At 40.0% G+C, this 93,377-nt stretch carries 101 protein-coding genes, 1 pseudogene and 2 other annotated features (1 of these 104 only partly in view); of the genes and pseudogenes, 11 read left to right on the top strand and 91 right to left on the bottom strand.

Features of this window, described 5'->3' with window-relative positions; genetic code table 11:
- Nucleotides 1-554: 554 nt before the first annotated feature.
- The 42 genes from A6M13_RS03295 to A6M13_RS03090 form a co-directional block, all read right to left on the bottom strand.
- Complete coding sequence (locus A6M13_RS03295) at nucleotides 555-4,412, bottom strand: S-layer homology domain-containing protein (protein ID WP_066542831.1); 3,858 nt, start codon at nucleotides 4,410-4,412, stop codon at nucleotides 555-557.
- A 165-nt stretch (nucleotides 4,413-4,577) separates the two neighbouring features.
- A complete protein-coding gene (locus tag A6M13_RS03290) occupies nucleotides 4,578-5,255 on the bottom strand; it encodes a KinB-signaling pathway activation protein (RefSeq protein WP_066542829.1) in 678 nt (225 codons plus the stop codon).
- A 146-nt stretch (nucleotides 5,256-5,401) separates the two neighbouring features.
- Nucleotides 5,402-6,457 carry an Mrp/NBP35 family ATP-binding protein gene (locus tag A6M13_RS03285; RefSeq protein WP_066542828.1) on the bottom strand — a complete coding sequence of 352 codons (1,056 nt, stop codon included), beginning with the start codon at nucleotides 6,455-6,457 and terminating at the stop codon, nucleotides 5,402-5,404.
- Nucleotides 6,458-6,795: 338 nt separating this feature from the next.
- Entirely contained in the window at nucleotides 6,796-7,188 is a 393-nt protein-coding gene (rpsI, locus tag A6M13_RS03280; protein WP_066542827.1) for a 30S ribosomal protein S9, read from the bottom strand.
- Nucleotides 7,189-7,209: 21 nt separating this feature from the next.
- Nucleotides 7,210-7,647 carry a 50S ribosomal protein L13 gene (rplM, locus tag A6M13_RS03275; protein WP_066542826.1) on the bottom strand — a complete coding sequence of 146 codons (438 nt, stop codon included), beginning with the start codon at nucleotides 7,645-7,647 and terminating at the stop codon, nucleotides 7,210-7,212.
- 167 nt (nucleotides 7,648-7,814) lie between these two features.
- Nucleotides 7,815-8,555 (bottom strand): tRNA pseudouridine(38-40) synthase TruA, encoded by a 741-nt coding sequence (gene truA / locus A6M13_RS03270; protein ID WP_066542825.1) that lies wholly within the window; start codon nucleotides 8,553-8,555, stop codon nucleotides 7,815-7,817.
- Between the two features lie 2 nt (nucleotides 8,556-8,557).
- A complete protein-coding gene (locus tag A6M13_RS03265; RefSeq protein WP_066542824.1) occupies nucleotides 8,558-9,355 on the bottom strand; it encodes an energy-coupling factor transporter transmembrane component T family protein in 798 nt (265 codons plus the stop codon).
- A complete protein-coding gene (locus A6M13_RS03260; protein ID WP_066542823.1) occupies nucleotides 9,352-10,221 on the bottom strand; it encodes an energy-coupling factor ABC transporter ATP-binding protein in 870 nt (289 codons plus the stop codon). The genes A6M13_RS03265 and A6M13_RS03260 overlap by 4 nt, the downstream gene beginning before the upstream one ends.
- Complete coding sequence (locus A6M13_RS03255; protein ID WP_066542822.1) at nucleotides 10,197-11,042, bottom strand: energy-coupling factor ABC transporter ATP-binding protein; 846 nt, start codon at nucleotides 11,040-11,042, stop codon at nucleotides 10,197-10,199. The genes A6M13_RS03260 and A6M13_RS03255 overlap by 25 nt, the downstream gene beginning before the upstream one ends.
- Nucleotides 11,043-11,664: 622 nt before the next feature.
- Nucleotides 11,665-12,045, bottom strand: a complete 381-nt coding sequence (gene rplQ / locus A6M13_RS03250; protein WP_066542821.1) for a 50S ribosomal protein L17 — start codon at nucleotides 12,043-12,045, stop codon at nucleotides 11,665-11,667.
- Between the two features lie 49 nt (nucleotides 12,046-12,094).
- Nucleotides 12,095-13,045: a DNA-directed RNA polymerase subunit alpha gene (locus tag A6M13_RS03245; RefSeq protein ID WP_066462986.1), complete on the bottom strand. Its 951-nt coding sequence runs from the start codon at nucleotides 13,043-13,045 to the stop codon at nucleotides 12,095-12,097.
- 121 nt (nucleotides 13,046-13,166) lie between these two features.
- Entirely contained in the window at nucleotides 13,167-13,556 is a 390-nt protein-coding gene (rpsK, locus tag A6M13_RS03240; RefSeq protein ID WP_004233731.1) for a 30S ribosomal protein S11, read from the bottom strand.
- Between the two features lie 26 nt (nucleotides 13,557-13,582).
- The gene (gene rpsM / locus A6M13_RS03235) at nucleotides 13,583-13,948 is read right to left on the bottom strand and encodes a 30S ribosomal protein S13 (protein WP_066542820.1); all 366 of its coding nucleotides are present in this window, start codon (nucleotides 13,946-13,948) and stop codon (nucleotides 13,583-13,585) included.
- A gap of 25 nt (nucleotides 13,949-13,973) precedes the next feature.
- Nucleotides 13,974-14,087, bottom strand: coding sequence for a 50S ribosomal protein L36 (rpmJ, locus tag A6M13_RS03230; protein WP_000868344.1), 114 nt, complete (start codon nucleotides 14,085-14,087; stop codon nucleotides 13,974-13,976).
- Between the two features lie 37 nt (nucleotides 14,088-14,124).
- A complete protein-coding gene (gene infA, locus A6M13_RS03225) occupies nucleotides 14,125-14,343 on the bottom strand; it encodes a translation initiation factor IF-1 (RefSeq protein ID WP_016839390.1) in 219 nt (72 codons plus the stop codon).
- Nucleotides 14,344-14,708: 365 nt separating this feature from the next.
- The gene (locus tag A6M13_RS03220; protein WP_066542819.1) at nucleotides 14,709-15,362 is read right to left on the bottom strand and encodes an adenylate kinase; all 654 of its coding nucleotides are present in this window, start codon (nucleotides 15,360-15,362) and stop codon (nucleotides 14,709-14,711) included.
- Between the two features lie 72 nt (nucleotides 15,363-15,434).
- Nucleotides 15,435-16,736 carry a preprotein translocase subunit SecY gene (gene secY, locus A6M13_RS03215; RefSeq protein WP_066542818.1) on the bottom strand — a complete coding sequence of 434 codons (1,302 nt, stop codon included), beginning with the start codon at nucleotides 16,734-16,736 and terminating at the stop codon, nucleotides 15,435-15,437.
- On the bottom strand, nucleotides 16,736-17,176 hold the full coding sequence (gene rplO / locus A6M13_RS03210; RefSeq protein ID WP_066542817.1) for a 50S ribosomal protein L15: 441 nt from the start codon (nucleotides 17,174-17,176) through the stop codon (nucleotides 16,736-16,738). The genes secY and rplO overlap by 1 nt, the downstream gene beginning before the upstream one ends.
- A gap of 41 nt (nucleotides 17,177-17,217) precedes the next feature.
- Nucleotides 17,218-17,400, bottom strand: coding sequence for a 50S ribosomal protein L30 (rpmD, locus tag A6M13_RS03205; protein ID WP_211270288.1), 183 nt, complete (start codon nucleotides 17,398-17,400; stop codon nucleotides 17,218-17,220).
- A gap of 12 nt (nucleotides 17,401-17,412) precedes the next feature.
- A complete protein-coding gene (rpsE, locus tag A6M13_RS03200; RefSeq protein WP_066462955.1) occupies nucleotides 17,413-17,913 on the bottom strand; it encodes a 30S ribosomal protein S5 in 501 nt (166 codons plus the stop codon).
- Between the two features lie 21 nt (nucleotides 17,914-17,934).
- Nucleotides 17,935-18,294 (bottom strand): 50S ribosomal protein L18, encoded by a 360-nt coding sequence (gene rplR / locus A6M13_RS03195; protein ID WP_066542815.1) that lies wholly within the window; start codon nucleotides 18,292-18,294, stop codon nucleotides 17,935-17,937.
- A gap of 42 nt (nucleotides 18,295-18,336) precedes the next feature.
- Nucleotides 18,337-18,876, bottom strand: a complete 540-nt coding sequence (gene rplF, locus A6M13_RS03190) for a 50S ribosomal protein L6 (protein ID WP_066542814.1) — start codon at nucleotides 18,874-18,876, stop codon at nucleotides 18,337-18,339.
- Nucleotides 18,877-18,907: 31 nt separating this feature from the next.
- Nucleotides 18,908-19,306, bottom strand: a complete 399-nt coding sequence (rpsH, locus tag A6M13_RS03185) for a 30S ribosomal protein S8 (RefSeq protein WP_066462946.1) — start codon at nucleotides 19,304-19,306, stop codon at nucleotides 18,908-18,910.
- A gap of 31 nt (nucleotides 19,307-19,337) precedes the next feature.
- Nucleotides 19,338-19,523, bottom strand: coding sequence for a 30S ribosomal protein S14 (gene rpsN, locus A6M13_RS03180; protein ID WP_008406949.1), 186 nt, complete (start codon nucleotides 19,521-19,523; stop codon nucleotides 19,338-19,340).
- Nucleotides 19,524-19,545: 22 nt separating this feature from the next.
- Nucleotides 19,546-20,085: a 50S ribosomal protein L5 gene (gene rplE, locus A6M13_RS03175; protein ID WP_066542813.1), complete on the bottom strand. Its 540-nt coding sequence runs from the start codon at nucleotides 20,083-20,085 to the stop codon at nucleotides 19,546-19,548.
- A gap of 29 nt (nucleotides 20,086-20,114) precedes the next feature.
- Nucleotides 20,115-20,423, bottom strand: coding sequence for a 50S ribosomal protein L24 (rplX, locus tag A6M13_RS03170; RefSeq protein ID WP_066542812.1), 309 nt, complete (start codon nucleotides 20,421-20,423; stop codon nucleotides 20,115-20,117).
- Nucleotides 20,424-20,461: 38 nt separating this feature from the next.
- The gene (gene rplN / locus A6M13_RS03165; RefSeq protein ID WP_066542811.1) at nucleotides 20,462-20,830 is read right to left on the bottom strand and encodes a 50S ribosomal protein L14; all 369 of its coding nucleotides are present in this window, start codon (nucleotides 20,828-20,830) and stop codon (nucleotides 20,462-20,464) included.
- Between the two features lie 42 nt (nucleotides 20,831-20,872).
- Nucleotides 20,873-21,136 (bottom strand): 30S ribosomal protein S17, encoded by a 264-nt coding sequence (rpsQ, locus tag A6M13_RS03160; RefSeq protein WP_053596062.1) that lies wholly within the window; start codon nucleotides 21,134-21,136, stop codon nucleotides 20,873-20,875.
- Nucleotides 21,137-21,164: 28 nt separating this feature from the next.
- A complete protein-coding gene (rpmC, locus tag A6M13_RS03155; protein WP_066462940.1) occupies nucleotides 21,165-21,359 on the bottom strand; it encodes a 50S ribosomal protein L29 in 195 nt (64 codons plus the stop codon).
- Nucleotides 21,349-21,783, bottom strand: coding sequence for a 50S ribosomal protein L16 (gene rplP, locus A6M13_RS03150; protein WP_066542810.1), 435 nt, complete (start codon nucleotides 21,781-21,783; stop codon nucleotides 21,349-21,351). Before rplP ends, rpmC begins: the two co-directional genes overlap by 11 nt.
- 1 nt (nucleotide 21,784) lies before the next feature.
- Nucleotides 21,785-22,438 (bottom strand): 30S ribosomal protein S3, encoded by a 654-nt coding sequence (gene rpsC, locus A6M13_RS03145; RefSeq protein WP_066542809.1) that lies wholly within the window; start codon nucleotides 22,436-22,438, stop codon nucleotides 21,785-21,787.
- Nucleotides 22,439-22,441: 3 nt separating this feature from the next.
- On the bottom strand, nucleotides 22,442-22,786 hold the full coding sequence (gene rplV, locus A6M13_RS03140; RefSeq protein ID WP_066542808.1) for a 50S ribosomal protein L22: 345 nt from the start codon (nucleotides 22,784-22,786) through the stop codon (nucleotides 22,442-22,444).
- A 22-nt stretch (nucleotides 22,787-22,808) separates the two neighbouring features.
- Entirely contained in the window at nucleotides 22,809-23,087 is a 279-nt protein-coding gene (gene rpsS, locus A6M13_RS03135) for a 30S ribosomal protein S19 (protein ID WP_066542807.1), read from the bottom strand.
- Between the two features lie 60 nt (nucleotides 23,088-23,147).
- Complete coding sequence (gene rplB, locus A6M13_RS03130; protein ID WP_066542806.1) at nucleotides 23,148-23,978, bottom strand: 50S ribosomal protein L2; 831 nt, start codon at nucleotides 23,976-23,978, stop codon at nucleotides 23,148-23,150.
- Between the two features lie 46 nt (nucleotides 23,979-24,024).
- Nucleotides 24,025-24,309, bottom strand: a complete 285-nt coding sequence (gene rplW, locus A6M13_RS03125) for a 50S ribosomal protein L23 (RefSeq protein WP_066542805.1) — start codon at nucleotides 24,307-24,309, stop codon at nucleotides 24,025-24,027.
- A complete protein-coding gene (rplD, locus tag A6M13_RS03120; protein WP_066542804.1) occupies nucleotides 24,309-24,932 on the bottom strand; it encodes a 50S ribosomal protein L4 in 624 nt (207 codons plus the stop codon). Before rplD ends, rplW begins: the two co-directional genes overlap by 1 nt.
- Before the next feature lie 27 nt (nucleotides 24,933-24,959).
- Complete coding sequence (gene rplC, locus A6M13_RS03115; protein WP_066542803.1) at nucleotides 24,960-25,589, bottom strand: 50S ribosomal protein L3; 630 nt, start codon at nucleotides 25,587-25,589, stop codon at nucleotides 24,960-24,962.
- Between the two features lie 48 nt (nucleotides 25,590-25,637).
- Nucleotides 25,638-25,946 carry a 30S ribosomal protein S10 gene (rpsJ, locus tag A6M13_RS03110; protein WP_042478628.1) on the bottom strand — a complete coding sequence of 103 codons (309 nt, stop codon included), beginning with the start codon at nucleotides 25,944-25,946 and terminating at the stop codon, nucleotides 25,638-25,640.
- A 397-nt stretch (nucleotides 25,947-26,343) separates the two neighbouring features.
- Nucleotides 26,344-28,338, bottom strand: a complete 1,995-nt coding sequence (locus A6M13_RS03105) for an FtsX-like permease family protein (protein WP_066542802.1) — start codon at nucleotides 28,336-28,338, stop codon at nucleotides 26,344-26,346.
- The gene (locus A6M13_RS03100) at nucleotides 28,328-29,089 is read right to left on the bottom strand and encodes an ABC transporter ATP-binding protein (RefSeq protein ID WP_066542801.1); all 762 of its coding nucleotides are present in this window, start codon (nucleotides 29,087-29,089) and stop codon (nucleotides 28,328-28,330) included. The genes A6M13_RS03105 and A6M13_RS03100 overlap by 11 nt, the downstream gene beginning before the upstream one ends.
- A 102-nt stretch (nucleotides 29,090-29,191) precedes the next feature.
- Complete coding sequence (locus tag A6M13_RS03095) at nucleotides 29,192-30,160, bottom strand: sensor histidine kinase (protein ID WP_066542800.1); 969 nt, start codon at nucleotides 30,158-30,160, stop codon at nucleotides 29,192-29,194.
- Nucleotides 30,157-30,834, bottom strand: a complete 678-nt coding sequence (locus tag A6M13_RS03090) for a response regulator transcription factor (RefSeq protein ID WP_066542799.1) — start codon at nucleotides 30,832-30,834, stop codon at nucleotides 30,157-30,159. Before A6M13_RS03090 ends, A6M13_RS03095 begins: the two co-directional genes overlap by 4 nt.
- Nucleotides 30,835-30,923: 89 nt before the next feature.
- On the opposite strand from A6M13_RS03090, the gene A6M13_RS03085 reads away from it, so the two are divergent.
- Nucleotides 30,924-31,805: a LysR substrate-binding domain-containing protein gene (locus A6M13_RS03085; RefSeq protein ID WP_066542798.1), complete on the top strand. Its 882-nt coding sequence runs from the start codon at nucleotides 30,924-30,926 to the stop codon at nucleotides 31,803-31,805.
- Between the two features lie 5 nt (nucleotides 31,806-31,810).
- On the opposite strand, the gene A6M13_RS03080 is transcribed toward A6M13_RS03085, so the two are convergent.
- The 26 genes from A6M13_RS03080 to A6M13_RS02960 form a co-directional block, all read right to left on the bottom strand.
- Nucleotides 31,811-32,629 carry a methyl-accepting chemotaxis protein gene (locus A6M13_RS03080; RefSeq protein WP_066542797.1) on the bottom strand — a complete coding sequence of 273 codons (819 nt, stop codon included), beginning with the start codon at nucleotides 32,627-32,629 and terminating at the stop codon, nucleotides 31,811-31,813.
- Nucleotides 32,630-32,908: 279 nt separating this feature from the next.
- A complete protein-coding gene (locus A6M13_RS03075; protein ID WP_066542796.1) occupies nucleotides 32,909-35,083 on the bottom strand; it encodes a malate synthase G in 2,175 nt (724 codons plus the stop codon).
- Between the two features lie 222 nt (nucleotides 35,084-35,305).
- Nucleotides 35,306-36,493 carry an elongation factor Tu gene (tuf, locus tag A6M13_RS03070; RefSeq protein WP_066542795.1) on the bottom strand — a complete coding sequence of 396 codons (1,188 nt, stop codon included), beginning with the start codon at nucleotides 36,491-36,493 and terminating at the stop codon, nucleotides 35,306-35,308.
- A gap of 129 nt (nucleotides 36,494-36,622) precedes the next feature.
- Nucleotides 36,623-38,704, bottom strand: a complete 2,082-nt coding sequence (fusA, locus tag A6M13_RS03065) for an elongation factor G (protein ID WP_066542794.1) — start codon at nucleotides 38,702-38,704, stop codon at nucleotides 36,623-36,625.
- 89 nt (nucleotides 38,705-38,793) lie between these two features.
- Nucleotides 38,794-39,264 carry a 30S ribosomal protein S7 gene (gene rpsG, locus A6M13_RS03060; protein ID WP_066542793.1) on the bottom strand — a complete coding sequence of 157 codons (471 nt, stop codon included), beginning with the start codon at nucleotides 39,262-39,264 and terminating at the stop codon, nucleotides 38,794-38,796.
- A 42-nt stretch (nucleotides 39,265-39,306) separates the two neighbouring features.
- Nucleotides 39,307-39,726 carry a 30S ribosomal protein S12 gene (gene rpsL, locus A6M13_RS03055; RefSeq protein ID WP_066542792.1) on the bottom strand — a complete coding sequence of 140 codons (420 nt, stop codon included), beginning with the start codon at nucleotides 39,724-39,726 and terminating at the stop codon, nucleotides 39,307-39,309.
- A 99-nt stretch (nucleotides 39,727-39,825) separates the two neighbouring features.
- A complete protein-coding gene (locus tag A6M13_RS03050) occupies nucleotides 39,826-40,074 on the bottom strand; it encodes a ribosomal L7Ae/L30e/S12e/Gadd45 family protein (RefSeq protein WP_066542791.1) in 249 nt (82 codons plus the stop codon).
- 175 nt (nucleotides 40,075-40,249) lie between these two features.
- On the bottom strand, nucleotides 40,250-43,990 hold the full coding sequence (rpoC, locus tag A6M13_RS03045; RefSeq protein WP_066542790.1) for a DNA-directed RNA polymerase subunit beta': 3,741 nt from the start codon (nucleotides 43,988-43,990) through the stop codon (nucleotides 40,250-40,252).
- A gap of 149 nt (nucleotides 43,991-44,139) precedes the next feature.
- Nucleotides 44,140-47,730, bottom strand: a complete 3,591-nt coding sequence (gene rpoB, locus A6M13_RS03040; RefSeq protein ID WP_245669212.1) for a DNA-directed RNA polymerase subunit beta — start codon at nucleotides 47,728-47,730, stop codon at nucleotides 44,140-44,142.
- A 243-nt stretch (nucleotides 47,731-47,973) separates the two neighbouring features.
- Nucleotides 47,974-48,573, bottom strand: coding sequence for a class I SAM-dependent methyltransferase (locus tag A6M13_RS03035; RefSeq protein ID WP_066542788.1), 600 nt, complete (start codon nucleotides 48,571-48,573; stop codon nucleotides 47,974-47,976).
- 182 nt (nucleotides 48,574-48,755) lie between these two features.
- Nucleotides 48,756-49,115 (bottom strand): 50S ribosomal protein L7/L12, encoded by a 360-nt coding sequence (gene rplL / locus A6M13_RS03030; protein ID WP_066542787.1) that lies wholly within the window; start codon nucleotides 49,113-49,115, stop codon nucleotides 48,756-48,758.
- Nucleotides 49,116-49,195: 80 nt separating this feature from the next.
- Nucleotides 49,196-49,699: a 50S ribosomal protein L10 gene (rplJ, locus tag A6M13_RS03025; RefSeq protein ID WP_066542786.1), complete on the bottom strand. Its 504-nt coding sequence runs from the start codon at nucleotides 49,697-49,699 to the stop codon at nucleotides 49,196-49,198.
- 34 nt (nucleotides 49,700-49,733) lie between these two features.
- Nucleotides 49,734-49,877 (bottom strand) — a sequence feature (ribosomal protein L10 leader region).
- A 63-nt stretch (nucleotides 49,878-49,940) separates the two neighbouring features.
- The gene (rplA, locus tag A6M13_RS03020) at nucleotides 49,941-50,639 is read right to left on the bottom strand and encodes a 50S ribosomal protein L1 (RefSeq protein WP_066542785.1); all 699 of its coding nucleotides are present in this window, start codon (nucleotides 50,637-50,639) and stop codon (nucleotides 49,941-49,943) included.
- Between the two features lie 127 nt (nucleotides 50,640-50,766).
- On the bottom strand, nucleotides 50,767-51,192 hold the full coding sequence (gene rplK / locus A6M13_RS03015) for a 50S ribosomal protein L11 (RefSeq protein WP_042478596.1): 426 nt from the start codon (nucleotides 51,190-51,192) through the stop codon (nucleotides 50,767-50,769).
- Between the two features lie 196 nt (nucleotides 51,193-51,388).
- Nucleotides 51,389-51,925: a transcription termination/antitermination protein NusG gene (gene nusG / locus A6M13_RS03010; protein ID WP_066542784.1), complete on the bottom strand. Its 537-nt coding sequence runs from the start codon at nucleotides 51,923-51,925 to the stop codon at nucleotides 51,389-51,391.
- A gap of 164 nt (nucleotides 51,926-52,089) precedes the next feature.
- Nucleotides 52,090-52,275, bottom strand: a complete 186-nt coding sequence (secE, locus tag A6M13_RS03005) for a preprotein translocase subunit SecE (protein ID WP_066542783.1) — start codon at nucleotides 52,273-52,275, stop codon at nucleotides 52,090-52,092.
- 45 nt (nucleotides 52,276-52,320) lie between these two features.
- Nucleotides 52,321-52,488 carry a 50S ribosomal protein L33 gene (gene rpmG / locus A6M13_RS15970; RefSeq protein ID WP_083998193.1) on the bottom strand — a complete coding sequence of 56 codons (168 nt, stop codon included), beginning with the start codon at nucleotides 52,486-52,488 and terminating at the stop codon, nucleotides 52,321-52,323.
- A gap of 58 nt (nucleotides 52,489-52,546) precedes the next feature.
- A complete protein-coding gene (gene sigH / locus A6M13_RS03000) occupies nucleotides 52,547-53,182 on the bottom strand; it encodes an RNA polymerase sporulation sigma factor SigH (RefSeq protein ID WP_066542782.1) in 636 nt (211 codons plus the stop codon).
- Between the two features lie 67 nt (nucleotides 53,183-53,249).
- On the bottom strand, nucleotides 53,250-53,768 hold the full coding sequence (locus tag A6M13_RS02995) for an NYN domain-containing protein (protein ID WP_281181704.1): 519 nt from the start codon (nucleotides 53,766-53,768) through the stop codon (nucleotides 53,250-53,252).
- The gene (gene rlmB / locus A6M13_RS02990) at nucleotides 53,769-54,491 is read right to left on the bottom strand and encodes a 23S rRNA (guanosine(2251)-2'-O)-methyltransferase RlmB (protein ID WP_245669220.1); all 723 of its coding nucleotides are present in this window, start codon (nucleotides 54,489-54,491) and stop codon (nucleotides 53,769-53,771) included.
- 146 nt (nucleotides 54,492-54,637) lie between these two features.
- Entirely contained in the window at nucleotides 54,638-55,051 is a 414-nt protein-coding gene (locus A6M13_RS02985) for a Mini-ribonuclease 3 (protein WP_211270285.1), read from the bottom strand.
- A gap of 5 nt (nucleotides 55,052-55,056) precedes the next feature.
- Nucleotides 55,057-56,457 carry a cysteine--tRNA ligase gene (gene cysS / locus A6M13_RS02980; RefSeq protein ID WP_066542780.1) on the bottom strand — a complete coding sequence of 467 codons (1,401 nt, stop codon included), beginning with the start codon at nucleotides 56,455-56,457 and terminating at the stop codon, nucleotides 55,057-55,059.
- A 74-nt stretch (nucleotides 56,458-56,531) separates the two neighbouring features.
- Nucleotides 56,532-56,753, bottom strand: a binding site (T-box leader).
- Between the two features lie 14 nt (nucleotides 56,754-56,767).
- Entirely contained in the window at nucleotides 56,768-58,228 is a 1,461-nt protein-coding gene (gene gltX / locus A6M13_RS02975; RefSeq protein ID WP_066542779.1) for a glutamate--tRNA ligase, read from the bottom strand.
- A 147-nt stretch (nucleotides 58,229-58,375) separates the two neighbouring features.
- Nucleotides 58,376-58,855 (bottom strand): 2-C-methyl-D-erythritol 2,4-cyclodiphosphate synthase, encoded by a 480-nt coding sequence (gene ispF, locus A6M13_RS02970; protein WP_066542835.1) that lies wholly within the window; start codon nucleotides 58,853-58,855, stop codon nucleotides 58,376-58,378.
- A gap of 109 nt (nucleotides 58,856-58,964) precedes the next feature.
- Nucleotides 58,965-59,648 (bottom strand): 2-C-methyl-D-erythritol 4-phosphate cytidylyltransferase, encoded by a 684-nt coding sequence (gene ispD / locus A6M13_RS02965; RefSeq protein ID WP_066542778.1) that lies wholly within the window; start codon nucleotides 59,646-59,648, stop codon nucleotides 58,965-58,967.
- Nucleotides 59,649-59,660: 12 nt separating this feature from the next.
- Complete coding sequence (locus A6M13_RS02960) at nucleotides 59,661-60,737, bottom strand: PIN/TRAM domain-containing protein (protein WP_066542777.1); 1,077 nt, start codon at nucleotides 60,735-60,737, stop codon at nucleotides 59,661-59,663.
- 327 nt (nucleotides 60,738-61,064) lie between these two features.
- Between A6M13_RS02960 and A6M13_RS02955 the strand changes: the two genes are divergently transcribed.
- The gene (locus A6M13_RS02955; protein ID WP_066542776.1) at nucleotides 61,065-61,715 is read left to right on the top strand and encodes an acetate uptake transporter; all 651 of its coding nucleotides are present in this window, start codon (nucleotides 61,065-61,067) and stop codon (nucleotides 61,713-61,715) included.
- A gap of 45 nt (nucleotides 61,716-61,760) precedes the next feature.
- Here A6M13_RS02955 and radA read toward each other — a convergent pair whose 3' ends face one another.
- From radA to A6M13_RS02925, 6 genes are all read right to left on the bottom strand, one after another.
- On the bottom strand, nucleotides 61,761-63,137 hold the full coding sequence (gene radA / locus A6M13_RS02950; protein WP_066542775.1) for a DNA repair protein RadA: 1,377 nt from the start codon (nucleotides 63,135-63,137) through the stop codon (nucleotides 61,761-61,763).
- A 329-nt stretch (nucleotides 63,138-63,466) separates the two neighbouring features.
- Nucleotides 63,467-65,911, bottom strand: coding sequence for an ATP-dependent Clp protease ATP-binding subunit (locus A6M13_RS02945; protein ID WP_066542774.1), 2,445 nt, complete (start codon nucleotides 65,909-65,911; stop codon nucleotides 63,467-63,469).
- The gene (gene mcsB / locus A6M13_RS02940; RefSeq protein ID WP_066542773.1) at nucleotides 65,908-66,993 is read right to left on the bottom strand and encodes a protein arginine kinase; all 1,086 of its coding nucleotides are present in this window, start codon (nucleotides 66,991-66,993) and stop codon (nucleotides 65,908-65,910) included. Before mcsB ends, A6M13_RS02945 begins: the two co-directional genes overlap by 4 nt.
- A complete protein-coding gene (locus tag A6M13_RS02935) occupies nucleotides 66,990-67,514 on the bottom strand; it encodes a UvrB/UvrC motif-containing protein (protein WP_066542772.1) in 525 nt (174 codons plus the stop codon). Before A6M13_RS02935 ends, mcsB begins: the two co-directional genes overlap by 4 nt.
- A 15-nt stretch (nucleotides 67,515-67,529) precedes the next feature.
- Nucleotides 67,530-67,994 (bottom strand): CtsR family transcriptional regulator, encoded by a 465-nt coding sequence (locus A6M13_RS02930; protein WP_066542771.1) that lies wholly within the window; start codon nucleotides 67,992-67,994, stop codon nucleotides 67,530-67,532.
- Nucleotides 67,995-68,261: 267 nt separating this feature from the next.
- Nucleotides 68,262-68,567, bottom strand: coding sequence for a magnetosome magnetite crystal formation protein family (locus A6M13_RS02925; protein WP_066542770.1), 306 nt, complete (start codon nucleotides 68,565-68,567; stop codon nucleotides 68,262-68,264).
- A gap of 167 nt (nucleotides 68,568-68,734) precedes the next feature.
- Between A6M13_RS02925 and corA the strand changes: the two genes are divergently transcribed.
- Complete coding sequence (gene corA, locus A6M13_RS02920) at nucleotides 68,735-69,697, top strand: magnesium/cobalt transporter CorA (protein WP_066542769.1); 963 nt, start codon at nucleotides 68,735-68,737, stop codon at nucleotides 69,695-69,697.
- A gap of 57 nt (nucleotides 69,698-69,754) precedes the next feature.
- Here corA and A6M13_RS02915 read toward each other — a convergent pair whose 3' ends face one another.
- Nucleotides 69,755-70,048, bottom strand: coding sequence for a hypothetical protein (locus tag A6M13_RS02915; protein WP_066542768.1), 294 nt, complete (start codon nucleotides 70,046-70,048; stop codon nucleotides 69,755-69,757).
- A gap of 198 nt (nucleotides 70,049-70,246) precedes the next feature.
- Here A6M13_RS02915 and A6M13_RS16705 point away from each other — a divergent pair.
- Both A6M13_RS16705 and A6M13_RS16700 read left to right on the top strand, forming a co-directional pair.
- Nucleotides 70,247-70,822 (top strand): annotated as a pseudogene (locus tag A6M13_RS16705) (protoglobin domain-containing protein); the annotation flags it as partial.
- A 159-nt stretch (nucleotides 70,823-70,981) separates the two neighbouring features.
- Nucleotides 70,982-71,590 (top strand): methyl-accepting chemotaxis protein, encoded by a 609-nt coding sequence (locus A6M13_RS16700; protein ID WP_425393906.1) that lies wholly within the window; start codon nucleotides 70,982-70,984, stop codon nucleotides 71,588-71,590.
- A gap of 37 nt (nucleotides 71,591-71,627) precedes the next feature.
- Here the strand turns inward: A6M13_RS16700 and A6M13_RS02905 are convergent, their stop codons facing one another.
- The 4 genes from A6M13_RS02905 to adh form a co-directional block, all read right to left on the bottom strand.
- Nucleotides 71,628-72,107 (bottom strand): acyl-CoA thioesterase, encoded by a 480-nt coding sequence (locus A6M13_RS02905; RefSeq protein WP_066542766.1) that lies wholly within the window; start codon nucleotides 72,105-72,107, stop codon nucleotides 71,628-71,630.
- A 76-nt stretch (nucleotides 72,108-72,183) separates the two neighbouring features.
- Nucleotides 72,184-73,611 carry an aldehyde dehydrogenase family protein gene (locus A6M13_RS02900; RefSeq protein ID WP_066542833.1) on the bottom strand — a complete coding sequence of 476 codons (1,428 nt, stop codon included), beginning with the start codon at nucleotides 73,609-73,611 and terminating at the stop codon, nucleotides 72,184-72,186.
- 87 nt (nucleotides 73,612-73,698) lie between these two features.
- Nucleotides 73,699-74,055, bottom strand: coding sequence for a DUF779 domain-containing protein (locus A6M13_RS02895; protein WP_066542765.1), 357 nt, complete (start codon nucleotides 74,053-74,055; stop codon nucleotides 73,699-73,701).
- Between the two features lie 19 nt (nucleotides 74,056-74,074).
- Entirely contained in the window at nucleotides 74,075-75,595 is a 1,521-nt protein-coding gene (gene adh, locus A6M13_RS02890) for an aldehyde dehydrogenase (RefSeq protein WP_066542764.1), read from the bottom strand.
- 250 nt (nucleotides 75,596-75,845) lie between these two features.
- Between adh and rluF the strand changes: the two genes are divergently transcribed.
- Nucleotides 75,846-76,547 (top strand): 23S rRNA pseudouridine(2604) synthase RluF, encoded by a 702-nt coding sequence (rluF, locus tag A6M13_RS02885; RefSeq protein WP_066542763.1) that lies wholly within the window; start codon nucleotides 75,846-75,848, stop codon nucleotides 76,545-76,547.
- Between the two features lie 108 nt (nucleotides 76,548-76,655).
- Here rluF and A6M13_RS02880 read toward each other — a convergent pair whose 3' ends face one another.
- From A6M13_RS02880 to A6M13_RS02850, 7 genes are all read right to left on the bottom strand, one after another.
- Nucleotides 76,656-77,363 (bottom strand): ABC transporter ATP-binding protein, encoded by a 708-nt coding sequence (locus tag A6M13_RS02880; protein ID WP_066542762.1) that lies wholly within the window; start codon nucleotides 77,361-77,363, stop codon nucleotides 76,656-76,658.
- Nucleotides 77,347-78,138, bottom strand: coding sequence for an ABC transporter ATP-binding protein (locus A6M13_RS02875; RefSeq protein WP_066542761.1), 792 nt, complete (start codon nucleotides 78,136-78,138; stop codon nucleotides 77,347-77,349). The genes A6M13_RS02880 and A6M13_RS02875 overlap by 17 nt, the downstream gene beginning before the upstream one ends.
- The gene (locus tag A6M13_RS02870; protein ID WP_066542760.1) at nucleotides 78,135-79,073 is read right to left on the bottom strand and encodes a branched-chain amino acid ABC transporter permease; all 939 of its coding nucleotides are present in this window, start codon (nucleotides 79,071-79,073) and stop codon (nucleotides 78,135-78,137) included. Before A6M13_RS02870 ends, A6M13_RS02875 begins: the two co-directional genes overlap by 4 nt.
- An 11-nt stretch (nucleotides 79,074-79,084) precedes the next feature.
- On the bottom strand, nucleotides 79,085-79,960 hold the full coding sequence (locus A6M13_RS02865; protein WP_066542759.1) for a branched-chain amino acid ABC transporter permease: 876 nt from the start codon (nucleotides 79,958-79,960) through the stop codon (nucleotides 79,085-79,087).
- 128 nt (nucleotides 79,961-80,088) lie between these two features.
- Nucleotides 80,089-81,288 (bottom strand): ABC transporter substrate-binding protein, encoded by a 1,200-nt coding sequence (locus A6M13_RS02860; RefSeq protein ID WP_066542758.1) that lies wholly within the window; start codon nucleotides 81,286-81,288, stop codon nucleotides 80,089-80,091.
- A gap of 202 nt (nucleotides 81,289-81,490) precedes the next feature.
- Nucleotides 81,491-83,704: an MMPL family transporter gene (locus A6M13_RS02855; RefSeq protein WP_066542757.1), complete on the bottom strand. Its 2,214-nt coding sequence runs from the start codon at nucleotides 83,702-83,704 to the stop codon at nucleotides 81,491-81,493.
- A gap of 13 nt (nucleotides 83,705-83,717) precedes the next feature.
- Nucleotides 83,718-85,316, bottom strand: coding sequence for a phytoene desaturase family protein (locus A6M13_RS02850; protein WP_066542756.1), 1,599 nt, complete (start codon nucleotides 85,314-85,316; stop codon nucleotides 83,718-83,720).
- Between the two features lie 186 nt (nucleotides 85,317-85,502).
- On the opposite strand from A6M13_RS02850, the gene A6M13_RS02845 reads away from it, so the two are divergent.
- Nucleotides 85,503-86,399, top strand: coding sequence for a MerR family transcriptional regulator (locus A6M13_RS02845; RefSeq protein ID WP_066542755.1), 897 nt, complete (start codon nucleotides 85,503-85,505; stop codon nucleotides 86,397-86,399).
- A 65-nt stretch (nucleotides 86,400-86,464) separates the two neighbouring features.
- Here A6M13_RS02845 and A6M13_RS02840 read toward each other — a convergent pair whose 3' ends face one another.
- Nucleotides 86,465-87,061 (bottom strand): methyltransferase domain-containing protein, encoded by a 597-nt coding sequence (locus A6M13_RS02840; RefSeq protein WP_066542754.1) that lies wholly within the window; start codon nucleotides 87,059-87,061, stop codon nucleotides 86,465-86,467.
- 157 nt (nucleotides 87,062-87,218) lie between these two features.
- On the opposite strand from A6M13_RS02840, the gene A6M13_RS02835 reads away from it, so the two are divergent.
- Nucleotides 87,219-87,560, top strand: a complete 342-nt coding sequence (locus A6M13_RS02835; protein WP_066542753.1) for a heme oxygenase — start codon at nucleotides 87,219-87,221, stop codon at nucleotides 87,558-87,560.
- 16 nt (nucleotides 87,561-87,576) lie between these two features.
- Here A6M13_RS02835 and A6M13_RS02830 read toward each other — a convergent pair whose 3' ends face one another.
- Nucleotides 87,577-87,939, bottom strand: coding sequence for a hypothetical protein (locus A6M13_RS02830; protein WP_066542752.1), 363 nt, complete (start codon nucleotides 87,937-87,939; stop codon nucleotides 87,577-87,579).
- Between the two features lie 168 nt (nucleotides 87,940-88,107).
- On the opposite strand from A6M13_RS02830, the gene A6M13_RS02825 reads away from it, so the two are divergent.
- Both A6M13_RS02825 and A6M13_RS02820 read left to right on the top strand, forming a co-directional pair.
- Entirely contained in the window at nucleotides 88,108-88,491 is a 384-nt protein-coding gene (locus A6M13_RS02825; RefSeq protein WP_425393905.1) for a MerR family transcriptional regulator, read from the top strand.
- 43 nt (nucleotides 88,492-88,534) lie between these two features.
- On the top strand, nucleotides 88,535-89,860 hold the full coding sequence (locus tag A6M13_RS02820) for a hemolysin family protein (protein WP_066542750.1): 1,326 nt from the start codon (nucleotides 88,535-88,537) through the stop codon (nucleotides 89,858-89,860).
- Nucleotides 89,861-89,938: 78 nt separating this feature from the next.
- On the opposite strand, the gene fumC is transcribed toward A6M13_RS02820, so the two are convergent.
- Nucleotides 89,939-91,330, bottom strand: coding sequence for a class II fumarate hydratase (gene fumC, locus A6M13_RS02815; RefSeq protein WP_066542749.1), 1,392 nt, complete (start codon nucleotides 91,328-91,330; stop codon nucleotides 89,939-89,941).
- A gap of 236 nt (nucleotides 91,331-91,566) precedes the next feature.
- Here fumC and pgeF point away from each other — a divergent pair, with 236 nt between their 5' ends.
- A complete protein-coding gene (gene pgeF, locus A6M13_RS02810; RefSeq protein ID WP_066542748.1) occupies nucleotides 91,567-92,328 on the top strand; it encodes a peptidoglycan editing factor PgeF in 762 nt (253 codons plus the stop codon).
- A 50-nt stretch (nucleotides 92,329-92,378) separates the two neighbouring features.
- Here pgeF and A6M13_RS02805 read toward each other — a convergent pair whose 3' ends face one another.
- A complete protein-coding gene (locus A6M13_RS02805; RefSeq protein ID WP_066542747.1) occupies nucleotides 92,379-93,347 on the bottom strand; it encodes a sensor domain-containing diguanylate cyclase in 969 nt (322 codons plus the stop codon).
- Nucleotides 93,348-93,364: 17 nt separating this feature from the next.
- Nucleotides 93,365-93,377 carry the end of an alpha/beta fold hydrolase gene (locus A6M13_RS02800; RefSeq protein WP_066542746.1) on the bottom strand. It continues 776 nt past the right edge of the window, so 13 of the gene's 789 nt are visible here — the last part of the coding sequence; its start codon lies beyond the right edge, outside the window — the gene reads right to left on this strand; the stop codon is at nucleotides 93,365-93,367.

Below are 93,377 nucleotides of genomic sequence, written 5' to 3'. Positions count from 1 at the left end.
TAGGCACGCCGCCAGCGTTCGTCCTGAGCCAGGATCAAACTCTCCAAAAAGAATTTGAGTTAAGCTCAAATTTTTCATCTCAAACCGTAGTTCTCGATGTTGCTGGCATCATTTAAGATGTCATAATTTTGTCAGTTAAACTGACTATGTTTCATCAACGTTTGTTGTTCAGTTTTCAAGGTTCATGTTTTTCGTTCGTGTTAAGCGAACTTCTATATCTTATCACCGCTATCTTTTTGTGTCAATAACTTTTTTGAAATAATTTTTCAACTAAGTTTTTAACACCTCTCGTAAGCGACTTCAATATAATATCATCTAACAATAATATACGTCAATACTTTTTCTATATTTTTTTCAAAAGAAAAAAGCAGCTGTTTTCTTTATATAAGAAACAACTGCTGTTTTTCTGTAAATGTTACTACCCTACATAACAAATGTACTCCGCAAGCATAGCTTAAGCCCGACATCATACAGCTATTTGCTCTTTAAAAATCTACAAGCCTTTAGCATACATTGCTTTTGTTAGGTTATCTACTTACGTTATTACGATTCATTTATTTTAAAACATTTACCTCTACTAATGCTTCATAAAGGATTTTCGCCATTTGTTGACGTGTTAAATTCGCTTGCGGTGAGAAGACATTGTCGTCACCCGTCATAATGTTTGCGCCAAATAATTTCGCTACTGCTGGTTGTGCATATGGAGAAATAGCTGCTACATCTGTGTACGATACGTCTGCCTCGGCAAATGTATGACCTTTATATTCCATCATGCGTACAATCATCGTCGCTGCCTGTTGACGTGTAATTAGGCTACCTGGCTCAAACGTTGTTGCTGTTTTACCGGTTACGATGCCTGCTTCTACTAATGCTTGAACTTCTTGTGCGTACCATTTCCCTTTTACATCCGTAAAGGCTGTCGCTGCTTTAGCCTCTAATTTTAAGGCACGCGCAATCATTACCGCAAATTGAGCGCGTGTCATCGTGGCTTTTGGCTCAAATGTTGTTGGCGTTGTACCTGTTGTAATGCCCGCTGCGTATAGTGCTGCAATTGCATTTGCGCTGTAAGAATCCGCAATATCCGTAAACGGTGCTGTTGGTGCTTCTGGTTCAACCGGTGTTGTCGGTTCCTCTGGCGTCACAGGTACTTCTGGTTCAGTCGGTTCTTCCGGCAGTACTGGTTGTGTTGGCTCTACAGGTGTTACAGGCTCTGTAGGCACCACTGGTAAGCCAGGTATTACCGTTGATTTCGGTTGTAGTGCTACTTGCACTAATACTGGGTCATGGTCTGAGAAGCTCCCCTCTAACACATTTGTATTCACATGGATAACATCCACTTGGGCATCTTTTGCCATGCTGTTTGTTACTAAAATATGATCTAATACTTGGTTATTACCTTGGAATGAATATGTGTAACGGTCGGCTGCATCCGCAACGTCGATCATATTCGTTAACTCAGCGCCTTTTAATGCTGTTAATGGTGCTGAGAACTCAAAGTCGTTCATATCACCGGCAACGATAATGTTTGCATCTTTATTTTTCGCTAATCCTTTTTTAATAAAGGCATTAATGGCTGTTGCTAACGCTACACGTTCCGCTTCTGAATGTAGCTGTGCTGGTTGGATATTACCGAATAATGGTGTGTCGCCACCTTTAGAGTTTAAATGCGCACCAATCACGATAAAGTCTTCACCTGTTGTGTTTAATGTAAATTGTGCTGCTAATGCTTTACGTGTATTTTCTTGCTGATGCTCCATCACACGTCCTGGATTCAATGTTAAATCACCAGTATTTGTCCATTCAACACCATCTGTTGCTGAACCTTTTTCGCCCTCGTGTAATGTTACACGCTCTGGGTTATATAAGAAGCCTGGACGAATGTTTGCGCCTGGTGCACCACCATCTTGATTATTTTCTGGTGCGATATCTGTCCATTTATATTCCACACCTGTTAATTCTTTAATTGCTGCGATCAACACTTCGTAGCTTTCAGATGCATCTGTTACACCTGTATCTTTTGAACCGTCATTATCTTGTACTTCTGTTAATGTCACAACGTCTGGTGTTTGTAAGTTTTCAGCAATATGCTTCGCAATGCCTTTTACTTTATCGGCAGTTGTCGTGGCTGAGAAGTTTTCGATATTGTAAGCCGCTACTGTTACTTTATCTGCTGCTGGCTCGATATGTGTCACATCCGTTGTTACATCCGCTACTACTAGTTCTGGTAATGCTTCTGTTGTATATAACTTGAAGTTGTCGCTATCGTACCCCATCACACCGACGATATTGCCTTTAAACGCATCGCCTGCTTTCACATCTACACCTGCGCTCACTAAAATACGCTCTGTATTGTAGTTATCTTTTGCGATGTTTAAGCCACCTGTGTTGTTAAATGTTAATGTATCCGCAATAGCACTTGGTACAACTGTTACAACACCACCTGATTGTGGCGCAACGATTTTCGCATCTTTCACCGCAACACGCATACCTTCTAACGATTCATAGAAATCGATAGCATCTTCTGCTGGGTCAAATGTTGCAAATTGGTCGTTATCAATCACTTTTGCTGGTGCTTTTACATCTTCACCAATCAATAAAGCTGTTGGTAATGCGGCTGTTGCTGTTTTTGTTACTTGTTCGGCAACAATTGTCGTCGTCGTTAAGTCTGTACCACCACCAAGCTCACGTACTTGCCCGTCTACCGTTACAACATCACCTACCGCAAAGCCATGGTCTTCGTACGCCACATAAATCGCATCTGATGTATCGTTATTGCCATCCGCTTCTCCTTGAATCACAAAGTTTCCGCTATCTGCTACATGCGTCACAACACCTGCTACTTCGACGAAATCATTTACGAATGGTGATGTATGTGCTGCACCTTGAATATCACCAATTTTTTTATCGTTATGGAATGGTGCTACTTGGTACGTAAATGTTTGTGTAATTTCTTTGCCGTTATGGACAATTAACGCTTTAATCGTTATGTCTTCGACTACCATAATTTCGCCGTTATAAACTGTACTTTCTGTCGTTGGTTCAGAACCATCTGTTGTGTAGTAAATATCTGCATCTGCATAAATTGTTTGTAAAGCAATCGCTGTATTTGCTTTTACATATTCATTTGCACGAGATGATGTTAATTCACCTGCGAAATCTTGCAAGCCTGTTACTTGTACGCGGAATACGTCATCTGCACGGTAATTGCCTGCAACACCTGTTACATTAACAATATCGCCTTCTTTATACACCGCTTTAAATTCCGTGCCCGTTAATCCACCACGTGAATCATTGTGTACTTGTACTGTTTTGCCGTCTTTTTCTAAAATCGTAAATGTGAAGTTATCATAGCTATCTGTTACGATTTCTGTAATCGTTACTTGCTCAAGTTGTACGCGCTTGCCTAAGTGCTCTGCGTTTAATGCTTCTGCTGTTGTCATGACTGGTTGTGGTAATGCTTTCGTACCTACTACTTCAATCGCTGTTGGACGAATTTGAATTTCGTTATTGTATATATCATGTGTACCTTCCACAACAACCTCTTGTCCTACACTTAAGCCCGCATGTGATGAATAAACGTATACACCGCCTGTTTCATCTTGTACATAAAATGCTTTTGAGCCGTTAAAGCCTGGTTTTGTCGTAATAACACCTTGGAATTTTACCGCTGTGCCGTTATCGACATGGCGTACATCTGCAATCGGTGAAATCGCTACTTCTTCCTTCTCTGTTGCTACACCGTCTTGTACTAATGTAAAGGCATCCCCTAAAGCTTTTAGTTGTAACGTGCCATTAAAGTTGGCTGCGATCCCTTCTACTGTTACGATATCACCGTCATTATAGCCCGCTTCGATAAACTGCTCATATGTATAACCACTACGGTAATCTACACGTACTGTTAATGGCTCTTGCCCGTCCTTTGTCGCTTTGAACTCAAATGTCCCTTTGTCACCTTGTGCTACTAAATCCGTAATTGTTACGTCCTCTAGTGCCACAAGTTGTCCTTGGTTATTTGCCGTTACCCAACCAGCCTCAGCAACAACCGCTTCGCCTGCTGCTACTTTCGTAATTGTTGGTGTACCGCTAATTTGAATTTCCCCATTGTATTCATCTGTTGTTCCAGTAATCTCAACAACATCGCCAACTGCAAAACCTGTGTCGCGTGTATATACGAATACACCACCTGTTTCATCTTGTACGTAAAATGCTGCGTTGCTTCCCGCGAAACCTTGTGCTGTTGTAATTGTTCCTTGAATCGTTACGACTGAACCTTTTTCTGCTGTACGTGCATCAGCAATTGTTGAAGTGGCAACGACTTCTTCTGCTTGCACAGCTGGTGTCACGATTGTTGCTGTTAATGCAGCTGCTGCTAAAAATTGTGTTGATTTACGTAATGTTGAACGTTTTAACATGATAAAATTCCTCCAAAGCTATAATCTACCCAAAATATATACTACTCTAATATTTTTCTTCAATAGCAATTCTGTTGTCCGACATCAGAGGTCCATGCAGAAGAGCCATATAAAAAACACTCATGAAAGCACTTTCATGCTTACTGAGTGTTTAGATGTATAATTTTAGGCTTGTGCATTCTCCTGTTGTTTACGCGCGGCTTTACGCTCTGCTAAACGAAGACGGTCACGCTCCGACATCGCATTGTATTTTGGCAAGACAAGTAACTGGTACGCATTGACCGCAACGAGCGGGAATAATAAAAGTGCCACGTAGCTATCAATATTGACGTCACGCCCCATTAATGCAATCGTCCACTCCAGCGTTGTGACCACAATCATAAAAAATAATGACGGGATAAAAATATGCTTCTTCCCCGTAAGCTTTACTTTTTGATGCGCTGTTACAAACGAACAACCTATTAATACAAATAGTAATGCCCCGTAAAACAGCCCTGTTTGCCAAGACGTTGTAAACGGCAAGAAACGGAACACAACTAAATCCACAATTACAACAACAATTAATAGTACTTGTACCCAATTCCATAATGTCAGCGATTTAAATACACCGACACCAATTTGATGAATCGTTAAATACGCAAAATAGCCCGCTTGCGAAATAACAGCCATTGTGACACCGAGTAAAAACATCCACACAAAGCTTGCTACAACTTCCCCAAATTCTCCTGCTTGTATGTATGGCGCGTAAATATCCCAGCGTATCAATAAACTTGCAATACTCGTTAAGCTCCCCCCTAATAAAATGCCCCAAAACGCAAACTTAATAAAATTCCGTATAGTCATTCCCAAACACCCCTAATGTGTGAAATTTCGACAAAACGTTCTTATTATATAGCGAAAATACCTATTCTTTGTTTCATTTTAACAAACGTCGCTCAATAAAAAAAGCATAGACAAAGCATCATGCCTTGTCTACGCGTTCAAACAATTTATTTCGTTAGTTTATTAATAACATTTTGTGCAATGTTTAAGTATAACTGACCTGTTGGATGGTTTTCTGCATATACAGATGGTGCAAAGTCTTCGTCATTCCAATCTGGTTGTCCTAATGGAATTTGACCAAGTAACTCTGTACGTAATTCTTCAGCAAGCTTTGGTCCGCCGCCTTTACCGAATACATATTCACGTTCACCTGTTTTTGACTCATGCCAAGACATGTTTTCAACAACACCTAAAATTTCGTGATCTGTTTGAAGAGCCATCGCCCCTGCACGTGCCGCAACAAATGCTGCTGTTGGGTGCGGTGTTGTAACTACGATTTCTTTTGAAGCCGGTAACATTTGGTGAATATCAAGTGCGATATCGCCTGTACCTGGTGGTAAGTCTAATAATAAGTAATCAATATCTCCCCACTCTACATCGCGGAAGAATTGGTCTAATACTTTCCCAAGCATTGGTCCACGCCAAACGATTGGTGCGTTGTTTTCAACGAAGAAGCCCATTGAAATCATTTTTACACCTAGACGATCAACTGGGTAAATGCGGTCATTTTTCACAACTGGCATTTCTTGTACACCCATCATATCCGGTACGCTGAAGCCGTAAATATCTGCATCAATTAACGCCACTTTTTTGCCTAGACGCGCTAAAGCAACTGCTAAGTTTACTGACACCGTTGATTTACCTACGCCGCCTTTACCAGAAGCAATTGAAATAAATTGTACTTTTGATAATGGTGATAAAATATCTTGTGCTTCTGATTCCGTTGCTTGTCCGCGGAATTTTTCAAGCTGTTCTTTTGAAAGCTCTTCAAAACGAATACCTACCGTGTTGGCACCCGCCTCTTTTAACTTTTCAACAACTTTCATTTGCAGTTGCATTTGTTCTGGTGTATTTGTTTTCGTAATAGCGATTTTTACGCTTACGTGATTTTTTTCTTCTTTAATTGAAACATTTAAAATGCCGTCAGTTTCTTGTAACGTTCTATGTAAAAACGGATCTTCTAATTGACCAAGAATTTCACGGACTTGTTGCTCGTTAATCAAGTAAAACACTCCCCTAAATCTGTTTGATAGGTTTTATTATAGCATAACTATATCGCCATTCTACTATGATATGTTTCAGAAATGAAAAGGCTTTCGTGCGCGTAAAAAAGTTTCTCAATCAACTGCTAGCATGCAGCGGAACTTCTACACTACCTTTTTGAATACGGATGATGATTGCCATTGTTATCCTTCGCCTTTTTCGACACAGTTTTATCTATACTTTTCCGAAAAAATATAGATGAACATGTATTGCAGATGTTTCGATAAATAATAAGCAATAAAAAAAACACGCTCCGACAAATGTCGGAACGTGTTTTGAAACTCTGTACAAACCAAAATTAACGTTTAGAGAATTGAGGTGCACGACGAGCGCCTTTAAGACCGTATTTTTTACGTTCTTTCATACGAGCGTCACGAGTTAAGAATCCAGCTGCTTTTAATACTGGACGGAATGCTGGGTCAACTTGTAGTAACGCGCGAGCGATACCGTGACGGATTGCGCCAGCTTGACCAGTGTATCCACCACCGTTAACGTTTACGTGGATATCGTAGCTTCCTACAGTTTCAGTTGCTACTAATGGTTGTTTAATGATTTCACGTAACGTTTCAAATGGAACGTACTCAGTGATATCACGCTTGTTGATTACGATTGTGCCTTCGCCTGGTACTAAACGTACGCGGGCTACTGAACTTTTACGGCGACCTGTGCCGATGTATTGAACTTGTGCCAAGGTTGTATCCTCCTTTTATTATTATCCGCGAAGCTCATAAGCTTCTGGTTTTTGTGCTGCGTGTGGGTGCTCAGAACCAGTATAAACGTTTAATTTACCAAACATTTTACGGCCTAAAGAGTTCTTTGGAAGCATCCCTTTGATTGCTAACTCAAGCATTTGAGTTGGGTATTTTTCTTTCATTTCGCCAGCTGTGCGTTGTTTTAAGCCGCCTGCGAATTGAGTGTGACGGTAGTAAATTTTACCTTGTAATTTATTACCTGTTAACTCGATTTTTTCTGCGTTGATGATGATCACGTGATCACCTGTGTCAACGTTTGGTGTGAATGTTGGTTTATGTTTACCACGTAAGATAGCAGCTACTTCAGAAGCTAAACGACCAAGTGTTTGGCCTTCAGCGTCGATTACTAACCATTTACGTTCTACTTCGTGACCTTTAGCCATGAATGTTGTACGCATGTATATATCCTCCTAATCGATATGATTACCGTTATTTTTCATTAGTTACACTGATAAGTTTTCGGGGCTTATTTGTGGTGGTAATGAAAATACCATACATCATCTTATAACGAATCTAAAACAAAGTCAAGCAAAAAAACAAAACACCTGGAGAAGTTGTCAGATGCCTAGTAATATACCTTTTCTAAGTATAATCCATGAGGCGGAGCTGTTTTTCCAGCCGTTTTTCTGTCCATACTTTCGATTATTTTTTGTACATTTTGTGGCGTTCTCTTTTCCGTTCCTACTTCCCATAAAGTACCAGCTATAATCCGTACCATATTATATAAGAAGCCATTCCCTTCAATTACCATATGCAGCTCTTCACCGTGTATTTCAAACGTTAAGCTATGCACCGTGCGTACTTTATCTTGTACGCTTGTATTTGCCGCACAAAAGCAAGAAAAATCATGCTCTCCGACAATATAGGCAGCAGCTTCACGCATTAATTCAATATTCGGGACAATGCCGTTTGTCTCTGTCGTGTAATGACGACGAAACGGACTTTGTATCGCTGCAAAATGCCAAATGTAACGGTAGCGCTTGCCACTGACGCTATAACGCGCGTGGAAGTCACTTGCTACTTCCTCACATGCTAACACGCGAATATCACGCGGTAGCTGTACATTTAATGCTTTCATATAGCTGTCTATTGGTATCGTTAGCGTCGTATCAAAATGGATCACTTGCCCCGTTGCATGTACACGCGCATCCGTACGTCCACTAGCAATAATCTTTACCGGCGTACCTTTATGCATTTTCGTTAATACTTGTTCAATCTCTAACTGAACGGTGCGCTCCCCGGGCTGTACTTGATAGCCAGAGAAGCTCGTCCCGTCATAACTAATTATCATTTTTAATCGTCTCATCATTATCCTCGTAACATCCATAATCCCGCCGCGAATACGACTAAGAACACTAAAATCAATGTATCCTTCAGTTGCCACTTCAGCTGACGATAGCGTGTACGCCCTTCGCCACCTTTATAGCCACGTACTTCCATTGCGGTTGCTAAATCTTCGGCACGTTTAAACGCGCTGACAAATAGCGGCACTAATAACGGTACAACAGCTTTAATGCGGTCCTTTAACGAGCCGGCACTTAAATCCGAGCCACGCGCCATTTGTGCTTTCATAATTTTATCGGTTTCATCCATTAATGTTGGAATAAAGCGCAGTGCAATTGACATCATAAGTGCAAGTTCATGCACAGGAAACTTCACTTTCTTTAGCGGATTTAACAATACTTCTAAGCCGTCCGTAATCGAAATCGGTGATGTGGTTAATGTTAAAATTGTCGTCATAAATACGAGTACTAAAAAGCGTAGTGAAATAAAAATACCTTGGCGTAGCCCTTCTTCATACACCTTGACAAAACCTAGCTCAAATAATAAATCGCCTTCTTTTGTAAACAGGATATGAATTAAAAATGTAAAAATCATTAAAAACAGCACAGGCTTCAAGCCATTTATTAAAAAATATGGCTTAATGCGGCTCATTAAAATGACCACCAGTGTAAATGCGACAAGCAAGCCGTACGTAAGCGCGTTATTCGCAATGAATACAATAACGATAAATGCAAATACAAATAATAGTTTCGCGCGTGGATCTAGTTTGTGGACAAATGATTCACCCGGAATGAAGCGACCAAAAATCATCTTCTCCATCATAAGCGCTCACCTGCTTTCGTAATTGCTGCTAACTGCTTCGCAAATTGTTCCTCGGTCAGTGATAGTTCTGGAAACTTTTGTCCGATAAGTTGCTCAATTTTATGCTGGAAAGCGACTAACCGTGGCACTTCTAAACGATACTGTCGCAAACGTTCTACATCGCTAAATAGCGCTGTCGGTGTCCCTGATAATACACAACGTCCCTCATGCATAATAGCAATTTCGTCCGCATAACGTGCCGCATCTTCCATACTATGTGTCACTAAAATCGTCGTTAAGCCGCGCTCTTTATGCAGCGCATAAAACATATCCATTATTTCACGCTGTCCACGTGGGTCAAGCCCTGCTGTCGGCTCATCTAATACAATGACGTCAGGCTGCATCGCAAGCACCCCTGCAATCGCTACACGACGCATTTGCCCCCCGGACAGATCAAACGGTGACTTTTCTAATACGCTGTCTGGCAAGCCGACTAGCGTGATTAATTCACGTGCACGTTTTTCAGCTTGTTCTGCGCTTACACCGAAGTTCATAGGTCCGAACATAATATCTTTTAATACCGTTTCCTCAAATAATTGGTGTTCAGGAAACTGAAATACAATGCCGACCTTTTGACGTACTTCTTTTAAGTTCTTTTGCTTCTTTCCAGCCTCGATAACGCGGCTCCCAAGCACCACTTGGCCAGCAGTTGGACGTAATAACGCATTGAAATGCTGTAACACGGTCGATTTCCCCGAACCTGTATGTCCAATTATCGCCTGGTATGTGCCGGATGTAATCGCTAAATTCACATCGAATAATGCGCGCTTTTCAAATGGCGTGCCTTGCGCATAGGCATACGCTACTTGTTGAAGTTTGATGTCCATATATCATTCACCAGCTCTTCTTCTGTAAGATGTTGTCCTTGCAGTGCCACTCCGTTCTCTTGTAAGAGGCGTGACAGTTTATACGCGAATGGTAAGTCTAAGCCAAGCGCCGTCAACTCATCACCTAAAGCAAAAATTTGCTCAGGTGTTCCTTCCGCATGCTTCTTCCCATCATTCATAAATAATACGCGGTCTGCGAGCATTGCTTCTTCTAAATCATGCGTAATCGAAATAACCGTTAAGCCTGTTTCTTCACGTAGCTGCATGACCGTTTGTAATACTTCTTGGCGTCCTTGTGGATCAAGCATTGATGTTGATTCATCTAAGATCAGTAGTTTCGGACGTAATGCAAGCGCCCCTGCAATCGCTACACGTTGCTTTTGCCCACCGGATAGATGGTGAGGCTCATGGTCTAAAAAACCGTCCATACGTACTTGCTGAAGCGCCTCATGTACACGTCCAACCATTTCCTCAAAAGGTACGCCATTATTTTCAAGTGCAAATGCGACATCGTCTTGCACGGTTGCACCGACAAATTGATTATCAGGATTTTGGAATACCATGCCCATTTGTGAGCGCACATCCCATAAATTATGTTCCGTTAATACTTCTTGGTTAAAACGAATATCGCCCTCTGTTGGAACGAGTAAGCCATTCATCAATTTTGCCATTGTTGACTTCCCTGAGCCGTTATGCCCGACAATCGCAATCCATTCTCCTCGTTGAATCGAAAAGCTCACTGTATCGACTGCTTTACGCTTTTCAGGCTCATCAGGTGTATATGAAAATGACACTGCATTGAGTGATAAAATTTCTGCCATAACCGTTTGTCTCCTTTTCTCTTCTCATCTCTACTAGCTCAGCTCAAAACTGTTCTAAATACTAACTTACACTGTTTTCAACATGCATGCCACCCTTAAATACGATTGATGTCATTCTACAATATAAAAACGGATTACGGTTGTGCTGTAGGTGCTACGCCACATAGCGGATACGCTTCGCTTATGGCAAATACGATGTTCCTCTTTTACTTTTATCTGCTTATGCTCCTGTCGTACCTCGTCGCATAAAAACATCGCTAGCTTTTCTGAAGTTGATGCTTGTGTCGTCACACATCAGCCTATTTTTAGCACCAATGTATAAAAAAACACCCTTCTGTCAAACAGAAGAGTGTTTTGTCGTATGTAAGAATAAAAAAGCGCGCACCTCATTCAGAGAAATGCGCTTGTACATTTAGGAAGAACACGGCTGCTCAATTCCGTGTTCTAATTGAATGAGGTGCGAGAGCTAAACGAGACGCCACTGTATAAAACAGCCCGCTCATCATAACGCTCAGCTTAATTATTGTCGTATAAATCATTTGGCTTTGTGTAAAAAAAGAGGGTGCCGTTTTTAACCGGTGAACCGGGCTAGACGGACACCCTCACTACCACATATTTATGATTAAACTAATTCAATCACAACTACAGGTGCACCGTCACCACGGCGAGGACCTACTTTAAGAATACGAGTGTAACCACCTTGACGCTCTGCGTAACGTGGAGCTACATCATCAAATAATTTCTGAAGTGCGAAAACAGTGTTTTCGTTACCTTCAGCATCAGTTGTTGTAGTTAACTCACGACGAATGTAAGCAGCTGCTTGACGACGCGCGTGTAAGTCACCGCGTTTACCTAAAGTAATCATTTTTTCAACAGTAGAACGTAACTCTTTAGCGCGAGCTTCAGTAGTTTCGATGCGCTCGTTGATGATTAAGTCAGTAGTTAAATCACGTAATAAAGCTTTACGTTGAGAACTTGTACGACCAAGTTTTCTGTAACCCATGGAAATTTCCCTCCTTTAATACAAAATACTAAAAATATTTTAATATCGCTTAGTCTTCTTTGCGTAACCCTAAACCAAGCTCATCTAATTTCGCTTTTACTTCTTCTAAAGACTTGCGACCAAGGTTACGAACCTTCATCATGTCGTCTTCTGACTTGTCAGCTAACTCTTGTACCGTATTGATACCAGCGCGCTTTAAGCAGTTATAAGAACGAACAGAAAGATCTAGTTCTTCGATAGTCATCTCTAGAACGCGTTCTTTTTGATCTTCTTCTTTTTCGACCATGATTTCAGCAGTTTGTGCCTCATCCGTCATGCCTACGAAGATGTTTAAGTGCTCTGTTAAAATTTTCGCTCCAAGCGAAATCGCCTCTTTAGGACCGATGCTGCCATCTGTCCAAACATCAAGTGAAAGTTTGTCGTAGTCAGAGCTTTGTCCAACACGAGTATTTTCAACTTGGAAGTTGACGCGTGAAACTGGAGTGTAAATAGAGTCGATCGGGATAACGCCGATAGGAAGATCCTCACGCTTGTTTTGGTCAGCTGGAGTGTATCCACGTCCACGTTGCGCATACATACGCATACGTAAGTGTCCGTTTTTAGCAATTGTTGCGATATATAAATCTGGGTTTAAAATCTCTACATCAGAGTCATGAGTAATATCAGCAGCTGTTACAATGCCTTGCTCATCACCTTTAATATCGATCTCAATTAATTTCTCTTCATCAGAGTAAATTTTAAGTGCTAACTTTTTAACATTTAAAATAATTGAAGCGACATCTTCTACAACGCCTTCTACAGTTGAGAATTCGTGTAAAACGCCGTCAATTTGAATAGATGTTACTGCAGCACCAGGTAGAGAAGATAAAAGGATACGACGTAGTGAGTTCCCCAAAGTATTACCATAACCACGTTCAAGTGGCTCTACAACAAATTTACCATACTTGGAATCTTCGCTGATTTCAACCGTTTCAATCTTTGGTTTTTCAATTTCGATCATTCAATTTACCCTCCTTCAAAACATCGAATGTAATTAGGTGTATTACCATCATCTTTTTTAAAAACGCCCAGGGCCTGTTTGCATAAGACGGGAATTACCTAGAGTGAACTAGGAATACCTACTACACGCGACGACGTTTTGGCGGACGGCAACCGTTATGAGGAACTGGAGTAACGTCTTTGATAGCAGTTACTTCTAAACCAGCAGCTTGAAGTGCACGGATTGCAGCTTCACGACCTGCACCAGGACCTTTAACAGTTACTTCTAACGTTTTAAGACCATGCTCTAAAGAAGTTTTAGCAGCAGTCTCAGCAGCCATTTGTGCAGCGAATGGAGTAGATTTACGTGAACCACGGAAACCTAAAGCACCAGCTGATGACCAAGATACAGCGTTACCTTGCATATCTGTAATCGTTACGATTGTATTGTTAAATGTAGAACGGATGTGTGCAATACCAGATTCGATATTCTTTTTCACACGACGTTTACGAGTTTGTTGTTTACGTGCCATGTCTAACAGGGACCTCCTTTACTTAATTATTTTTTCTTGTTCGCTACAGTCTTACGAGGACCTTTACGCGTACGTGCGTTGTTCTTCGTATTTTGACCACGAACTGGTAAACCACGACGGTGACGGATACCACGGTTACATCCGATTTCCATTAAACGTTTAATGTTTAATGAAACTTCACGACGTAAGTCACCTTCTACTTTATATGAATCTAATTGTTCACGGATTAAGTTTAACTGATCTTCTGAAAGATCGCGTACACGAGTCTCTTCGTTAATACCAGCAGCTGCTAATACTTTTTGAGAAGTAGTTTTACCAATACCGTAGATGTAAGTTAATGAAATTACAACGCGTTTGTCGCGAGGAATATCAACACCAGCAATACGTGCCATATCGTTAGAGCACCTCCTTGTTTAATTATCCTTGTTTTTGTTTGTGTTTAGGATTTTCACAGATTACCATTACTTTACCGCGTCGGCGAATTACTTTACATTTTTCGCAGATCGGTTTAACAGATGGTCTTACTTTCATCTTAACCTAACCTCCTTATATTTCGGAGTGCAAAAGATTATTTAAAACGGTACGTGATACGACCGCGAGTTAAATCATAAGGAGATAACTCGATAGTAACCTTATCTCCAGGTAGGATACGGATAAAGTGCATACGAATCTTACCAGAAACGTGTGCTAACACTGTATGTCCGTTTTCTAATTCTACCTTAAACATCGCGTTTGGCAAAGTCTCAACAACTGTCCCTTCGACTTCAATTACATCGTCTTTCGCCATCAGACCTAGTCTCCCTTCTATATTTACATAATCAGGTTCTCATCTTTTCATCAAACGGCATATGATAAATCATATGTCTTGGATTGTATGAGAGATGTTTGAAAGACGCTCGTCTGGTTTCGCTTCACACAATCCACGGAAACTTTGATAGTCTCGGATGAGAATTTCATACCCGTTGTACAGATGCTTCCACGAAACCCATTATACCTTGTCAAAAGCCCATCTTCACGTAAAATGATTTCAAGAGCTCGCTCAAAGATATATACCGGGCACAATATGCTTTTGCAACTCTCAAATAATTATGTTTCGTTGTTGCTTCCGCATGCCTCCCGCGGAAGCAGTAATCTGCGCCCGGAGCCGGGTTATCAGCTGCGGCTGCCCTGTAAAAGAGCATCAAGGTCAGCAAATACTTTGTCAATATCTTGCTGTCCGTTAATATTTGATAACACACCTTTTGCTTGATAGAAATCAAGTAATGGTTGTGCTTGATTCATATTTACTTCCAGACGGTTCGAAACCGTTTCAGGATTATCATCAGCGCGTGTGTAAAGTTCGCCGCCGTCTTTATCACATTTTCCATCCTCTTTTGGAGGATTGAAAACAACATGATAAGATGTGCCACATACTTTACAAATACGACGACCAGATAATCGAGCAACTAGCTCGTCTTTTTCGACTTCAACATTGATCGTGTGTTCAATGCTTTTCCCTAGTTCTACAAGGATGCTATCTAAAGCTTCAGCTTGCGGAACTGTACGTGGGAAACCATCTAAAAGGAAGCCCTTCTCACAGTCAGCTTGGCTAAGGCGCTCGCGAACGATGCCGATCGTCACTTCATCAGGAACTAATTGTCCTTGATCCATAAACGATTTAGCCTTTAAGCCTAGTTCAGTGCCGTCTTTAATCGCTGCACGGAACATGTCGCCTGTAGAAATATGAGGGATTGCGTACTTCTCAATAATTTTATCAGCCTGTGTACCTTTACCAGCACCAGGAAGACCCATTAATACGATATTCATACGAAATTTGCCCCTCCAACAAAAAGTTTTGTTGCTAGTTAATAGGAAGCGATTTGCTTCCTAACAACCAGATTATTTCATGAATCCTTTATAGTGACGTTTCACTAATTGTGACTCTAATTGCTTCATCGTTTCAAGCGCTACACCAACAACAATCAGGATACTAGTACCACCGATTTGTACAGCTGCCGGTAAGTCCATCAACGCTGTGAACATTAAAGGTAGAATAGCAATTAACGCAAGGAAAATTGCACCTACAAACGTTAAACGGTAAAGGACTTTAGTTAAATACGTTTGTGTGTCATTGCCTGGGCGAATACCCGGAATGTACGCACCTTGTTTTTTCAAGTTGTCCGCCACATTTTCTGGATTCACCTGAATGAATGCATAGAAGTATGTGAACGCAATGATTAACACAACATAAATCGTCATACCAATTGGCTTCGTATAATCGAAGAAATTCGTAATATTCGTTGTAATGTCATTTTCACCAAAGAATAATGCGAGTGTTTGCGGTGTCATAATAAACGCTACTGCGAAGATTACCGGAATAACCCCTGCAGCATTTACTTTTAACGGTAAGTGCGTTTGTTGTCCAGCTGCAACACGCTCTGATGCATTACCAGCAACTCGTTTTGCATATTGAATTGGAATTTTACGTAACGCTTGCGTCACATAAATAACACCAACAACAACAGCTAAAAGTACTAACAATAACAATACAATAATCACAATGTTGATGAATAAAGCTTCACCAGCACCTTCAATTTGTTGTGCATATAACTGGTTTACCGCATTTGGTAAAGCAGCTACGATACCTCCGAAGATAATGATAGAAATACCATTACCAACACCCTTATCAGTGATTTGTTCAGCTAACCATAAAAGGAAAGCTGTACCCGCTGTAAGAACAATTGAAATTGTTAAGTATGTTATAATCCCCTCATCTTTGATCAATGTCCCGCCATACATTTGGTTGAAACCAAATGACATAGCAAATGATTGGATAAATGCTAATACGATTGTGAAGTAGCGAGTAAATTGAGCTAGCTTACGACGACCAACATCACCTTGCTTCGCCCACTCAGCAAACTTCGGTACAACATCCATTTGAAGGAGCTGTACAATAATTGAGGCCGTGATGTACGGCATTATCCCCATCGCGAAGATAGAGAAGTTTGCCAAAGCACCACCGCCGAACGTATTAATGAAACCAACGAGGTTGAACTCGTCAGTAGCTTTTAATACATCTGCGTCAACGTTTGGTACCGGGATGAAAGTCCCGATACGAAAAACGATTAACATTAATAATGTGAAGATGATTTTATTTCGTATATCTCGAACACGCATAAAGTTTGAGATTGTCTGAAACATTAGATCACCTCGATAGATCCGCCAGCGTTCTCAATTGCTTCTTTAGCTGAAGCTGAGAACTTGTGAGCTTTAACTGTAAGCTTTTTCGTAAGTTCCCCGTTACCAAGGATCTTGATTCCAGCTTTTTCATTGCTCACTACACCAGTTTCTAATAATAATGCAGCTGTTACTTCTGCACCATCTTCGAAACGGTTAAGTGTTTCAACGTTAACGATAGCGTATTCTTTACGGTTAACGTTAGTAAAACCACGTTTTGGTAAACGACGGAATAAAGGGTTTTGACCGCCTTCGAATCCTGGACGAACACCGCCGCCAGAACGTGAGTTTTGGCCTTTATGACCTCTACCAGATGTTTTACCGTTACCAGAACCGATACCACGACCAACACGGTTACGTACTTTACGTGAACCTTCTGCAGGTTTTAACTCATGAAGTTTCATTAGGTGGCACCTCCTTGTAATTTATGTGTAAAAATTTGAAATTAGATTTCTTTAACCGAAACTAAGTGAGCTACTTTAGTGATAGCGCCACGTACAGCAGCGTTATCAGCTTGCTCTACAGTTTGGTTTAATTTGCGTAAGCCAAGAGCTTCTACAGTTTTACGTTGACCCGGTTTAGAACCGATCACAGATTTAGTAAGGGTAATTTGTAATTTAGCCATTATAATTTCCCCCCCTTATCCTAATAACTCTTCCACTGATTTACCGCGTAGTTTTGCAACGTCCTCTGCGCGTTTTAATTCAGTTAAACCTGCTACAGTTGCACGCACCATGTTAATTGGTGTGTTAGAACCTAGAGATTTTGAAAGAATATCAGTAATACCAGCTAGTTCAAGTACGGCACGTACTGGACCACCAGCGATAACTCCTGTACCAGGAGCTGCAGGTTTAATTAAGATTGAACCTGCACCGAAGCGACCTTGCACTAAGTGTGGAGTAGTTCCACCCACGCGTGGTACTTCGATTAAGTTTTTCTTCGCGTCTTCAACTGCCTTGCGGATTGCATCTGGAACCTCTTGGGCTTTACCAGTACCAAAACCTACATGACCGTTTTTATCTCCAACAACAACTAATGCTGTGAAGCGGAAGCGACGACCACCTTTAACAACTTTAGCAACACGGTTAATTGTAACTACGCGTTCTTCAAGTTCTAATTTGCTTGCGTCAATGCGACTCATGAAGTATGTCCCTCCTTCTTATTAAAATTCTAAGCCGTTTTCACGTGCAGCTTCAGCTAAAGCTTTCACACGTCCATGATATAAGTAACCACCACGGTCAAATACCACAGTAGTAATATTTTTTTCAACAGCGCGTTTAGCGATGATTTCACCGATTTTTGCAGCTGCTTCTACGTTCGAACCAACACCCTCGAAACCTTTTTCTTGAGTATTAGCAGAAACTAAAGTTACGCCAGCCACGTCATCGATTAATTGTGCGTAGATGTTTTTGTTTGAACGGAATACGTTTAAACGTGGAACTGATGCAGTACCAGAAATCTTAGCACGAACACGCCCATGACGTTTCTTACGAACTTGATTTTTATCTTGTTTCGTAATCATAGAGGTCACTCCTTTTCTAGATTTTAATGCTTTTAGGCAGCATTATTTACCTGTTTTACCTTCTTTGCGACGTACGAATTCGCCTTCATAACGAATACCTTTACCTTTGTAAGGCTCTGGTGGACGTACATCACGGATGTTAGATGCTAAAGCACCAACACGCTCTTTAGAGATACCTTTAACGATGATCTTAGTGTTTGTAGGAACTTCTACTACTAAGCCAGCTTCAGGTTCGAACTCTACTGGGTGTGAGTAACCAACGTTTAATACAAGTTTAGTACCTTGTAATTGCGCACGGTAACCAACCCCGATAAGTTCTAATGAACGAGAGAAACCTTCAGAAACACCAGTAACCATGTTCGCTAAAAGCGCACGAGTTGTACCGTGGTTTGTGCGGTGTTCTTTAGATTCAGAAGGACGTACGATCGTGATGATGTTACCTTCTTGCTCGATTTTCATATCTTTATGGAATTGACGAGTTAATTCGCCTTTAGGTCCTTTTACAACAACAGTGTTGTTAGCAGCAACTTCAACAGTTACGCCTGCAGGAACCTCGATAAGTTTTTTACCTACACGTGACATTATGTGGCACCTCCATTCTTTTAATACTTTATTACCAAACGTATGCTACGATTTCTCCGCCAACTTGTTTAGCGCGAGCTTCTTTGTCTGTTAATAATCCTTGTGAAGTTGAAACTAAAGCAATACCTAAACCGTTAAGTACTTTAGGAACTTCGTTTGTTTTAGCGTATACACGTAAACCTGGTTTAGAGATACGTTTAAGGCCTGTAATAACGCGTTCGTTATCTTTACCATATTTTAAGAAGATACGGATGATACCTTGTTTATTATCTTCTACGTATTCTACGTCACGTACGAAACCTTCACGCTTTAAAATTTCAGCGATCTCTTTCTTGATGTTAGAAGCAGGAACTTCTAATTTCTCGTGACGAACCATGTTAGCGTTACGGATACGAGTAAGCATATCTGCAATCGGATCTGTCATTGTCATTGCGTTTTACCTCCTTCCCAAATTTAGGGGATTACCAGCTGGCTTTCTTTACGCCAGGAATTTGTCCCTTATATGCAAGTTCACGGAAACAAATACGGCAAAGCTTAAATTTACGGTATACAGAATGTGGACGACCACAGCGTTCACAACGTGTATATTCTTGAACTTTAAACTTTTGCGTGCGTTGTTGTTTAACGATCATTGATTTTTTAGCCACGTTTTTCGCCCTCCTTATTTAATTACTTCTGGAACGGCATACCGAACTGTGTTAATAACTCGCGAGCTTCTTCATCAGAATTCGCAGTAGTTACGATAACGATGTCCATACCGCGTACTTTCGAAACTTTGTCAAAATCGATTTCCGGGAAAATTAATTGCTCTTTTACACCTAGAGTGTAGTTACCGCGACCGTCGAATGATTTCTTAGAAACACCGCGGAAGTCACGTACACGTGGAAGTGAGATAGAGATTAATTTGTCTAGGAATTCGTACATACGCTCACCGCGTAATGTAACTTTAGCTCCGATTGGCATACCTTCACGTAAACGGAAACCTGCGATAGATTTTTTAGCTTTAGTTACAACTGGTTTTTGACCAGCGATGATTGTTAATTCTTCAACTGCTGCATCTAAAGATTTAGTGTTTTGAACAGCGTCACCAACACCCATGTTGATTACGATTTTGTCCACTTTAGGCAGTTGCATTACAGATTTATATTCGAACTTGCTCATTAGAGCAGGAGCTACTTCATTTAAATATTTTTCTTTTAGGCGGCTCATGTAGTTTACCTCCCTTCATATTTTACTTATTAGTCGATTACTACACCTGATTTTTTTGCAACACGAACTTTCTTGCCGTCTTCGATTTTATAACCTACGCGAGTCGGCTCGCCAGATTTAGGATCGATTAGCATTACGTTCGAAACATGGATTGCAGCTTCTTGAGATACAATTCCACCTTGTGGGTTTAATTGGCTAGGTTTATTGTGCTTTTTAACGATATTTACGCCTTCAACAAGAACGCGGTCTTGTTTTGGGAAAGCTGCTAAGATAACGCCTTCTTTGCCTTTATCCTTACCAGTAATTACTTTTACTTTGTCGCCCTTTTTAACATGCATTGTGTGTTGCACCTCCTTGATTGGTACTATCATGAATATTAAAGAACTTCTGGAGCTAAAGAAACGATTTTCATGAAGTTGCCATCACGTAATTCACGTGCAACTGGTCCGAAAATACGAGTTCCGCGTGGTGACTTATCATCTTTGATGATAACGCATGCGTTTTCGTCAAATTTGATATAAGTACCGTCTTTACGGCGAGCGCCAGACTTTGTGCGAACGATTACAGCTTTAACTACGTCGCCTTTCTTGACAACGCCACCTGGTGTTGCTTTCTTAACTGTAACAACAACGATATCACCGATGTTAGCAGTTTTACGTCCAGAACCACCAAGTACTTTGATTGTTAAAACTTCACGTGCACCTGAGTTGTCAGCAACTTTCATACGACTTTCTTGTTGGATCACTTAGGTTACCTCCCTTCGGAATTTAAATTTCCGAAATAGTTATTAAATAATAACCGCTTTTTCTACTACTTCCACTAAACGGAAGCGTTTAGTAGCTGATAGCGGGCGAGTTTCCATGATACGTACGATATCACCGATTTTCGCAGTGTTTAACTCATCATGAGCTTTAAACTTTTTCGAGTATTTTACACGTTTACCGTATAGCTTGTGCTTTTTGTGAGTTTCAACTAAAACAGTTACAGTTTTGTCCATTTTATCTGAAACAACACGGCCAGTGTAAACTTTGCGTTGGTTACGCTCAGTCATACCTAAAAACCTCCTTCTTTATCAGTTATTATGCACTGATTTCTCTTTCGCGAATCACAGTTTTCATACGCGCAATCGCTTTACGAACTTCGCGAATGCGAGCTGTGTTTTCTAATTGACCAGTCGCCAATTGGAAGCGAAGGTTGAAAAGCTCTTCTTTCAGTGATTTTACTTGTAATTCAATTTCAGAAGTGGCAAGGTCACGGATTTCATTAGCTTTCATTAGATTCACCACCAGTTTCTTGACGTTTTACGATCTTACATTTCACAGGAAGCTTGTGTGATGCTAAACGAAGTGCTTCACGTGCGATCTCTTCAGATACACCAGCAATTTCGAACATTACTTTTCCTGGTTTTACTACTGCTACCCAACCTTCAGGAGAACCTTTACCAGAACCCATGCGGACTTCTAGAGGTTTTTTCGTGTAAGGCTTGTGTGGGAAGATTTTAATCCAAACTTTACCGCCACGTTTCATGTAACGTGTCATTGCAATACGAGCAGACTCGATTTGACGGTTAGTAATCCATGATGCAGTTGTAGCTTGTAAGCCCCACTCACCAAAAGTTACTTCCTTGCCGCCTTTCGCTTCTCCACGCATGTTACCACGGTGTTCACGACGATATTTTACGCGTTTAGGTAATAACATCTTATTTGCCTCCTTCCACAGACTTCTTAACTGGAAGGACTTCACCACGATAAATCCATACTTTAACGCCTAACTTACCATAAGTAGTGTCAGCTTCAGCGTGTGCATAATCAATGTCAGCACGTAAAGTATGAAGTGGAACAGTTCCTTCACTATAGTGTTCAGCACGAGCGATGTCCGCTCCGCCTAAACGACCAGATACTTGAGTTTTAATACCTTTAGCACCAGCGCGGATTGTGCGTTGGATTGCTTGTTTTTGAGCACGGCGGAATGATACGCGGTTCTCAAGTTGACGAGCGATATTTTCAGCTACTAATTTAGCGTCTAAATCTGCACGTTTAATTTCAACGATGTTGATGTGTACACGCTTGCCAGTTAAGTCAGATAAGAATTTACGTAAGTTTTCTACTTCCGTACCGCCCTTACCGATTACCATACCTGGTTTCGCAGTGTGGATTGTAATGTTTACACGATTAGCTGCGCGTTCGATTTCTACTTTAGAAACTGAAGCGTCTTTTAAGTTCTTTTCGATATGGTTACGAACCTTGATATCTTCATGTAAAAGAGTTGCATAGTCCTTTTCAGCGTACCATTTTGACTCCCAGTCACGAATGACACCAACACGTAAGCCTATTGGATGTACCTTTTGACCCACGGATTATCCCTCCTTCTGTTCAGATACCACTAATGTAATGTGGCTAGTGCGTTTGTTAATTGCCGATGCACGACCTTGTGCACGCGGACGGAAACGTTTTAATGTTGGACCTTCGTCAACAAAAACTTCAGATACAACTAAGTTGTTAATATCTAAGTCATAGTTATGCTCAGCGTTAGCAACTGCAGATTTTAATACTTTCTCAACGACTGGAGACGCCGCTTTTGGAGTGTGACGTAAAATTGCAACTGCCTCACCAACTTGCTTACCACGAATTAAGTCAACTACTAGGCGGACTTTACGAGGAGCAATGCGTACTGTGCGAGCGATAGCTTTAGCTTGTGTCATTAGGATTTACCTCCTCTCAAAATTAGCGTCTTGTTTTCTTGTCGTCTGCACCGTGGCCTTTGTAAGTACGAGTTGGTGCGAATTCACCAAGCTTGTGACCTACCATGTCTTCCGTTACGTATACAGGAACGTGTTTACGTCCGTCATATACTGCGATTGTTAAACCGATGAAGTTCGGGAAGATTGTAGAACGGCGAGACCAAGTTTTGATAACCTGTTTTTTCTCAGAAGCCTCTTGTACCTCAACTTTTTTCATTAAGTGAGTATCGACAAAAGGACCTTTCTTTAAGCTGCGACCCATTTAGGAACCTCCCTCCGTGATTCCACCACGGCTCTCAAATAGAACCGTAGTTCAATCACATTATTTTTTACGTCCGCGAATAATAAATTTCGATGATTTATTTTTCTTTTTACGTGTTTTATAACCAAGAGCTGGTTTGCCCCATGGTGTCATTGGAGATTTACGTCCGATTGGAGAACGTCCTTCACCACCACCGTGTGGGTGATCGTTAGGGTTCATTACAGAACCACGTACAGTTGGGCGTTTACCTAACCAACGAGAACGACCTGCTTTACCGATGTTGATAAGTTCGTGTTGCTCGTTACCAACTTGACCGATTGTAGCACGGCAAGAAGCTAAGATTAAGCGAACTTCACCAGATTGTAGACGTACGATAACGTATTTGCCTTCACGACCTAATACTTGTGCTGATGTACCAGCAGAACGTACTAATTGTCCACCTTTACCAGGTTTCATTTCGATGTTATGGATTGTAGTACCCATTGGAATGTTTGCTAATGGTAAAGCGTTACCTACTTTAATGTCTGCTTCTGGACCAGATACGATCGTTTGACCTACTTCTAATCCTTTAGGAGCTAAGATATAACGTTTTTCACCGTCAGCGTAGTTGATTAATGCGATATTCGCAGAGCGGTTTGGATCATACTCGATTGTAGCAACTTTACCTGGGATACCATCTTTAAGACGTTTGAAGTCGATGATACGGTATTGCTTCTTATGACCACCACCGTGATGACGAACAGTAATTTTACCCTGGTTGTTACGACCAGCTTTGCGAGTTTTTGGAGCTAATAAAGACTTTTGTGGTTTATTAGTTGTGATCTCAGCAAAGTCAGATGACGTCATGTTACGACGGCCATTTGTGGTTGGTTTATACTTTTTAATCGCCATGGTTTTTCCCTCCTTCTTGAATGTTCATTTCTTATTTAAATAAGAATTACATTTCGAATAATTCGATTTCTTTTGATTCAGCAGTTAATGTAACAATCGCTTTACGGCGTTTGTTAGTTAAACCTGTGTAACGGCCAACGCGTTTCTTTTTACCTTTGTAGTTCATTACGTTTACGTTTGCAACTGAAACTTCAAAGATTTCTTCGATAGCGTTTTTCACCTGAGTTTTTGTAGCGCGAGTATCTACTTCAAAAGTATATTTTTTCTCTGCTAATAGTTCAGAAGAACGCTCAGTAATGACCGGACGTTTGATAATATCACGTGCTTCCATTATCCAAGCACCTCCTCAACTTTTTCTACTGCAGCTTTAGTGAATACTACTGTATCGTGACCTACTAAGTCTAATACGTTGATTCCTGTAGCTGATACTACTGTAACGCCTTGGATGTTGTTTGCAGATTTAACTACGTTCTCATCTAATTCAGCAGTTACGAATAATGCTTTTTTCTCGATAGATAATGCTTTAAGCACTTCTACGAAAGCTTTAGTTTTTGGTGCTTCGAATGTTAAAGCATCTAAAACTACTAATTTTTGTTCTAACACTTTAGCTGATAAAGCTGACTTAATAGCTAAGCGACGAACTTTCTTTGGTAATTTGTAAGCGTAGCTACGTGGAGTAGGACCGAATACAATACCACCACCACGCCATTGTGGAGAGCGGATCGAACCTTGACGAGCACGACCAGTTCCTTTTTGACGCCATGGCTTACGACCACCACCAGCAACTTCAGAACGGTTTTTAACTTTGTGGTTACCTTGACGTAGAGAAGCGCGTTGAGCGATTACTGCGTCGAATAATACAGCTTCGTTTGGCTCGATTCCGAAAATCGCATCGTTTAATTCGATTTCGCCTACTGAAGCACCTGTTTGACTAAGTACTGAAACCTTTGTCATTCCTGTTTCCTCCTTTCTTTAAGAGAATTATTTAGATTTAATAGCAGTTTTAACTGTTACTAATGCTTTTTTAGAACCAGGAACATTACCTTTAACTAATAGTAAGTTGCGTTCAACGTCAACCTTGATGATTTCAAGGTTTTGGATTGTTACAACTGTACCACCCATTTGACCAGGTAATTTCTTTTGTTTGAATACACGGTTTGGAGCAACAGGACCCATTGAACCTGGGCGACGGTGGTAACGAGAACCGTGGGCCATAGGACCACGAGATTGACCATGACGTTTAATAACACCTTGGAAACCTTTACCTTTTGTTACACCTGTTACATCTACTACTTCGCCTTCTGCGAAGATTTCTACCTTGACTTCTTGACCAACTTCGTACTCAGCAACATTAACGTTGTTGAATTCACGAATGAAGCGCTTAGGAGCAGTGTTTGCTTTTGCTACGTGACCTTGTTCTGGTTTGTTAGATAACTTAACGCGTTTGTCTTCGAAACCAACTTGGATCGCTTCGTAACCATCAGTATCAACAGTTTTCTTTTGTAAAACTACGTTTGGAGTAGCTTCGATAACTGTTACTGGGATTAAGTCGCCGTTTTCAGCGAACACTTGAGTCATACCGATTTTTCTACCTAAGATTCCTTTAGCCATTTGTCACACCTCCTGTAAATTTTAGAAATATTTATTGTGTTTTTACCATTAAAGTTTGATTTCGATGTCAACGCCTGATGGTAAATCAAGTTTCATTAACGCATCAACAGTTTGTGGTGTTGGGTTAACGATGTCGATTAAACGTTTGTGTGTGCGCATTTCGAATTGCTCACGAGAATCTTTGTACTTGTGAACGGCACGTAAGATTGTATAAACTGATCTTTCAGTTGGTAACGGGATTGGACCTGATACACTAGCACCTGAACGTTTTGCAGTTTCTACGATCTTTTCAGCAGACTGATCTAAAATACGGTGATCATATGCTTTTAAACGGATACGAATCTTTTGTTTTGCCATAATTTTCCCTCCTTCTCGCCTATTTACTAGACATTCTCCACGAAAATTCTCCGATACATCCGCCATGGCAAAGCGGCCGGGTGTGTCAGCAACCTCTCGCTTCATCGCAGTCAAAGACCAACATTCAACATTATATACAATAAAAAAAGAATGTGCAATAGGTTTTGCAAAATTCTTTTCAAAAAATGTTGTGAGCTGTCTAACAGTGATTATATAACGCTCTTTTTGAGCCGTTTTCTAGTATATAAGAGTCCGCAACGTAAATCAACTGTAAAGCTAACAATCTTATATAAATAAAATTTTCTGACTTCTACATGTAGCGAAAAGAGCTACGAAAATTCGTAGCTCCCTACTACATATATGTTAGATGTATGCACTAGCCTGCATGTTCCTGTTGTTACAACGCTTGATGAATAATACTTTTATAGTAACGAATCGATAACCACGTGAATAGCGCATACATCAGTATATATAATCCCATCGTAATGAAAAGTGGCGCTATCAATTCTGAACCGAATAAAAACCAGCCAGATTTAACGGCAAAATAGCTATGCAACAATCCAATTAATAATGGAATCCCAAAATTGAATGCTTGCTTGACGTATACGCCACGTAAAATCTCTTGTTGTGAAAAACCAACTTTACGTAAAATTGTGTACGCACTCTTTTCTTCATCCGCTTCCGCCATTTGCTTAAAGTATAAGATGCTTCCGGTTGCCATCAAAAAGGCTAAACCAATAAATGCTGAAATAAAGATTGTTAAACCGACAAACACTAAATTAGAAGCACGTGTCTCTTCATATGTTTCTTGTAAAAATAAGTTTTCAACAAGCTCACCTTTATAATCATATGTCATATAACGTACTTCATTTGTTTTCGTTTCATGAAATAGTGCTGTTGCCTGTGCTAAATCTTCTGCTGCAACGTCGATTAAATATTGTGTTGTAATCGATGAGTACGCGGTGTGCGTTTCATCGACCATCTCTATCTGCTGGAACATAGCATCTGACACAACAAATGCTGGTCCACCGTCTGATACAGGTACAACTGCGATGGGCACATCTAATACGTCCTTTAATAAAAAGCGATTGCCGGCATCACCTGCTGAAAGGTTCACATACGAGCCTTCCTTCATCGGTATCACTTCCGATAACATACTCGCATAGTTCACAACGAATACTTCATCATCTTGTACATGATAAGAAGGATATAGTTGCTGTACATCGGATAATTTAAAAATTGAGATAGCGACTTCCCCTTCATTAAGTGGCGTATTTAATAGACTTACTTCGATTAAATCTTGCCAGCGTACAGATGTGTATTTTACATCAAATACTTTTGCATCCACTTCGATGCCTGCTTGCTTTAACGTGTCAATAAACGTTTCGCCTTGTTCATTTACCGCAACAATCGCTGCCGGTGATAAACGCTCCGCTTTTGCATCTACCGAATAATATGAAATATATGCAAGTGTCGTCATTGCTAATGACACCGCTGTTAATACTGTAATAAGCGTTAATGATTTTGCATTTCCTTTCATGCGGTGCATAATCGGTGTAAATGCGACCACATCGACTAATCGTAAATGCCCCTTCTTTTGTAAACGCAACACATTCATTAAAAAGGCAACGGAAAAACGAAATACTAAGAATGTTCCACCAATCGTTAGCGCTAAAATCGCCACCATCATTAGCATTAAATATTGCATGTTCGGTGTCGTAAATAATTGTGTACTTAAATAATAACCTGACGTAATCGCTACTAATCCAATTGCACCGATTATCATTTGTACCCAGCTAAAACGCTTTACGTGTTCTTCAGCTTGCTGATTCGCTTGGAATAATGATAACAATGTTGTGCGATAAATAATCAACGCTGTTTGCATGACAATGATAACGAGTAGCACCGTAAATACCAGCGCTGTTTGCTGTAATGCTTCTATACTAAACGTCATCATCACAAGTGCATCTTGTTCAAGCATATTCATTAAAATCATCGCAAATAAACGAGACGTTACAAAACCAATTCCCATACCTGTAATCACAGCTAACGTAAATAATAGCGCGTTTTCAAGTGCAACGATGCGTACAATCATCGTTTTTGTCATACCAATTAATTGATATAGCCCTAACTCCTTACTGCGACGCTTCATAAATAAATGATTCGCATACAACACGAAAAATAACACGATAAAATATAGTAAATATGTTGCTGCACCAAAACCAGCTGTCGCACTACCACTTGCTTTTGTTGCCGTTAACACTTCGGGGTTGTACTGAAGCGTTGTAAACGAAAAATATAACGTGACGCTAAAAATAAGCGCAAAGAAATATAAATAGTAATGCTTTATATTTTTGCGCATACTTTTAAACGCAAGTTGGCTAAGCTTCATAGCCATCACCGCCTAAAACGCTTTGCGTGTGTAAAATTTGCTGAAAGAAATCTTTACGCGTACTTTGTCCCTTATAGAGTTCCGTATAAATTTGACCGTCTTGTAAAAACAGCACACGCGAACAAAAGCTTGCGGCAACCGCATCATGTGTCACCATCATAATTGTCGCTTGTTGCATTTCGTTAATACGCGCTAAATTATCAAGCAACGCTGTGGCAGACTTCGAGTCAAGTGCACCCGTTGGCTCGTCTGCAAATACAAGCGATGGCTTTGAAATTAATGCGCGCGCAACCGACGTACGCTGTTTTTGCCCACCTGATATTTCATTCGGGTATTTCGCGACAATATCTTCAATCCCCAATATTTGAATCAATTCTTTATAACGTGCCTCTGCTGCTGCCTTTGGTATTTTGCTCACAGACAACGGCAGTAAAATATTTTCCTTCACCGTCAATGTATCTAATAAATTATAGTCTTGAAAAATAAAGCCAAGCTCTTCGCGACGAAACTTTGCTAATTGGCGTTCCTTCATGCCTTGTAGCTTCTGCCCATTAATTTCTACGATTCCTTCTGTTACCGTATCAATCGAACATAGTACATTTAGCAATGTTGTTTTCCCTGAACCAGATGCGCCCATAATGCCCACAAACTCACCTTTATCTACTTCTACATCAATGCCCTTTAACACTTCTTGCGCTAAAGCACGCTTACCATATGTTTTTCGCACTTTGCGCGCGATTAATATACTCATGTTTCCGCACTCCTTCGTTATTGCTTTCTTCTATTGTAGAATGAAATCCATTTCTTTTCGTGCGCTTTACATAACAAAAACACTCGCTAAGTGACAAAGTCGTCACATACCGAGTGTTTTCACATAATCATTTGCTTGTTGGAATGTTAGCGTTACCGTTGTTCCTTCATATTGTACAGAGGCAATCGTAATGTCAATATGTAAAGCTGTCGCTGCTTGTTTCGCTAAATATAGCCCCATGCCGGTTGCTGCTTTTGTTTCTCGACCAATCGTTCCTGTATAGGATTTACGAAACACACGTGGTAAGTCTGCTGGCGCAATACCACACCCTGTATCTGTCACTGTTAATTGCGTTATATTGTTATGCTGGTGAACATGAATCTGTATATTGGCGCCTACTTCACTATACTTGACGGCATTGGATAAAATTTGACGCATAATAAAGCCGAGCCACTTTGCATCGCTAATGACAACAACATCGGCAACGTCTACGTCAATCGCAAGTTGCTTTTCAAAGCACCACGTTCGCAACGCTTTAATTTCTTCTATAATGATAGGTTGTAACGGAATCGGCTCTAAACGATTATCTTGTGCAATCGTTTGTATACGCGTTGCGTGTAGCTGACGGTCTAATAGTAAATATAAACGGAGCCATTCTTTTTCAGCCTGTTCTCTTGTTTTCACATCTAGCTTATCGTGTACTAATTTTAGCGCAGTCATCGGTGACTTCATATCATGCACCCACGCCAACAATTCATCCTTTTGTTCAAGTAATTGTCGCGACTGCTCTTCTTTTTCATCCCGTAATGCTTGCAGCTGTTCTTCACACGATTGCGCTACCATTTCTACATAGTCGCGCCCTTTTTTATCATACGCTGTTAGACGATGGCGGTCTTTTACATATATTATTAGTACACATATAGTCATGATACTAAGCCAGAGTATATTAATATACAGTAGTGATACGGAAGCAAAGCCACGATCAACCGTCAATACAATGTTTAAACAGATGTGCCACGCCATTAATAAGATGAGCCATATTCGATATTGGCGCAAAAATAGCCGAATCATTGTATCACCGCCATATACCCTAACCCTTTTTTCGTTTGAATAACATTGACTAAGCCAAGTTCCTCTAGTTTTTGGCGCAAGCGATTCACATTTACCGTTAATGTATTGTCATTGACAAAACGCTCATCATCCCATAGTTTTCGCATTAGTTCATCACGGTTCACAATTTGCCCTTTTTGTTGAACGAGTATTTTTAAAATGAACAATTCATTTTTCGTCAGTTCGATTTGCTTTTGCTCAAACTGAATAATCGCACGGTCATACTGAATAACTGCCCCACACCATGTCTGTATATTTTGCGGTACTTCTTGATAGTCATATGTACGACGCAATAACGCTTGTACTTTCGCAACTAATACATCCATATGAAATGGCTTTTGCACAAAGTCATCCGCACCCATCTGCATTGCCATAACCATATCCATTGGGTGGTCACGCGATGATAAAAATAAAATCGGCACTTGTGACTGCTGCCGTATTTCACGACACCAATGAAACCCATCATATACCGGTAATTGAATATCGATCATGACAAGTTGCGGTGTTTCTGCCTCATACGTTTGCATGACTGCACGAAAATCACTCGGCCCTACGACTTCAATCATCCATTGGCTAAAACGCTCTTGTATTAATGAAAAAATCGATGCATCATCTTCGATTAACATCACTTTCATATTATGTACCTCCTATTAGCTATGTACGAACGACTTTAAAACTTTGCTATACTTGTATTATAGCACCGTACATAAAGGAGCATGATTATATGGACATTCGACAATTAGAATATTTTGTAGAAGTAGCGAAGCAGCTTAGTTTTACAAAAGCTGCGGCAGTACTTCACGTATCACAACCTTCTATTAGTAAAACGATTCAACAAATCGAAGCGGAATTAGGTGTTCCTCTTTTCTATCGTTCCTCTAAACAACTCGAACTGACCGATGCAGGACAAGCTGTACTCGTCAACGCACTACAAGTACTCAGCGCGTTTAAAAATATGCGCTCGGAGCTAAGCGATTTAATGGATTTAAAAAAAGGACGTATTCGTATCGGTATTCCACCCATCATCGGTGCAGAATTTTTTTCAAAGCTCATTAGTGTCTATAAAGAACAACATCCATACGTTGAGATTTTATTATCTGAAGTCGGTACAAAGCGAATCCGCCAAGATATCGAGGCAGGCGAGTTAGATGTCGGTCTCGTGTGTAGCATTCATTCTACAAATGAAAACTTGCAAGTCATTCCATTTTTAAAAGACCCTTTACAACTCATTGTGCATGACAGTCACCCACTTGCACAGCAATCTTCAATTACAATGGCACAACTACAACATGAAACATTTATTATGTACCGCAAAGATTTCGTCTTATATGATCGCATTATTGAAGAATGTACAAAGAACGGATTTTTCCCAACGATTGCTTGCGAAACAACACAAAAAGATTTATTTATTGAGCTTGTCCATGCAAAAGTAGGCATTGCGCTACTACCGGCTAAAATCGCCGCTAAAATCCCATACCCAGATATTAAACGGATTTCATTTGAACAACAGCCTGTTCGACTAGAGCTCGGCATCACATGGAAAACGAATAAGTACTTACCGTTTGCCGTACGCGAATTTATTGAGCTTGCGAAAAATTTATATTAAATAGCTTACAGTTTCTGTGCAAATTGCTGTAGCTGTGTAGACATTTGTTCAATATGATTCATCAGCTGGGAAACTTCGCTAACGGCTTTTTCTTGCGTATCACCAATTGTCGATACGTGCGCAATTAAATTCGTCATTTCAGCAATATTATTTTCAAGCGCGGCAATGACCTGATAAATCTCCTTCGTGCTAGTTGCAGACTCTTGTGAAAAACGTTGAATTTCTTTTGCAACAACGCCAAATCCACGACCATGCTCACCGGCACGTGCTGCTTCAATCGACGCATTTAAACCGAGCAAGTTTGTTTGGCTCGCCATATGTTCAATGACATGCAACATTTTATTACTTTTAGCAATGCTCGTCGTTGCATATGTCGATTGCTCGTTTAATAAAGACGTCATTTTCGTTAAGCTTGTAGCACCGGTTGAAACAGCTTGCATTTGTTGTGATACTTGTTCAATCGCTTGCTCAAGCGTAATAGACATATCAATCAGCTCTCGTTGTTTTCGTGCTTGTACAGCGATTCCGCCAATTACTTCTCCACGTTCATTATGTAGCGGTGTCGCCGTCCCAACAAATTCAAACCCATAAAATTCAGCAGGTACAGTCGCTTCTAACCGTTTATTCGTACGTAATGCTACCATTAACGGCTCTTCCGCTTGTAATCGTTGCCCACGTTGAATACGTAAATTAATATCACGCCCTGGCATATAGGTTAAAAACTGCTGTGTATCACAAATTGCAATCGATAAATCTGTCGGTGTTGCCTCTTTAAAAATCCTTACCATCTGTATAAAGCTTGTTAAAGATGAAATTGTATTCATATTGCCCTCCACATTTTCTGAATTGCCCTCATTATAACAATTTATTCCCATAGAAAGTTTGTCATTCTGCCAATAGATAATAAAGTGGGACAAACCTAGAAGAAAACTAAAAAGAAGTTAGGACAAAAAGAAATATCCTTCAGCAACGATAACTGCTGAAGGATATGTTTCTGCTTTTGGTGTTACGCTACATAGCGGACGCACTAGCACATTTTTATTCTCTCAATCAACTTATTTTCTTCAGAAATAGTGTTCTGTCACGAGCACATTCCACTTGAATTATGCGTTTACTTTTTGTTTTGCTTTTGCTTCTTGACGCTTTTTGTGTAAAATCGGCTCTGTGTAACCACTTGGTTGCTCATACCCTTTAAATACAAGTTCACGTGCTGCTTGGAATGCGACAGATTCCTCGTAGTTTGGTGCCATTGCAATATATTCTGCATCTCCAGCATTTTGTGCATCCACAACTTTTGCCATACGCTCTAATGTTTCTTGTACTTGCGCTTCTGTGCAAATACCGTGATGTAGCCAGTTCGCAACATGTTGGCTTGAAATACGTAAAGTTGCACGGTCTTCCATTAATCCAATATTATTAATATCTGGTACTTTCGAGCAACCTACACCTTGCTCTACCCAACGTACCACATATCCTAAAATTCCTTGTGCATTGTTATCAAGCTCTTGCTGAATTTCTTCAGCTGACCAATTTGTCTCTGGTGCTACCGGTAATTGTAAAATTGCGTCGCGTAAATCATCCGATGTCGAAATACCTTTTTGCACCTCTGCTACATCTACTTCATGATAATGTGTCGCATGTAAAGTTGCAGCTGTTGGCGATGGTACCCATGCAGTTGTTGCGCCCGCTTGTGGATGAGCAATTTTTTGTACAATCATATCTGCCATTAAGTCTGGCATTGCCCACATCCCTTTACCAATTTGTGCATGACCTTGTAATCCTGCATCTAACCCCACTACTACATTTGATTTTTCATACGCTTGTAACCACGTCGATGTTTTCATTTCACCTTTACGAATCATCGGACCAGCTTCCATCGATGTATGAATTTCATCACCCGTACGATCTAAGAATCCTGTATTAATAAATACGATACGCTCTTTCACCGCATTAATACATGCTTTTAAGTTTAACGATGTACGACGTTCTTCATCCATCACACCAATTTTTAATGTATGACGCTCTAAACCAAGTACATCCTCTACACGATTAAATAATTCATTTGCAAAGGCAACTTCTTCTGAACCGTGCATTTTCGGTTTTACAATGTAAACAGAGCCTTTACGTGAATTTTTATATTCACCACGCCCTAATAATTCATGCTTCGCAATTAAGCTCGTTACGACACCATCTAAAATGCCTTCTGGTACTTCATTACCTTGCTCATCTAATACAGCCGGGTTTGTCATTAAATGTCCAACATTACGTACAAACATTAATGAACGACCATTTAATGTTACGGTATCTCCTGAAACTGATGTATATACACGATCTGGGTTTAATGTACGGCGCACCGTTTTGTTACCTTTTGTAAAGGTTGCTTCTAAATTCCCTTTCATTAAGCCAAGCCAGTTACGGTATACTTCTACTTTATCTTCTGCATCTACTGCAGCAACTGAATCTTCACAATCCATAATTGTTGTCACTGCTGACTCTAAATACACATCTTTCACACCTGCTGCATCATCAGCGCCAATTGGATGATTGCGGTCAATTTGAATTTCAATGTGTAACCCGTTATTTTTGAACACAATTGCCGTTGGATTTGCCGCATCCCCTTGGTAACCGACTAATTTTTCTGGTTGCGCTAATGCGGTTGTACCATTTTGTGTCGTTACTTGTAATGCACCATCTACAATTACATACGCTGTTGCATCGTCATGTGTACCTTGTTGAAGTGGCAAAGCTTTATTTAAAAAGTCTTTTGCATACGTAATAACTTTATTACCTCGTACTGGATTGTATCCTTTACCGGCAGCCGCACCATCTTCATCACTAATAACATCTGTGCCATAAAGTGCGTCATATAAACTTCCCCAACGTGCATTCGCTGCATTAATCGCGTAACGTGCATTGCTTACTGGTACGACAAGCTGAGGCCCTGCTTGTACTGCGATTTCATCATCGACATTTGCTGTCGTTACGTTGAATGGTTCCACTTCTGGCTCTAAATAACCGATGCTTTGTAAAAATGATTTGTATGCATCAAAGTCTGTCGTTCCTTTATTCGCTTTATGCCATTCATGAATAGCTTGCTGTAATGCTTCACGCTTTTGTAATAACGCTTTATTTTTTGGCGCTAAATCTTGCACAATGGCAGAAAAGCCATTCCAAAAGGCTTCTTGTTCCACACCACTTTGCGGTAGCACTTCTTGGTTAATAAAATCTGCTAATTGCTGATCTACTTGTAATTTACCTTGCTGAACATAGTTTGACATATATAAAACAACCCCTTTAATCAATTCAGAACATTTGCATCCCCATACAAATTTGCTTCTGTTGTTATGTATTAGTATACGCATGTTCCACATTATAATGGAAATACATATTTTGAATAACTTTTATTCCTTTTAGTTATAGTAGAACAAATAAAAAAACCACTCTTGTAGAAATCTACAAGAGTGGTTAAAAGAATTAGTATAACTAAGCGTTATCTAAAATTATTTTTGGATTGAAGCTACAACGCCAGCACCAACAGTACGTCCACCCTCACGGATAGAGAACTTAGTACCTTCTTCAAGAGCGATAGGAGCGATCAGTTGAACTGTCATCTCGATGTTATCGCCAGGCATTACCATCTCAACGCCTTCTGGTAACGTACAGATACCAGTTACGTCAGTTGTACGGAAGTAGAACTGTGGACGGTAGTTAGAGAAGAATGGAGTGTGACGTCCACCCTCTTCTTTTGATAAAACATAAACTTCAGCTTTGAAGTCTGTGTGTGGAGTGATTGAACCTGGTTTAGCTAATACTTGACCACGTTGGATATCTTCACGAGCGATACCACGTAATAAAGCACCGATGTTGTCACCAGCTTCAGCGTAATCTAATAATTTACGGAACATTTCTACACCAGTTACAGTTGTAGTTTTAGCTTCTTCTTCGATACCGATAACTTCTACAACGTCACCAACTTTAACTTGACCACGTTCAACACGGCCAGTTGCTACTGTACCACGACCAGTGATAGAGAATACGTCCTCTACTGGCATCATGAATGGCTTGTCAGTTTGACGTTCTGGAGTTGGGATGTAAGAATCTACAGCGTCCATTAATTCGATAATTTTAGCTTCCCACTCAGGCTCGCCTTCTAATGCTTTAAGAGCTGAACCTTTGATTACTGGTAAGTCATCACCTGGGAAGTCATATTCAGATAGTAAGTCACGGATTTCCATTTCTACTAACTCTAATAATTCTTCGTCGTCTACCATATCACATTTGTTCATGAATACTACTAAGTAAGGAACACCTACTTGTTTAGAAAGTAAGATGTGCTCACGAGTTTGTGGCATTGGGCCGTCAGCAGCAGATACTACTAAGATACCGCCGTCCATTTGTGCAGCACCAGTGATCATGTTTTTAACATAGTCAGCGTGTCCTGGGCAGTCTACGTGTGCGTAGTGACGAGTTGTAGTTTCATATTCAACGTGAGAAGTGTTGATTGTGATACCACGCTCTTTTTCTTCTGGAGCGTTGTCGATGTCAGCGTATGATTTAGCTTCTCCGCCCATTGCTTTTGATAATACTGTAGCGATTGCTGCAGTTAAAGTTGTTTTACCATGGTCAACGTGTCCGATTGTACCGATGTTAGCATGCGTTTTCGAACGGTCAAATTTTTCTTTAGCCATTAGAGAAAGCCTCCTAGATATGTGTTAGATTTTTTTATGTTACAATTGTTGGCCTCTTACTGGGCCCAGCAGAAGCCGAACAATCATAGCTTACAAGTTAGTTATACTTTAAACAAGGAAAAATATCAATTATTCACCTTGATTTTTTTTGATAATATCGTCAGCAATTGATTTTGGAACATCTTCATAGTGGTCAAATACCATTGAGAATGTACCGCGACCTTGAGTTGCAGAACGTAAAGTTGTAGCATAGCCGAACATTTCAGCTAATGGTACCATAGCGCGTACTACTTGTGAGTTACCGCGAGCGTCCATACCCTCAACGCGTCCGCGACGAGCAGTAATGTTACCCATGATATCACCAAGGTACTCTTCTGGAATTACAACTTCAACTTTCATCATTGGCTCTAAAATTACTGGGTTACATTTTTTAGCAGCTTCTTTAAGTGCCATAGATGCAGCAATTTTGAACGCCATTTCGTTTGAGTCAACGTCATGGTAAGAACCGAATACTAATTTCGCTTTAATGTCGATTAATGGGTAACCAGCTACTACACCGCGATCTAAAGAATCACGTAAACCAGCTTCTACAGCAGGAATGTATTCACGAGGTACTACACCACCAACGATAGCGTTTTCGAATTCGAAGCCTTTACCTTCTTCGTTTGGAGAGAACTCGATCGTTACGTCACCGTATTGACCGCGACCACCAGATTGACGTGTGAATTTACCTTGAACTTTAGCTTCGCCACGGAATGTCTCACGGTAAGATACCATTGGAGCACCAACGTTAGCTTCAACTTTAAATTCGCGTTTCATACGGTCAACTAGGATGTCTAAGTGTAACTCACCCATACCTGAGATGATAGTTTGTCCAGTTTCTGTGTCAGTGTGAGCACGGAAAGTTGGATCTTCTTCTTGTAATTTAGCTAATGCTTGACCCATTTTATCTTGGTCAGCTTTAGATTTTGGTTCTACAGATAAAGAAATTACTGGCTCTGGGAATTCCATAGATTCTAAGATAACAAGGTTTTTCTCGTCACATAGAGTATCACCAGTTGTAGTATCTTTAAGACCTACAGCTGCAGCGATATCACCAGCGAATACTTTACCGACTTCTTCACGAGAGTTAGCGTGCATTTGTAGGATACGACCTACGCGCTCACGTTTACCTTTAGAAGAGTTTTGTACGTAAGAACCAGACTCAAGTGTACCTGAATATACACGGAAGAATGTTAACTTACCTACGAATGGGTCAGTCATTACTTTGAATGCTAACGCCGAGAATGGTGCGTCATCTGAAGATTCACGGATGATTTCTTCTTCACCGTCAACATCAGTACCTTTAATAGCAGGTACGTCAGTTGGAGCTGGTAAGTAATCAACAGCAGCATCTAACATTTTGCGAACACCTTTGTGTTTGAATGCAGTACCACAAAGTACAGGGTAGAATTCTACAGCGATAGTAGCTTTACGGATAGCCGCTTTAAGCTCTTCGATAGAGATTTCTTCGCCTTCTAAGTATTTCTCCATAAGATCTTCGTCAACACTTGCAACAGCGTCGATTAATTTCTCACGGTACTCTTCAGCTTGTGCTTGGTGAGATTCTGGAATTGGTTGACCTTCACGTAAAGCCGTACCTTCTTCGTTATCGTAGTAAGTAACGTCCATTGTGATTAAGTCAATAATACCTGAGAACTCATCTTCTGCACCGATTGGTAATTGAATTGGGTGAGCATTAGCTTGTAAACGCTCGTGTAAAGTACCAACAGAATATAAGAAGTCTGCACCCATTTTATCCATCTTGTTGATGAATACGATACGTGGAACTCCATAAGTAGTAGCTTGACGCCATACTGTTTCAGTTTGAGGCTCAACACCTGATTGAGCATCTAATACTGTTACTGCACCGTCAAGTACACGTAAAGAACGTTCTACTTCTACAGTGAAGTCTACGTGTCCAGGAGTATCGATGATGTTAATACGGTTACCATTCCATTGAGCAGTTGTTGCAGCAGAAGTGATCGTGATACCACGCTCTTGTTCTTGCTCCATCCAGTCCATTTGAGAACCGCCGTCATGAGTTTCACCGATTTTGTGAATCTTACCAGTGTAATAAAGGATACGCTCAGTCGTTGTTGTTTTACCAGCATCGATATGGGCCATGATCCCGATATTACGTGTATTCTCTAAAGAGAATTCGCGTTTCATAGGAAATTGCTCCTTCCATATTGGGTATATAAAACTGATTTATTATGCTAAGACCAAGTATTGGCTATGCAGCCAATACGAAGGTCAAATTACCAACGGTAGTGAGCGAATGCTTTGTTCGCTTCTGCCATTTTGTGCATATCTTCACGTTTCTTAACTGAAGCACCAGTGTTGTTAGAAGCATCGATGATTTCGTTAGCTAAACGCTCCATCATCGTTTTCTCACCGCGTAGGCGAGAGTAGTTTACTAAGTAACGTAAACCTAAAGTTGTACGACGTTCTGGACGAACCTCAACTGGTACTTGATAGTTTGAACCACCAACACGGCGAGCACGAACTTCAAGAACAGGCATTACGTTGTTTAATGCAGCTTCGAATACTTCGATTGGATTGTTACCAGTGCGCTCTTGAACTAAGTCAAATGCACCGTATAAAATCTTTTGAGAAGTACCTCTTTTACCATCTACCATTAATTTGTTGATTAAACGAGTTACTAGCTTTGAGTTATAAAGTGGATCTGGTAACACGTCACGTTTGGAAACAGGACCTTTACGAGGCATGTGTTTTCCTCCTTTCAAATATTGTTCATCTATTAGACGTTATTATTTTTTTTCTTTAGGGCGTTTAGTACCGTATTTAGAACGTGATTGTAAACGACCGTTTACACCAGCAGTATCTAACGCACCACGTACGATGTGGTAACGAACTCCAGCTAAGTCTTTTACGCGACCGCCACGGATAAGAACAACACTGTGCTCTTGTAAGTTGTGACCTTCACCTGGGATATAAGCTGTTACTTCTAATTGGTTTGTTAAACGTACACGAGCATATTTACGTAAAGCCGAGTTCGGTTTACGTGGTGTCATAGTACCTACACGAGTACAAACTCCGCGTTTTTGTGGAGACTTAACATTAGTTAAAGACTTTTTGAAAGAGTTATAACCTTTGTTTAGCGCTGGAGATTTAGATTTCGTGATTTTAGATTGACGAGGCTTACGTACCAATTGGTTAATTGTAGGCATCGATTTTTCCTCCCTTCATTTATTCCTTTAATACCACACATCCAGGTGGTTCATTTTTTGGGTAAAAACAAAGTCTTTGCATCCTTATGAATACAAAAACTAACTTACAGTAATAGCAACTATTGCAGCTCCAACATGTATGCCACAAGCCTTGCCTAATTCACTCTTAGAATCGACTGTAGCAATCGGTATCCCGATTTCTTTCGCGAGAAGAATGGCCGGATCGGTTACCCAACTGTCTGCGTCGAGCGCTACAATGAGTTCACTAACAAGACCAGCATGCATCGCTTTCACTGCTTGCTTTGTACCAATGATTGTTTGACTAGCCTTTACTTTATCATAAGACATTTTCATATCCTCCGAAGTTCAGACAGTTAACTATCAACCTTAAATATATTATCATTCATAATTTTTACTGTCAACACATATCACAAAAATTTCCGAGGAGAAATTGAATTTCCCCTCGGATTTTTGCGTAATCGCTCATTCTTTTAGACAAAATCTAAATGACCGAGGAATCGTATTATTCAGCTGGTGTTGCGACTTCAAGATTTAAATCGTCGTCTTCCATACGGATTTGACGGTAACGTTGCATACCAGTACCTGCAGGAACAAGTTTACCGATAATTACGTTTTCTTTCAGACCTAATAACTCATCGCGCTTACCTTTAATTGCAGCATCCGTTAACACACGAGTTGTTTCTTGGAATGATGCGGCAGATAAGAATGACTCAGTTTCAAGAGACGCTTTCGTAATACCAAGGATAACAGGACGAGAAGTTGCAGGCGTTTTGCCTTCTTTTAACACTGCTGCGTTCGCATCTTTGAATTGGTGGATATCAAGTAATGAACCTGGTAATAGATCAGTATCGCCAGCTTCGATTACACGCACTTTACGAAGCATTTGGCGAACCATTACCTCTACGTGCTTATCACCGATTTCTACCCCTTGCATACGGTATACTTTTTGTACTTCTTTTAGTAAGTACTCTTGTACAGTAGAAACGTCTTTTACTTTTAATAATTGTTTTGGATCGATAGAACCCTCTGTTAAGTTTTGACCACGTTCTACAAAATCACCTTCTACAACTTTCAGACGAGCGTTGTATGGAGAAGTGTATTTACGTGTTTCCACGTCACCTTGAATCGTGATTTCCTTTAAGCCTTCACGGATTTCGTCGATTTGGATGACTTTACCTGCGATTTCAGTGATTAACGCTTGACCTTTCGGGTTACGTGCTTCAAAGATCTCTTGGATACGTGGAAGACCTTGCGTGATATCGTTACCGGCTACCCCACCTGTATGGAATGTACGCATCGTTAACTGTGTACCTGGCTCACCGATTGATTGTGCTGCGATAATACCAACAGCTTCACCAACTTCAACTTTTTCACCTGTTGCAAGGTTCATACCATAACATTTTTTACATACGCCATGTTTTGTATTACATGTGAATGCAGAGCGAATTGTTACGCCTTCTAAGAATTGCTTCTCAGCTTTTGTAAGTTCTGCTTCTTTTTTCGCTTCAAGCTCAGCAAATAGCTGTGCAATTTCACGCGCTTTATCTTGTGTAATTAAACCATCACGGTCAACAATTACTTCATCCGCTTCTGGACGACGAATTGTTTTCTTCGCGTGACGACCAATTAAACGTTCTTCAAGCGTTTCGATTACTTCAGTACCTTCCATTAACGCTTTGATTTGTAAACCGCGGTCAGTGCCACAGTCATCTTCACGTACAATTACATCTTGCGCTACGTCTACTAAACGACGCGTTAAGTAACCTGAATCGGCAGTTTTTAGTGCTGTATCGGCAAGACCTTTACGCGCACCATGTGTAGAGATGAAGTACTCTAATACCGTTAAACCTTCACGGAATGAAGATTTGATTGGTAACTCAATGATACGACCAGCCGGGTTGGCCATCAGACCACGCATACCTGCTAACTGTGTAAAGTTAGATGCGTTACCACGTGCCCCTGAGTCAGACATCATGAAGATTGGGTTTGTTTTTTGTAACGAGTCCATCAGCTTAGCTTGGATGATATCTTTCGCTTTAGACCAGCTAGCAATTACGCGGTCATAGCGCTCTTCTTCCGTGATTAAACCACGACGGAATTGTTTCGTTACTTTATCTACTTGTGTTTGTGCTTCTTCTAAGATATGTTGCTTATCTGGTAATACCTCGATATCTGCAACACCTACTGTAAGACCAGCACGAGTAGAGTATTTGAAACCTAAGTTTTTCATACGGTCAAGCATTTTAGATGTTTCTGTAATGTGGAAGCGTTTGAACACTTCTGCGATTACGTTACCTAAGAATTTCTTACGGAATGGCGCAACTACTGGTGTATTTGCAAAATATTTCGCAAGAACTGCTTGGCGTTGTGCTTCAATTTGCTCTGCTTGAGATAACTCCGCATAGCCTTCTGATGCTTCAACTTCCGCAAGTAATGCTTCGTCAATTGTTAAAGTTGCGAAGTATTTATCAGGCGTTACAGTTTCTAAGTTAGAATCTGTTGGTTCATTAATATATGGGAACGATGCAGGCAGAATTTCATTAAAAATCACCTTACCAACAGTTGTTAATAAGAATTTTTCATTTTGTTCTGCTGTGAACGTTTGGTTGTTTACTGAGCTTGCTTTTACAGCAATACGTGTGTGTAAGTGAACATGACCGTTTTGGTATGCTACTAACACTTCATCTGGACCGTAGAAGATAGAACCTTCACCACGAGCACCTTCACGCTCAAGCGTTAAGTAATAGTTACCTAGTACCATATCTTGAGATGGTGTTACTACTGGTTTACCATCTTTCGGGTTTAAGATGTTTTGCGCTGCTAACATTAATAAACGAGCTTCCGCTTGCGCTTCTGCTGATAGTGGAACGTGCACGGCCATTTGGTCACCATCGAAGTCAGCGTTATAAGCTGTACATACTAATGGGTGAAGACGGATTGCGCGTCCTTCTACTAATGTTGGTTCGAATGCTTGGATACCAAGACGGTGAAGCGTCGGTGCACGGTTAAGTAATACCGGATGCTCACGGATAACGTCTTCTAAAACGTCCCAAACTTCGTTGTGCATACGCTCAATTTTACGTTTTGCACTCTTAATGTTATGAGCTAAACCGCGCTCTACTAACTCTTTCATTACGAAAGGTTTGAATAGCTCGATTGCCATTTCTTTTGGAAGACCACATTGGTACATCTTTAAGTTTGGACCTACTACGATAACCGAACGACCAGAATAGTCTACACGTTTACCAAGTAAGTTTTGACGGAAACGACCTTGTTTCCCTTTCAGCATATGTGAAAGTGATTTTAACGGACGGTTACCTGGACCTGTTACTGGACGACCACGACGACCATTGTCGATTAATGCGTCAACAGCTTCTTGTAACATACGTTTTTCGTTTTGAACGATGATGTTTGGCGCACCAAGGTCTAATAAACGTTTTAAACGGTTGTTACGGTTGATAACACGACGGTATAAGTCGTTTAAGTCAGAAGTAGCGAAACGGCCACCATCTAATTGCACCATTGGACGAAGCTCTGGTGGAATTACTGGTAGTACGTCTAAAATCATCCATTCTGGTTTGTTGCCAGAGTTACGGAATGATTCTACAACTTCAAGGCGTTTAATCGCACGTGTACGACGTTGCCCTTGTGCTGTTTTCAACTCTTCTTTTAACGTTACAGTTTCGTCTTCTAAATCAATGTTTACAAGAAGTTGTTTAATCGCTTCTGCACCCATTGCAGCGTGGAAATCTGTACCGAATTTTTCACGGTATAAACGGTATTCTTTTTCAGAAAGAAGTTGTTTCTTTTCTAAGTTTGTTGCACCTGGCTCAATTACAACGTAAGAAGCGAAGTAAATTACTTCTTCTAACGCACGTGGTGACATATCAAGAATAAGACCCATACGAGATGGAATCCCTTTGAAGTACCAAATGTGTGATACTGGTGCTGCTAATTCGATGTGACCCATACGCTCACGACGAACTTTTGCACGTGTTACTTCTACGCCACAACGATCACAAACTACGCCTTTATAACGAACGCGCTTGTATTTACCACAGTGACACTCCCAGTCCTTTTGTGGACCAAAGATTTTTTCACAGAAAAGACCATCTTTTTCTGGCTTTAATGTACGATAGTTGATTGTTTCAGGCTTCTTAACCTCACCGTAAGACCATGAGCGGATCTTATCTGGAGAAGCTAAACCAATTTTCATATATTCAAATTCATTAACGTCTATCAAGGAGCCTACCTCCCTTAGTTTCAGTCTCTTATTTTGTTAAGACTTTTCCGTAGCTCAAACGATTAATTGTGTGCATGTTGGTATACAACATGATAGTTATTAAAAAGAAAAAGTCGGACAGGGCTATATCCTGCCCGACTTGCAACGTACTATTCTAATGATTCAGATGGTTCTTCATTCTCATCAAGCTCAGGTAAACGTGGTACATCAGCTGCTGGAATTTCATCGTCTTCATCTAAGTCGCGAAGTTCAACTTCTTCGTCGTTAACTGTTAACATTTTTACGTCCATACCTAAAGATTGTAGCTCTTTAATTAATACCTTAAATGATTCAGGTACACCTGGTTCTGGAACGCTCTCGCCTTTAACGATTGCTTCGTATGTTTTCACACGACCAACAACGTCATCTGACTTCACAGTTAAAATTTCTTGTAATGTATATGCTGCACCGTATGCTTCAAGTGCCCATACTTCCATCTCACCGAAACGCTGACCACCGAATTGTGCTTTACCACCAAGCGGTTGTTGTGTAACTAATGAGTAAGGACCTGTTGAACGAGCGTGTAACTTATCGTCAACCATGTGCGCAAGTTTGATCATGTACATGATACCAACAGATACGCGGTTGTCGAATGGTTCACCTGAACGTCCGTCATAAAGAACTGTTTTACCATCACGGTTCATACCAGCTTCTTCAATTGTTTCCCAAACGTCTTCTTCGTTTGCACCATCGAATACCGGTGTTGCCACATGGATACCCATTTGACGTGCAGCCATACCTAAGTGTAACTCAAGTACTTGTCCGATGTTCATACGAGAAGGTACGCCTAGTGGGTTTAACATGATATCAATTGGTGTACCATCTGGCATAAATGGCATATCCTCTTCTGGAAGGATACGAGAGATAACCCCTTTGTTACCATGACGTCCGGCCATCTTATCACCAACGCGGATTTTACGTTTTTGAACGATGTACACACGTACTAATTGGTTAACACCTGGTGGTAACTCGTCGCCGTCTTCACGGTTGAAGACTTTCACATCAAGAATAATACCGCCTGCACCATGTGGTACGCGTAATGATGTATCACGTACTTCACGTGCTTTTTCGCCGAAGATTGCGTGTAATAAACGCTCCTCAGCTGTAAGTTCAGTTACCCCTTTAGGTGTTACTTTACCTACTAAAATATCGCCATCGCGAACTTCCGCACCGATGCGGATAATACCGCGCTCGTCTAGGTTACGAAGTGCATCTTCACCTACGTTTGGAATATCACGTGTAATTTCTTCTTTACCAAGCTTCGTATCACGAGACTCTGATTCATATTCTTCAATATGCACAGATGTGTATACGTCATCTTTTACTAAACGCTCAGACATGATAACAGCATCTTCATAGTTGAAGCCGTCCCAAGTCATGAAGCCGATTAACACGTTACGTCCAAGTGCTAATTCACCGCGTTCCATAGATGGACCGTCAGCTAAAATATCACGTGGCTCTACGCGGTCACCAACTTTAACGATTGGGCGTTGGTTATATGATGTACCTTGGTTAGAACGAACGAATTTTTGTAATTTATATTTAACTAAATCGCCTTTTACTTCTTTACCATCAATTTCTTCGATACGACGAACATGAACAGAACGTGCTTCTACATGTTCTACAATACCATGGTGTTTAGAAACAACCGCAGCACCAGAATCACGAGCGTCAACGTGCTCCATACCTGTACCAACGAATGGCGCTTCAGGATTTAATAATGGAACGGCTTGACGTTGCATGTTCGCACCCATTAAGGCACGGTTCGAGTCATCGTTTTCTAAGAATGGAATACATGCAGTGGCAGCAGATACTACTTGCTTCGGAGATACGTCCATGTAGTCAATTTGTTCACGTTTGAATACAGTGTTATCGCCTCGGAAACGACCTACTACTTCTTCTTCTGCAAATGTACCATCTGGATTTAAACGAGAGTTGGCTTGGGCAACAACATAGTTATCTTCTTCATCAGCTGTTAAGTAATGAATTTGTTCCGTTACTGCACCTGTTTTTGGATCAACACGACGGTAAGGTGTTTCAATGAAACCAAATTTGTTTACTTCTGCGAACGAAGATAATGAGTTAATTAACCCGATGTTTGGACCCTCTGGCGTTTCAATCGGACACATACGACCATAGTGAGAGTAGTGAACGTCACGTACTTCCATACCAGCACGTTCACGCGTTAAACCACCAGGCCCTAATGCAGATAGACGACGCTTATGCGTTAATTCCGCAAGTGGGTTTGTTTGGTCCATGAATTGAGATAATTGAGAAGAACCGAAGAACTCCTTAATTGATGCAATTACAGGACGGATATTGATTAATTTCTCAGGTGCGATAGCTGTTGTATCGTTAATTGACATACGTTCACGAACAACACGCTCCATACGAGATAAACCGATACGGAATTGGTTTTGTAGTAATTCACCTACAGAACGTAGACGACGGTTACCTAAGTGGTCGATATCATCCGTGTTCCCAACGCCATGTAATAAGTTAAAGAAGTAAGATACAGATGCTAAAATATCAGCAGGTGTAATATGTTTTACTTCTTCCTCGATGTTTGCATTTGAGATAATGTTAATTTCTTTTTGAGACTCATCGTTTGGTGCGTAAACTTTCACTGATTGAACTGTTACGTCGCCTTCTAACACGCCATTAACATGCGTTAATGTACGGTAGCCGATTTTGTCGTTTTCAAGAAGCGGAATTAATAAATCTAATGTACGACGGTCTAATAAAGTACCTTTCGTAAATAGCGTATTTCCTTCTTCATCTTGATACACTTCACCTGTCTCTGGATTTACTAGAGTTTCAGCAAGAACTTGGTTGAATAAACGGTTCTTGATGTGAAGTTTTTTGTTCATTTTGTAACGACCAACATTCGCTAAATCATAGCGTTTTGCGTCGAAGAAACGAGAGTATAATAAGCTCTTCGCTGATTCAACTGTCGGTGGCTCACCTGGGCGTAAACGCTCATAGATTTCTAATAATGCTTTGTTCGTGTCATCAGAGTTATCTTTTTCAAGCGTGTTACGTAAAAATTCGTTATCACCAACGATGTCGATGATTTCTTGGTCTGAACTGAAACCTAGTGCACGTAAAAGAACCGTTACTGGTAATTTACGTGTGCGGTCGATACGTACGTATACAACATCTTTCGCGTCTGTTTCATATTCTAACCAAGCACCACGGTTAGGAATCACTGTAGCGCTGAAACCTTTTTTACCGTTTTTGTCTGTTTTATCATTAAAGTATACAGACGGAGAACGTACTAATTGTGATACGATAACGCGCTCAGCACCATTGATGATGAACGTACCTGTATCGGTCATTAATGGGAAATCACCCATGAATACTTCTTTAGGTTGTAATTCGCCTGTTTCTTTGTTCGTAAGTCGTACTGTAACTCGTAAAGGTGCTGCATAAGTTGCGTCACGTTCTTTACATTCATCTACATCGTACTTTGGCTCGCCCAGCTTATAATCAATGAATTCTAAAGATAATTTACCAGTAAAATCTTCGATAGGAGAAATGTCCTGGAACATTTCTAGTAAACCTTCTTTTAGGAACCAGTCATAAGACGCTGTTTGAATCTCAATCAGATTAGGAAGCTGTGCAACCTCTTTAATTCGCGCGTAGCTTCTACGCTCACGGTGTTTTCCGTACTGAACTAGTTGACCTGTCAACTCATTCACCCCTCAATAAAGCGATAATAGGTCTTTGCAAAACCTTACAAATAGTGTATGATTTCCAAAGACAAAAAGAAAACGAGTTCGTATAATTAACTCATTTTTGGTTATACTAAACTTGTGCTGGCAAGTATGCCTGAAAAAAAGTCACTTTTTCGTCAAAAGGGCATACGACCGCAAAATAATATTTTGCATTTTATTATAATATCATAGCCATTTTGTCAAGTCAATATTTTCTCTACACTTCGGTTACTTGATCGCACGTATGATCCAGTAACCTTTTTTCTTTTCTACAACTTCAACTTCAGCAAATTTCTCTTCTAAATGTGCCATTGTTGAAGGTGCTCCTTGTTTCTTCTGAATAACAATCCATAACTCTCCGCGTTCGCGCAACTTCTCATACGCTTCATCATAGAAACGGAAAATCGTATCCTTACCTGCTCGGATTGGCGGATTCGTTAAAATGACTGCTGCATCTTGCTCAGTACAAGCCTGCAAACCGTTACTTTCAAAAATTCGTACATTTTGAACCCCGTTTAACTCTGCGTTGTGACGCGATAAGCTCACTGCACGTTCATTAATATCCATCATATGGACAATGCGCTCTGGAAATTGACGAGCAATCGATAAACCAATTGGTCCGTAGCCGCAGCCAACATCAAAGATTGGTCCTTCAATATCCGGCATGTCAAATGCATCGATTAACACACGGGAACCAAAATCTACTTCGCTTTTACTAAATACTCCAGCATCCGTTGTAAACATAAACGTATGCCCAAGCAATGTAAAGTTAAACTTGTTCGGCTTACTTTCCACTTGAGGCTTATTCGAATAATAGTGTTGTGACATTGACGTCGCCTCCTTATACTGAATGTACTTCAGCATTTCAATCATATATAAAAAGACAGAATTCATACAATGCGTATGCAATTCTGTCTCATTATCAGAAGTATTATATACTTCCCCAAAAAGAAAAGCCCGTCAATAAGAGACGAGCTTTCCATATAAGCACTAATAGTTGTTAAATAAAATTATTTAACTTCTACAGAAGCGCCAACTTCTTCAAGTTTAGCTTTGATTTCTTCAGCTTCATCTTTAGAAACGCCTTCTTTAAGAGCTTTAGGAGCGTTATCTACTACTTCTTTAGCTTCTTTTAAACCTAAGCCAGTGATTTCACGTACAGCTTTGATTACTTTGATTTTTTCTGCACCAGCAGATGCTAATACTACGTCAAATTCAGTTTTTTCTTCAGCTGCAGCTGCACCGCCAGCTACTACAGCTACAGGAGCTGCTGCTGTTACACCGAATTCTTCTTCGATTGCTTTTACTAAGTCGTTTAACTCAAGAACTGTCATAGCTTTGATAGCTTCTAAGATTTGATCTTTATTCATTTTAAGTTCCTCCTATTTGGATACTATTGTTTTATTTTTTTGTGGCTTACGCCGATTGTAAAGTTAAGCTGCGTTTAAAATTAAGCGCCTTGCTCTTCTTTTTGTTCTGCAACAGCTTTTGTTGCAAGTGCGAAGTTGCGCACTGGAGCTTGAAGAACAGATAAAAGCATTGATAATAGACCTTCGCGTGATGGAAGTTCTGCAAGTGCTTTAATATCATCAGCTGATGATACTGTACCTTCGATGATACCAGCTTTAATTTCAAGAGCTTCGTTTTTCTTAGCGAAGTCGTTGATGATTTTAGCTGGAGCTACTACGTCCTCAGCAGAGAATGCAACAGCGTTTGGACCAGTTAAGAATTCGTTGATTGCTTCAACACCTGCGATTTCAGCAGCACGACGAGTTAAAGTGTTTTTGTATACTTTGAACTCAACGCCAGCTTCACGTAGTTGTTTACGTAATTCTGTAACTTGAGAAACAGTTAAACCACGGTAGTCAACTACTACTACAGAAGCAGCAGATTCGAACTTACCAGCGATATCTTGTACTTGAGCTTGTTTAGCTTCAATGATTGGTTTTACCATTGGATGACACCTCCTATTAGAATGAGTCATTTATACCGACAAAAGAAAAGCCTCTACATCATATAGACATAGAGGCTGAAAGTCATCATCTTAAAAAGAATCCGAATTCCGATGTCCTCGGTAGGATCATTAAGTGACAAGTCACTCCTACTGTCTACGGTACAAATGGATGATTCACAACAGCATCCATCTTACCAAGTAAGCGGTGTGTTGTCAATAAATTAATTTAAATTACTTTAAATTATTTAACTACTACAGTTGCAGTATCAACTTTAACAGCTGGACCCATTGTAGTTGTTACGTTTACTGACTTCATGTAAGTACCTTTAGCTGCAGCTGGTTTAGCTTTAGCGATTACATCGTATACTGCTAAGAAGTTTTCAACTAATTTTTCAGTTTCGAATGAAACTTTACCGATTGGTGCGTGGATGATACCAGCTTTTTCAGCACGGTATTCAACTTTACCAGCTTTGATTTCATTGATTGCTTTAGTTACGTCGAAAGTAACTGTACCAGTTTTAGGGTTTGGCATTAAACCTTTTGGTCCTAATACGCGACCGATTTTACCAACTTCACCCATCATGTCTGGAGTAGCAACGATTACATCGAAATCGAACCAACCTTGTTGGATTTTAGTGATGTAGTCTGCATCGCCTACGAAATCAGCGCCAGCAGCTTCTGCTTCTTTTGCTTTTTCGCCTTTAGCGAATACTAATACACGTTGAGTTTTACCAGTACCATTCGGAAGTACTACTGCACCACGAATTTGTTGGTCGTTCTTACGAGTATCGATACCTAATTTGAAAGCAACTTCTACTGTAGCGTCGAAGTTAACTGTGCTTGTTTTTTGTGCAAGAGCGATTGCTTCTGCAGCTTCATATAATTTAGAACGGTCTACTAATTTAGCAGCGTCTTGTAGCTTTTTACCTTTTTTAGCCATTGTTAATTTCCTCCTTGATTGTGGTTATAGCGGATTATCCTCCCACGAATAAAGGTTGCGCACTCAAAATAAATATTCTGAATGCAGCAACCTCCAAAAACAAAAACATCATCAAGTGAAGATGGGATTAGTCTTCGATAACGATACCCATGCTTCGTGCAGTACCTTCAACCATTAACATAGCAGCTTCAACTGAAGCAGCGTTAAGGTCAGGCATTTTTTGTTCAGCGATTTCGCGAACTTTATCACGTTTAACCGTTGCAACTTTCTTACGGTTTGGTTCACCAGATCCAGATTGGATACCAGCAGCTACTTTAAGTAGTACTGCAGCCGGTGGAGTTTTCGTAATGAAAGTGAAAGAACGGTCCTCGAATACTGAAATTTCAACTGGAATAATTAAACCAGCTTGGTCCGCAGTACGAGCGTTGAATTCTTTACAGAATCCCATGATGTTAACACCCGCTTGACCTAATGCAGGACCAACCGGCGGTGCTGGGTTTGCTTTACCAGCAGGGATTTGAAGTTTTACAACTTTAATAACTTTTTTAGCCACGAGACACACCTCCTTAAGTCCGTGATGTGGTAATTGGGTTGCCCCTCCCACTCAAATATCTGTTCGTCAGCTAAGTTGCCGATAACATTAAAATTATCATCAGTGTCAGTAAGTCGTCAATTATAAATATAATTAAGTCAGTCTGACCTTTGAAATGATACCACTTTTAAATATTATAAGCAAGTACAATTAATTACTAAATTTTTTGAACTTCTGTGAAGTCTAGTTCTACCGCTGTTTCGCGGCCAAACATATCAACAGAAACTTTTAAAATACCTTTTTCTACATCTACTTCTTCTACGCGACCTTGGAAGTGTGCGAATGGACCATCTAACACTTCAACAACATCTCCCGCAGAAATTTCAACTTCACCAATTGCCTTCGTTGTCATACCAACTTGCGCTAATAAACGCTCAACTTCTTCTGGTAATAATGGTGTTGGTTTTGCTCCGCCACCTGATGAACCGATGAATCCTGTTACACCTGGTGTGTTACGTACTACATACCATGAATCATCTGTCATGATAATTTCAACTAACACATAACCTGGGAAGATTTTACGCATTACAGAACGTTTTTTACCATCTTTTAAATCTGTTTCTTCGTGTTCTGGAACGATTACGCGGAAAATTTTATCTTCCATGCCCATTGTTTCAACACGTTTTTCTAAGTTTGCTTTCACTCGGTTTTCATAACCAGAGTAAGTGTGTACTACATACCACTGTTTTTCCATATTAGTAGGACTTAATTGTCCGTCCCTCCCTTACAAAATCATCGAATCTTACCACTCGATTTCACACAAATTCTATATTTCTTAAAATATTTCACGAGCAAATGAAAAAACCCGTTGTTTGAACAATGACGGGCTATTTTCGACACATATGAACGCTGTACTAATTATAAATCCAAATACCAACGGAATAATTCTGAAATCCCATAATCCACTACCACAAAAAATAACGCCATAATTACAACTGTTGATACAACAACGACTGTATATTTCGTTAGCTCTTTACTTTTTGGCCAGCTTGTTTTACGCATTTCTGAAAATACTTCACGTAAGAAACTCGTAACTTTATTCATGTAGCCTAACCTCCGAATAACTCGTTCTTCTATATTGCTCTAGCCTTATATTGTCTCTTTATGGATTGTGTGCTCATTGCAGCGCGAGCAAAATTTCTTAAGCTCCATTCGCTTCGCTACATTGTCTTTTTTCGGCAATGTATAGTTGCGAGAGCCACATTTTTCACAGCAAAGTACGACTTTATTAGCCATTTTTATCACCTTTTTTGGCATTTTGTCTTTTAAAGACTATCACCTAAATTATATGCTGTCAACAATAGACAGACAGCTTTTAAACACCTAAATGTCTCTCCAACTTACGCTTTACACGTTGCAATGCGTTATCTATAGACTTCACGTGACGATTCAAGACTTCTGAAATTTCATTGTACGATTGTCCGTCTAAATACAACGTTAAAACTTGCTTTTCAAGCTCACTTAACACTTCGTTCATCTTCGCCTCTAATTGGGCATATTCTTCTTGTGAAATAATACGCTCCTCAGGGCTTTCACTCACATCATTCGTAATCATATCGAGCAGCGTGCGATCAGATTCTTCATCATACACCGGTTTATCGAGCGAAATATACGAATTGAGTGGCATATGCTTTTGTCGTGTAGCTGTTTTGATGGCCGTTATAATTTGTCGGGTAATACAAAGCTCTGCAAATGCCTTAAACGAAGCGAGCTTATCGCCCCTAAAGTCGCGGATTGCTTTGTATAAACCAATCATACCTTCTTGAATAATATCTTCTTTATCTGCGCCAATTAAAAAATATGTTCTTGCCTTAGCTTTCACGAATAGGCGGTATTTCGTGATTAAAAAATCTAGCGCATCCGAATTACCAATTTGGATTAACGCTAATAACTCCTCATCTGCGAGATGCTCAAAGCCTTGGATTACTTCTACGGAATTACCTTTAATCAACGACCTCACCCCTGCTACACTGGAAATTTTTAGAAATAGTATAACGAAATTGGAAAATATAAGTCAATTAATCTTTTAACCCTCGACGAAGACGTTCAAGCTTTATGGCGACGTCAGGGCTTACAGAAATACGATTTTTTTGTTTTTGTAACTGCGTTGATTTTGCTAAGCTTTCAATTTGCTTTTTGACAACACCGACTTCTACAGCAAGCTCACTCGCTGGCATACGTGATGCACCTAGCCCGAAAATAACGTTTTGCTCTGTCATATCAGAAGTTGCTACGACAATTTGCGTGTGGCGATTACGTAGTTCATGTGTTAGTCGTTCAATACATTCATCGGCAGATTCTTTTTCTGCTGTATAGATGACCTCTAATGCATGCTGGTTATATGTTTGCTTAATGCCCGGTACAAAGTGCGCATCAAAGACTACGATGACACGCCATCCTTTTTGCGCCTTGTATTCTGCCATGAGCTCGATTAAACGATCTCGCGCATCTTCTAAATTGTCATCACGCAATTTTCGAAGTTCCGGCCAGTAGCCAATCATATTGTAGCCATCTACTAATAAAATATGCTGTTTCAATTACGCTTCTTGACGCTTACGATAAACCTCATACATTAGCAATGCTGCTGCAACAGAAGCGTTTAGCGATGTTACATGTCCAATCATTGGTAAGTGGTATAAAAAATCACATTTATCACGTAGTAAACGCGCCATTCCTTTTCCTTCACTTCCAATAATTACTGCTAACGGAAGCGTTGCGTCCATTTTACGATAATCAACAGAACCTTGTGCATCTGTACCAGCAATCCAAATGCCACGATCTTTCAGCTCATCCACGGTTTGCGCTAAGTTTGTTACACGTACAACCGGTACATGCTCAATCGCACCCGTTGATGCTTTTGCAACGACCGCGGTTAATCCTACTGCACGACGCTTCGGAATAATAATGCCGTGTACACCAATTGCATCGGCTGTACGCATAATCGAACCTAAATTATGTGGGTCTTCTAATTCATCTAAAATTAAGAAGAATGGGTCCTCGTTTTTTGCAGCGGCTGCTGCAAATAGGTCATCAATTTCTGCATAATCATACGCAGCAACTGCCGCTACAATCCCTTGATGATTTTCTGCTAATTTATCAATTTTTTGCTTCGGCACGAATTGTACAAGTACACCGCGCTCTTTTGCTAAATCAAGTAGTTCCTCTACACCTGTTTTTTTAACGCCTTCAGCGATAAATAATTTATTAATTTCACGCCCTGCACGTAGCGCCTCTAATACAGGGTTTTTCCCTGCAATCATTTCACCTTGAATGTCTTCTTGTGGTGTTGGCTCATGTTGTGCGAACTCTTTTTGTTGTTGACGTTGTGCTTTATAGTCCGGCTTTTTATTGTCGCGTCCTTTAAAATCACGTGGTTTACGATCTCGTTGTCTTTTCTCCGCCATACTTACACTCCTTTCGACTGCTCTACAATATCAATTGAATACGTAATGATGTCATTCGCGCGTTCAAATTGCTGTAGTAAAAATAAATAACCTAATACCGCTTCAAATCCAGAACTATTCCGGTATGTGCGGACATCTGTATTCTTTGGTACAGAGCCTGATTTCGCATTGCGTCCACGGCGGAACACAGCTTGCTCTTCCTCTGTTAAATAACCTTCTTCAATCATACGTAGCACAATAAGTGACTGTGCTTTCGCAGATACATAGTGGGTCGCCTCTTTATGCAACGCATTTGGACGGACGCCACCTTTTCGTAATAAATGTTCGCGAACACGTTGCTCAAGCACCGCATCTCCCATATAGGCGAGTGCGAGTGCATTTAACTGTTTAATATCTTCATTGCGAAGTGTTGTCAACTTCCTTACCCTCGTTTCCAACGTGTACCTTGACGTGTATCTTCTAAAATGATGCCCATATTTTGCAACATATCACGAATTTCATCTGCTCGCGCAAAGTTACGGTCTTTACGAGATTGAATACGCTCTTCTAATAACGCGTCAATTTCAGCATCTAATAATTCTTCTTGTTGTTCAAATACAAGCCCTAACACATCGCCCAATGTTGTGAAAGCATCTAAAAATGCTTGCAGTACACGCGTTGTTGTATTCGTTTCGTTTAAATAAACATTTGCTACATGTGATAGCTCAAATAAATCTGAAATCGCATTCGCTGTATTAAAATCATCATCCATTGATGTTTCAAATGATGCACGAACCGCTTCAATTTTCGCTAACCATTCATCATTTTCAGCGCCTAGCTCGGCAGTAACAGACAAACGGTGCTTCACATTGTTAAATGATGTACGTAAACGCTCTAAGCCAGCTGCAGCGCTTTCCACTAAATCTTTCGCAAAGTTAATTGGGTAACGATAGTGTACAGATAACATAAAGAAACGTAGCACTTGTGGGTCAATTTGCTTTTTAATATCATTCACAAGCACGAAGTTACCAAGTGATTTTGACATCTTTTCGTTATCGATATTAATGTAGCCGTTATGCATCCAGTAACGTGCAAATGTTTTATCATTATGTGCCTCTGATTGCGCAATTTCATTTTCGTGATGAGGGAATGTTAAATCCTGTCCACCTGCGTGAATATCAATTGTATCACCTAAATGTTCACGTGCCATTACTGAACATTCAATATGCCAGCCTGGACGACCTGTTCCCCAAGGTGATGCCCAGAAAATTTCTCCAGGTTTTGCTGCTTTCCATAACGCAAAGTCAAGTGGGTCTTCTTTCTTTTCCCCTGCTTCGATACGTGCCCCTACTTTTAAATCATCAATGTTTTGATGTGATAATTTGCCGTAGCCATCGAATTTACGCGTACGGTAATATACATCTCCTTGTGATTCGTACGCATAGCCTTTTTCAATAAGCACTTCGATAAAACGAATAATGTCATCCATGTGCTCTGTTACTTTCGGATGCGCATCTGCTTTTTTACACCCTAAATCTGTAATATCTTCAAAGTAAGCATTGATGAAACGCTCCGTTAACTCGGATGTTTCCTCCCCTAACTCATTTGCTGCTTTAATAATTTTATCATCAACATCGGTGAAATTTGATACGAATGTCACGTCAAAGCCACGGTACTGTAAATAACGACGTACTGTATCATATACAATTACCGGACGTGCATTCCCAATATGAATATAGTTATATACAGTCGGTCCACATACATACATCTTTACTTTCCCTTCTTCTAAAGGGATAAACGGTTCCTTCTCACGTGATAATGAGTTAAAAATTTGAATGCCCATAGTCGCTAGCTCCTTTTTTCAATTACTCAAAAAACATCTGTTCTCTATAAAATAAAAGCGCCCCTGTCAAAAAAGACAGAGACGCATACATTACGTGGTTCCACTCTGGTTAAAGCATCTCTGCTTTCACTCAAAATGTCCGGTAACGAGGACAAAACGTTCCTACCTACTTCATATTTCGGTAAGACGCTCAGAGGTGCATTTCTGACTTCCAGTGGCTCAGGTCACTTCCAGCCGATGATGACCCTCTCTACTATGAGCATGTAAACCATACTTCTCCTCGTCTACGCTTTATACGTTCATTGTACAATTAGTTTGCGAATTTTTCCACGCGTGCGATTACTTTTTCTTTTCCAATTAACACGATTGCATCTGCAAGCTCTGGACCGTGTGTTTGACCCGTTGTTACAACACGAATTGGCATGAATAAGTTTTTCCCTTTCGCACCAGTTTCTTTTTGTACTGCTTTAATTGACGCTTTAATTGATGCTGCATCGAATGTTTCGATTGCTTCAAGTTGCGCTTTAAATGCAGCCATAACTGCTGGCACTAATTCACCCGCTAATACTTCTTGTGCTTCTGCATCATACTCAAGCTCTTCTTTGAAGAATAATGATGATAACTCAACGATTTCCGCACCGAAGCTCATTTGCTCGTGGTATAAACCGATTAAATCAGATGCCCAAGCCGCTTCTTGCTCTGTTAATTCTGTTGGCACTAAACCAGCTTTTTGTAAATGTGGTAATGCAAGTGCTACAACATCTTCACGTGATAACGTTTTAATGTATTGGTTGTTCATCCATGTAAGCTTCACTTTATCAAACATTGATGGTGATTTTGATAAACGCTTTTCATCGAATAATTTTACTAGTTCATCATGTGAGAAGATTTCCTCTTCCCCTTCTGGTGACCAGCCTAATAATGCGAAGAAGTTAAACATCGCTTCTGGTAAATAACCCATATCTTTATATTGTGCAACGAATTGAATAATTGATTCGTCACGTTTTGATAATTTTTTACGCTCTTCATTAACGATTAACGTCATATGACCGTATTGTGGGTATTCCCAACCGAACGCATCAAAAATCATCATTTGTTTTGGTGTATTTGATAAATGCTCTTCTCCGCGGAATACATGTGTAATATCCATGAAGTGGTCATCTAATACAACCGCATAGTTATATGTTGGAATACCATTTGCTTTTACTAATACCCAGTCACCGATATCTTTTGATTCAAATGATACGTCACCACGTACTAAATCGGTAAAGTTATACGTTACGCCTTCTGGTACAGCCATACGAATTGTATACGTTTCGCCAGCTGCTTCTTTAGCTGCAACTTCTTCTGCTGATAAATGACGACATGTGCCATCATACGTAGGTGCTGCTACACCTGCTGCTTTTTGCGCTTCACGAGATGCTTCTAACTTCTCTGAAGAACAGAAACATTTGTATGCTTGACCTGCTGCTAACATTTTTTCAGCGTGTTCTTTATAAATATCTAAACGCTCCATTTGACGGTAAGGTGCATATGGTCCACCGATATCAATTGACTCATCTGGTGTAATCCCTAACCAACGTAAATTGTCTAATTGTGAAGCTTCTCCACCTTCAACATTACGCTCAACGTCTGTATCTTCAATACGAACGATGAAATCTCCACCATTATGTTTTGCGTATAAATAGTTAAATAATGCTGTACGAGCGCCACCGATGTGTAAGAAACCAGTTGGTGATGGCGCATAACGAACGCGTACTTTTTTCGTCATGTTAAATCCTCCTAATCGTCGCATGTCTTTTTGGCACGGACCTTTTAACTTTGTTCATTTTACCATTGTCCCTGTGTAAATTAAAGTGTTCGACAAATGAAAAGCTGTAAAGTAGACCTCGCTACTTCACAGCTTCTTCATGTTTCATTACTTCTTTTCAATTAATAAAATTGTTGCTAATGCTGCAATACCTTCTTCACGACCAGTGAATCCAAGTTTCTCTGTTGTTGTTGCTTTAACGTTTACTTGTGATGGGTCAGCATTTAAAAGCTCGGCAATACGATTTTTCATCGTCTCAATATGCGGTGCCATTTTTGGACGTTGCGCAATAATTGTTGCATCAACATTTCCTAATACATAGCCACGACCCTCAACAATTTTCCAAATGTATTGTAGTAATTTTGCAGAGTCTGCATCTTTCCACTCTGGGTCTGTATCTGGGAAATGACGACCGATATCCCCTTCGCCAATTGCACCTAATGCTGCATCTGTAATCGTATGTAATAATACATCTGCATCCGAGTGCCCTAATAAACCACGGTCATGTGGAATTTCAATACCGCCTAAAATTAATGGACGTCCTTCCGCAAATGCGTGCACGTCATAGCCTTGTCCTACTCGAAACATAATCATGTACCTGCCTTTATCAAATATTAGTTGTAGTGTATCACAAACTGAGCCACTTCTCGTGAAAAAAGCTGCTGCGAAAGTTCATCACTTCCACAACAGCTTTTCGTTACGCTTGTCGACTAGTTAAAATCGCTTCACCAAATACTAAATCTTCCTTCGTTGTCATTTTGACATTTTCATAACTACTTTCAACAATATGCACATGATGGCCGATATTTTCGACAAGCATCGCTTCATCCGTTCCTAAAAAACCAACTTTATCTGCTACATCCGATGCTTCTTTTAATAAGTCATAGCGGAATGCTTGTGGTGTTTGAATGCTCCATAATCGTTCACGGTCAACCGTTTCTTGAATGATGCCATCTCGGACAATTTTCATTGTATCCTTCACACGCACTCCCGCAATAGCTGCACCCTTTTCAAATGCTACAGCCGCTAATTTATCAATGGTTTCTTGTAAAATAAACGGACGCGCAGCATCATGTACCATCACTAAATCCGTTGGCTCCATTTTTACTAAACAAGAACGCACGCTATGTTGTCGTTCTGCTCCGCCTGTTGGCAAGCCTTTTACCTTTGTAATGCCTGCTTCTTGAATAAGCTGTTCAATCTGCTCGCGCTCACTATCTTTTACGGCAAGCCAAATACCTGTGCATTTAGGGTCTTGCTCAAACACATGCAATGTATGCACAAGAATGGTTGTCCCTTGTAATTCTAAAAACAATTTATTTTTCCCAGCGCCCATACGTGTGCCGCTTCCCGCTGCTGGTAATACTACTTCATAATTCATGTATGCCACTTCCTACTCTTCCTTTGGCTTCGCAAAAATCATTCGGCCCGCTGATGTTTGAAGTACACTTGTCACTTCAACGCGAATTGTTTGTCCGATATAATTGCGCCCACCTTCAACAACTATCATTGTACCATCATCTAAATATGCTAGCCCTTGATTATATTCTTTGCCGTCTTTAATAACAAGCACCTGCATCATTTCTCCAGGAATAACAACTGGCTTTACCGCATTTGCTAAATCATTAATATTTAACACATGAACATTATGAAGCTCCGATACTTTATTTAAGTTAAAATCATTCGTGACAATTTTGCCACCCATTTCTTTCGCAAGACGTACAAGTTTCATATCAACTTCTTGTACATCTTCAAAATCGCGCTCCGTAATAATAACTTCTGTTTTCCGCTCATCCTGCAGACGACGTAAAACGTCCAAACCACGTCGGCCACGTGTACGCTTCAACGTATCCGATGAGTCAGCAATATGCTGTAGCTCTGTTAAGACAAACTGTGGTACAACAAATACCCCTTCAACAAAACCGGTTAGTGCAATGTCAGCAATTCGACCATCAATAATTACAGATGTATCTAATAATTTATAGTGCACTGTCGTTTGTTCTTGTTTAATCGTCTCTGTTTTTTTACGTTCTTGTTTCGAAAGTATAAATAACGATAAAATATCTTCGCGTTTTCGAAAACCAATTTGGAAACCTAAATAACCTAAAATAACAGAAATAACAAATGACACAACACCTGTGATACTTGGTAGTTCAATACGTTCAAGCGCTACACCGACAAAGTAAGCTAAAATCAAACCAATGATTAATCCTACCGTACCGAATAGTAAATCGCCTGTTGGAACTTTAATCAGTACATCCTCTAACCAGCGTATTAATTTCACACAATAATCCGCCAAAAAGAACGATAAAGCGAATAGTAAAATTGCGCCTAAAAGTACGGAAACATATGCATTGTTAAGCCAAGGGTTGAATGATAAATCGATAAGTTCATAAAAAATCGGCAAGAATATAAGTCCTAATGCGCCCCCAACGAATAAAAATGCAATCTGGATCACTCGCTTTAACATGTAAACACCTCTCTTTCTGAATTTTTAAATATAACCTTTATTATACAATGTTTCCCCTCTAAATACTGTTTTGCACATATTTTGTAACAGTTCCTTTACAATTCCACCTGTACTAATACAGACGGACATATTTTCTGCTTTATCCAAATTTACGCTACTTCATACCCTTTTATGCTATTTCACTATACTAATTCTTGTCAAAATTGCACATTTTCTTTTCATTCGTGACAGCGTTCTTTTAAAATTGCAAATTTCGCACTCAAAGAGAATGCAATCGTTTACAATCAGCAGAGTATATTTTGAAAACTTATCGGGAGGGATTTTTTCATGAGCGAAACAACAAACGTTAAAGAAGTGAAAATTGCTACCGCTGATCCATCGGCAATCGGCCTATTCGGTTTAGCAATCGTAACACTTGTTGCGTCTACACAAAAACTAGGTTGGACAGATGGTCTTGGCTTAGTCATTCCTTGGGCAATTTTCCTAGGCGGTCTTGCACAGCTATATGCATCGATGTTAGATGCAAAACATAACAACACATTCGGCACAACTGCATTCGGAGCTTACGGCTTCTTCTGGTTAGGTGTTGCTATGTCTTGGTTTATGCAAGCTGGCGTATTTGGCGACAAATTCGTAATCGATGGTAACCAAATGGGTGTTATGTATGTCGGTTACTTAATCTTATCGATTTTCTTAACAATCGGTGCATTAGAAACGAATAAAGTATTATTCTTTATTTTCTTCTTAATCGACTTTTTATTCATCGGTTTAGCATTCAGCGCATTCGGTATTATGGAGCACGGCATGCACTTATTAGCAGCTTGGGCTGAATTATTCATCGCCATCCTATCATTATACGGTGCAGGTGCAAACGTCTTAAACAAACACTTCGGCTTCGCATTTTTACCAATCGGCAAGCCATTTGGCATTATTAAAAAGCCATCAGCAAAAGCAGCGACGAAAACATCTCGCGCATAATAAAAAACCACTGAGTAAACGGCATACTCAGTGGTTTTTTCTATTTTATAATTCGTTAAAGCATTGACGCAGTGCATCCGCAATTGTTTCAACCCCAATAACATAAATGCCGTCAGGAAACTCCCAACCACCAATATTCGATGCTGGAATGAAAACACGTTGGAAACCAAGCTTTGCTGCCTCTTGTACACGTTGTTCGATGCGCGTAACACGACGTACTTCTCCGGTTAAACCAACCTCACCGATAAAACAATCGGTCGGCTTAGGTGCTTGATCTTTAAAGCTAGAGACAATTGACGTTAATAACGCCAAATCAATTGCGGGCTCGTCTAGCTTTACGCCACCCGCTACTTTAATATACGCATCCTGTGATTGAAGCATCATACCCATACGTTTCTCAAGTACCGCCATTAATAGTTGCACCCGGTTTTGGTCAACCCCCGTCGCCATCCGCTTCGGATAGTTAAAGCTTGTCGGTGTAACGAGTGACTGAATTTCAACTAAAATTGGTCGTGTTCCTTCCATTGATGCCACAATGACTGAGCCAGGTGCTCCTTGTGAACGCTCCTGTAAAAATAACTCTGATGGGTTCAGTACTTCCTTCAGTCCATTTTGTAGCATTTCAAAGATGGCAATTTCATTTGTTGAGCCGAAGCGGTTTTTTTGACTGCGTAAAATACGATGGTTATGATGACGCTCCCCTTCAAAGTAAAGCACTGTATCTACCATATGCTCTAAAATACGCGGCCCTGCAATTTGCCCTTCCTTCGTAACATGCCCAACTAAGAAAATAGCAATATTTTTCGTTTTTGCAATGCGCATTAGCTCTGCCGTACATTCCCGAACTTGCGACACCGAACCTGGTGCGCTTGTCACTTCTGGATGATGTACCGTTTGAATAGAATCGACAATGACAAACTTCGGCTGTACTTCCTCAATTGTTTGGTGTAAAAACTCTAAATTTGTTTCAGCGTAAATATACAGCTCTTCTGAAGCAACACCTAAACGTTCTGCTCGCAGCTTTGTTTGGCGAATCGATTCTTCCCCTGAAATATATAACACCCGATGCCCTTTATTCGACATTAGAGCTGATACTTGTAATAATAGCGTGGATTTTCCGATACCTGGGTCGCCCCCAATTAATACGAGTGAACCAGGTACAATACCGCCACCGAGTACACGATTGAGCTCACCCATTTCCGTTTCAATGCGTGGCTCTTCCTGCGTTTCAACTTTAATAATCGGTACTGCTTTATTGGATACGGTGCTTGAATGTTGGAATGCACCACGCGGCCCTTTCGCCACCATTTCGACTTCTTCATTCATCGTATTCCATGCACCACAACCTGGACAACGCCCCATCCATTTTGCTGATTCATAACCACAATCACTACACATAAATTTCGATTTTTTCTTTGCCATGTCACCCTCCGAATGTTTGTTCTATATTTATTATACGCAAATTCGAAAGAGTTTCCTAATGATAATCATTCATATCAAAAAAGTGTAGCGAGTTCTATAAAAGAAGCCGACACACTTCTCATTTAAAATAACTCGCTATAGCCTAACGCTCGTAGGTAATTCGCTGACTCTTCTAAACAAGTAAATGGGTCACGACCGTGAAACACGTCGTCCAAAACGCAGACAATTCGTCTATACATAACGAAACAAAGCACCGGCGAAATTTAACATTCACCGATGCTTTGTTCAATTTAGAGGGGGTTTTGTCCCACCCTCATGTATCCAACTATTTATTTACTTAATGAGATAGCTTCTTTCGGCGTTACTTTGAAATTACCTTCTACATAGTCAACAACTACATCTTGGCCTTTTTTAATATTGCCCATTAATAGCTCTTCTGATAACAAGTCTTCTACATGTTTTTGAAGTGCTCGACGAATTGGACGTGCCCCGTATTGTGGATCATATCCTTCTTCACCAATTTTTTCGATAGCCGCTTCTGTTAGCTCTAACGAAATATCTTGCTCATGTAGACGTTTCGTTAATGAAGCTGCCATGTATTTCACGATTTCATTTAAGTGCTGCTTCTCTAATGAGTGGAACACAATCATTTCGTCAATACGGTTTAAGAACTCTGGGCGGAATGCCTTTTTCAGTTCTTCTAACATTGTTGATTTCATGTCTTTTTGTTTCGACTCAGAAGATTGTGCACTGAACCCTAACGTCTTACGGAATTTCACCGCATCTGCCCCAACATTCGATGTCATAATGACAACCGTGTTACGGAAATCGACTGTGCGTCCTTTTGAATCTGTTAAGCGTCCATCGTCTAATACTTGTAATAAAATATTAAATACATCTGGATGTGCTTTCTCGATTTCATCTAATAAAATAACTGAATATGGTTTACGACGTACTTTTTCTGTTAGTTGTCCGCCTTCATCATAACCAACATAGCCTGGAGGTGAACCAACTAAACGAGATGTCGTATGTTTCTCCATGTACTCAGACATATCTACACGAATCATGGCATCTTCATCGCCAAACATCACTTCCGCTAATGCGCGGGCTAGTTCCGTTTTACCAACACCTGTTGGTCCTAAGAAAATGAATGAGCCGATCGGACGTTTCGGGTCTTTTAAGCCTGCGCGAGCTCGACGGATTGCACGAGAAATAGCTTCTACTGCCTCGCCTTGCCCTACGACACGTTTGTGTAATTCTTCCTCAAGCTTTAATAGTTTTGCCGATTCTTCTTCTGCAATTTTTGATACTGGGATACCTGTCCACATTGAGACAACTTGTGCAATATCTTCTACCGTTACTTGCGATTGCTCACGGTTCTTCTCTTCTTCCCATGACTTCTTCGTCGTTTCACGTTGCTTTTTTAATTTTTGCTCTTTATCACGAAGCTCTGCTGCTTTTTCAAAGTCTTGGCTTGAAATCGCTGCTTCCTTCTCTGATTGAAGTGCCTCTAATTGCTCTTCAATTTCTTTTAAGTTTGGTGGTGCTGTGAATGAACGTAAACGCACTTTTGAGCCTGCTTCATCAATTAAATCAATCGCCTTATCTGGTAGGAAGCGGTCTGAAATATAACGGTCTGACATTTTCGCCGCTGCTTCAATTGCTTCATCCGTAATTTTTACACGGTGATGTGCCTCGTAACGGTCACGTAAACCATGAATAATTTGAATGGACTCTTCCACTGTCGGCTCATCTACTTGAATCGGTTGGAAACGACGTTCTAATGCCGCATCTTTTTCGATATATTTACGGTACTCATCAATTGTTGTTGCACCGATACATTGTAGTTCACCGCGGGCAAGAGATGGCTTTAAAATATTTGAAGCATCAATTGCACCTTCTGCACCACCAGCGCCAATTAATGTGTGTAATTCATCAATGAATAAAATAATATTGCCTGCTTGGCGAATTTCATCCATCACTTTTTTCAGACGGTCTTCAAACTCGCCGCGGTATTTTGTACCAGCGACAACTGTTCCCATATCAAGTGTCATTACACGCTTTTCACGTAATGTTTCTGGCACTTCATTTGAAACGATACGCTGTGCTAAGCCTTCAGCAATGGCTGTTTTACCAACACCTGGCTCACCAATTAATACCGGATTATTTTTTGTACGGCGTGATAGTACTTCAATAACACGCGTAATTTCTTTTGAACGACCAATAACTGGGTCGAGTGAACCTTCACGTGCAACTTGTGTTAAATCACGTGCTAAACCGTCTAATGTCGGTGTTGCCGCTGCTTGTGATGCTGGCGTACCGTTTTGTTGTGAATCATTATTACCTAATAATAATAAAACTTGTTGACGTGCTTTATTTAAACTTACACCTGCATTATTTAAAACACGAGCTGCTACACCTTCGCCTTCACGAATAAGTGCTAATAGTAAGTGCTCTGTGCCAATATATTTATGACCTAATTTACGTGATTCATCTACTGATAGCTCAATTACTTTTTTAGCACGTGGTGTGTAATGTACGATTGGTCCCACTGTTTCTGTACCTTTCCCCATTAACTCCTCGATGCCTGATTCAATCATTTGCGGGCTTACATCAATTGCCTCTAATGCTTTTGCTGCAATGCCGCCACCTTCACGGATAAGACCAAGTAAAATATGTTCTGTCCCAATAGATTCGTGCTTCCACTGAATTGCCTCTTCTTGAGCTAATTGTAAAACCTTCTGTGCGCGTTGTGTGAATCGATTAAACATCATACAATATCCTCTCCTTTTTCCCCGTTGTTGTGTTCTTCTGTATGTGACTCGGTCAACTGTTCGCGCAATAATGTTGCGCGTACGAGATCTCGTTTTTCTGGTTGTAATGTTGCATCTGTATGTTGTTGTAACAGCCCTCGTTGGATGAGCATCATACATTGATTGATAGTCGCAATGCTAACATCATGTATGTAACCTAGATTAATCCCTAACCGAACATTCGATAAACATGTAGCTGCTTCTTCACTCGTTAATGTTCGGGCATAACGTAATGTACCAAGAGAGCGGAAAATACGATCTTCTAATGTGAGTGCCGCACGTTCAACTAATTGTTCACGCGCTTGTTGCTCACGTAAAATAATCTTTTCGGCAACTGCTTGCAAATCCTCTAAAATATCTGCTTCAGATTTACCAAGTGTAATTTGATTCGACACTTGATACATATTGCCTAAATTTTCGCTTCCTTCTCCATATATACCCCGTACAACCATTCCTAAGCGTGGCATCGTTTGAATTAATTGCTTCATTTGATTCGTTAATGTGAGTGCTGGCAAATGAAGCATCACCGAGGCACGAAGCCCTGTCCCTAAATTCGTTGGACACGTTGTTAAATAACCTAGTTTTTCATCATACGCATACTCAAGTTGTTGTTCTAACTGACTATCTAATTCATTAGCTGCGTCATATGCTTGTTGTAACTGAAGGCCTGGACATAAGCTTTGAATCCGTAAATGGTCTTCTTCGTTGACCATTACACTTACTTGCTCATCTTGGCGAATGAGCAACGACGCACCTTTTTTTCGCTTTGCAAGTAGCGGGCTAATCATATGTTTTTCAACAAGTACTAAACGTTCCAATGCACTTAACTCATCCATTGGCAGCGCTCGATATTGCTGTGACGCCAATAGAGATGTCACTTTTTGTTGAATAAGAGTCGCTTCCTCTTCCGTTTGTAAGCGTGGAAAACGATAATTCGTAATGTTGCGCGCGAGACGAATACGTGTACTAATAACAATGTCATCTTCACTCGGTGCTTCCATCCAAGAAGGCGTTGTCGCTTTTAATAAAGGATCTTGCGTCATACATTATCGCCTCCTAACAACTGCGCTTCTAATGCTCTTGCCTCATCGCGTAGTTTCGCTGCATCTTCAAAGCGTTCTTCTTCAACAGCTGTTTTCATCGTTTGACGAATAAGTTCAATACGTTTTTTTAATGACATTTTTTCATTTACTACATGTGGTACTTTCCCAACATGCTCGATATCACTTTGAAGTCGCTTTAATAAAGGGGGCAACTCGTCATGAAAAGCGTCATAGCAAGACGGACATCCGAATTTACCATCCTTTAAAAACTGCTGAAATGTAAGCTGGCAATGCGAGCAAGCTGTTGTGTGTTGTTCTTTTTGTTCTTGCTGTTGCCATGCTGGTGTTCCGAACCATGTTGTTAATAGTTGTTGCAACGGTGTAGCATCTTGAAGTTCCACGTGAAACGTCTGAAGATTCGTCGCACACTCATGGCATAAATGTTGTTTTGTTTTTTGACCGTTATTCATTGTTGTCATCACAATCGCCGCTTCGCGTTGCTGACAATGTTCACAATGCATGACTGAACACCCCATTTATTTTTCATATAAAATCGTCATTAACATAGCGCGTAAAATATTCGCACGTAATTCATCTCGTACCGGTAACGGCAGACGAAGCACTGACCGATCCATCGCAGCTAAAATGATTTTCGCTTCCCGCTTTGAAATAATTTGTTCATCAATTAAACGGTACGTAATATCTTCCGCTACATTTTGTGAAAGTTCTTCGCCAATTTGCGCGAGCATAACGTCGAGTAAATCTTTTTTTGAATGCGCGCGTACACGTGTAATGCGAATATATCCGCCACCACCACGTTTACTCTCTACAATATAGCCTCGTTCAGCTGTAAAACGTGTGCTAATGACATAGTTAATTTGCGATGGTACACATTGAAACTGATCAGCAATGGCACTTCGCTTAATTTCAATATGTCCATTACCTTCTGCTTCTAGAACGCGCTTCAAATATCCTTCTATGATGTCTGATATATTTCCCATACGTCGTTTCACCTCACCTTTCCAACTGACTTTGACTATCTTTGACTTTATTATAATAAGCAGTAAAGTCATTTTCAAATAATTTGCCCTGTTATTTTTAGTCAGAAACATATTACACAATAAAATATGGAGATATACGCTTTAAAAGCAATATACGGATACGAAAAGATAATAAGACAAAAAAATATCCTTCAGCAGCGATAACTGCTGAAGGATATTTTTCTACGCCGAGCTCTTCGTTATGTCACCTGTTACTTGACGTCACTACTATAAAATATGTTTAACGATTGGGTATTCCCACGGTGCGTCCGATAAAGCTTTTACAATACCAATGACTGGCACAATTACCGTCATCGCCGCAAACACGATTAAGAATGGTAAACCAATTAAAATCCAAGATAAAAATGCTGACACGCCGATAAGTACCCACATCACAAATTGGAACAATAAAGCCTGTAACGATAATTTTTTAATCTCTTTATCTTGACTAATAATGAAGAATAAAATGGGTATTAGTACGGGCATAAAAAACGCGCTTGCATGGATTAAAATTTTAGACCATTTTGTTTCCATCATAAATCCCTTCCTTTTCTTATTGAATCTATATTTTCTGTCTCTCTATTTCCGCTGTTAGTATAATATACGAATGACAAGCCATTTAGTTTCAAATTTCTAAAAAAATTTATAGGTTTATTTCTTCCTTTTTTTGCGAATAAATAAACAGAAGGACGGTGTTTCATTTGATTCATACTATGGCGATTACAAAGGATCATCAATTTATTAATGATGCTCCGCTCGAGACGATTAAAAACAATACCTATGATTGGTATTGGGTAGACTTTGACTGTCCAACACCTGACGAGGAACAATTACTCGCTAGCTTTTTTCATTTTCATCCGCTCGCAATTGAAGATTGTTTACAACAACTACAACGCCCGAAATTAGATTTTTATGATGACTTTCATTTTTTCGTTATTCATTCCATCAATAAAGAAACATTATTTGCCGAAGAAATTAATATTTTCATTCATGAAAATTTCATCGTCACGTTTCATAAAAATGCACTGAGTGAAATGGGCAAAGTAAAAAAATTAATTCAATCAAAGCCTAAATCGTGGGACCGAGGACCAATTTATGTCATGTATCAAATGATTGATAAAATTGTCGATTCCTACTTCCCACTCGTCTATAAAATTGAAGACTATTTGAATGCGTTGGAAGATGCGTTAACATACCAAAATAATTTGCAGTCGATGAAGCTCGTATTGGAATTTCGCAGTGATTTATTACAGCTACGTCGCACCATTTTACCGATGCGTGATTTACTGTACCGTATTATTACTTCCTATCGTTTTCGCCTGAAGAAAAGTGAGCGTGCGTATTTTGAGGATATTCATGACCATTTAATGAAGCTCACTGATATGATTGAATCTAATCGTGAAATGACCGCAGATATGCGTGATAGCTATATGGCACTAAATTCTAATCGCATGAATGGTATTATGATGATTTTAACCATTGTGTCGACCATTTTTATCCCGCTCACATTTATCGCTGGTGTATACGGCATGAATTTTCACTTTATGCCGGAACTCGATGGCAAGTATAATTACTTTATTGTGTTGATAGTGATGTTCGTTATCGCTGTTGCTATGCTTGTATTATTTAAAGTAAAAGGATGGTTTATCTTCTTCAAAATGTAGCGACAGCCTCATAAAAAAGCCTTCCGAACGCATTGTAACGCTTCGGAAGGCTTTTTTTCACTTTTTAAATGGATATTTTTGTTGCCCTTTGTCTGCTTCTTTTTTCTGTGCAATACGCTCTTCACGCTTACGCTTTTCTTTTGCGTGACCTTCTTCGATAATTTTTTCCTGCTCTGGCGATGGGAACATAACAATCGATACAACACCTGAGATTAACGCTGCCCAAATATACATCGTTAAACGGTCATCTTGCGGAAATTCTGGGTAAAACTGATTTACGATAAACATTGCACCAAAGAAGGTAGCAATCATAATAGGAATAACAATTTTCAAACGAGTTCTTTTCAACATTTAGAAAACGGCCCTTTCTCTTGAACACGGTATTTTTCATTTAATGTTACTTCGTTTCACATGAAAACTCAAATGTCCGAGTAGCTGGACACAAAATTGTACCGCTCTTACCTTTTCCTCTTTATCCTATGACATTTCGATGAATTTTTCATAGTAAACGGTAAGTTTTTATACCTTTTCTCATAGTTCCGCTTTAAAATGGAGGTATCACTTATTTATAGAACGGAGAAAATAGCAATGTCGTGGTTTAAAAAGCAGGCACCTACATCTTTTTTAGAGATTTCTCATCATTTGCCACAAGTTAAATTGGATGTATCAGGTTACAATGATTTACAGACGCAAATTCAGTTATTAAATTTATCAACGACAGATTTAGCAATTTTAAAGCAATTGCAACCGCTCATTCAGGTACTTATTCCAAGCATGGTGAACACGTTTTACGAAACAATCAGCCAAAGCCCTGAACTACGTGGCATTTTAGGCGACGATGCACGTATTAATCGACTAAAAGGCACATTGAATACGCATATTGGCGATATTTTCAATGGCTGTATTGATACAAAATATATATCCGACCGTGAGCGTATTGCTGAGACTCATGTCCGTATCGGCTTAACGTCAAAATGGTATATTAATAGTTTTCAATCTTTAACGACAACGTTTAACCATTTTTTACAAACGCTTGAAATGCCCAAAAACGAAATGCTTCAATGCGCAAATGCTTTCGCTAAAGTCATTAACTTAGAACAACAGCTTGTTATTGATGCGTATGAAAAAGAACGTCGCCGCATTCGTCAAGAAACAACAAACTTTAAAAATAACATCATTACAAAAATTCAACAGACCGCAGAAGAGCTAAATGCGATTAGTGAAGAAACGACTTCTTCACTCCAAATTATTTCTTCACAGACCGAAGACATTACAAATTCAACGATGCAAGGCTTACATTTTGTAGCCGATACCGAAAGTCGTTCTTCTGTTGGACGAGACCAGTTAACGCAACAGCATCATTTAATGGGCGTTGTCCTTTCAAGTGTCGACCAATTAGAACAAACGATGGAAAAGCTACGCCACTCTTCTCAAAAAATTTCGGAGATTGTCGGCTTAGTTACAGGCATTGCTGACCAAACGAATTTATTGGCACTGAATGCGTCGATTGAAGCAGCACGCGCCGGTGAACACGGGCGTGGCTTCGCGATTGTTGCAGAAGAAGTACGCAAATTAGCCGAAGAAACAAAAAGCGCTGTACAAAACGTTTCGTATTTAATTAAAGAGACTGAGCTCAATATTTCAGGCATGGCCGATTCTGTTAATAGTGTGGATACTCAAATTCAAAAAAGTGTCGAAACACAAGAAAGTATTTCGCAATCATTTACATCAATCGCTGAAGCGGTGTCAGGTATTAAGGAGCAATATATGCATACAAATGAAGATATCGCTCAAATTTCTCATTTAATTTCGGAGCTTATCGCAGGCGCAGAACTTGTCGCAAGCTCATCTGATTCCTTAGTAGAAACGATTCATGATTTAAATCAATCTTAATAAAAAAACGTCCGAGAAATAATTCTCAGACGTTTTTTTATTTATGTGATTCTAACGAACGTTTGGCATTGCGATGCGCGCGACGACCTGGCGCAGTTTTAAATAAACGCTTGTCCGCTTCTGTTTCAGGAAACACGCCCGGTACTTCTCGTGGCTTTCCTTGCTCATCAATCGCTACCATTGTAACAAATGATTCTGTCGTTAAACGCGTCGTACCTGTCACTAAATTTAGTGCATTTACACGTACATAAATTTCCATTGATGTACGTCCTGTTGAGGCGACAACCGCTTCAAGCTCTAGCACATCTCCAGCATACGCAGATGACACAAAATCAACGGAGTCAATCGATGCTGTGACCGTGTTGCCACGTGCATGCTTCATCGAGGTAATTCCTGCAATTTCATCAATATAAGCAAGTACTTTCCCGCCAAAAATCGATCCGTGATGATTTGTATCAGGTGGTAGTACAAGATGGGTTTGAATCGTACGCGCTTCGTTCATAGATACTGCATTCATCGGTGCACACTCCTTACTGAAAAATAATCTTCTCGTAGTGTAGCACATTCCTTCTATAGCGGTTGTGAAAACGCATTTAAAACGATTTTTTCATCGTAATAAATTTTAAATCAGTCATTTCTTCAATCGCATATTGAATACCTTCTCTACCGTAACCGCTATTTTTCACGCCACCGTATGGCATATGGTCAACGCGGAATGTTGGAATATCGTTAATAATGACCGCACCGGCTTCGATTTCATCTGCCGCTTTTAATGCATCTGTTAACACATTTGTATAGATCCCCGCATTTAAGCCTAAATCAGATTCATTTACAAGCGCAATGGCTTCGTCTAACGTGTCGTACGCCATAATCGAAACGATTGGTGCAAATGTTTCTTCACACACGATGCGCATCGATTGCGTCACATTCGTCATAACAGTCGGTGATAATGTTCGTTCGGTAAACTCGCCACCTGTTGCGACTGTTGCTCCTTGTGCTGTAGCATCGTCAATCCACTGTTGAATACGTGATACCTCGTCTGGGTGAATCATCGCACTAACATCGGTATTTTCATCGAACGGGTCACCAAGCGTTAAACGATTTGTTGCCGCGACAAACTTTTCTGTAAAGGCATCGACAATGGAGCGATGAACATAAATACGTTGTAACGAAATACATACTTGTCCTGCAAAGTTGAATGCACCATTTACAGCGCGGTCAATAATGTCATCTAACGGTGTCGATGGCTCAACAATAAGTGCCGCGTTCGAACCAAGTTCTAGCGTAATTTTACGTAAGCCGACTTTTGCTTTAATGCCTAGACCGACTTTGCCAGAGCCTGTGAATGTCACTTTCTTCACGTGTTTATGCGTAACAAGTGTGTCCGATAACTCGCCACCCGACCCTGTGACAATTTGCAGACAACCGTCTGGTAAGCCTGCTTCCTTAAAAATGTCTGCCATTATTAGGGCACTTAGCGGTGTTTGCGTTGCAGGCTTTAGTACAACGGTATTGCCAACTGCAAATGCCGGCCCTAATTTATGCGCTACTAAATTGAATGGAAAGTTAAAAGGTGTGATAGCACTCACTACACCTAACGGAATACGCTTTGTATAACCGATACGGTCTTGCGTTCCCGGTGCTACGTCCATTGGTATAACCTCACCATGTGCGCGCTTCGCTTCCTCTGCTGAAAACTGATACGTTGCAATCGTACGATCAATTTCTCCAAGCCCCGCTTTTAGAGGCTTTGCCGCTTCGTCCGCTAAAATATGCGCGAGCTCCTCGCGACGAGCGCGCATAATGTCGACAACACGATATAAAATTTCTGCACGCTCATATGCAGATGTTTTGCGGAATGATGTAAATGCGGTATGAGCACCTTCAATTGCTCGTTCAACGTCATGCACATTCGCTTTGGCAACTTTCGCAATTACCTTTCCTGTGTACGGTGAAGATAACTCATACGTATTTTCAGTTTGTTCCCACTGACCATTTATCCATAATTTTGTTTCTTTCAACATAGCCACCTCCGTTAGTTCTATACCCATTATACGCCTTTTACACAAAGAAAAAGGTGCTGAAACAATTCGTCTCAGCACCAAATTTTATAAATGTAAGCTCGCTAATTCCTCCGGTGTGAACGCTCGTGAACGTGTTAAAAAACGTTTCCCTTCAACACCTTCTAATGAAAACATACCACCACGTCCATCGACGACATCAATAATGAGTTGCGTATGCTTCCAATAATCAAATTGATTTTTGTGCATATAAAATGGCGCACCACCAATTTCACCAAGTAAGACATCTTGGTCACCTAAAAATAAGTCTCCTGCTTCATAGCACATCGGCGACGAACCATCACAGCAACCACCTGACTGATGAAACATAATATCTCCGTGCTTCTGTTGTAACTGTTTAATGAGTGCTAGTGCCTCCTCTGTTGCCTGAACACGTGCTGTCATACTAGCACCTCCTTCCTCTTTAGAAGAAGCCTAATTTATTTTCATCGTAGCTCACAAGTAAGTTTTTCGTTTGTTGGTAATGCGCTAGCATCATTAAATGGTTTTCGCGTCCGATACCTGACATTTTGTAACCACCGAATGCTGCATGTGCAGGATATTGATGGTAACAGTTTGTCCAGACACGCCCTGCTTGAATACCACGTCCGAAGCGGTATGCTGTATTCATATCGCGCGTCCAAATACCTGAACCTAAACCGTATAATGTATCATTCGCAATCTCAAGCGCTTCTTCTTTTGTTTTGAATGTCGTTACCGATACAACTGGTCCGAAAATTTCTTCTTGGAAAATACGCATTTTATTATTGCCTTTAAATACAGTTGGCTTCACGTAGTAACCATCCGCTAATTCACCGTCTAATACGTTGCGGTCACCACCTGCCAGTAACTCAGCACCTTCTTGCTTACCGATGTCTAAGTACGACAAGATTTTTTCAAGCTGTTCGCTCGAAGCTTGTGCCCCAATCATTGTTTCAGGGTCTAATGGATTGCCTTGCTTAATCGCTTCTACACGTTTTAACACGCGCTCCATAAACGCATCATAAATGGACTCTTGTACTAGGGCACGTGACGGACATGTACAAACTTCCCCTTGGTTTAATGCGAATAATACGAAGCCTTCTACCGCCTTATCTAAAAATGCATCGTCTTCATTCATAATATCTTCAAAGAAAATATTCGGTGATTTTCCGCCAAGCTCTAACGTCACCGGAATTAAGTTTTGCGATGCGTATTGCATAATTAAACGCCCTGTCGTTGTTTCACCTGTGAATGCAATTTTACCGATACGTGGGTTTGATGCAAGTGGTTTTCCTGCCTCTAAACCGAAGCCGTTGACGATATTGACAACGCCTGGTGGTAATAAGTCACCGATGATTTCCATTAAGAATAAAATCGAAGCTGGTGTTTGCTCAGCCGGTTTTAATACGACACAGTTTCCTGCTGCAAGTGCTGGCGCTAGCTTCCAAACTGCCATTAATAGTGGGAAGTTCCACGGAATAATTTGACCGACAACGCCAATTGGTTCATGGAAATGATACGCCACTGTGTTGTTATCGATTTGACTAAGTGAACCTTCCTGTGCACGAATCGCCCCTGCAAAATAACGGAAATGGTCAATGGCTAATGGTAAATCCGCATTTAATGTTTCACGTACAGGCTTCCCGTTATCCCATGTTTCAGCAACCGCAATTTTTTCTAAATTTTCTTCCATACGATCAGCAATTTTATTTAAAATATTCGCACGTACCGCAACTGATGTTGTACCCCATTCACCTTTCGCTGCGTGTGCTGCATCTAATGCCGCTTCAATATCCTCTGCTGTTGAGCGTGCGACTTGTGTAAACACCTTACCTGTAACCGGCGTAATATTATCAAAATATTGCCCTTTAATTGGTGCTACCCACTCACCGTTAATATAGTTTTCATAACGCTCTTTAAATTGAACAATCGAACCTTCTGTGTTTGGAAATGCATATGTCATTGAAGTATCTCCCCTTTGATTCATTGTTTAATATGCAGTATAGACATATTTAACAACATTTTCACACACTTCTATTTTTTATTCAACTAACAGCATCCTGTATTTTTAGAGAATTTACAAAACAATATAGAGAAATAGTAATTAAAATCCTTACATGAAATCCAATTATAAAATATCATATGATTTCAAGCATCTCACGTACATTTGCGTTATACTAAAGAAAAATTTAAATGATTAGGTGAAATAATATATGCGTATTAATAAATATTTAGCAGAAACAGGTGTCGTGTCACGTCGCGGTGCGGACGCTTGGATTGAAGCAGGTCGTATTACGATTAATGACGAGCTTGCGACATTAGGAAGTAAAGTGGAAGATGGCGACGTTGTACGTGTCGATGGCAATATCGTTACGCGCGAGCAACAACTTGTGTATATCGCACTGAATAAACCAGTCGGCATTACAAGCACAACCGAACAGCATATTAAAGGGAATGTTGTCGATTTCGTTAATCACCCATTACGTATTTTCCATATCGGGCGTTTAGACAAAGACTCTGAAGGCTTACTATTATTAACGAACGACGGGGATATCGTCAACGAAATTTTACGTGCTGAAAACCATCACGAAAAAGAATATATCGTACAAGTGGATAAACCAATTGATGAAGCTTTCTTAAACAAAATGAGCAGTGGCGTAGAAATTTTAGATACGACTACCCTGCCATGTAAAGTTGAAAAAATTTCATCAAACGTATTCCGTATCATTTTAGAACAAGGATTAAACCGTCAAATTCGTCGCATGTGTTCAGCATGTGGATACAATGTAAAGCGTCTACAACGTATTCGTATTATGAATATCCAGCTAGGGAATTTAAAAGTAGGGCAATGGCGTGACCTAACAGATAAAGAGCGCAATGAACTATTCCAACTACTAAACTATAAACAAAACTAAAAGAGGCGTCGGGGAAAATTTCTCCGACACCTCTTTCGTTATTTATTAGTTATCCACATGTGTATAACTTACACCACAAAATGTTATCCACAGATTTAGACAAGTCGTTTACAAGCCACCTAAATAAGCGGCGCGTACTTCATCACTTTCCTTCAACTCTTTTGCGGAGCCTGCTAATACGATTTTTCCGGTTTCAAGCACGTATGCGCGGTGGGCAACGGATAGTGCCATGTGCGCATTTTGCTCGACTAATAAAACCGTTGTGCCTTCTGCATTGACCATCTTAATAATTTCAAAAATCGCTTTTACCATTAACGGCGCTAAGCCCATAGACGGTTCATCCATTAAAATCAATTTAGGCTTTGCCATAAGCGCTCGTCCCATTGCGAGCATTTGCTGCTCACCACCCGATAATGTACCCGACAACTGCTTTTTACGTTCTAGTAAGCGTGGGAATAACTCATACACATGGTCTAAATCTTTTGCAATGCCGTCCTTATCTTTCCGTAAATAAGCACCTAAATCTAAATTTTCTTCTACCGTTAAGTTCGCGAATACGCGACGCCCTTCTGGTACATGTGACATGCCTGCCTTTACAATCGTTTGCGCCGGCTTTCCACTAATTTTATTGCCCAAATACATGACGTCGCCAGACTTTGGCTTGAGTAATCCTGATAAGGTTTTTAATAGTGTCGATTTCCCTGCACCATTTGCACCGATTAACGTCACAATTTCTCCTTCATGAACTTCTAGCGATACACCGTGGAGTGCCTGAATATTACCGTAAAACACATCAATATTATTCACTTGTAACATTCTCTGCAACCTCCTCTCCTAAATACGCTTCAATTACTTTTGGATTGTTACGGATTTCAATAGGCGTTCCGTCCGCAATAAGCTGCCCGTGGTCGAGCACATAAATTCGTTCACAAATCCCCATAACCAGACTCATATCATGCTCAATTAATAAAATCGTTAAATCAAATTCTTTCCGAATAAATGCAATTAACTCCATTAAATCATGTGTTTCCTGTGGGTTCATCCCTGCCGCTGGTTCATCTAGCAATAAAATACGTGGCTTCGCTGCAAGCGCACGGGCAATTTCTAAACGACGCTGCATGCCATATGGTAAATTTTTGGCTAGCTCATATTTATATTTATCCAAGCCAAATATCTTTAAAAAAGCTTCTGATTCCTCCGTCATCGTTTGCTCACCTGTGAAAAAATTGGGCAAGCGGAAAATAGATGCCATAATGCCATGCTTTGCTAAGGAATGGTTCGCAACTTTTACATTATCAAGTACCGATAACTCTTTAAATAAACGGATATTTTGGAATGTACGGCTAATGCCACTTTGCGTTACTTTGTACGGGTCGAGTCCGTTAAGCTTTTTTCCCTGAAACGTAATAACACCCTCTGTCGGTGCGTAAACTCCCGTTAACATATTGAAGGTCGTCGTTTTCCCTGCACCGTTTGGGCCGATTAAGCCGACAAGCTCTCCTTGATTTAAATGCATATTGACTTGTTGTACCGCCTTTAATCCTCCAAATTGAATACCTAAATTTTCAACGTTTAACAAAAGGTTCGTCATACGTTCTTCCCTCCCTTTTTGCCAAACTTAAAGATATCTGTAATCTCTTTTGTCCCAAGTAAACCAGTTGGACGATAAAGCATTACTAAAATAAGCACTAAGCTGTAAATAATCATACGTGTTTCTGGGAACTCTGCTAAATACGTAGAGACAGCTGTTAGTAATACCGCAGCCAACACTGAACCTGATAAGCTACCTAAGCCACCAAGTACAACGTAAATTAAAATATCAAATGACTTTAAGAAGCCAAATGTCCCTGGCTGAATGATATAAAAGTTATGTGCAAAGATGGCACCTGCAATTCCGGCGAAAAATGCACCAATCCCAAATGCGACAACTTTATAATACGTCGTGTTGATGCCCATCGCGTCCGCGGCAATTTCGTCTTCACGGATTGCAATACATGCCCGACCATGACGTGATTTCGTATAGTTTGAAATGACGATGATTGTTAAGAGCATCGCAAAAAATGCATATGACCATGTTGTTTCACGCATGACCGTCATACCAGCTGCGCCGCCAACATAATCGACATTTAAAATAACGATTCGAATAATTTCAGCAAAGCCGAGTGTTGCAATCGCTAAATAATCGCCTTTTAAGCGTAGCGTTGGAATCCCGATTAATAATCCCGCAAGCAGTGCAATAATCCCTGCGGCAACAATTGCTGCAATAAATGGTAATTCTAATTTCATTGTAAAAATTGCTGATACATATGCACCAACTGCCATAAAGCCGGCATGCCCTATCGAAAACTGTCCTGTAATCCCGATAATAATATGCAAACTGACTGCTAGCATGACATTAATACACATCGTAATTAACATATTGCTATAGTACGAACCAATCATGCCACTCGACATAGCAAATTGCACGATAGCGTAAATGATGATACCAATCAGTAAATATGCCCAAAAAGCTTTTGATTTTTTCATCGCGCATCCACCTACACTTTCTCGCGGGTATTTTTGCCAAATAGCCCTGATGGTTTAAAGATTAAAATAACGATTAAAATTAAAAATGCGGCTGCATCACGCCATGACGAGAAGCCCATCGCACTAACAAATGTTTCAACGACACCTAAAAGCATACCGCCTACCATCGCACCTGGAATGCTACCAATCCCACCAAGTACTGCGGCGATAAATGCTTTAATCCCTGGAATCATCCCCATTAATGGGTCAATCTTTGTATAGTACACACCAAAAATAACACCGGCTGCCCCTGCTAATGCCGACCCAATGGCAAATGTCGCAGAAATCGTATTATCAACGTTAATCCCCATTAATTTTGCCGCTTCTGCATCATGTGATACCGCGCGCATGGCTTTCCCAATTTTCGTTTTATGCACGATAAATTGAAGTAGTAACATCAATGCTACAGAGACACCTAAAATTAATAATGAGAGTGAGCTAATTTGTGCACCGAATACATCAATCGCCCTATTTTCAATTGTCGATGGGTAAACAGCTGACTGTGCCCCTCGGAAGAAAATCATTGTATATTCAATTAGCAATGACACACCGATTGCGGTAATAAGCGCCGCAATACGCGTAGCATTTCGTAAGCGCTTATAAGCGACACGTTCAATGATGACACCAATTAATGCACAAACAATCATCGATAATAAAAGTGCTGAAAAGAACCCTAAATTCCAATGAGAAATCGACCAAAATCCAATAAATGCGCCAATCATAAAGACATCGCCATGCGCGAAGTTAATTAATTTAATAATGCCGTATACCATCGTATAACCTAGTGCGATAAGCGCATAAATACTTCCAATCGAAATTCCGTTTACTAGCTGTTGAAGCCACTCCATGTGCCTCACTCCTTTACGAGCAATTCATAAATATTCACCATATAAAAAAAGGAGGGCTAAAAATTTCAGCCTTCCCTTCTCATAGAAATCATCCTATAAGTAGCCTCTTATCCACTTGTAAAAGACCGTTACTCTGGATCAATTTTTGAGTTAAACACTTGGCTACCGTCAACAAATTCTAAAACTGTCGCTGATTTTACAGGATTATGCTCGTCATCTACAGTGAAAGTACCCGTTACAAGTGATAAATTCTCTGTTGCAGCTAATGCATCCTTAATCGCTTCACCATCTAAGCTATCTGCACGGTCAATCGCATCCGCTAAATAGTACACCGTATCGTAACCTAATGCGTTAAAGGCATTCGGTGCTGTGTCACCATTATCTGCTTTAAACGCCTCTACGAATTTTTGAATTTTTTCATCTGGGTCACCTGATGAATAGTGGTTCGTAATAAATGTGTTGTTTAGCGCCTCACCACCGGCTAAATCAATGAGTGTTGGCGAATCCCAGCCATCTGCACCCATTAGTGGTACATCAATACCTAATTCACGCGCCTGCTTCACGATTAAACCAACTTCTTCGTAATAACCTGGAATAAAGATGAAGTCTGGATTCTCACCTTTTAAATTCGTCAGCTGTGTACGGAAGTCTGTGTCTTTCGCAACATAGGCTTCTTCTCCAACAACTGTGCCACCATTCGCTTCAATTTGCTCTTTGAATGAAGCCGCTAAGCCTTTTGCATAGTCTGATGCATTATCCGCAAAAATCGCTACGTTTTTCGCACTTAGCTCATTCGCCGCAAAGTTCGCCGCTACCGTCCCTTGGAATGGGTCAATGAAACATGTACGGAATGCATACTCATTCACCGAACCATCTTCATTTACAGTAATGTTCGGCGCTGTACCTGATGCTGTCACAATCGGGATTTTATTTTCATTTGCTAACTGCACTGTCGCTACTGTATTTCCTGATGTTGCAGGTGCAATCATCGCTACAACTTCATCTTGTTCAATTAACTTAAGCGCTGCATTTGTTGCTTCTGCGTTTTCAGACTTATTGTCAGCTGAAATTAACTCAATTTCCTTCCCATCAATACCGCCATTTTCATTAATTTCTTTAATGGCTAGCTCTGCACCATCTAAAATTGATGAGCCATATGACGCTACTGCTCCTGAAAGTTCTAAATTGGCTCCAATTTTAATTGTGTCTGCATCTGAACTGCCGCCGCTATCTCCACCATCTTCATTACAAGCTGCTAATACAGATGTCGCTAGCACCCCTACTAACGCTAATGAACCAAACTTTTTTGTATAACGCATATTCCCCATCCAAAACTCCCCTTTACAATTTTTTAAAAATATTAGATATTTCTGATAATTATATAGGAATAATCGTTACTTCTCAATATCATTTTTACCACTTTCGAGCATTTAACTGTTTTTTTGCACATTTTCATTACACAAAATACAGAACCTAACATCATCACGTAAATAAAAAAGCACTCAGACAATAATATCTGAGTGCTTTTCTTTATGCATCTTGCTTTTTAAATAATTTACCTGGCCAATATGCCCAACGTCCTAATACCGTCGTAATTGCTGGTACAAGTAATGGTCGAACGATAAATGTATCAAGTAATACACCGATTGCCGTTACAACACCGAACTGTACAAGTAATTGAATTGGTAATGTCGCAAGTACCGCAAATGTGCCGGCTAAAATTAAGCCTGCTGATGTAATAACAGCTCCTGTTTGTGAAACCCCTGCAACAATTGATTCTTTCATTGACTTACCTTCTTTACGTGCCTTCCAAATATCTGAAATCATAAAGATATTGTAGTCATTACCAAGTGCGATAATGAATACGAATGAGTACAATGGAATCGAACTTGCAATTGCCTCTGCTCCGAAGAAATTGTGTAAAATTAACCAACCTGCTCCAAGCGCTGCAAAGAATGACACAACAACTGTTACCATTAATTGAAGCGTTGTAAAGAATGCTTTTAAATACACTAGTAAAATAAGCGCAATAATCACAATCATGACTGGTTGAATCACTGATTCGTCACGTGTTTGTACATCAGCTGTATCCACTTGGTTAGCTGTTTCGCCACCAACCCAAGATGCTTCATCTGCATTATCAATACCTGCGTCACTTAAAATCGCTGGCAGTTGCTCACGTAAGTCACGTACATCTTCCATCGCTTCTTGTGAATACGGGTTTTTATTTAAATCAATTTCGTACATTTGAATTGTACTATCAACTTCACTTACTTCCATTGGCTGTACAATGCCCACATACGGTAATGCTTCTAACTGTGGTGTAAGGTCAATGTCTTGTCCATCTGTATCAACAAGAATGCTTACAGGTGCTAATTCCCCTGCTGTAAAGTTTTCCTCGATTAATGCAAAACCTTCGCGAGACTGCATATCTTCTGGGAATGATGATAATAAATCATAACTATATTTAATTTGTGTTGAATACAGTGCTAAAGCAATTAACACAATGCTCGTTACGATAATTACTAACCATGGCTTACCTGTCGCAAAGCGTCCAATTTTGCGCATGAAGCGGTGATTTTCTTTACGTACTTTTACTGGTTTATTTTTCTTTTCAGCATGCTCCTTTTCGCCCTGCTCTGTACGAGGTACGACTGGCCAAAATGCGAAGCGACCCATCAATGATAAAATTGCTGGTAATACTGTTAATACGGCAATACCCATCACAATAACAGCGAAACTAAATGGTACTGCGAAGCGTTGGAACGCTCCGTAATCCGCTAATGCTAATGTTGCTAAACCTACCATTACCGTTGCAGCACTCATAAAAATAGCACCTGCTGATTGGCTAAATGCCTTGCTCAGAGCGATAAATTTATTTTCTTCATCTAATAAAATATCACGGTAACGTGTAATTAAGAATAGACAATAATCCGTACCTGCACCAAACAATAATACGAGCATAATCGCAATTGCTTGTGCATCTTTTTCAATCCAACCTTGTTCGACAAAAGCACCTAAAGCTGGGCTAATAACAAGGTACGCAATACCAACAACGATAATCGGTACTACTGCTAAAATTGGTGAACGATAAATGACTAATAATAACACTAAAATTAATATGACAGTTGCTGTCATTAATTTAAAGTCAGCTGATTTGAATAAATCTGTCGCGTCTACCGAAATACCAACTGGCCCAGAGAAACGAGCTGTTAATTCATCACCATCTAACGCAGCTCCAAATACGTTATTACCTGCTTGTTCTTCCGTAATGTCAGCAATAACGGCTAAGTTTTCTTTTAATGTTTCTGTATTGGTATCTGTCTCAAAGAATACAGGTGTTACAATTGATGATCCATTTTCAGATACTTGGCTAAATAACGCTTCTGCTGGCATATCTTGGAATGGTGGCAATGTTGATTGCCCCGCTAACGGATTTTCATTTAACTCCGCATATAATGCTTGAATTGCCTGTAAGTCTGTCGGTTCAAGCCCCGCTTCTTTATACCAAACAAGTAGTAAAGGTATGCCTGAATCATTCGGGAATTTTTCAGCCATTAACTCGCTTGCTTGTCTTGCTTCTGAATACTCTGGTAGGTCTTCGCCTGTGTTCGATTCCATTCCATTTACTTGTGGGAATAGTAACGATAAAATGACAATCGCAATAAGCCAAACGCCTAATACGACCCAGCGTGATGTTTTACCAGAAACCTTCGTGCTAAACTTCTCCAATGGATTACTCACACTATTTCCTCCTTTATCGGATACCAGCTATTATAGATAGTGGCTTAATCGCTGCAATCTGATCTTCTTTGCCACTTAAAGCGTTTTCAGTAAACGGCTCGTACGATGGTAAAGGTTTTACATCATATGGTGTTTGTTTATCGCGCTTTAAAATTAAGTTTGTTGAAATTCTCGCTGACTCGATAATAATTGGTAAGCCACTTCCTGGATGTGTACCGCCACCAACTAAATAACAATGATCTAACTCTTCAAATTGATTGTTCGGACGGAATGCCATCATTTGACGTAACTGATGACCTAAGTTGAAGATTGCCCCTTTATATACATGATGCTTATGCTCAAAATCAGCTGGCGTTATCATATGCTCTTGCTCAATATAAGGTGTTAAATCGTCGATGCCTAATTTCTCGCTTACCATGCTAATTAACATGTCGCGATATTCTTCACGGTGCTTCTCCCAATCAATATTGCTAAAGTTATTTGGCACAGGTGCTAGTATATATAACGTAGACTTGCCATCTGGCGCTAATGTTGGATCCGTCACAGTCGCATTTTGAATATAAATGGATGGATCTTCGGAAAGCTCGAATGATTGCGTAATTTCTTCAACGTTTTTGCGATAGTCTTCAGCAAACCAAATTGTGTGGTGCGGAAGGTCAAATTGTTTGCTCACTCCTAAATATAACAAGACTGCCGAGCATGAGTAAGGTTTCTGCTCCAGTTTTTCTGCAGCATATTTTTTTAGAATGCCTGGTTCTACAAGTTTTGTCATTACTGTAGAGAAATCACCATTTACGACAACATCATCCGCTGCGACAAATTCTCCATTGTCTAACTCTACACCTTTAACGGTTTTGCCTTCGATGACCATCTTTTTAACACCACAATTTGTTGTTATCGTTGCGCCTTCTTCTTCAGCTACTTTTGCCATTGCTTTCGTTAGCTGATTTAGACCACCTTTAATATGGTACACGCCGTAAGCATGTTCAATATAAGAAAGAATCGAGAATGCTCCTGGACTTTCCCACGGTGACATCCCTAAATATTTGGACTGGAATGTAAATGCAAGTTGCAGTTTTTCGTCTTTAAAGAACGTGCTTAATGTATCCATTAATGACTTACCAATCTCAAGTTCCGGTAATGCTTTAAAAGCTTCGGGCTTTAAAAGACTACGGTAGCCTGTCATATCACTTTGTAAAAGTGGCGCTAATGTTTGAAGTTTCTTTTGATTTTTCACTAAATAACGTTGGAAACCTTGTTCATTCCCTGGAAATACACGATTAATTTGACGAATCATTTCTTCAACATCGCGCGTCATTTTTATTTTTTTATCGCGGAACACTAATTCATACATCGGGTCTAAATGCATTAACTCAATATAATCATGAATATTACGACCCGTTACTTCAAAAATCTCTTCCGCTAAATAAGCCATATTGAGAAAGGTAGGACCTAAGTCAAAACGATAATCACCTAATTGAATGTGGCTCGTTCGTCCACCGATGTACGGTTGCTTTTCATAAACATGTACATCATATCCTTTATGTGCCAATAACATAGCCGCTGTTAAACCACCAGGGCCTGCTCCTATTACAACAATTTTTTTTGACATCGTAAAACCTCCCTTAAATTCTTTTTATATAACACTGTACAAACATTGTACATTATTTGTATAATGTTTTTCAAGAAGGAAATGAAAAAAATAGCAAAACATTGTATATTCACTGAATTTCTGCTTTCAAAAGCGTACAAAACATTGTACAGTAGACAATAACGTTCTACAGTTCGGAGGTGCCCTATGGCTCAATCATTTCATCAAGCCACATATTCAATTCAACAAGTGTCAGAGCATACCGGTTTGTCTAAACAATTAATTCGAAAATGGGAAGATCGCTATGCAATCGTTACCCCACAAAGACTAGACAATGGTTATCGCGTCTACACAGAGCAAGATATTGCGGTGCTCACACGTGTTATTTCCTTAATGGATGAAGGGTATAGCGTGAAGCAGGCCGCTACGTTAATAAAAAGTAAACAACCTGCTTCTCCTATTTTAGAAAAGGAAACGCAGCACACTACGCCTTATGTATCAGAAACAATACAGACACTCATTCAATACGGCGCTGTCGGCAATGACGTAAAAATGCTGCACACATTGCAACAAGCAAATCATACATTAGGTGTTAAAAGGCTCGTTGAAGAAATCATTAATCCTTTTCTTTATGAAGTTGGAGAGCTTTGGTGTGAAGGGATTTGGGGAGAATATCAAGAGGCGCTTTCTAGCTTAGTCATTCGAGACTATCTCGCTAATTTGCGTCGTCAACTCTTTGTATCACCTACCGCACCACTTATTATCGGAAGTTGTTTACCAAATGAGAGACATGAGATTCCAATGCAATTATTACTGCTACAAAGTATGTTTTTAGGATACCGTTCCGTCATGCTTGGACCTGCACCAGCACCAAAAGCGATTGAATCTGCTATCGAAAATTTACATCCTAAAATGGTATTACTATCAGCTATTACAACAATGCCATTTGAAGATAACTACGAAATGATTCAGTCACTCGACCATTTTGCGGCTAAACACCCTACGATTTCATTTTATTTAGGTGGACCAGGTGCCATGCAAGCTTTAAAGCATCAACAGCTCAAAAATATCCATCTAGTTCGTTCCATTGAAGAGATTTTTTAACAATCGACACTATGACCTATACACAAAACCGCTACTTCTGAAACAAAGTAGCGGTTTTGTGTCTTTTACATTTCATAAATTAGAAAACGTTCATGTTCATTATGTTTGTACAAAGTTTGTATACGTATCTCTTTTACAAATGTAAAAGGTGTTTGAGCCATGTATTCAATATAGTCGTGCGAAGGGTAGTATAAAATAATCGTCATAACTCGTGGATGCTGTGCATACGAGTCAAAAAGATTTGCCATGAATTTCATAAATATTTGGACTGAAAAAGGATTAAAGAAGAAAAACACATCTTGTGTTGGCAAAATATCATACGCTTGTGCATAGTTGTATACAAATTCAACGGTATGTTTTTTCGCAGGATGTTTTCGTAAATACGCTGCTTTATTTTGCTTGGCCTCTTCAATATATTGTTCCTTCATATCAATTCCGACTGCTGGAATTCGAAAGCGGTCATACATATAAATTGGCACGCGCCCTTTTCCGCAGCCGATATCGACAAAGGAGCGATTATCTAGCGGATATATATCACCTAAAATATCTAACCCTTCATACGGTGTTGGCTCATAGCGATGATAATGTGCCATTTGTGGAAATCCGTATTGATTCCCTGTTGTTTCAATGTTAAGCTGCTTGTCTCGTTGTGTATCTGACATACTTCCTCTCCCTTCGATTAGCACACTATATCACACTCTTTCACATTGCGACACAACAAATAAATGACACTTATGTCATTTAAATATTGACGTATACGTTGCAAACTTTTATAGTTAAAACTGTACTTAATTCTTTTCATCAAAGGAGCGAAATTCCATGATTGTTGTAACAAACCGTATTGAAGTGAAAAAAGGCTTCGGCAAAAAGATGGCACCAAACTTTACACGTCCAACTGGATTAGAGAAGTTCAAAGGCTTTGTCAAAGTAGAAGTATTAGTTGCTGAAAATGAAGCATCAGACGAAATGAGCGTAAATATGTTCTGGGAGTCTATCGAAGATTTCCAAGTATGGCGCAACTCAGACGAATTTAAAGCAGCACATAAACGTGACGATAAAGCAGAAAAAACTCCTCACGCTCACGGCGATGCACAAGCAGAAAGCCCAATTATCGGTAGTAAATTAGTCATTGCAGAAGTAGCTGCATCATTAGAAGCTTAATTATAAGAGCCACGCATTATTGCGCTGGCTCTTTTTTTGGCGCAAGCTCTACAATTTTAATTTCTTTTGCCACATAGTCATTGTCTTCATGATTTTCTGCTACATATGATTCCGTTAGTATAACGGCGACATCTGCACCCTCCACATCAGCTATTGTTGCTTTATCCATATCATAAGAAATAACGGTATCCGTATTGATAGCCACATAACACATCTTTAATATATCTTCTGTTTGATTAGGTGATACTTCTGCTGTGCACTCAATAAAAAAGCCATCTTCAGTTACATTTTCTGCAATACCTGAAAATGTTGTAAAATCGGAAGCTGGGCTACAGGCAGTCAAAAAAAGAAGCAACGGTATCATCAATAATCGTTTCATTTTTCCACACTCCTTCGAATGATATTTTGTTGAAAAAACACAAATTCTCTTAAGCTGCGTTTTAATGTATCAACTATTTGTCAAATAGATACATAATACTATATACTCGTTTTAACCGTCACGTGATGGTTAAGCCAAATTGGAGGTGACTACATTGGGACAGAGAAACTGAGAATTGGTGAGCTGGCACTAAAAACTGGCATTACAAAACGGACAATTGATTATTATACAAATATCGGCTTGCTCAAAGCTGAACGTTCTTCGTCGAACTATCGTTATTACAATGTGGAAGCTGTAGATGATTTGCACTACATAGAGAAACGAAAAGCGGAAGGACTATGCCTTGAAACGATTCGTAAAGAATTAATTGAACAAAAAGCTGAAGAAGTTGATATACAAGAGATTCGTTTAAAAATGCAGGATTTAGAGAAAGATGTGTCGAAGCTAATCGCCACATTAGATGAACAAATGGGTGATGAACAGTCTGTCAAAACAACCATTTCTAAAGAAGGTTTAGCATTAATTAAATCTTTAGCATTACTATTACATTAACCCCAGGAGGTGAATGTCTTACACATTTGTGTAAGACTTCTGAGTGACCATAGTCAACTTATCTATATTTACTATTTTAATCGCATTAACTGCATTCTTCGTAGCTACGGAGTTCGCTATCGTAAAAGTGCGTCAATCACGCATTGACCAATTAGTAGCTGAAGGAAAAACAGGTTCTGCCGCTGCTAAACAAGTAACATCTCATTTAGATGAGTATTTATCTGCCTGTCAATTAGGTATTACCGTAACCGCATTAGGTATTGGTATGGTTGGTGAATCGACATTTGAATTTATTTTACACCCATTCTTTACAGGAATCGGTATTGGTGAAGAATATATTCATTTCTTCACAATCGGTGCAGCGTTTTTAATCGCCACATTTTTACACGTAGTTGTTGGTGAACTAGCGCCAAAAACAATTGCTATTCAAAAAGCTGAAGCGGTGACATTAGCTTTCGCAAAACCAATTCAAATTTTCTATCGTATTCTTTATCCGTTTATTTGGGTTTTAAACGGTTCTGCCCGTCTTTTATTAAAAGCATTCGGTATGAAACCAGCCTCTGAGCATGAGCTATCTCATACAGAAGAAGAATTACGTTCTTTATTAGCCGAAAGTTTTAAATCAGGCGAAATTAATAAAAACGAATTAAAATATGTAAATAATGTGTTTGAATTCGATGATAAAATCTCTCGTGAAATTATGGTACCTCGTACAGAAATTACAGCCTTTGAACGCACTGCTTCGTTAGAGGAAGTATTAGATGTCATTTCCCAAGAACAATATACACGCTACCCTGTGTATGACGGTGACCGTGATAATATTGTCGGTTTCATTAATATTAAAGAGTTTTTAACACAAGGTATGACCAATCGTGTAACATCTGAAACATTTACAATTGATAACTTTTTACATCCCGTTATTAATACAATTGAAACAACACCGATTCATGATTTACTTGCGAAAATGCAGCGTGAACGTACACACCTTGCTATCTTACTAGATGAGTACGGTGGTACATCAGGTCTCGTTACTGTTGAAGATATTTTAGAGGAGCTTGTTGGTGAAATTCGCGATGAATTCGATGCTGACGAAGTGCCAGAAATTCGTAAAGTGCGTGACAATCACTACATTGTCGACGCGAAATTATTAATTGACGATGTTAGTAATTTACTAAATGTGCCACTAGAAGCTGAAGATGTAGATACAATCGCAGGCTGGTACTTGATGCAAAATACAGACTTAGATGCTAATACACTTGTTGCCTTCGAAGGCTTTGAATTTACCGTTTATGAAAAAGAAGGGCACCAGTTACAATACATCGAGATTAAACGTGCCCAACAACCTGTGAAAGTACCCGTAGAAGCATAAGCTATAAAACAAAAAGACACTGAAACAAAAAGAAATATCCTTCAGCAACGATAACTGCTGAAGGATATTTTTTTGCGCTTATTCAGCGTTTGGATAAATCATTGTTGCTGGGTCTACATATTCATCGTACTGCTCTTCTGTTAAGTAACCAGTAGCAAGTGCCGCTTCTTTTAATGTTGTCCCTTCTTTATGCGCTTTCTTCGCAATTTCAGCTGCTTTTTCGTAGCCGATATATGGGTTTAACGCTGTGACAAGCATTAATGAGTTCTTTAAGTTGTTCGCTAATACTTCGTGGTTCGGCTCGATACCAACCGCACAGTTATCGTTAAAGCTTTGCATAGAATCTGCAAGTAAACGAGCTGATTGTAAGAAGTTATAAATGATAACTGGTTTAAATACGTTCAGCTCGAAGTTACCTTGTGAAGCTGCAAAACCGATTGCTGCATCGTTACCGAATACTTGGCAAGCAACCATTGTCATTGCTTCTGACTGTGTAGGGTTTACTTTACCTGGCATAATTGATGAACCTGGCTCGTTTTCTGGGATTGTAATTTCGCCAATACCAGAACGTGGACCTGAAGCTAACCAACGTACGTCATTTGCAATTTTCATCAAGTCTGCCGCTAATGCTTTTAATGCACCATGTGCTGTCGTTACTTCATCATGAGATGTTAACGCATGGAATTTATTTTCAGCAGATGTGAATGACTTCCCTGTATAAGCAGAAATTTCTTCGGCAACCATATCACCGAATTTCGGATGTGCATTAATGCCCGTACCTACTGCCGTACCGCCGATTGCTAGCTCTTTCATAAACTCATTTGTTACTTGAATCATTTTTTCAGACTTCACAAGCATATGTGTCCAGCCTGAAATTTCTTGGCCAAGTGTTAATGGTGTTGCATCTTGTAAATGCGTACGACCTACTTTAATAATATCTTTAAATGCTTCTTGCTTCGCTTGGAACGTCGCTTTTAGCACGTTTAATTTTGGTAATACTAATTCTTCCACTGCTAAGACAGCTGCCACATGTAGTGCTGTTGGGAATGTATCATTCGAGCTTTGAGACATATTTACGTCATCGTTTGGATGTACTGTTTCATCTGACCCTTGCTCTTGTAATAATTGGTTTGCACGGAATGATAACACTTCATTCACGTTCATGTTTGATTGTGTACCTGAACCCGTTTGCCATACTACTAATGGGAATTGGTCATCCAATTTACCTGCTAGTACTTCATCTGCAGCAGCAACGATTGCGCCCGCTTTTGCATCTGATAACTTTCCTAGCTTTTGGTTTGCTAATGCCGCTGAACGTTTTAAAATTGCAAATGCGTAAATAATTTCAACTGGCATTTTTTCTGTACCAATTTTAAAGTTTTGTAAGCTACGCTGTGTTTGTGCTTTCCAAAGTTTATCTGCTGGTACTTGAATCTCACCCATCGTGTCTTTTTCAATACGGAATTCCATGTAAATTCTCTCCTTTAGGCAATGTGTTTGAAAAAGGGCAAACCAGGCATGACAAATAATCTGCGCTGTTTTGCCCTCTTCATCGGAATTTAACTTCAACTGAAATGTGGAATAAGCTTTACAACGATAATGATAATCAATATCATCTTATACGTCAACTAATTATTTTCCTATTGTTCTGATAAAAGAATACGTTACAATGGCATTGAGTCAAAACTTTTATGAGGTGATATTTCTTGCAACGAAAACAATATATTCAAACGGCAACAATTGAAGCAGGCATTACGTTAAAGACAGAGGATTTACCTGAAAAAGCAAATATGGCGTTGCACGTTTGTCAGAACGAACAGGCAATTATCCATAACCGTCAGCAACTTGCTGCTCAACTTAATACTAGGCTAACACAATTTGTATGTGCACACCAAACACATAGCGCTAACTTTTTACGTGTAGAGCAAGCACATCGCGGAGCAGGTAGTACAACTCAATTATCGGCTATCGATAATACAGACGGCTTATACACATTTGAAAAAGATACGGTACTATGCAGTTTTTCAGCAGATTGTGTACCAGTCTTTCTATATGACGAAACAACAGGTATGATTGGTGCTATTCATTCTGGTTGGCAAGGAACGGTTAAAGAAATCACTAAAAAAATGGTCGACCATCTTATTCATGTCGAAAAGCTTGCACCTGAAAATATACATATCCATATCGGTATGGCACTGAGTCAGAAACGCTTTGAAGTAGACCGTGATGTATATGAGAAATTCACTGCACTTGGCTATGCTGATGATTTTATATATTACAATGACGACACTCAGAAATATCATATTGATAACCAATTAACTGTTAAGCAACAATGCATGCTTGCTGGTATTCCAGAAGCTAATATTACACTAGACCGCACATGTACATTCGATAGTCATGACGCCTTTTCTTATCGTGAAGACCGTCAAGCTGGCCGCCACCTGAGCTATATCATTCGACGTGCATAAATAAAAAAGTACCATCCGGATTTATCTACGCGGATGGTACTTCTTTTTCATTACGGATGGAGCACACCTTCGATATCTCGAAAATGAGTGACACAATCACGTCCATGTTCCTTTGAATAATATAGTGCACGGTCTGCTCGGTTCACGATCATCGTATCACTATCACCTTCACGATAGGTCGCAATGCCGACACTAATTGTAATATGCTGTACATATTCAAATAAATACTCTCGGATAATCGTATTCAAAGCTTTCCCGATTTTCATCGACTGCTGTTGATTCGCAGACGATAACAAAATTAAAAATTCTTCGCCACCGTAGCGCGCAACAATACCATCTTCCCCAATATGCTCTCGCATCAATCGTGCTACTTTGATTAATACATAATCACCAATTTGATGCCCGTACGTATCATTTACCTTTTTAAAGAAATCAATATCTACTAATAAAACCGAAAAACTATCCGGTTTAGCTTGTTGCATACGGCGTGTCAAATGTTCTTCGATATAACGACGGTTGTAAAGGCTTGTAAGCTTATCCGTATTTGTAAGGGTGATTAATTCTTGCTGGCGCTGCTCAATTTCTTGATGTAGTTTTTGAAGCTCTTGAAAGGCTTTATCCTTTTCTGCATTGGCACATTCTAATTGCTTCGTCATGTCGCGCAGCTCTCGCTCATACTTCATACGTTGCGTCATCGGCATAATAATGCAGTCAATATGCTCTTGTTCACCTTGTCCTAAGCGAATTGCACTCAAAATTGCAGGTAATTGTTGCTCTTCTGATGTCTCAAAATGTAAGACAAACTCTTGTACAATGCCATTTATGTGTAACATTGGATAGAAGTATGAATAAAACACGAATTTATTGCTCACGGATAAAAGCTGTTCAAGATGCTGCCCTTCCACTTCGTCCGCTACACGCTCAATCCACTCACAAAAAAATGGATTCGCATACGTAATAACCCCGGCCTGATTTAATGACAAAAATCCACAAGGCAAATGACTATATGATGATTGCAAGTACTTGTCGCTCCTTTCTATATATAACGT

This window comes from Caryophanon tenue (assembly GCF_001700315.1).
Classification (GTDB): domain Bacteria; phylum Bacillota; class Bacilli; order Bacillales_A; family Planococcaceae; genus Caryophanon; species Caryophanon tenue.
This window is presented reverse-complemented; position numbering and strand designations above follow the sequence as displayed.

Excerpts from the sequence above, each read along its gene's own strand:
- A6M13_RS03295 (WP_066542831.1), bottom strand. The coding sequence starts at position 4,412 with ATGTTAAAACGTTCAACATTACGTAAATCAACACAATTTTTAGCAGCA.
- A6M13_RS03290 (WP_066542829.1), bottom strand. The coding sequence starts at position 5,255 with ATGACTATACGGAATTTTATTAAGTTTGCGTTTTGGGGCATTTTATTA.
- rplM (WP_066542826.1), bottom strand. The coding sequence starts at position 7,647 with ATGCGTACAACATTCATGGCTAAAGGTCACGAAGTAGAACGTAAATGG.
- truA (WP_066542825.1), bottom strand. The coding sequence starts at position 8,555 with ATGAGACGATTAAAAATGATAATTAGTTATGACGGGACGAGCTTCTCT.
- A6M13_RS03265 (WP_066542824.1), bottom strand. The coding sequence starts at position 9,355 with ATGATGGAGAAGATGATTTTTGGTCGCTTCATTCCGGGTGAATCATTT.
- A6M13_RS03260 (WP_066542823.1), bottom strand. The coding sequence starts at position 10,221 with ATGGACATCAAACTTCAACAAGTAGCGTATGCCTATGCGCAAGGCACG.
- A6M13_RS03255 (WP_066542822.1), bottom strand. The coding sequence starts at position 11,042 with ATGGCAGAAATTTTATCACTCAATGCAGTGTCATTTTCATATACACCT.
- rplQ (WP_066542821.1), bottom strand. The coding sequence starts at position 12,045 with ATGGGTTACAGAAAACTTGGTCGTACAAGTTCTCAACGTAAAGCTTTA.
- A6M13_RS03245 (WP_066462986.1), bottom strand. The coding sequence starts at position 13,045 with ATGATCGAAATTGAAAAACCAAAGATTGAAACGGTTGAAATCAGCGAA.
- rpsK (WP_004233731.1), bottom strand. The coding sequence starts at position 13,556 with ATGGCACGTAAACAACAAACTCGTAAACGTCGTGTGAAAAAGAATATC.
- rpsM (WP_066542820.1), bottom strand. The coding sequence starts at position 13,948 with ATGGCACGTATTGCTGGTGTTGATATTCCTCGCGACAAACGCGTTGTA.
- rpmJ (WP_000868344.1), bottom strand. The coding sequence starts at position 14,087 with ATGAAAGTAAGACCATCTGTTAAACCGATCTGCGAAAAATGTAAAGTA.
- infA (WP_016839390.1), bottom strand. The coding sequence starts at position 14,343 with ATGGCGAAAGACGATGTAATTGAAGTCGAAGGGACAGTTGTTGAGACT.
- A6M13_RS03220 (WP_066542819.1), bottom strand. The coding sequence starts at position 15,362 with ATGAATATCGTATTAATGGGTCTTCCTGGTGCTGGTAAAGGTACACAG.
- secY (WP_066542818.1), bottom strand. The coding sequence starts at position 16,736 with ATGTTTCAGACAATCTCAAACTTTATGCGTGTTCGAGATATACGAAAT.
- rplO (WP_066542817.1), bottom strand. The coding sequence starts at position 17,176 with ATGAAACTTCATGAGTTAAAACCTGCAGAAGGTTCACGTAAAGTACGT.
- rpsE (WP_066462955.1), bottom strand. The coding sequence starts at position 17,913 with ATGAGTCGCATTGACGCAAGCAAATTAGAACTTGAAGAACGCGTAGTT.
- rplR (WP_066542815.1), bottom strand. The coding sequence starts at position 18,294 with ATGATTACGAAACAAGATAAAAATCAAGTTCGTAAGAAACGTCATGGG.
- rplF (WP_066542814.1), bottom strand. The coding sequence starts at position 18,876 with ATGTCACGTGTAGGTAAAAAACTTATCGAGGTTCCTGCAGGCGTAACT.
- rpsH (WP_066462946.1), bottom strand. The coding sequence starts at position 19,306 with ATGACAATGACAGATCCGATTGCAGATATGCTTACTCGTATCCGTAAC.
- rplE (WP_066542813.1), bottom strand. The coding sequence starts at position 20,085 with ATGAGCCGCCTAAAAGAAAAATATTTAAATGAAGTAGCTCCTGCTCTA.
- rplX (WP_066542812.1), bottom strand. The coding sequence starts at position 20,423 with ATGCATGTTAAAAAGGGCGACAAAGTAAAAGTAATTACTGGTAAGGAT.
- rpsQ (WP_053596062.1), bottom strand. The coding sequence starts at position 21,136 with ATGACTGAGCGTAACCAACGCAAAGTTTACACTGGCCGTGTTGTTTCA.
- rpmC (WP_066462940.1), bottom strand. The coding sequence starts at position 21,359 with ATGAAAGCTAATGAAATCCGTGACCTTGCCACTTCTGAAATTGAATTA.
- rplP (WP_066542810.1), bottom strand. The coding sequence starts at position 21,783 with ATGTTATTACCTAAACGCGTAAAATATCGTCGTGAACACCGTGGTAAC.
- rplV (WP_066542808.1), bottom strand. The coding sequence starts at position 22,786 with ATGACACAAGCTAAAGCTATCGCTCGCACAGTACGCATTGCTCCTCGT.
- rpsS (WP_066542807.1), bottom strand. The coding sequence starts at position 23,087 with ATGGGTCGCAGCTTAAAGAAAGGTCCTTTTGTCGATACTCACTTAATG.
- rplB (WP_066542806.1), bottom strand. The coding sequence starts at position 23,978 with ATGGCGATTAAAAAGTATAAACCAACCACAAATGGCCGTCGTAACATG.
- rplW (WP_066542805.1), bottom strand. The coding sequence starts at position 24,309 with ATGGAAGCACGTGATATTATCAAACGTCCGGTCATTACTGAGCGTTCT.
- rplD (WP_066542804.1), bottom strand. The coding sequence starts at position 24,932 with ATGACAAAGGTTTCAGTACTTAGTCAAACAGGTGCTTCAGTAGGCGAA.
- rplC (WP_066542803.1), bottom strand. The coding sequence starts at position 25,589 with ATGGCTAAAGGAATCTTAGGTAGAAAAATCGGTATGACTCAAGTGTTC.
- rpsJ (WP_042478628.1), bottom strand. The coding sequence starts at position 25,946 with ATGGCAAAACAAAAGATTCGTATCCGTTTAAAAGCATATGATCACCGT.
- A6M13_RS03105 (WP_066542802.1), bottom strand. The coding sequence starts at position 28,338 with ATGAAGCTTAGCCAACTTGCGTTTAAAAGTATGCGCAAAAATATAAAG.
- A6M13_RS03100 (WP_066542801.1), bottom strand. The coding sequence starts at position 29,089 with ATGAGTATATTAATCGCGCGCAAAGTGCGAAAAACATATGGTAAGCGT.
- A6M13_RS03095 (WP_066542800.1), bottom strand. The coding sequence starts at position 30,160 with ATGATTCGGCTATTTTTGCGCCAATATCGAATATGGCTCATCTTATTA.
- A6M13_RS03090 (WP_066542799.1), bottom strand. The coding sequence starts at position 30,834 with ATGAAAGTGATGTTAATCGAAGATGATGCATCGATTTTTTCATTAATA.
- A6M13_RS03085 (WP_066542798.1), top strand. The coding sequence starts at position 30,924 with ATGGACATTCGACAATTAGAATATTTTGTAGAAGTAGCGAAGCAGCTT.
- A6M13_RS03080 (WP_066542797.1), bottom strand. The coding sequence starts at position 32,629 with ATGAATACAATTTCATCTTTAACAAGCTTTATACAGATGGTAAGGATT.
- A6M13_RS03075 (WP_066542796.1), bottom strand. The coding sequence starts at position 35,083 with ATGTCAAACTATGTTCAGCAAGGTAAATTACAAGTAGATCAGCAATTA.
- tuf (WP_066542795.1), bottom strand. The coding sequence starts at position 36,493 with ATGGCTAAAGAAAAATTTGACCGTTCGAAAACGCATGCTAACATCGGT.
- fusA (WP_066542794.1), bottom strand. The coding sequence starts at position 38,704 with ATGAAACGCGAATTCTCTTTAGAGAATACACGTAATATCGGGATCATG.
- rpsG (WP_066542793.1), bottom strand. The coding sequence starts at position 39,264 with ATGCCTCGTAAAGGTCCTGTTTCCAAACGTGACGTGTTACCAGATCCA.
- rpsL (WP_066542792.1), bottom strand. The coding sequence starts at position 39,726 with ATGCCTACAATTAACCAATTGGTACGTAAGCCTCGTCAATCTAAAATC.
- A6M13_RS03050 (WP_066542791.1), bottom strand. The coding sequence starts at position 40,074 with ATGTCTTATGATAAAGTAAAGGCTAGTCAAACAATCATTGGTACAAAG.
- A6M13_RS03035 (WP_066542788.1), bottom strand. The coding sequence starts at position 48,573 with ATGTCACAACACTATTATTCGAATAAGCCTCAAGTGGAAAGTAAGCCG.
- rplL (WP_066542787.1), bottom strand. The coding sequence starts at position 49,115 with ATGAATAAAGATCAAATCTTAGAAGCTATCAAAGCTATGACAGTTCTT.
- rplJ (WP_066542786.1), bottom strand. The coding sequence starts at position 49,699 with ATGGTAAAACCAATCATTGAAGCTAAACAAGCTCAAGTACAAGATATC.
- rplA (WP_066542785.1), bottom strand. The coding sequence starts at position 50,639 with ATGGCTAAAAAAGGTAAAAAGCTACAAGACGCTGCTAAATTAGTAGAC.
- nusG (WP_066542784.1), bottom strand. The coding sequence starts at position 51,925 with ATGGAAAAACAGTGGTATGTAGTACACACTTACTCTGGTTATGAAAAC.
- secE (WP_066542783.1), bottom strand. The coding sequence starts at position 52,275 with ATGAATAAAGTTACGAGTTTCTTACGTGAAGTATTTTCAGAAATGCGT.
- rpmG (WP_083998193.1), bottom strand. The coding sequence starts at position 52,488 with ATGCCAAAAAAGGTGATAAAAATGGCTAATAAAGTCGTACTTTGCTGT.
- rlmB (WP_245669220.1), bottom strand. The coding sequence starts at position 54,491 with ATGATTGCAGGGAAAAACCCTGTATTAGAGGCGCTACGTGCAGGGCGT.
- cysS (WP_066542780.1), bottom strand. The coding sequence starts at position 56,457 with ATGGGCATTCAAATTTTTAACTCATTATCACGTGAGAAGGAACCGTTT.
- gltX (WP_066542779.1), bottom strand. The coding sequence starts at position 58,228 with ATGACGAAAAAAGTACGCGTTCGTTATGCGCCATCACCAACTGGTTTC.
- ispF (WP_066542835.1), bottom strand. The coding sequence starts at position 58,855 with ATGTTTCGAGTAGGACAAGGCTATGACGTGCACGCATTTGCGGAAGGA.
- ispD (WP_066542778.1), bottom strand. The coding sequence starts at position 59,648 with ATGAATTATGAAGTAGTATTACCAGCAGCGGGAAGCGGCACACGTATG.
- A6M13_RS02960 (WP_066542777.1), bottom strand. The coding sequence starts at position 60,737 with ATGTTAAAGCGAGTGATCCAGATTGCATTTTTATTCGTTGGGGGCGCA.
- A6M13_RS02955 (WP_066542776.1), top strand. The coding sequence starts at position 61,065 with ATGAGCGAAACAACAAACGTTAAAGAAGTGAAAATTGCTACCGCTGAT.
- radA (WP_066542775.1), bottom strand. The coding sequence starts at position 63,137 with ATGGCAAAGAAAAAATCGAAATTTATGTGTAGTGATTGTGGTTATGAA.
- A6M13_RS02945 (WP_066542774.1), bottom strand. The coding sequence starts at position 65,911 with ATGATGTTTAATCGATTCACACAACGCGCACAGAAGGTTTTACAATTA.
- mcsB (WP_066542773.1), bottom strand. The coding sequence starts at position 66,993 with ATGACGCAAGATCCTTTATTAAAAGCGACAACGCCTTCTTGGATGGAA.
- A6M13_RS02935 (WP_066542772.1), bottom strand. The coding sequence starts at position 67,514 with ATGCATTGTGAACATTGTCAGCAACGCGAAGCGGCGATTGTGATGACA.
- A6M13_RS02930 (WP_066542771.1), bottom strand. The coding sequence starts at position 67,994 with ATGGGAAATATATCAGACATCATAGAAGGATATTTGAAGCGCGTTCTA.
- A6M13_RS02925 (WP_066542770.1), bottom strand. The coding sequence starts at position 68,567 with ATGGAAACAAAATGGTCTAAAATTTTAATCCATGCAAGCGCGTTTTTT.
- A6M13_RS02915 (WP_066542768.1), bottom strand. The coding sequence starts at position 70,048 with ATGTTGAAAAGAACTCGTTTGAAAATTGTTATTCCTATTATGATTGCT.
- A6M13_RS16700 (WP_425393906.1), top strand. The coding sequence starts at position 70,982 with ATGCAAGGCTTACATTTTGTAGCCGATACCGAAAGTCGTTCTTCTGTT.
- A6M13_RS02905 (WP_066542766.1), bottom strand. The coding sequence starts at position 72,107 with ATGAATGCAGTATCTATGAACGAAGCGCGTACGATTCAAACCCATCTT.
- A6M13_RS02895 (WP_066542765.1), bottom strand. The coding sequence starts at position 74,055 with ATGACAGCACGTGTTCAGGCAACAGAGGAGGCACTAGCACTCATTAAA.
- adh (WP_066542764.1), bottom strand. The coding sequence starts at position 75,595 with ATGACATATGCATTTCCAAACACAGAAGGTTCGATTGTTCAATTTAAA.
- rluF (WP_066542763.1), top strand. The coding sequence starts at position 75,846 with ATGCGTATTAATAAATATTTAGCAGAAACAGGTGTCGTGTCACGTCGC.
- A6M13_RS02880 (WP_066542762.1), bottom strand. The coding sequence starts at position 77,363 with ATGTTACAAGTGAATAATATTGATGTGTTTTACGGTAATATTCAGGCA.
- A6M13_RS02875 (WP_066542761.1), bottom strand. The coding sequence starts at position 78,138 with ATGACGAACCTTTTGTTAAACGTTGAAAATTTAGGTATTCAATTTGGA.
- A6M13_RS02870 (WP_066542760.1), bottom strand. The coding sequence starts at position 79,073 with ATGAAAAAATCAAAAGCTTTTTGGGCATATTTACTGATTGGTATCATC.
- A6M13_RS02865 (WP_066542759.1), bottom strand. The coding sequence starts at position 79,960 with ATGGAGTGGCTTCAACAGCTAGTAAACGGAATTTCGATTGGAAGTATT.
- A6M13_RS02860 (WP_066542758.1), bottom strand. The coding sequence starts at position 81,288 with ATGGGGAATATGCGTTATACAAAAAAGTTTGGTTCATTAGCGTTAGTA.
- A6M13_RS02850 (WP_066542756.1), bottom strand. The coding sequence starts at position 85,316 with ATGTCAAAAAAAATTGTTGTAATAGGAGCAGGCCCTGGTGGTTTAACA.
- A6M13_RS02845 (WP_066542755.1), top strand. The coding sequence starts at position 85,503 with ATGGCTCAATCATTTCATCAAGCCACATATTCAATTCAACAAGTGTCA.
- A6M13_RS02840 (WP_066542754.1), bottom strand. The coding sequence starts at position 87,061 with ATGTCAGATACACAACGAGACAAGCAGCTTAACATTGAAACAACAGGG.
- A6M13_RS02835 (WP_066542753.1), top strand. The coding sequence starts at position 87,219 with ATGATTGTTGTAACAAACCGTATTGAAGTGAAAAAAGGCTTCGGCAAA.
- A6M13_RS02830 (WP_066542752.1), bottom strand. The coding sequence starts at position 87,939 with ATGAAACGATTATTGATGATACCGTTGCTTCTTTTTTTGACTGCCTGT.
- fumC (WP_066542749.1), bottom strand. The coding sequence starts at position 91,330 with ATGGAATTCCGTATTGAAAAAGACACGATGGGTGAGATTCAAGTACCA.